Annotated in this window: 95 protein-coding genes, 5 tRNA genes and 2 pseudogenes (1 of these 102 running past the window's edge); 52 read left to right on the top strand and 50 right to left on the bottom strand. The window is 73.4% G+C overall.

What is annotated here, in order from left to right; genetic code table 11:
• Positions 1-347 precede the first annotated feature (347 nt).
• From ACZ7BZ_RS23305 to trpS, 3 genes are all read right to left on the bottom strand, one after another.
• On the bottom strand, positions 348-1022 hold the full coding sequence (locus ACZ7BZ_RS23305; RefSeq protein ID WP_380459822.1) for a nucleoside/nucleotide kinase family protein: 675 nt from the start codon (positions 1020-1022) through the stop codon (positions 348-350).
• A gap of 72 nt (positions 1023-1094) precedes the next feature.
• Positions 1095-2063, bottom strand: a complete 969-nt coding sequence (locus ACZ7BZ_RS23310) for a S66 peptidase family protein (protein WP_470359982.1) — start codon at positions 2061-2063, stop codon at positions 1095-1097.
• A gap of 145 nt (positions 2064-2208) precedes the next feature.
• Complete coding sequence (trpS, locus tag ACZ7BZ_RS23315; protein ID WP_470359983.1) at positions 2209-3303, bottom strand: tryptophan--tRNA ligase; 1095 nt, start codon at positions 3301-3303, stop codon at positions 2209-2211.
• Positions 3304-3653: 350 nt separating this feature from the next.
• Between trpS and ACZ7BZ_RS23320 the strand changes: the two genes are divergently transcribed.
• Both ACZ7BZ_RS23320 and ACZ7BZ_RS23325 read left to right on the top strand, forming a co-directional pair.
• Positions 3654-4775, top strand: a complete 1122-nt coding sequence (locus ACZ7BZ_RS23320) for an ABC transporter substrate-binding protein (RefSeq protein WP_470359984.1) — start codon at positions 3654-3656, stop codon at positions 4773-4775.
• A 138-nt stretch (positions 4776-4913) separates the two neighbouring features.
• Positions 4914-6233: a DNA polymerase III subunit gamma/tau domain-containing protein gene (locus tag ACZ7BZ_RS23325; protein WP_470359985.1), complete on the top strand. Its 1320-nt coding sequence runs from the start codon at positions 4914-4916 to the stop codon at positions 6231-6233.
• 28 nt (positions 6234-6261) lie between these two features.
• Here ACZ7BZ_RS23325 and ACZ7BZ_RS23330 read toward each other — a convergent pair whose 3' ends face one another.
• On the bottom strand, positions 6262-6795 hold the full coding sequence (locus ACZ7BZ_RS23330; protein WP_380459813.1) for an NUDIX hydrolase: 534 nt from the start codon (positions 6793-6795) through the stop codon (positions 6262-6264).
• Between the two features lie 135 nt (positions 6796-6930).
• On the opposite strand from ACZ7BZ_RS23330, the gene ACZ7BZ_RS23335 reads away from it, so the two are divergent.
• Positions 6931-7878 carry an ATP-grasp domain-containing protein gene (locus ACZ7BZ_RS23335; protein WP_470359986.1) on the top strand — a complete coding sequence of 316 codons (948 nt, stop codon included), beginning with the start codon at positions 6931-6933 and terminating at the stop codon, positions 7876-7878.
• 122 nt (positions 7879-8000) lie between these two features.
• On the opposite strand, the gene ACZ7BZ_RS23340 is transcribed toward ACZ7BZ_RS23335, so the two are convergent.
• Positions 8001-12017: an ABC transporter ATP-binding protein gene (locus tag ACZ7BZ_RS23340; RefSeq protein WP_470359987.1), complete on the bottom strand. Its 4017-nt coding sequence runs from the start codon at positions 12015-12017 to the stop codon at positions 8001-8003.
• 467 nt (positions 12018-12484) lie between these two features.
• Positions 12485-13195: an SACE_7040 family transcriptional regulator gene (locus ACZ7BZ_RS23345; protein WP_470359988.1), complete on the bottom strand. Its 711-nt coding sequence runs from the start codon at positions 13193-13195 to the stop codon at positions 12485-12487.
• A 133-nt stretch (positions 13196-13328) separates the two neighbouring features.
• Between ACZ7BZ_RS23345 and ACZ7BZ_RS23350 the strand changes: the two genes are divergently transcribed.
• The 4 genes from ACZ7BZ_RS23350 to ACZ7BZ_RS23365 all read left to right on the top strand — a co-directional run bounded on the left by ACZ7BZ_RS23350 (position 13329) and on the right by ACZ7BZ_RS23365 (position 19923).
• Entirely contained in the window at positions 13329-15041 is a 1713-nt protein-coding gene (locus ACZ7BZ_RS23350; RefSeq protein ID WP_470359989.1) for a carboxyl transferase domain-containing protein, read from the top strand.
• A gap of 143 nt (positions 15042-15184) precedes the next feature.
• Entirely contained in the window at positions 15185-17485 is a 2301-nt protein-coding gene (locus tag ACZ7BZ_RS23355; protein ID WP_470359990.1) for an acetyl/propionyl/methylcrotonyl-CoA carboxylase subunit alpha, read from the top strand.
• A gap of 101 nt (positions 17486-17586) precedes the next feature.
• Positions 17587-18537 (top strand): hydroxymethylglutaryl-CoA lyase, encoded by a 951-nt coding sequence (locus ACZ7BZ_RS23360; RefSeq protein WP_470360127.1) that lies wholly within the window; start codon positions 17587-17589, stop codon positions 18535-18537.
• Positions 18538-18732: 195 nt separating this feature from the next.
• A complete protein-coding gene (locus tag ACZ7BZ_RS23365; protein ID WP_470359991.1) occupies positions 18733-19923 on the top strand; it encodes an acyl-CoA dehydrogenase family protein in 1191 nt (396 codons plus the stop codon).
• A gap of 54 nt (positions 19924-19977) precedes the next feature.
• Here ACZ7BZ_RS23365 and ACZ7BZ_RS23370 read toward each other — a convergent pair whose 3' ends face one another.
• Positions 19978-20523, bottom strand: a complete 546-nt coding sequence (locus ACZ7BZ_RS23370; protein ID WP_470359992.1) for a universal stress protein — start codon at positions 20521-20523, stop codon at positions 19978-19980.
• Positions 20524-20781: 258 nt separating this feature from the next.
• On the opposite strand from ACZ7BZ_RS23370, the gene ACZ7BZ_RS23375 reads away from it, so the two are divergent.
• Together ACZ7BZ_RS23375 and ACZ7BZ_RS23380 are read left to right on the top strand one after the other, a co-directional pair.
• Positions 20782-21192, top strand: coding sequence for a hypothetical protein (locus tag ACZ7BZ_RS23375; RefSeq protein WP_470359993.1), 411 nt, complete (start codon positions 20782-20784; stop codon positions 21190-21192).
• Positions 21193-21626: 434 nt separating this feature from the next.
• Entirely contained in the window at positions 21627-22958 is a 1332-nt protein-coding gene (locus tag ACZ7BZ_RS23380; protein WP_470359994.1) for an HAD family hydrolase, read from the top strand.
• 102 nt (positions 22959-23060) lie between these two features.
• On the opposite strand, the gene ACZ7BZ_RS23385 is transcribed toward ACZ7BZ_RS23380, so the two are convergent.
• On the bottom strand, positions 23061-23885 hold the full coding sequence (locus ACZ7BZ_RS23385) for a GNAT family N-acetyltransferase (RefSeq protein WP_470359995.1): 825 nt from the start codon (positions 23883-23885) through the stop codon (positions 23061-23063).
• 1049 nt (positions 23886-24934) lie between these two features.
• On the opposite strand from ACZ7BZ_RS23385, the pseudogene ACZ7BZ_RS23390 reads away from it, so the two are divergent.
• The 5 genes and pseudogenes from ACZ7BZ_RS23390 to ACZ7BZ_RS23410 form a co-directional block, all read left to right on the top strand.
• A pseudogene (locus tag ACZ7BZ_RS23390) lies at positions 24935-25934 on the top strand (helix-turn-helix domain-containing protein); the annotation flags it as partial.
• Between the two features lie 859 nt (positions 25935-26793).
• Positions 26794-27396: an oligoribonuclease gene (orn, locus tag ACZ7BZ_RS23395; RefSeq protein WP_380459793.1), complete on the top strand. Its 603-nt coding sequence runs from the start codon at positions 26794-26796 to the stop codon at positions 27394-27396.
• Between the two features lie 134 nt (positions 27397-27530).
• A tRNA-His gene (locus tag ACZ7BZ_RS23400) sits at positions 27531-27606 on the top strand.
• A gap of 147 nt (positions 27607-27753) precedes the next feature.
• Entirely contained in the window at positions 27754-28200 is a 447-nt protein-coding gene (locus ACZ7BZ_RS23405) for a DUF4442 domain-containing protein (RefSeq protein ID WP_380459791.1), read from the top strand.
• Positions 28201-28309: 109 nt separating this feature from the next.
• Positions 28310-29158, top strand: a complete 849-nt coding sequence (locus ACZ7BZ_RS23410) for a hypothetical protein (protein WP_470359996.1) — start codon at positions 28310-28312, stop codon at positions 29156-29158.
• Between the two features lie 180 nt (positions 29159-29338).
• On the opposite strand, the gene ACZ7BZ_RS23415 is transcribed toward ACZ7BZ_RS23410, so the two are convergent.
• Together ACZ7BZ_RS23415 and ACZ7BZ_RS23420 are read right to left on the bottom strand one after the other, a co-directional pair.
• Positions 29339-30244 (bottom strand): spermidine synthase, encoded by a 906-nt coding sequence (locus ACZ7BZ_RS23415; protein ID WP_470359997.1) that lies wholly within the window; start codon positions 30242-30244, stop codon positions 29339-29341.
• Between the two features lie 267 nt (positions 30245-30511).
• On the bottom strand, positions 30512-31033 hold the full coding sequence (locus tag ACZ7BZ_RS23420) for a hypothetical protein (RefSeq protein ID WP_470359998.1): 522 nt from the start codon (positions 31031-31033) through the stop codon (positions 30512-30514).
• A 262-nt stretch (positions 31034-31295) separates the two neighbouring features.
• On the opposite strand from ACZ7BZ_RS23420, the gene ACZ7BZ_RS23425 reads away from it, so the two are divergent.
• Positions 31296-32945, top strand: a complete 1650-nt coding sequence (locus ACZ7BZ_RS23425) for a tetratricopeptide repeat protein (protein WP_470359999.1) — start codon at positions 31296-31298, stop codon at positions 32943-32945.
• Between the two features lie 19 nt (positions 32946-32964).
• On the opposite strand, the gene ACZ7BZ_RS23430 is transcribed toward ACZ7BZ_RS23425, so the two are convergent.
• Entirely contained in the window at positions 32965-33621 is a 657-nt protein-coding gene (locus tag ACZ7BZ_RS23430; RefSeq protein WP_470360000.1) for a histidine phosphatase family protein, read from the bottom strand.
• 186 nt (positions 33622-33807) lie between these two features.
• Here ACZ7BZ_RS23430 and ACZ7BZ_RS23435 point away from each other — a divergent pair, with 186 nt between their 5' ends.
• Genes ACZ7BZ_RS23435 through ACZ7BZ_RS23445 form a run of 3 tightly spaced genes read left to right on the top strand, consistent with a single transcriptional unit; the run spans position 33808 to position 38026 of the window.
• Complete coding sequence (locus ACZ7BZ_RS23435; RefSeq protein WP_470360001.1) at positions 33808-35070, top strand: hypothetical protein; 1263 nt, start codon at positions 33808-33810, stop codon at positions 35068-35070.
• Positions 35067-36677, top strand: a complete 1611-nt coding sequence (locus tag ACZ7BZ_RS23440) for a hypothetical protein (protein WP_470360002.1) — start codon at positions 35067-35069, stop codon at positions 36675-36677. The genes ACZ7BZ_RS23435 and ACZ7BZ_RS23440 overlap by 4 nt, the downstream gene beginning before the upstream one ends.
• Positions 36674-38026 (top strand): AAA domain-containing protein, encoded by a 1353-nt coding sequence (locus tag ACZ7BZ_RS23445; RefSeq protein WP_470360003.1) that lies wholly within the window; start codon positions 36674-36676, stop codon positions 38024-38026. Before ACZ7BZ_RS23440 ends, ACZ7BZ_RS23445 begins: the two co-directional genes overlap by 4 nt.
• A gap of 6 nt (positions 38027-38032) precedes the next feature.
• On the opposite strand, the gene ACZ7BZ_RS23450 is transcribed toward ACZ7BZ_RS23445, so the two are convergent.
• Positions 38033-38341, bottom strand: a complete 309-nt coding sequence (locus ACZ7BZ_RS23450; RefSeq protein WP_470360004.1) for a hypothetical protein — start codon at positions 38339-38341, stop codon at positions 38033-38035.
• A gap of 236 nt (positions 38342-38577) precedes the next feature.
• Between ACZ7BZ_RS23450 and ACZ7BZ_RS23455 the strand changes: the two genes are divergently transcribed.
• The 3 genes from ACZ7BZ_RS23455 (at position 38578) to ACZ7BZ_RS23465 (ending at position 39755) form a co-directional block, all read left to right on the top strand.
• Entirely contained in the window at positions 38578-38934 is a 357-nt protein-coding gene (locus tag ACZ7BZ_RS23455) for a hypothetical protein (protein WP_380459772.1), read from the top strand.
• A 25-nt stretch (positions 38935-38959) separates the two neighbouring features.
• A complete protein-coding gene (locus ACZ7BZ_RS23460) occupies positions 38960-39613 on the top strand; it encodes a bifunctional DNA primase/polymerase (protein ID WP_470360005.1) in 654 nt (217 codons plus the stop codon).
• A gap of 68 nt (positions 39614-39681) precedes the next feature.
• Positions 39682-39755 (top strand) — tRNA-Lys (locus tag ACZ7BZ_RS23465).
• Between the two features lie 112 nt (positions 39756-39867).
• Here ACZ7BZ_RS23465 and pgi read toward each other — a convergent pair.
• Both pgi and ACZ7BZ_RS23475 read right to left on the bottom strand, forming a co-directional pair.
• On the bottom strand, positions 39868-41529 hold the full coding sequence (gene pgi, locus ACZ7BZ_RS23470; RefSeq protein ID WP_470360006.1) for a glucose-6-phosphate isomerase: 1662 nt from the start codon (positions 41527-41529) through the stop codon (positions 39868-39870).
• 210 nt (positions 41530-41739) lie between these two features.
• The gene (locus ACZ7BZ_RS23475; protein WP_470360007.1) at positions 41740-43323 is read right to left on the bottom strand and encodes a Na+/H+ antiporter; all 1584 of its coding nucleotides are present in this window, start codon (positions 43321-43323) and stop codon (positions 41740-41742) included.
• Between the two features lie 206 nt (positions 43324-43529).
• Between ACZ7BZ_RS23475 and ACZ7BZ_RS23480 the strand changes: the two genes are divergently transcribed.
• From ACZ7BZ_RS23480 to ACZ7BZ_RS23495, 4 genes are all read left to right on the top strand, one after another.
• A complete protein-coding gene (locus ACZ7BZ_RS23480; RefSeq protein ID WP_470360008.1) occupies positions 43530-44438 on the top strand; it encodes an NADP-dependent oxidoreductase in 909 nt (302 codons plus the stop codon).
• A 69-nt stretch (positions 44439-44507) separates the two neighbouring features.
• A tRNA-Lys gene (locus ACZ7BZ_RS23485) sits at positions 44508-44581 on the top strand.
• 136 nt (positions 44582-44717) lie between these two features.
• Entirely contained in the window at positions 44718-45749 is a 1032-nt protein-coding gene (locus ACZ7BZ_RS23490; protein ID WP_470360009.1) for a GlxA family transcriptional regulator, read from the top strand.
• Positions 45749-46378 (top strand): DJ-1/PfpI family protein, encoded by a 630-nt coding sequence (locus ACZ7BZ_RS23495; RefSeq protein ID WP_470360010.1) that lies wholly within the window; start codon positions 45749-45751, stop codon positions 46376-46378. The genes ACZ7BZ_RS23490 and ACZ7BZ_RS23495 overlap by 1 nt, the downstream gene beginning before the upstream one ends.
• Before the next feature lie 58 nt (positions 46379-46436).
• Here the strand turns inward: ACZ7BZ_RS23495 and ACZ7BZ_RS23500 are convergent, their stop codons facing one another.
• A complete protein-coding gene (locus ACZ7BZ_RS23500) occupies positions 46437-48122 on the bottom strand; it encodes a chitinase (protein ID WP_470360011.1) in 1686 nt (561 codons plus the stop codon).
• Positions 48123-48326: 204 nt separating this feature from the next.
• Here ACZ7BZ_RS23500 and ACZ7BZ_RS23505 point away from each other — a divergent pair, with 204 nt between their 5' ends.
• A complete protein-coding gene (locus ACZ7BZ_RS23505) occupies positions 48327-51533 on the top strand; it encodes a S41 family peptidase (protein ID WP_470360012.1) in 3207 nt (1068 codons plus the stop codon).
• 49 nt (positions 51534-51582) lie between these two features.
• On the opposite strand, the gene ACZ7BZ_RS23510 is transcribed toward ACZ7BZ_RS23505, so the two are convergent.
• The gene (locus ACZ7BZ_RS23510) at positions 51583-51798 is read right to left on the bottom strand and encodes a hypothetical protein (RefSeq protein WP_470360013.1); all 216 of its coding nucleotides are present in this window, start codon (positions 51796-51798) and stop codon (positions 51583-51585) included.
• A 150-nt stretch (positions 51799-51948) separates the two neighbouring features.
• Between ACZ7BZ_RS23510 and ACZ7BZ_RS23515 the strand changes: the two genes are divergently transcribed.
• Positions 51949-52728, top strand: coding sequence for a phosphoribosyl-dephospho-CoA transferase MdcG domain-containing protein (locus tag ACZ7BZ_RS23515; RefSeq protein WP_470360014.1), 780 nt, complete (start codon positions 51949-51951; stop codon positions 52726-52728).
• Positions 52729-52743: 15 nt separating this feature from the next.
• Here ACZ7BZ_RS23515 and ACZ7BZ_RS23520 read toward each other — a convergent pair whose 3' ends face one another.
• The 4 genes from ACZ7BZ_RS23520 to snpA (ACZ7BZ_RS23535) form a co-directional block, all read right to left on the bottom strand.
• Complete coding sequence (locus ACZ7BZ_RS23520; RefSeq protein WP_470360128.1) at positions 52744-54804, bottom strand: phosphocholine-specific phospholipase C; 2061 nt, start codon at positions 54802-54804, stop codon at positions 52744-52746.
• A 204-nt stretch (positions 54805-55008) separates the two neighbouring features.
• A complete protein-coding gene (locus ACZ7BZ_RS23525) occupies positions 55009-55668 on the bottom strand; it encodes a pentapeptide repeat-containing protein (RefSeq protein WP_470360015.1) in 660 nt (219 codons plus the stop codon).
• 206 nt (positions 55669-55874) lie between these two features.
• Positions 55875-56513, bottom strand: a complete 639-nt coding sequence (gene snpA, locus ACZ7BZ_RS23530) for a snapalysin (RefSeq protein WP_470360016.1) — start codon at positions 56511-56513, stop codon at positions 55875-55877.
• Positions 56514-56847: 334 nt separating this feature from the next.
• Positions 56848-57483: a snapalysin gene (gene snpA, locus ACZ7BZ_RS23535; RefSeq protein WP_470360017.1), complete on the bottom strand. Its 636-nt coding sequence runs from the start codon at positions 57481-57483 to the stop codon at positions 56848-56850.
• Positions 57484-57752: 269 nt separating this feature from the next.
• Here snpA (ACZ7BZ_RS23535) and ACZ7BZ_RS23540 point away from each other — a divergent pair, with 269 nt between their 5' ends.
• Positions 57753-58727 carry a LysR family transcriptional regulator gene (locus ACZ7BZ_RS23540; RefSeq protein ID WP_380461233.1) on the top strand — a complete coding sequence of 325 codons (975 nt, stop codon included), beginning with the start codon at positions 57753-57755 and terminating at the stop codon, positions 58725-58727.
• Between the two features lie 100 nt (positions 58728-58827).
• Here the strand turns inward: ACZ7BZ_RS23540 and ACZ7BZ_RS23545 are convergent, their stop codons facing one another.
• Both ACZ7BZ_RS23545 and ACZ7BZ_RS23550 read right to left on the bottom strand, forming a co-directional pair.
• Entirely contained in the window at positions 58828-60036 is a 1209-nt protein-coding gene (locus ACZ7BZ_RS23545; RefSeq protein WP_470360018.1) for a low temperature requirement protein A, read from the bottom strand.
• Between the two features lie 599 nt (positions 60037-60635).
• Entirely contained in the window at positions 60636-62339 is a 1704-nt protein-coding gene (locus ACZ7BZ_RS23550; protein ID WP_470360019.1) for an ABC transporter family substrate-binding protein, read from the bottom strand.
• Positions 62340-62665: 326 nt separating this feature from the next.
• Here ACZ7BZ_RS23550 and ACZ7BZ_RS23555 point away from each other — a divergent pair, with 326 nt between their 5' ends.
• The 4 genes from ACZ7BZ_RS23555 (at position 62666) to ACZ7BZ_RS23570 (ending at position 66898) form a co-directional block, all read left to right on the top strand.
• Complete coding sequence (locus tag ACZ7BZ_RS23555) at positions 62666-63646, top strand: ABC transporter permease (protein ID WP_380461236.1); 981 nt, start codon at positions 62666-62668, stop codon at positions 63644-63646.
• A 16-nt stretch (positions 63647-63662) separates the two neighbouring features.
• On the top strand, positions 63663-64625 hold the full coding sequence (locus tag ACZ7BZ_RS23560; protein ID WP_470360020.1) for an ABC transporter permease: 963 nt from the start codon (positions 63663-63665) through the stop codon (positions 64623-64625).
• Positions 64622-66679 (top strand): ABC transporter ATP-binding protein, encoded by a 2058-nt coding sequence (locus ACZ7BZ_RS23565; protein WP_470360021.1) that lies wholly within the window; start codon positions 64622-64624, stop codon positions 66677-66679. The genes ACZ7BZ_RS23560 and ACZ7BZ_RS23565 overlap by 4 nt, the downstream gene beginning before the upstream one ends.
• 145 nt (positions 66680-66824) lie before the next feature.
• Positions 66825-66898: transfer RNA gene (locus tag ACZ7BZ_RS23570), tRNA-Lys, on the top strand.
• Between the two features lie 89 nt (positions 66899-66987).
• Here the strand turns inward: ACZ7BZ_RS23570 and ACZ7BZ_RS23575 are convergent.
• On the bottom strand, positions 66988-67890 hold the full coding sequence (locus tag ACZ7BZ_RS23575; protein WP_470360022.1) for an alpha/beta fold hydrolase: 903 nt from the start codon (positions 67888-67890) through the stop codon (positions 66988-66990).
• Complete coding sequence (locus tag ACZ7BZ_RS23580; RefSeq protein ID WP_470360129.1) at positions 67887-68669, bottom strand: DUF998 domain-containing protein; 783 nt, start codon at positions 68667-68669, stop codon at positions 67887-67889. The genes ACZ7BZ_RS23575 and ACZ7BZ_RS23580 overlap by 4 nt, the downstream gene beginning before the upstream one ends.
• 217 nt (positions 68670-68886) lie before the next feature.
• On the opposite strand from ACZ7BZ_RS23580, the gene ACZ7BZ_RS23585 reads away from it, so the two are divergent.
• The 3 genes from ACZ7BZ_RS23585 (at position 68887) to ACZ7BZ_RS23595 (ending at position 72886) form a co-directional block, all read left to right on the top strand.
• A tRNA-Lys gene (locus ACZ7BZ_RS23585) sits at positions 68887-68960 on the top strand.
• A gap of 223 nt (positions 68961-69183) precedes the next feature.
• The gene (locus ACZ7BZ_RS23590) at positions 69184-71592 is read left to right on the top strand and encodes a transglycosylase domain-containing protein (RefSeq protein WP_470360023.1); all 2409 of its coding nucleotides are present in this window, start codon (positions 69184-69186) and stop codon (positions 71590-71592) included.
• Positions 71593-71782: 190 nt separating this feature from the next.
• A complete protein-coding gene (locus tag ACZ7BZ_RS23595; RefSeq protein WP_470360024.1) occupies positions 71783-72886 on the top strand; it encodes an EamA family transporter in 1104 nt (367 codons plus the stop codon).
• 13 nt (positions 72887-72899) lie between these two features.
• Here the strand turns inward: ACZ7BZ_RS23595 and lepB are convergent, their stop codons facing one another.
• Together lepB and ACZ7BZ_RS23605 are read right to left on the bottom strand one after the other, a co-directional pair.
• Complete coding sequence (gene lepB, locus ACZ7BZ_RS23600; protein WP_470360025.1) at positions 72900-73712, bottom strand: signal peptidase I; 813 nt, start codon at positions 73710-73712, stop codon at positions 72900-72902.
• 217 nt (positions 73713-73929) lie between these two features.
• Positions 73930-74265: a chorismate mutase gene (locus ACZ7BZ_RS23605; protein WP_380461243.1), complete on the bottom strand. Its 336-nt coding sequence runs from the start codon at positions 74263-74265 to the stop codon at positions 73930-73932.
• A gap of 236 nt (positions 74266-74501) precedes the next feature.
• Between ACZ7BZ_RS23605 and ACZ7BZ_RS23610 the strand changes: the two genes are divergently transcribed.
• Both ACZ7BZ_RS23610 and ACZ7BZ_RS23615 read left to right on the top strand, forming a co-directional pair.
• Positions 74502-74927, top strand: a complete 426-nt coding sequence (locus ACZ7BZ_RS23610) for an OsmC family protein (RefSeq protein WP_470360026.1) — start codon at positions 74502-74504, stop codon at positions 74925-74927.
• 494 nt (positions 74928-75421) lie between these two features.
• Positions 75422-77476, top strand: coding sequence for a putative bifunctional diguanylate cyclase/phosphodiesterase (locus ACZ7BZ_RS23615; RefSeq protein WP_470360027.1), 2055 nt, complete (start codon positions 75422-75424; stop codon positions 77474-77476).
• A 121-nt stretch (positions 77477-77597) separates the two neighbouring features.
• On the opposite strand, the gene ACZ7BZ_RS23620 is transcribed toward ACZ7BZ_RS23615, so the two are convergent.
• Complete coding sequence (locus tag ACZ7BZ_RS23620; protein ID WP_465745819.1) at positions 77598-78689, bottom strand: LLM class flavin-dependent oxidoreductase; 1092 nt, start codon at positions 78687-78689, stop codon at positions 77598-77600.
• Positions 78690-79422: 733 nt separating this feature from the next.
• Here ACZ7BZ_RS23620 and ACZ7BZ_RS23625 point away from each other — a divergent pair.
• Together ACZ7BZ_RS23625 and ACZ7BZ_RS23630 are read left to right on the top strand one after the other, a co-directional pair.
• The gene (locus tag ACZ7BZ_RS23625) at positions 79423-80010 is read left to right on the top strand and encodes a DedA family protein (protein WP_470360130.1); all 588 of its coding nucleotides are present in this window, start codon (positions 79423-79425) and stop codon (positions 80008-80010) included.
• A gap of 356 nt (positions 80011-80366) precedes the next feature.
• Positions 80367-81647: a polysaccharide deacetylase family protein gene (locus ACZ7BZ_RS23630; protein ID WP_470360028.1), complete on the top strand. Its 1281-nt coding sequence runs from the start codon at positions 80367-80369 to the stop codon at positions 81645-81647.
• Positions 81648-81809: 162 nt separating this feature from the next.
• On the opposite strand, the gene ACZ7BZ_RS23635 is transcribed toward ACZ7BZ_RS23630, so the two are convergent.
• Both ACZ7BZ_RS23635 and ACZ7BZ_RS23640 read right to left on the bottom strand, forming a co-directional pair.
• A complete protein-coding gene (locus ACZ7BZ_RS23635; RefSeq protein ID WP_470360029.1) occupies positions 81810-82715 on the bottom strand; it encodes an alpha/beta fold hydrolase in 906 nt (301 codons plus the stop codon).
• Positions 82712-83383, bottom strand: a pseudogene (locus ACZ7BZ_RS23640) (branched-chain amino acid ABC transporter permease); the annotation flags it as partial. The gene ACZ7BZ_RS23635 and the pseudogene ACZ7BZ_RS23640, both read right to left, overlap by 4 nt.
• A 738-nt stretch (positions 83384-84121) precedes the next feature.
• Between ACZ7BZ_RS23640 and ACZ7BZ_RS23645 the strand changes: the two are divergent.
• Together ACZ7BZ_RS23645 and glxA are read left to right on the top strand one after the other, a co-directional pair.
• Positions 84122-86386 carry a glycosyltransferase family 2 protein gene (locus ACZ7BZ_RS23645; RefSeq protein WP_470360030.1) on the top strand — a complete coding sequence of 755 codons (2265 nt, stop codon included), beginning with the start codon at positions 84122-84124 and terminating at the stop codon, positions 86384-86386.
• A gap of 35 nt (positions 86387-86421) precedes the next feature.
• Positions 86422-88353, top strand: coding sequence for a radical copper oxidase GlxA (glxA, locus tag ACZ7BZ_RS23650; protein ID WP_470360031.1), 1932 nt, complete (start codon positions 86422-86424; stop codon positions 88351-88353).
• A 124-nt stretch (positions 88354-88477) separates the two neighbouring features.
• On the opposite strand, the gene ACZ7BZ_RS23655 is transcribed toward glxA, so the two are convergent.
• From ACZ7BZ_RS23655 to ACZ7BZ_RS23670, 4 genes are all read right to left on the bottom strand, one after another.
• Entirely contained in the window at positions 88478-89512 is a 1035-nt protein-coding gene (locus tag ACZ7BZ_RS23655) for a glycoside hydrolase family 6 protein (protein ID WP_470360032.1), read from the bottom strand.
• A 214-nt stretch (positions 89513-89726) separates the two neighbouring features.
• Positions 89727-90455 carry a uracil-DNA glycosylase gene (locus ACZ7BZ_RS23660; RefSeq protein ID WP_470360033.1) on the bottom strand — a complete coding sequence of 243 codons (729 nt, stop codon included), beginning with the start codon at positions 90453-90455 and terminating at the stop codon, positions 89727-89729.
• Between the two features lie 78 nt (positions 90456-90533).
• Positions 90534-91826 (bottom strand): low temperature requirement protein A, encoded by a 1293-nt coding sequence (locus ACZ7BZ_RS23665; RefSeq protein WP_470360034.1) that lies wholly within the window; start codon positions 91824-91826, stop codon positions 90534-90536.
• An 81-nt stretch (positions 91827-91907) separates the two neighbouring features.
• On the bottom strand, positions 91908-92687 hold the full coding sequence (locus ACZ7BZ_RS23670) for an HAD-IIA family hydrolase (protein ID WP_470360035.1): 780 nt from the start codon (positions 92685-92687) through the stop codon (positions 91908-91910).
• Between the two features lie 162 nt (positions 92688-92849).
• Between ACZ7BZ_RS23670 and ACZ7BZ_RS23675 the strand changes: the two genes are divergently transcribed.
• Positions 92850-93938, top strand: a complete 1089-nt coding sequence (locus ACZ7BZ_RS23675) for a Gfo/Idh/MocA family oxidoreductase (protein WP_470360036.1) — start codon at positions 92850-92852, stop codon at positions 93936-93938.
• Between the two features lie 81 nt (positions 93939-94019).
• Here ACZ7BZ_RS23675 and ACZ7BZ_RS23680 read toward each other — a convergent pair whose 3' ends face one another.
• Both ACZ7BZ_RS23680 and ACZ7BZ_RS23685 read right to left on the bottom strand, forming a co-directional pair.
• Positions 94020-94442: a type II toxin-antitoxin system VapC family toxin gene (locus ACZ7BZ_RS23680; protein WP_380458613.1), complete on the bottom strand. Its 423-nt coding sequence runs from the start codon at positions 94440-94442 to the stop codon at positions 94020-94022.
• Positions 94435-94719 carry a type II toxin-antitoxin system Phd/YefM family antitoxin gene (locus ACZ7BZ_RS23685; protein ID WP_380458614.1) on the bottom strand — a complete coding sequence of 95 codons (285 nt, stop codon included), beginning with the start codon at positions 94717-94719 and terminating at the stop codon, positions 94435-94437. The genes ACZ7BZ_RS23680 and ACZ7BZ_RS23685 overlap by 8 nt, the downstream gene beginning before the upstream one ends.
• Positions 94720-94922: 203 nt before the next feature.
• Here ACZ7BZ_RS23685 and ACZ7BZ_RS23690 point away from each other — a divergent pair, with 203 nt between their 5' ends.
• The 4 genes from ACZ7BZ_RS23690 to ACZ7BZ_RS23705 all read left to right on the top strand — a co-directional run bounded on the left by ACZ7BZ_RS23690 (position 94923) and on the right by ACZ7BZ_RS23705 (position 97707).
• Positions 94923-95216 carry a DUF6412 domain-containing protein gene (locus tag ACZ7BZ_RS23690; protein WP_380458616.1) on the top strand — a complete coding sequence of 98 codons (294 nt, stop codon included), beginning with the start codon at positions 94923-94925 and terminating at the stop codon, positions 95214-95216.
• Between the two features lie 150 nt (positions 95217-95366).
• The gene (locus ACZ7BZ_RS23695) at positions 95367-96059 is read left to right on the top strand and encodes a YidC/Oxa1 family membrane protein insertase (protein WP_470360037.1); all 693 of its coding nucleotides are present in this window, start codon (positions 95367-95369) and stop codon (positions 96057-96059) included.
• 222 nt (positions 96060-96281) lie between these two features.
• A complete protein-coding gene (locus tag ACZ7BZ_RS23700) occupies positions 96282-97049 on the top strand; it encodes a CDP-alcohol phosphatidyltransferase family protein (protein WP_470360038.1) in 768 nt (255 codons plus the stop codon).
• 121 nt (positions 97050-97170) lie between these two features.
• Positions 97171-97707 carry a hypothetical protein gene (locus ACZ7BZ_RS23705; protein ID WP_470360039.1) on the top strand — a complete coding sequence of 179 codons (537 nt, stop codon included), beginning with the start codon at positions 97171-97173 and terminating at the stop codon, positions 97705-97707.
• A 3-nt stretch (positions 97708-97710) separates the two neighbouring features.
• On the opposite strand, the gene ACZ7BZ_RS23710 is transcribed toward ACZ7BZ_RS23705, so the two are convergent.
• Positions 97711-98184, bottom strand: coding sequence for an ArsR/SmtB family transcription factor (locus ACZ7BZ_RS23710; RefSeq protein ID WP_470360040.1), 474 nt, complete (start codon positions 98182-98184; stop codon positions 97711-97713).
• 110 nt (positions 98185-98294) lie between these two features.
• Between ACZ7BZ_RS23710 and ACZ7BZ_RS23715 the strand changes: the two genes are divergently transcribed.
• Both ACZ7BZ_RS23715 and ACZ7BZ_RS23720 read left to right on the top strand, forming a co-directional pair.
• Positions 98295-99284: a quinone oxidoreductase family protein gene (locus ACZ7BZ_RS23715; RefSeq protein WP_470360041.1), complete on the top strand. Its 990-nt coding sequence runs from the start codon at positions 98295-98297 to the stop codon at positions 99282-99284.
• Between the two features lie 366 nt (positions 99285-99650).
• Positions 99651-100487 (top strand): NmrA family NAD(P)-binding protein, encoded by an 837-nt coding sequence (locus ACZ7BZ_RS23720; protein ID WP_470360042.1) that lies wholly within the window; start codon positions 99651-99653, stop codon positions 100485-100487.
• 9 nt (positions 100488-100496) lie between these two features.
• Here ACZ7BZ_RS23720 and ACZ7BZ_RS23725 read toward each other — a convergent pair whose 3' ends face one another.
• The 4 genes from ACZ7BZ_RS23725 to ACZ7BZ_RS23740 form a co-directional block, all read right to left on the bottom strand.
• Positions 100497-101051, bottom strand: coding sequence for a GNAT family N-acetyltransferase (locus tag ACZ7BZ_RS23725; RefSeq protein WP_470360043.1), 555 nt, complete (start codon positions 101049-101051; stop codon positions 100497-100499).
• 100 nt (positions 101052-101151) lie between these two features.
• A complete protein-coding gene (locus ACZ7BZ_RS23730) occupies positions 101152-101487 on the bottom strand; it encodes an NIPSNAP family protein (RefSeq protein WP_470360044.1) in 336 nt (111 codons plus the stop codon).
• 32 nt (positions 101488-101519) lie between these two features.
• Positions 101520-101732 carry a DUF4287 domain-containing protein gene (locus tag ACZ7BZ_RS23735; RefSeq protein WP_470360045.1) on the bottom strand — a complete coding sequence of 71 codons (213 nt, stop codon included), beginning with the start codon at positions 101730-101732 and terminating at the stop codon, positions 101520-101522.
• 488 nt (positions 101733-102220) lie between these two features.
• The gene (locus ACZ7BZ_RS23740; RefSeq protein WP_470360046.1) at positions 102221-102493 is read right to left on the bottom strand and encodes a hypothetical protein; all 273 of its coding nucleotides are present in this window, start codon (positions 102491-102493) and stop codon (positions 102221-102223) included.
• A 116-nt stretch (positions 102494-102609) separates the two neighbouring features.
• Between ACZ7BZ_RS23740 and ACZ7BZ_RS23745 the strand changes: the two genes are divergently transcribed.
• From ACZ7BZ_RS23745 to ACZ7BZ_RS23760, 4 genes are all read left to right on the top strand, one after another.
• Complete coding sequence (locus ACZ7BZ_RS23745) at positions 102610-103008, top strand: Scr1 family TA system antitoxin-like transcriptional regulator (RefSeq protein ID WP_470360047.1); 399 nt, start codon at positions 102610-102612, stop codon at positions 103006-103008.
• Positions 103009-103015: 7 nt separating this feature from the next.
• A complete protein-coding gene (locus tag ACZ7BZ_RS23750) occupies positions 103016-103201 on the top strand; it encodes a DUF397 domain-containing protein (protein ID WP_470360048.1) in 186 nt (61 codons plus the stop codon).
• A gap of 327 nt (positions 103202-103528) precedes the next feature.
• Positions 103529-103939, top strand: coding sequence for a VOC family protein (locus ACZ7BZ_RS23755; protein ID WP_470360049.1), 411 nt, complete (start codon positions 103529-103531; stop codon positions 103937-103939).
• Positions 103940-104320: 381 nt separating this feature from the next.
• On the top strand, positions 104321-104752 hold the full coding sequence (locus ACZ7BZ_RS23760) for a VOC family protein (protein WP_470360050.1): 432 nt from the start codon (positions 104321-104323) through the stop codon (positions 104750-104752).
• Between the two features lie 118 nt (positions 104753-104870).
• Here ACZ7BZ_RS23760 and ACZ7BZ_RS23765 read toward each other — a convergent pair whose 3' ends face one another.
• From ACZ7BZ_RS23765 to ACZ7BZ_RS23810, 10 genes are all read right to left on the bottom strand, one after another.
• The gene (locus tag ACZ7BZ_RS23765; RefSeq protein WP_470360051.1) at positions 104871-105605 is read right to left on the bottom strand and encodes a DUF6193 family natural product biosynthesis protein; all 735 of its coding nucleotides are present in this window, start codon (positions 105603-105605) and stop codon (positions 104871-104873) included.
• A 301-nt stretch (positions 105606-105906) separates the two neighbouring features.
• Positions 105907-106311, bottom strand: coding sequence for a hypothetical protein (locus ACZ7BZ_RS23770; protein WP_470360052.1), 405 nt, complete (start codon positions 106309-106311; stop codon positions 105907-105909).
• Between the two features lie 63 nt (positions 106312-106374).
• A complete protein-coding gene (locus ACZ7BZ_RS23775) occupies positions 106375-107013 on the bottom strand; it encodes a hypothetical protein (RefSeq protein ID WP_470360053.1) in 639 nt (212 codons plus the stop codon).
• A gap of 366 nt (positions 107014-107379) precedes the next feature.
• On the bottom strand, positions 107380-108150 hold the full coding sequence (locus ACZ7BZ_RS23780; protein ID WP_470360054.1) for an ABC transporter permease: 771 nt from the start codon (positions 108148-108150) through the stop codon (positions 107380-107382).
• Positions 108147-109133, bottom strand: a complete 987-nt coding sequence (locus ACZ7BZ_RS23785) for an ATP-binding cassette domain-containing protein (protein WP_470360055.1) — start codon at positions 109131-109133, stop codon at positions 108147-108149. Before ACZ7BZ_RS23785 ends, ACZ7BZ_RS23780 begins: the two co-directional genes overlap by 4 nt.
• Positions 109133-109972 (bottom strand): DUF4097 family beta strand repeat-containing protein, encoded by an 840-nt coding sequence (locus ACZ7BZ_RS23790; protein ID WP_470360056.1) that lies wholly within the window; start codon positions 109970-109972, stop codon positions 109133-109135. Before ACZ7BZ_RS23790 ends, ACZ7BZ_RS23785 begins: the two co-directional genes overlap by 1 nt.
• Before the next feature lie 94 nt (positions 109973-110066).
• Complete coding sequence (locus tag ACZ7BZ_RS23795; protein ID WP_470360057.1) at positions 110067-110642, bottom strand: toxin-antitoxin system HicB family antitoxin; 576 nt, start codon at positions 110640-110642, stop codon at positions 110067-110069.
• 270 nt (positions 110643-110912) lie between these two features.
• Positions 110913-111935 carry an adenosine deaminase gene (locus tag ACZ7BZ_RS23800; RefSeq protein ID WP_470360131.1) on the bottom strand — a complete coding sequence of 341 codons (1023 nt, stop codon included), beginning with the start codon at positions 111933-111935 and terminating at the stop codon, positions 110913-110915.
• A gap of 171 nt (positions 111936-112106) precedes the next feature.
• Positions 112107-113402, bottom strand: coding sequence for a DUF445 domain-containing protein (locus ACZ7BZ_RS23805; RefSeq protein WP_470360058.1), 1296 nt, complete (start codon positions 113400-113402; stop codon positions 112107-112109).
• A 122-nt stretch (positions 113403-113524) separates the two neighbouring features.
• A protein-coding gene (locus ACZ7BZ_RS23810) for a nucleotide sugar dehydrogenase (RefSeq protein ID WP_470360132.1) crosses the window boundary here: on the bottom strand, positions 113525-113966 show its end. The gene runs 866 nt beyond the window's last position; 442 of the gene's 1308 nt are visible here — the last part of the coding sequence; the start codon falls outside the window, past its right edge; it ends in the stop codon at positions 113525-113527.

Below are 113966 nucleotides of genomic sequence, written 5' to 3' on the forward strand. Positions count from 1 at the left end.
GGAACGGACGCTTCCTTCGGACCGCCTTCCAGCGGGCCCTCCGGGCGCTTCGTTCTTTCGTGTTTCCAGCTTATCAGATGTTTTCCGCTCCGTTTCCGGGGCTTCGTTCATCCAACTCGCCGGCGTCTTCCGGGGCTTGACGCCCTGTCCGACGTTTCAAACTCTAGCCGATCCCCGCTCCGAAAAGCGAATCCAGCCGCAATCCGATAAAAAGCGCACGCCGAATAAGCACCAGGCCGCAACGCGAAAAGCGAAACGACCGGCACGAACCGGAAGTGGTGTTTCAAGGGATTGGCCGCTCCGGGACCGTCCGCGCCGATGCGTGTCCGGTGCTCCCTGCCGAGCGACTAGGAAACACTACCCCTCTCGGGTGCCTGGGGCAAACCCGTCCCGGGGACGGTCCGGGTGCAGAGCGCACGGCCCTGCTTCACGTACTCGCCGTTGGGGTGGTCGTTGCCGGTGACCCACCGCAGTGCGGTGGCCTCGTCGCGGCCGCCGTCGCGGTGGCGGCGGAGCAGGCGCTCCTCGCGGACGGTGTCGTCGGTGTCGACGTACCAGAGTTCGCGCAGCAGCCGGCGGGCGTCCGGCCAGGGGGCGTCGGTGGCGGCGAGGTAGTTGCCCTCGGTGATGACCAGGCGGGTGTGCGGGCGGACGACGTGGCGGGCGGCGACCGGTTCGTCCAGGGTGCGGTCGAAGTCGGGGACGTAGATGTCCTGGAAGCGGTCGGCGGCGACCCGCCGCAGCAGGGCGAGGTAGCCGTGGGCGTCGAAGGTGGCGGGGGCGCCCTTGCGGTGGGTCAGTCCGAGGCGGTCGAGCTGAGCGGCCGAGAGGTGGAAGCCGTCGAGCGGGAGGTAGGCGGCGGTGCCGGGGCCTTCGACACGTTCGACCGCGGCGACCAGGTGGCGGGCGAGGGTGGACTTGCCGGCCCCGGGCGGGCCGACAAGTCCGAGGATCGTACGGGCGTTGCTGCCCGGGCCACGGAGGAGTCCGAGGGCAAGGGCGATGAGGCGGTCCTCGTTCATGGCCGCACCCTACTCACTGGCACGGGCCCAACGACGGGCTCGTACACAGTCACCGCAGGCGCAGGCGCGGGCTCAGGCGTGGACGGTAAAGGGGACGAGCGCGGGCCGGTCCAGGGTGAGGGTGCCGGCGTCCGCGTCGAGTACCGCAGCGACGCCGAGCGGGACGGTCAGGGTGGAAGGGCAGTGGCCGAAGCCCAGTTCCCAGAGCACGGGCACGTCGAGCCTGCCGAGGCGGTCGAGCATCACGTCCCGGACCCGCTCGGGACGGCCACAGCCCTCCCAGGAGCCGAGGGCTATGCCGGCCACCCCGTCGAGGGCGCCGGAGCGGAGGAACTGGGTGAGCAGGCGGTCCAGCTGGTACGGGTGCTCGTTCACGTCCTCGAGGACCAGGATGCTGCCCGCGTAGGAGGGGCGGGCGGCGGGGGTGCCTCGCTCGGCCGCGAGGACGTGGACGCACCCTCCCGCGGTGACTCCGTGGGCGCGGCCGGGGACGAGCGCGCCGGCGGTGGGTGAGGTGAGGACGGTGGTGGCGGCGGGGTCGAAGAGGGTCCGGCGCAGGTGTTCGGCGGTGGGCCCGTCCTCGATGAAGGAGGAGGCGGCGGCCATCGGTCCGTAGAGGGTGGCGAGGCCGAGGCGCTGGGCGAAGGCCTCGTGCAGGGAACTGACGTCGCTGAAGCCGATGAAGGGCTTGGGGCGGGCGGCGCGCATCGCGGTCCAGTCGAGCAGGTCGACGATCCGGTGGACGCCGTAGCCGCCGCGGGCGCAGATGACGGCGTCGACGGCGGGGTCGAGCCAGGCCTCCTGGATGTCGGCGACACGGTCGGCGTCGGTGCCGGCCAGGTAGCCGAGGGTGGGGTGGGTGTCGAGGACGTGCGGGGCGACGGTGACGCGCAGGCCCCAGGAGCGGAGGAGTGCGCAGCCGGCGGTGAGCCGCGCGGGGTCGATCGGGCCGCTGGGAGCGACGACGGCGATGTGGTCGCCGGGGCGCAGTTGCGGCGGGCGGGTCAGTCCCTGGCCGGGCGTGGTGGGTTGCTGGTCCATGGACCGGGCCTTTCGGGGAAGGGGCGGGGCTGTGGGCGGCCTCGGGGAGTGGTCGAGGCCGCCCGGTGACGATATGCCCGCCACCCGACCGGCCGATGTCCGTGGACGGGCGGACCGCGCCGGTGGCGTACGGGTTGATGGCCCTTCAGAACGCGCCCATCACCTCCCGCACCTCGGCGAGGGTGGCGTCGGCGACGGCGTTGGCCCGCTCCGCGCCGGTACGGAGGACCTGGCGCAGGTGGCCGCGGTCGGCGGCGAGGTCGGCCCGGCGGGCACGCAGCGGGCGGAGGTGCTCGTTGACGGACTCGATGACGGTGCGCTTGAGGGCGGCCGCGCCGCCCTCGCCGATCTCCTCGGCGATCGCCTCCGGGGCGCGGTCCTGGCAGAGCCCGGCGAGCAGGACGAGGCCGGAGACCTCGGGGCGGGCGACCGGGTCGTAGGTGATGCGGCGATCGGCGTCGGTCTTCGCGCCGCGGATGATCCGGGCGGTCTCGTCCTCGTCGGCGCCGAGGGGGACGGCGTTGCCGCGGCTCTTGCTCATCTTGCCGCCGTCGGTGCCGAGCAGCATCGGGGCGTCGGAGAGCAGCGCCCGGGGGCGGGGGAAGACGGCGCTGCCGTCGGCGTGCGGATAGCGCTCGTTGAAGCGGCGGGCGACGGTGCGGGCGACTTCGAGGTGGGGCAGCTGGTCCTGGCCCACCGGGACGAGGTCGGCCTTGCAGAACAGGATGTCGGCGGCCTGGTGCACGGGATAGGTGAACATCAGTCCGTTGACGGCGGCCTGGCTGGAGTGGGCGATCTCGTCCTTGACGGTGGGGTTGCGGCTCAGTTCTGCGACGCTCACCAGGCTGAGGAAGGGCAGTAGCAGCTGGTTGAGGGCGGGGACTGCGCTGTGGGCGAAGACCGTGGCCCGGTCGGGGTCGAGGCCGGCGGCGAGGTAGTCGAGGACGAGATTCTCGGTGTGCTCGGCGAGCCGGTCGGCGATGTCGCGGTCGGTGATGACCTGGTAGTCGGCGACCAGGACGAACATCTCGACGCCCTGGTCCTGGAGCCGGACCCGGTTGCGCAGGGTGCCGAAGTAGTGGCCGAGGTGCAGCGGGCCGGTGGGGCGGTCTCCGGTGAGGACGCGGTGGGCGCCGGGGTCGGCGACCAGGTCGGCGGCCGTCAGCACGGCGGCGGTCGCGTCGGACCCGACGGTCGAGCAGGACGTGGTGGCGGTCGGGGCGGAGGTGGTGGCGGTCATCGGGTTTCTCCCTCGGTACGGCGGTGGTGGCGGCCGTCCGGGGCGCGGGGCCCGTCCCGTGGGGAAACGCGACAGGGCCGTCCATCCCGGACGGCCCTGGTCAGGCGAGTGTGGTGGCCGTCCTAGGACGGCCACCAGCACAGGCCCACGAAGCGCTTCATGGCTCCAACGATAGCGTCAGTCCTCCACCACCAGGGGATGGATGTCGCCAACTATTGGTGTTTTCAGGCACGGGCGATGACTTTCGGCTCCTCGGCGGACACCCCCGCACGGAGGGTGTCGCGGCAACAAGATAGGTTTGCCTCACCTAACTTTGACTTGCTTGATCCCGACCCGTGAAGGAGCGTCGCGTGGCCCCCGACTCCGACGGCCCGACCCCCGCCCGCCAGACCCCTACCCGGCGGACCCCCACCCGCCGCCGCTTCCTCACCGCCGGGGTGACCGGCGCCGCCGTGCTCGGCCTCGGCGGGCTCCTCAGCGCCTGCGGCAGCTCGGGCGGCTCCGCAAGCAGCGGCGGCGGTACCACGAAGCCGGGCGGCGGCTCGCCCGACCAGAAGTCGGTCAAGCAGGGCGGCGACGACTACGCCACCGTCATCGAGAAGATGAAGGACTTCGGCACCGACGCCGCCCCCGGCGTCTACCCGCGTACCGTCAAGCACGCCATGGGCGAGACCGTCATCCCGGCCAAGCCCACCCGGGTCGTGGTGCTGGACACCGGCGAACTCGACAACGTCGTCGCGCTCGGCATCCAGCCGGTCGGCGTCGTGCACACCGACGGCTCCAAGTCGCTGCCGTCCTACCTGAAGGACAAGGCCGGCAACCCGGCCGCCGTCGGCACCATCAACAGCCTCAACCTGGAGGCGATCGCCGCACTCAAGCCCGACCTGATCCTCGGCAGCCAGCTGCGCGCCCAGGACCAGTACGCCCAGCTGTCGAAGATCGCGCCGACCGTCTTCTCGCTGCGCCCCGGCTACCCCTGGAAGCAGAACTTCCTGCTCAACGCCAGCCCCTTCGGCCTGCAGGCCGAGGCCAAGGCGCAGCTCGACGCCTACCAGACGGCCGCCACCGCGATCGGCGCCGGTCTCGGCGGCAAGCGGCCCGCCATCACCCCGCTGCGCTTCATGCCGGGCCGAACCCGGCTCTACGCCGAACTCTCCTTCATCGGCACCATCCTCACCGATGTGCCGCTGCCGCAGCCCGCGATCGAGCAGGTCAGGGAACTCGCGGTGGAGGTCAGCCCGGAGCAGATCGACAAGGCCGACGCCGACTGGATCTTCTACGGCGTGTACGGGAGCCCCAGCTCCACCAACCAGGACGCGGTACTCGGGGGCGCACTCTGGAAGACGCTCGGCGCGGTCAAGTCCGGTCAGGCCCGGCCGGTTTCGGACGAGACCTGGTTCCTCGGGCTCGGCGTCATGGCGGCCAACGCGGTGCTCGCCGACCTCAAGGGCTTCGTCGCGCCCGGCAGTTGAGCCGATACGCCTGACAGGGAGCGCCGTCGGCCCTCCGGCGATCACTCCGTACTCGCGCGCACACGCCCGGGAATGACGCTTGGAGCTGGTCGCGCGGTGCGGGAGGATCATCGGGACCGTCCCCCGAAGGGCCCGCCGATGACCTCGCTCCACCCCACCTCCACCGACCTCATCTCCCCCGACCCCGACCCCGACCCCGACCCCGCCTCCACCGACCCGGCCCTGCCCGGACCGGCCGCGGGTGGCGCCGGTACCCCGCCCATGGGTGGCGCCAGTACTCCGCCCACGGCCGACGGGCCACCCGCCCCGGCGGGACCACCCGGACCGCTCGCCCCGGCGGTGCCGGTCTGCTCCCTCGCGACGGCGGCCGAAGGCACTCAGGCCCGCCACGACTCCGTGCCGCAGCCGCGCACCCCGGAGGACGTCGAGGCGCAGCTCCGCCACGCCGACGGCGACGCGACGGCCGCCGGGCTCCGAGCGACGCTCGCCGAGCGGCTGCGGATCGGGCGCGCGGAGGGGCGCTCGCTCGCCGAACTGGCGGCCTCGTGCCGGCGGCCGGTGGAGGAGGTGCGGGCGCTGCTCGGCGAGACCGCGGAGCAGGCCCCGGTCCTGACCGGGAGCGCTCCCGTCGAGCAGGCCGGGTCGGGGTTCCTCCGGCTCCAGCAGGCGGCGGCGCCGTCGGAGGCCAACCGGCCCGCACCGGCGCCGGGTTCGACGCGCGAGGAGATCCGGAGCCTCGCCTCGCGGCGGCCGTCACCCTCCCGTCGCCTGCGCCGGATGCACCCCCGGACCGACCGGACCGACCGGACCGGGCAGGAGGCGACCGCACGGGAGACGGCCGCGACCGACCCGACCGGGGTGCGGCCGCAGGGTGCCGGGAGGGTGGGTGAGCCGACCGGTGCAACGGGGGCGTCCGCCGAGCGCGCGCTCTTGGCGGACGCCGGGGCCGGGCCGGAGGGCCCGGCCGTCGCCCCGGAGTTCGGGGGCGGCACGGCATGGGCCGGCGCGTCCCGGGCCGATACGTCATGGCCGGGAATGCCCCGGCCCGACGCGTCGTGGCCCGGCCCGTCCGGGCCCGACACGTGCCGGGGTGAAGCACCGCTCGGCATCCTGATCGGCGGCAGCCCGGTCCAGCCGGAGGCCCTCGGCCGCCCCGAGGAGCGGACGCCAGTCCGGGTGGCGGCCGAACCGATCCGGGTCGGGCGCGGCACCAGCCTGGTCGTGCTGCCGTCCTGGCGTCCCGCCATCGCCGTCTCGGTGTCGACCGAACAACTGGTCACCGAGACCGGGCTCACCGTCGGGCAACTGGCCGACAACCAGCTGACGGTGCGGATGAACCCCTGGGCCCTGCACGACCGGGAGCTGGACCTGCACGGCTGGGAGCCCGGCCCGCCCAGGCAGAACGGCCAGAGCGGGCCGAACGGCCGGACGCCCCGCCGCGGCGGCGGGCGCGGTTAGAGCGGTCGGAGCAGTCGGCCGCTCGCGGTCAGGGCCGTCGGCGGGCGTTCGGGACGTAGCCGAGGTCGACGGGCACCGGAGGGCGCCCGTCGACCGCCCAGCCCGCCCGGACGGATTCCAGCAACTCCGGTAGCCGGGGCGGCCAGAGCGCGTCGGCGTGCTCGTCCGCGAGGTCGGCCTCGGTCCACCAGCGCCAGTCGAGGATCCGGTCCTGGGCGTGCACCGCGCTGACGTCACCGACCGGTCCGCGGTGCGGTCCGCTGGTGAGGAAGATGTGCTCGTGCTGGCGGACCGGGGTGCCGTGCCAGGTGAAGTCGTGCTCCCAGGTGCAGAGCAGCGGGCCCGGTTCGAGGTCGGTCCAGCCGGTCTCCTCCCACAGCTCACGCCGGGCGCCGATCAGCGGGGTCTCACCCGGTTCCAGTCCGCCACCGGGCATGGTCCAGTGGACGCCGACCTCGTCGTTGTCCGAACGGAGCAGGAACACCGAGCCGTTCCCGTCCAGGACCACCGTGCGGGCGGCCCGGCGGGGTACTCGGGTACGTGGTCGTAGCAGTCTTCGCATCGGGACACTCTGACAGCGCCGGGACCGGCCGTCGACCGGATTCACCGCCGCCGTCGCCCAGTTGGGCCGGCCACCGGGGGCGGACCACCGCCGGACCACAGCTGCGGGCGGCCCGCCGGCCTTACCCTGACCGCCATGCCCGTACCCTCGATCATCTTCCCCGCCGATCCGCTCAACCCGCGCCGGCCCGATCCGCACTTCGCCTGGGAGGCCCGGCTGCTCAGGGAGTTGGGCGGCGAGCACCATCTGGTCGACCACGACGCGCTGCTCGCCGGACACGCCGAGGAGGCCGTCCGGTGGGTGCCCCGGGGCGGCGGCCCGCTCTGGTACCGGGGCTGGATGCTCCCCTCCAGCCGGTACGCCGAGTTCGCCGCCGCGCTCACCGCCCGCGGCGGCAACCTGCTGACCAGCGCGCCCGGATACGCGGCGGCGCATGAACTTCCCGGCTGGTACGGGGTGTTCGACGGGGCGACGCCGCCCAGCGTGTGGATCCCGTCCGACGGGACGGCGGCGCCCACCCCGACGGAACTGGCCGAGGCCGTGGCCCGGCTCGGCGGCAGCGGGCCGGCGATCGTCAAGGACTACGTGAAGTCGCGCAAGCACGAGTGGCACGAGGCCTGCTACGTACCGGAGTTGGCGGACCTCGCGACCGTCGGCCGGGTGGTCGGGCGGTTCGTCGAACTGCAGGGCGAGTTCCTGGCCGGCGGAGTGGTGCTGCGGCGGTACGAGGAGTTCGAGCGCGCCGACGGACCGAACCGGAACGCCACCCCGACCGCGGCCGTCGCGGGCGCAGCCGTCGCGGGCGGCGACGGACGGGCCGTGGAGGCCCGGGTGTGGTGGCTGGACGGCCGGCCGATCCTGGTCGGGCCGCACCCGGACGCCCCGCACCAGCGCGTCGAGCCCGACCTCACCGACGTCCCGGCGCTGGTGCGAAGACTCGGCTGCCGCTTCGTCACCACCGACCTCGCCCGCCGGGCCGACGGCTCCGGCTGGCGAGTGGTGGAGGTCGGGGACGGCCAGGTGAGCGACCTGCCGCGCGGAGTCGATGCCTCGGGCCTGCTGGCCTCGCTGATCGCGGCCTGACGCGCGGCGTGCCTGCCCTCCCCCGGCCGGAGGGAGGGCAGGCACGCGGGCGGTCGGGTACGCCGGCTCGGGTCGACCGGCAGTCGGACCGGCGGTCGGGTCGGGCCGACGGCCGGGTCGGGTCAGCCGGTGGTGACCGGCTCGGCCGGGGCCGGGTGGCCGTCCGCGATGAACGCCTGCCAGAGCCGGGCGTACGTCCCGCCCAGAGCGAGCAGTTCGGTGTGGGTGCCGTCCTCGACCACCCGGCCGTGGTCGAGCACGACCACCCGGTCCGCGCGTTCGGCGGTGGTCAGGCGGTGGGCGATGACCAGGGTGGTGCGGCCCCCGCTGAGCCGGTCCGCGGCGTGGTTGACGGCGGCCTCGGTGGCCAGGTCGAGCGCGGCGGTGGCCTCGTCCAGCAGCAGGATGTCCGGGTCGACCAGTTCGGCCCGGGCCAGCGCGATCAGCTGGCGCTGGCCCGCCGAGAGGTTCCGGCCGCGGCCCGCGACCTCGTGGTCGTAGCCGTCGGACAGCCGGACGATCATGTCGTGCGCGCCGACCGCCCGGGCCGCCGCCTCCACCTCGGCCGCCGAGGCCTCCGGACGCCCGTACGCGATCGCCTCGCGGACCGTACCCGCGAACAGGTACGCCTCCTGCGGCACCACGCCCAGGCGGTGGCGGTACTCGGCCAGGTCGTAACGGGTGAGGTCCACGCCGTCCACCCGGACGGTGCCCGCGGTCGCGTCGTAGAACCGCGCGACCAGCTTGACCAGCGTCGACTTGCCCGCGCCGGTCTCGCCGACCAGTGCCACCGTCTGACCGGCGGGAATGCGCAGGTCGACGCCGCTCAACACCTCGGGCGCGCCGTCCGCGCCCCCGTTGTAGGCGAAGCCGACGCCCTCGAAGCTGATCTCCCCGCGCAGCCCCTTCGGCACCGGGACGGGGTCGGCCGACTCGGCGGTGGTGGTCGGGGTGCGCAGCAGCTCACGGATCCGGCCGAGGCCCACCGAGGCCTGCTGGTAGCCGTCGAACACCTGGGACAGCTGGTTGACCGGGGCGAAGAACAGGTCGATGTAGAGCAGGTACGCGACCAGCGCGCCGACCGTCAGCGTGCCCGCGTCCACCCTGGCGGCACCCACGATCAGCACCAGTGCGGCGGCCACGCTGGAGAGGAACTGCACGAACGGGAAGTACAGCGATATGTAGAACTGCGCCCGGACCCGGGCCTCGCGGTAGGCCATGCCGCGGGCCACGAAGCGATCGGTGTTGGTGTCCAGCCGGCGGAACGCCTGGACGATCCGCATGCCGGCCACGTTCTCCTGGAGGTCCGCGTTGACCGTGCTGATCAGGTCGCGGGAGCGCTCGTACTGGTCCTTGGACTTCTTCCGGAACACCAGGGTGGCGATCACCAGCAGCGGCAGCACGGCGAAGACCACCAGGGCCAGGCCGGCGTCGATGATCAGCAGGGCCGCGAAGATCCCGGCGAAGGTCAGCAGGCTGACCACCGCGGTGACCATGCCGGTCTGCAGGAAGGACGTCAGCGAGTCCAGGTCGGTGGTCATCCGGGTCATGATCCGGCCGGTCAACTCGCGCTCGTAGTAGTCCAGGCCGAGCCGGTTGAGGTGGGCGAAGATCTTGAGCCGGAGCGTGTACAGCACCCGCTCGCCGGTACGGCCGCTGACCCGGTTCTCGGCGCTCTGCACCAGCCAGTCCAGCAGCACGACCACGAGCGCGGTGATCGAGGCCACCGCCACGCCCGACATCAGGCCCTTGCGGACGCCCTCGTCGATGCCGTGCCGGATCAGCACCGGCAGCACCAGCCCGGCCGCCGCGTCGAGCGCGACCAGCAGGAGGGCGATCAGCAGCGGGACACGGAAGGGTCGCAGCAGCCGGCCCAGGCTGAAGTCGGGGTCACCGGCCTCGGCCTCGGCACGGGGGACGGCGGGGGCGTCGGTGGCCGGCGGGAGGGCGGCGACCTGGTCCAACAGCTCGGGGTCGGCGCCACGGGCCGCCCTGGCGAGGGCGGGGGTGGGGAGCACGGGGGCCGGTCGGCCGGGCTGCTCCGTCCGCTGCCGCGCACCGGGCGACTCCGGCCGATCGCCCTGGCCGGTGGCGGGCTCCACGGCGGGCTGGGGTTCGGCGGCCGACCCGGCTTCGGGGGCCGGCCCGGGTTCGGCGGCTTGCTGGGCTTCGGGGGTGCGTCCCGCTTCGGGGTCGGTGATCAGCGCCCGGTACTGGGGACATCGGGCTTCGAGTTCCTCGTGGGTGCCGAGGTCCAGCAGCCGCCCTTGGTCCAGGACGGCGATCCGGTCGGCGAGCTGGAGGGTCGAGCGGCGGTGGGCGATCAGCAGGGTGGTGCGGCCGGTCATCACCGAGCGCAGCGCGTCGTGGATCTCCGCCTCGACCTGCGGGTCGACGGCCGAGGTGGCGTCGTCCAACAGCAGGATCCGGGGATCGGTGAGGATCGCCCGGGCCAGGGCGATGCGCTGGCGCTGACCGCCGGAGAGGGTCAGCCCCTGCTCGCCGACCTTGGTCTCGTAGCCGTCCGGAAGCGCGCGGACGAACTCGTCGGCCTGGGCGGCGCGCGCGGCGGCGACGATCTGCTCGTCGGTGGCGTCCGGCCGGCCGTAGGCGATGTTGGTGCGGACCGACTCCGAGAACAGGAAGCTCTCCTCGGGAACGATGCCGACCGTCGCCCGCACCGAGTCCAGGGTGAGGTCGCGCAGGTCGTGGCCGTAGAGACGGACCGCGCCGGCCGCCGGGTCGTAGAAGCGGGGCACCAGCTGGGCCACCGTCGACTTGCCGGAGCCGGAGGCGCCCACCAGGGCCAGCGTCTCGCCGGGGGCCAGCTTCAGGCTGAGGCCGTGCAGGACGGGGGCCGGGTGCTCGGGGTCGTAGCGGAACTCGACCCGGTCGAACTCCAGGGCGACGTCGGGGGTACGGGGGCCGGCTGTGCCACCGTCCGCAGCGGTGCCCTCGTGCGTGAGGTCCAGGGTGCGCGCGTCCGGTCGTTCCTGGACCAGCGGACGCTCGTCGATCAGCTGCAGGACGCGCTCGACGCCCGCCCGGGCCTGCTGGCCGACCGTGATGACCATGGTCAGCATCCGCACCGGACCGGTCATCTGCGCGACGTACGTGGAGAAGGCGACGAACGTCCCCAGCGACACCTGCCCGTCGACGGCCAGCCAGCCGCCGAAGGCCAGCACCGCGACCTGGGCGAGAGCCGGGATCGCCTGCATCGCCGGGTTGTAGCGGGCGTTGAGGCGTATCGACCGGAGCCGGGCGGCGAACAGGTTGCGGGAGACCCGCTCCAGCTTGTCCTGTTCCTGCGCCTCCTGGCCGAAGCCCTTGACCACCCGGACGCCGCCGATCGCGCCGTCCACCACACCCGCGACGGCGGCCGCCTCCTGCTGGGCGGCCCAGGTGGCCGGGAACAGGCGCTTGCGGCTGCGCCCGCTGACCCACCACAGCGCTGGGGCCATGACCAGGGCGACCAGGGTCAGCGGCGGGGACAGCCAGACCATCACGACCAGCGACATCACGAACATCAGCAGGTAGCCGGTCATCATCGGCAGCATCGACAGCAGGCCGTTGATCAGCTGGAGGTCGGAGGTCGCACGGCCCACCACCTGGCCGGTGTCCAGGCGGTCCTGGCGATGACCGTCGAGCCGGCCGAGCGAGCGGAACAGGTCGCTGCGCATGTCGTGCTGGACGTCGAGGGCCAGTTGGCCGCCGTAGTAGCGACGGACCTGGGTACAGCCGAAGACCACCACGGCGGCGAGCAGCAGCGCCACCGCCCACGGGGTCAGCGAGCGGGTGTGGGCGACGATGACGTCATCGATGATCAGCTTGGTGACCAGCGGGACCAGCGCGGTGACGGCCATGCCGAGCAGCGAGGCGCCGAACGCGAGCAGCAGGCTGCGGCGGGACCGCCAGCTGTAGCCACCCAGGCGGCGCAGCCAGCTGTCGGCGGGCTCGGCCGTGCCCGCACTCGGAGTGGCGGGCGCGTCCGGGGTGGAGGTCGGGCCCGGGGTGGCCGTCGCGCCCGCGGTGGCGGTCGCGCCCGGCTCGGGGCGTGCGTCGGCGGCCTGCGGGCCACCGGCGGGGGTCGCCTGGTCGGGGCCGGGGGCCGGTGGGCCGCTCGGGGATTGCTCCACCATGGATCCGTGAGTCTCGGGCATATTTAGGGATGCTAACCATTTCATCGGGTGGGCGCCATGTTTTTCCGGCCGCGAGGGGCGGCCGGGACTGATTCCGGGGCGGCCCTGATCGTCAGGTCCGGCGGATTGGGCAACAGCCTGCGGCCTGCGGTGATTCCCGCTCGAACACAGCTGCGACCCAAAGCCTCTTGCCACCCCCCAAGAGTCGCCGACCCACCCGGCCTGCGCCCAGCAGCCCGGGGCGGGCGGGAGCCGTCCTTTGGACCTAGGGCCGCGGACGGTGCCGGACCGGGCAGCTTCGGACTTCGGCGCCTCGGGGCCTTGGGGCCTCGGGGCCTTGGGGCTCCAAGGCCTTGGGGCTCCAAGGCCTTGGGGCTCCAAGGCCTTGGGGCTCCAAGGCTTTGGGGCTCCGAGGCTTTGGGGCTCCGAGGCTTCAGGCCAGCCCGGACCCCGGGCAGGCTCAGGCCTCAGGCAGGCTCGGACATCGGGTCGACGTCGGCCTCGACAGCCTCGTCAACCTCCACGGCTTCAACGGCCTCCACTGCCTCCACGGCGGAGTCCGCAGCAGCCGCGAAGGCGCCGTGGGCGAGGGTGTGCAGCAGCGCGGCCATGCCGTCGCGCTGCAGACCGACCCGCTCACCCTGAGCCGGGTTCGGGCCGAGGCTGTGCGGGGTCGAGTTGATCAGGCCGAAGACCGCGTGCACGGTGGCTCGCGCCACCGGCTCGGCAGCGGGGACGGCGAGCGACGGGTGGGCCTGCCGGACCACGTCCACCCACAGCTCCACATAGCCACGCTGGAGCCGACGGACGGTGCGACGGTCCTCCTCCTTGAGGTTCAGCAGCTCACGATCGTGCAGGGTGATCAGGTCGCGGTCGTTCAGGGCGAAGTCGACGTGGCCGCTGATTAGCGCGTCCAACGCGGCGGTCGGGCCGTCACCACCGCCCGCCCGGCGGCGCCCCTCCTCCAGCAGGCGCTCGCTGATGCCGATCAGCAGATCGGCGAGCATCGCGTCCTTGCCGGCGAAGTGGCGGTAGAGGCCGGGCCCGCTGATGCCGACGGCCTTGCCGATCTCGTCCACGCCCACGCCGAGGAAGCCCCGGGCGGCGAACAGTCGCGCGGCCTCCCGGCGGATCTGGTCGCGGCGTGGGATCGCGGAGACTGCGGGGACGTTCGGCATGCCGTCCATCGTAGACAGTCGGGTTATCGACCGTTAACCTGGGCGGGTAAGTTAACGTTAATTAACGTGGGGATCGCGGGCGCACCGCACTCGGCCCCGCCACCTGCTGCCGAGGGCAAGGGAGCTCTTGGGAATGGTCATCTCAACCACCGGCGCACCCTCCGGTGCCCGGGTCAGCGCAGCGAACGGCGCCCCGGCGGCACCGGCTGCCGCAACACCGGGAGCCGCCGCTCCGGCGCCCCGGCTCAGCACTTCCGCCGACCCTGGCTCCGCGGCCTACCGGGCCAACACCGAGGCGCACCAGGCACTGGTAGCCGAACTGCGGGCGAAGCTCGACGCGGCCGCCCTCGGCGGGGGTGCCAAGGCGCGCGCCCGGCACACTTCGCGCGGCAAGCTCCTCCCCCGCGACCGGGTGGACACCCTGCTCGACCCGGCCTCGCCCTTCCTGGAGCTGGCCCCGCTGGCAGCCGACGGGATGTACGACGGCGCGGCGCCCGCGGCCGGGGTGATCGCCGGCATCGGCCGGGTCGCCGGCCGCGAGGTGGTGGTGGTCGCCAACGACGCCACCGTCAAGGGCGGCACCTACTACCCGATGACGGTGAAGAAGCACCTGCGCGCCCAGGAGGTCGCGCTGGAGAACCGCCTCCCCTGCATCTACCTGGTGGACTCCGGCGGCGCCTTCCTCCCGATGCAGGACGAGGTCTTCCCGGACCGCGACCACTTCGGCCGGATCTTCTACAACCAGGCCCGGCTCTCGGCCGCGGGCATCCCGCAGATCGCCGCCGTGCTCGGCTCCTGCACGGCCGGCGGCGCGTACGTCCCGGCGATGAGCGACCAGGCGGTGATCGTCCGCAACCAGGGCACGATCTTCCTGGGCGGACCGCCGCTGGTGAAGGCCGCCACCGGAGAGGTGGTCACCGCCGAGGAGCTGGGTGGCGGCGAGCTGCACTCCCGCACCTCGGGTGTGACGGACCACCTGGCCGAGGACGACGCCCACGCCCTCTCCATCGTCCGCACCATCGTGTCCGAGCTGGGCCCGCGCGCGGCCAAGCCGTGGCCGCTCACCCCGGTCGAGCCACCGGCAGTCGACCCGGCCGGCCTGTACGGTGCCGTCCCGGTCGACCCGCGCACGCCCTACGACGTGCGCGAGGTGATCGCCCGGCTGGTCGACGGCAGCCGCTTCGCCGAGTTCAAGGCCGAGTACGGCGCGACCCTGGTCACCGGGTTCGCCCGGATCCACGGCCACCCGGTCGGCATCGTGGCCAACAACGGCGTGCTGTTCTCCGAATCTGCCGTCAAGGGCGCCCACTTCATCGAACTGTGCGACCAGCGCGGCATCCCCCTCCTCTTCCTGCAGAACATCACCGGGTTCATGGTCGGCCGGCAGTACGAGGCCGGCGGTATCGCCAAGCACGGCGCCAAGATGGTCAACGCCGTCGCCTGCACCAGGGTCCCGAAGCTGACCGTGGTGGTCGGCGGCTCGTACGGAGCCGGCAACTACTCGATGTGCGGCCGGGCTTACTCACCTCGCTTCCTGTGGATGTGGCCGGGCGCCAAGATCTCCGTGATGGGCGGCGAGCAGGCGGCCTCGGTGCTGGCCACCGTCCGCCGCGACCAGCTGGAAACGCGCGGCGAGGAGTGGCTCGCCGAGGCGGAGGAGGACTTCAAGCGCCCGGTCCGCGAGCAGTACGAACGCCAGGGCAACGCCTACTACGCCACCGCCCGGCTCTGGGACGACGGCGTGATCGACCCGATGGACACCCGCACCGTGGTCGGCCTCGCCCTCACCGCCTGCGCCAACGCCCCGCTGGCGCCGCCCGCCCCCTACGGCGTCTTCCGCATGTGATCCCTCCTCGTGTCACCCCTGCGTCCGTGACCCCTCCCTTCCGGGTGTGACTCCCCGGGTCGCCGGCCCACCCGGGTCGGCGACCCGACCACCCACCGCCACCTCCTTCTTACGGCTCCCCTCGACCCGGAGGAACGCCTCCCATGTTCGACACAGTTCTGGTCGCCAACCGCGGCGAGATCGCGCTGCGGGTCATCCGCACCCTGCGGCGGCTCGGCGTCCGCTCGGTCGCCGTGTTCAGCGACGCGGACGCCGACGCACCGCACGTCCGCGAGGCCGATGTCGCGGTCCGGCTCGGCCCGGCCGACCGCAGCGACAGCTCGGCGGCCGAGACATACCTGCGCACCGACCAGATCCTCGCCGCCGCCCGCCGCACCGGCGCCCAGGCCGTCCACCCCGGCTACGGCTTCCTCGCCGAGAACCCCGGCTTCGCCCGCGCCTGCGCCGACGCGGGCCTCGTCTTCATCGGACCACCTCCCGGTGCGGTCGAGCTGATGGGCGACAAGATCAACGCCAAGGAGGCCGTCCGGGCCGCCGGCGTACCGGTGGTGCCCGGCAGCCAGGCCACCGCGCCCTCCGACGAGGACCTCGTCGCCGCCGCCGACGAGATCGGCTACCCCGTCCTGCTCAAGCCCTCCGCCGGTGGTGGCGGCAAGGGCATGCGCCTGGTGCGGGACCCGGCCGAGCTGCCCACCGAGATCGCCGCCGCCCGCCGCGTCGCCCGGACCGCCTTCGGCGACGACACCCTGCTGCTGGAGCGCTGGGTCGACCGGCCGCGCCACATCGAGGTGCAGGTGCTGGCCGACGCCCACGGCACCACCGTCCACCTCGGCGAGCGCGAGTGCAGCCTCCAGCGCCGCCACCAGAAACTGATCGAAGAGGCTCCCTCCGTTCTCCTCAATGCCGAGACCCGTGCCGCGATGGGCGCCGCGGCCGTCCGGGCCGCCGACTCCTGCGGTTACACCGGGGCCGGCACCGTGGAGTTCATCGTCCCCGGCATCGACCCGGACGCCCCCGCCTCCGCCGCCGACGGGGTGCGTGACTTCTTCTTCATGGAGATGAACACCCGCCTCCAGGTCGAGCACCCGGTCACCGAACTCGCCGTCGCCGTCGGCCCGGACGCGGCCCGACTGGACCTGGTCGAGTGGCAACTGCGCGTCGCCGCGGGCGAATCGCTCACCTTCACCCAGTCCGACATCTCCTTCCTGGGCCACGCCATCGAGGCCCGCATCTGCGCCGAGGACCCGGAACGGGACTTCCTGCCCACCGGCGGTCGCATCCTCACCCTGGACGAGCCCCGGGGCGAGGGCATCCGCGTCGACTCCGGGGTCACCACCGGAACCGTCGTGACCAGCGCCTACGACCCCATGCTCGCGAAGGTCATCGCGTACGGGCCCGACCGCCCGACCGCGCTGCGCCGGCTCCGCGCCGCGCTGGCCGACACCCGCATCCTGGGTGTCACCACCAACACCGGCTTCCTGCGGCGACTGCTCGCCCACCCCGACGTCGTCACCGGCCGACTGGACACCGGCCTGGTGGAACAGACGGCCCAGCAACAGCCGGCCCTGCTCGTCGCGCCCCACTCCCCGTCGAACGCGGCAGCACCGGCAGCGGCACCGTCGACCCCAACGGCGTCGACCCCGGCACCGTCGACCGCAGCGCCGTCGGACGCGGCCACCCCGGCCGGAAGCGACGCCCCGGCGGCCGAACCTCCGTCACCTGCCCACCTCCTCTACTTCGCGGCCGCGTTGGCGCGGCACCTGGAACTCACCCCGGCCGCCGACCCCGGCGGCTGGACCGACCCGTTCTCCTTCCCCTCCGGCTGGCGCCTGGGCGGCACCCCCGCCTGGACCACCCACCGACTCCGTACCCCCGGCCAGGATCCGGTCTCGGTGCGCATTCGTCCGATCACTGCGGGCAACGTAATCGGTGCCACCGACAATTCCCCCGAACCCACCCGCGAGGTGGAGCTCCAGCTGGACGCCGGACCCGTGCACCGCGCCCGCGCGACCCTGGCGGCCGATCGGCTGCACCTGACCGTCGACGGCCTGCGGACCGCCTTCGCGCTGGCCACCGACGCCACCCCCGGCCTCGCGGCCGGCCCGGTGACCTGGCTCGGCATCGAGGGCGATGCCTGGCCGATGCACGCCTACGACCCGGTCGTCGAAAGCGCCGCCGGCGCCGCGGCGCACCACGGCGCACTGACCGCCCCGATGCCCGGCACCGTCACGGTCGTCAAGACCACGGCGGGCGAGACGGTCCGCAAGGGCCAGCCCCTGCTCGTGCTGGAGGCCATGAAGATGGAACACGTGATCGCCGCGCCGCACGACGGCGTGGTGGCCGAGCTGCGGGCCACCGCCGGCGCCACCGTCGCGATGGAGGACCTGCTGGTCGTGGTCACCCCGACCGACGAGGCCACCGAGCCCGCGGAGGTGCGGTCGTGACCACCCCGGACACTGCCGCTCAGGGCCCCACTGCTCAGGACCCCACCAGCCGGGACACCACTGCCCAGGGGAACGCCACCCGCGAGCCCGACGCCCTCGACCTGGGGTTGCCCGACCCGGTGCGCGCCCCCGGGCTGCCGGAGGAGGTCCGGATCCACGAGGTCGGGCCGCGCGACGGGCTGCAGAACGAGGGCTCCCTGGTACCCGTCGAAATCAAGGCCGAATTCATCGGCCGACTCGCCGCCGCCGGGCTGCGAACCGTCGAGGCGACGAGCTTCGTTCACCCGAAATGGGTACCCCAGCTCGCCGACGCCGAGGAGCTGGTGCTCCGACTGGCCGACCTGCCCGGACGTCACCCCGGTCTGCGGCTGCCGGTGCTGGTGCCCAACGAGCGCGGCCTCGACCGCGCGCTCGCCCACCACGCCACCGACATCGCGGTGTTCGCCAGCGCCACCGAGACCTTCGCCCGGCGCAACCTCAACCGCTCGGCGGACGAGGTCATGGCGATGTTCCGGCCGGTCGTCACCCGGGCGGCCGAGGCCGGCGTCACCGTCCGCGGCTACCTCTCGATGTGCTTCGGCGACCCGTGGGAGGGGCCCGTCCCGATCGACCAGGTAGTCCGGTACGGCGTCCAACTGCTGGAGATGGGCTGCGCCGAGCTGAGCCTCGGCGACACCATCGGTGTGGCCACCCCCGGCCAGGTCGGCGCCCTGCTGGCCGGTTTCGCGCAGGCCGGCGTGCCGGTCGAGCGGCTCGCCGTGCACTTCCACGACACCTACGGCCAGGCGCTCAGCAACACACTGGCCGCGCTGCGCGAGGGCGTCACCACGGTGGACGCCTCGGCCGGCGGCCTGGGCGGCTGCCCGTACGCGAAGAGCGCGACGGGCAACCTGGCCACCGAGGACCTGGTGTGGATGCTGCACGGGCTCGGCATCCGGACCGGTGTCGACCTGCGCTCGCTGGTCGCGACCAGCGGCTGGATGGCCGAGCACCTCGGCCGCCCGAGCCCCTCCCGCACCGTCCAGGCGCTGCTCGGCGCCGCCCGGGGCTGACCCCGCCCCGCCCGACTCCCCGGTGCCGGCCGCCCGTTCGGTCCGGCCGGCGCCGCGGTACCGCGGTCATTCACTTCCACCGCATTCGTCCGCGCTCATCCGTCAACCACACCGTGCGACCGTCACACCCTCAGACGGCCGCCGTTCATCCCGCTCACGCCCGCGGCCAGCCCGGCCGGGCACCAGGAGGATCAGATGCTCGACCACCGGCTCAGCAGCGAGTACGAGGAACTGCGGCGCACCGTCGCCGAGTTCGCCCAGGACGTGGTGGCCCCGAAGATCGGCGAGTTCTACGAGCGGGAGGAGTTCCCCTACGAAATCGTCCGCGAGATGGGGCGGATGGGCCTGTTCGGCCTGCCCTTCCCGGAGGAGTACGGCGGCATGGGCGGCGACTACTTCGCCCTCGGTCTCGCCCTGGAGGAACTCGCCCGCGTGGACTCCTCGGTGGCGATCACCCTGGAGGCCGCCGTCTCGCTCGGCGCGATGCCGATCTACCGGTTCGGCACCGAGGAGCAGAAGCGCGAGTGGCTGCCCCGGCTGACCTCCGGCGAACTCCTCGGCGCCTTCGGCCTCACCGAGCCGGAGGGCGGCTCGGACGCGGGGGCCACCCGCACCACCGCGCGGTACGACGAGACCACCGACGAGTGGGTCATCAACGGGACGAAGTGCTTCATCACCAACTCCGGCACGGACGTCACCGGCCTGGTCACCGTCACCGCGCTCACCGAACCGCTCGCTCGTTCGAGTGAAGAAGGAGAATTCCGCTCGCCTGTACGGGAGATCTCCTCCATCATCGTGCCCACCGGGACCCCGGGGTTCCAGGTCTCGAAGAAGTACTCGAAGGTCGGGTGGAACGCATCCGACACCCGCGAACTGTCCTTTACCGACTGCCGTGTTCCCGCGGCCAACCTGCTGGGCGAACGTGGCCGAGGCTACGCCCAGTTCCTGCGGATCCTCGACGAGGGCCGCATCGCGATCGCGGCCCTGGCCACCGGCCTGGCCCAGGGCTGCGTCGACGAGTCCGTCAAGTACGCCGGCACCCGCCGGGCCTTCGGCCGCCCGATCGGTGCCAACCAGGCCATCCAGTTCAAGCTCGCCGACATGGAGCTGCGCGCCCACACCTCCCGCCTGGCCTGGCGGGACGCCGCTTCCCGGCTGCTGCACGGCGAACCGTTCAAGAAGGAGGCCGCGATCGCGAAGCTGTACTCGTCCGAGGCCGCCGTCGACAACGCCCGCGAGGCGACCCAGATCCACGGCGGGTACGGCTTCATGAACGAGTTCCCGGTCGCCCGCTTCTGGCGCGACTGCAAGATTCTCGAGATCGGGGAGGGCACGTCCGAAGTCCAGCGCATGCTCATCGCCCGGCAGCTCGGCGTCACGTCGTAGCGGTCGGACGCTAGGAACAACAGGCAAGGCGACCGCGGGAGTTCGCGGGAGGCCTCAGGGAATCACGATCACCGGGCGGTTGGCCCGCCGCGCCAGCCGCCCGGAGACCGAGCCGAAGATCTTGCCGAGCAGGCCGTGCGTCGTGCCGACGACGATCGCGTCGGCGGCGTACTCACGGCCGACCTCCTCGATCTCGTGGCAGATGTCGCCGCCCCGCTCGATCAGGATCCACGGTACCCCCGCGAGGAAGTCCGCACAGGCGAGTTCAAGCCCCAGGACCTCCGTGCGGTGGTCCGGGAGATCGACGAAGACGGGAGGCTCACAACCCGCCCAGACGGTGGCGGGCAGGCGGTTGGCGACGTGCACGATCACCAGGCCGCACTGCGAACGGCGGGCCATGCCGACGGCGTAGGCGAGGGCGCGCTCGCTCGACAGCGAGCCGTCGAAGCCGACCACCACGCCGTGCTGGAACACCGGGTCGTGGGAACGGCCGGGCGACTCGTCCGCCGACGGGCCGGTCTGCCCACCAACCGGGCCGGAAGCCGTGCCGGGACGCTCGGAGCCGGGGCCGGGGCCGGGGCCGGGACGGCCGCCCGTCACCGGTGGCTCCACCGGGTCGGCCGGGCGCCCGTCACGTCGCTCGCGCGGCCCCGGGCGGTCGCGCCGGGCGAGGCTGCCGCGGCGGAGGCTGCGCAAGGCGCGTGCCAGGCCCTGCAATTCGGGCCGTTCAGGGCTCGCGACCGCGGGCCGGGCCACGTCGACGGTACCGTGGCGCCGGTCATCCGGTTCACCGGTCCGCTCTCCAGGACGCTCACTGCTCCCCTCGCCGACCGGCCGGAGGCGGCCCGGGGACTCGGCGTGCGGATCGGCACCACGGTAGGCACCACGGTCGGCGCCGGCTTCGGCTCGGCCACCGGCGTCAACGCCACCGCCGGCACGGCCTTCGGCGCGCGCACCAGGCCGGTCAGCTGCGCGACCGCCGACGCACTTCTCAGCACGTCCGTCGGCGCGCTCGTCGAGACGCCCGTCGGCACGCCCGTCGAGCTGTCCGTCGGCGCGCCCGCCGAGCTGCTCACCGCGTTGCCCGTCGGCCGGGTCGGGGCCGGTACGGACGTCGTCTCTCTGGGGCCCTGCGTCCGCACTGCGGGGCGCATCCGGTTCGACCGGTCGGGAGAACTCAAAACCAGCCATGGCTCACGGCTCTTCAATGGAGAGGGGCCGACAGGAGAGGACAACGCTGCCCGGGCGACAGGCCCGCCCACGGGATGACGTCGGTCTGCGCCGCGCAGCACCGTATGTGACCTGTTCCTTTCAGAGTACGACGAGGACGGGGCCCAGCCCAGCGGCGAAGCCCCGGAGCGACGTTGTTCCCGCGAAAGGAGGATGCGCCCGCCGTGGCAGTGCGCCCTGCCCGCAGGCGATCGCGCCCCCTCCAGAACGGAGGTTCTAAGGAGCTTGACTGAGCGGACCGGGCGGCGCAACAGGCCCGTGGGACACCGTGACCGGACTGTCATGGATTGGCGACGATCCGTTGCCGGGCGTCGCGAATCGTCACGCCCCGCGAGCCCCGACCTGCTCTCGGACCCGTCCGGGCCCGCCCCGTCCATCGGGTGTCCGGGCCCTTTCAGCCACTTCGTACGGCTTCGCGACGCGGTCTGGCATTTGCCAGGTGCATAGGCGCGGCCACTGGCACCATGCTCGGCATGCCCCTGCTCCTGTTCGACCTCGACAACACGCTGCTCCCCCGGGACGCCGCTTTCCGGGCCTGGGCGCAGGACTTCCTGTCCGAACACCACCTGCCGCCCGGCGACCTGGACTGGTTCGTCACCCTCGACGGCGGCGGCTACGTGCCGCGCAGCACCGTACTGTCCGCCGTCCGGCGCCGCTACGGTCTGGACGCCTCCGTCGAGTTCCTGCTCGCGCACTTCCGACGCGGCATCAACTCGCACATCCACTGCCCGGCCCGGAACATCGAGGCGCTGCGGGCGGCGCGGGCGGCCGGGTGGACGCTCGGGATCGTCTCCAACGGCGGCACCCGGCCGCAGTTGGAGAAGATCCGGCGGACCGGACTGGGGCCACTGGTCGACGGCTGGGTGATCTCGGAGGAGGCCGACTGCGTCAAGCCGGATCCGCTGATCTTCGAGATAGCCGCCCGGCGGTGCGGCATCCGACCGGTCGGGGACTGGACGGCGCACACCTGGATGGTCGGGGACCACGCGCCCGCCGACATCGCCGGCGCCGAACTGGCCGGGCTGCGCAGCGTCTGGCTGCACCACGGCCGGCCGTGGGCGGAGAACGGCTACCGGCCCACGCTGAAGGCGGCCGGTCTGCCGGAGGCCGTCGGTCTGGTGCTGGCCGCGCGCACCGCACCCTCGGCCCGGTCGAGCCTCCGGTCGGACATCCGGCCTGGCGTGCGGCCCGGCGTGCGACCGGAAGTGCGGCTGGGCGTGCGCCCAGGGGTCCGCGCGGGCGATCCGGGCCAGCGCCCGGCGGCCGGGGCACCGGTACTCGCGACGGCGCTGATCGGCGCACGCCCCGGCGTACGTCCGACGGTGACCGCCCCGGAGGGCCCGAATGCGCCCGCTCCCGTGAACACCGGGACGGCCTTCGCCCCAGCGGGCGGGGCGGCGTCCGGAGTCGGGTCCGGTGTCCGAAACCGATCAGGCGGGTTTGCTGCGATCGCCGACGGCCTCCAGGGCGCGGGGGTGCGGAGCGGGCCGAGGGTCGCGGCGGGTGAGGGCACGCGTCCGGGCGGCGGGGCGGATCCGGGCGCGAACGTCGAGCGGGCGGTCGCGCTGGCCCGGCCAACTCCCCTCCGTAAGGCGGCCGGTGGGGGCGAAGGTGCTGGTGGGACTGGTGGTGCGGGTGGGACCAAGCCTGCTCGGACGGTGTTCGCCGCGGCGCCGGTCACTGCGGCAACGACCGTGACGGCGCTGGCCGTTGCGACGCCGGCCAGTGCGGCACCGACCGCCGGGGCGCTGCTCGCCATCGCCCCGATCGGCTCCGTGGCCGCCGCGGCGGCGGTCGGCCGGTAGCACCGGGCCCCCGAGCGGTCCACGGGCCGGGGGCCCGGAACCAGCCACCGAACCGGGCCCGCGGCCGGTCGCGCTCCCGCCCCGTGCACCCGCCCCCGCCGGTCAGCCGACCGACGAGGTGCGGTTCCACCAGCAGGTGGGGGTCTGCTCGGTGAACCCGAGGGCGCGGTAGAGCGGTTCGCCGGCCGAGGTGGCGACCAGGGTCGCCGGGCGCTGCGGATGGGCATGCGCCAGGGCGGTCCGCAGAACGACCCCGGCCACTCCCTGACCGCGCTGGTCAGGGAGGGTGGCGACCCAGTACACCCCGGTCGCGGCGCCGTCGTCGTAGGTGAGGCAGGCGCCCGCCGGCGCGCCGTCGACGCGGCCGATCCAGGCCCGGCAGCCCGGCTCGCGCAGCAGCGCTTCCGGGAGCGCCTCGCCGCGGGTCCAGGGCTGTCGGGCGGGCAGCGGGAAGCCGTCCACGACGGTCCGCTCGACCAGCGCGAAGGTGTCGCCGTCCAGCGCCTCATCGACCGTCAGGATGCCGCCGCCGCGAGCCCGCGCGACAACCGGCAGCCCGGCCGGTAGCCCGGCGGGCAGTTCGGCGGCCGCCCCCTCGACCGGGCCGGGCTCGCGCGCCATCACCGGCATGATCGGCATCCGGGCGGCTCCGAACCGGGTCAGGTCGAGCCCGCCGTACGGGTCCTCCAGGGTGAAGCGGATGGTCCCCCACGCGGCCAGCAGATCCGCCAACTGCTTTTCCACGTCCGCTGGTTCGGCGTAGGGGCGGGTGACCACGAAGCGCTGGGAGTCGTCCGGGGTGCGGGCGCAGCGAACGGCCGTGAGGCCCGGTCGGACGTGGGAGCGCCAGCCGTGCGCACGGGCTTGGGCGAGCCAGAAGGCGGCGGCGTTGTCGTTGGCCTGTTCGAGCCGGCGGTCGGTGTTCACGACAGGACCGTAGCCCCGCGGCGGCGGTGCCGGTCCGGCCGCCCCGGCACTGGCCGGATGAAGCCTGGGCGGCGCACGGCCGGCGCGCGTGCGCCCTCCCGTGCACCGCCGATTTTCGGTCAATTTCGTGCCGCGTCCTCCTCCTTGGGCAAATCCGCAGCCCAGACCCGCCTCCCGGGTGCCCGGAAGCCGGACGCCCCAGGAACCGCCCCGCGACAACCAGCCACCGTTGCACCGGCCCTCTTCCCAGAAGGGTCGACGGGTGCCACGCTTCGTGATCGAATGCATCACGCCAAATTGCCATGTCGACATAGCGTCGGATGGTGAACTTGTCACAACGGCAACGGTCCACCCGATAGATTTCGATCTTGGCCAGCAGTGCCGCACCACCCACACCACACCACCGAGGGGGCTTGAGCGCCTTGAGCAGGGTGAGCAGGAGCGACGCGGGTCCTGACAGCGGCCAGGCGCCGGCCGGCACCACGAGTCGGCCCGCGAGAAGCAGCAGCACCTCCGCGATCACCGCCGCCACCCGCGCCTCCGGCACTCCGGGCAACTCGGGCCCCGCCTCGCACTCCCCCTATCCCGCCGTGCCGTCCGCCACCGCCGGCCACGCCCCGCCCGAACACACCGGCCCGGCCCACGGCGGCCCCGCGTACGGGGGCCCCACCCAGGGCAACCCGGCTTACGGCAACCCGGCGCAGTACGGGGCCCAGCCGGTCCAGGCCGGACACCAGCACCCCGCCGGGCAGTCCGTCAGCCGAGGCCCCGTCAGCCCGGCCCAGATCTACGGCGGCCCGCCCCAGTCCTACGGCGGCGACTACCCCGGCCACCCGGGAAACCCCGGCTACCCAGGGAGCCCGGCCCACGCCGGCAACCCGGGCTACCCCGGCCACCCGGCCTACCCCGCCGGCGGCACGACCCCCGGGGTGAACGGCGTCGGCGCCGGCCCGCTCGGCGGCGGCCTCGCCCTGGGCACCGCCCCCGGCCACGGCCCGCTGGGCCACGGCGGGCCGGGCGGCAACGCCTCCCCGACCGCCCAGGCGACCATCGGCGCCCCGCGCAAGCTGTCCGGCCGGCGCCGCCGGGAGACCGTCGCGGTGCTGATCTTCGGCGGCGCACCGATCTTCGAGAGCTCCATCCCGCTCTCCGTCTTCGGCGTGGACCGCCAGGACGCCGGGGTCCCCCGTTACCGGCTGCTGGTCTGCGCCGGCGAGGAGGGCCCGCTGGCCACCACCGGCGGGCTGACCCTCTCGGCGCCGTACGGCCTGGAGGCCCTCGCCCGGGCCGGGACGATCGTCGTACCGGCCTGGCGCTCGATCTCGCAGCCGCCGCCGGTCGAGGCGATCGCCGCCCTGCGCAAGGCCCACCACGAGGGCGCGCGGATCATCGGACTCTGCACCGGCGCCTTCGTGCTCGCTGCGGCCGGCCTGCTCGACGGCCGCCCGGCGACCACCCACTGGATGTACGCGCCGACCCTGGCCAAGCGCTACCCGCGGGTGCACGTCGACCCGCGCGAGTTGTTCGTGGACGACGGCGACGTGCTGACCTCGGCCGGCACCGCCGCCGGGATCGACCTCTGCCTGCACGTGGTCCGCAGCGACCACGGCGCCGAGGCCGCCAACGCGCTGGCCCGCCGCCTGGTGGTGCCCAGCCGCCGCAGCGGCGGAGGACAGGCCCAGTACATCGATCAGTCTTTACCGGAGGAGATCGGCAACGACCCGCTGGCCGAGGTGGTCACCTGGGCGCTGGAGAACCTCAACCAGCAGTTCGACGTCGAGGTGCTGGCGGCGCGTGCCTACATGAGCCGGCGCACCTTCGACCGCCGCTTCCGCACGCTCACCGGCAGCGCGCCGCTGCAGTGGCTGATCACCCAGCGGGTGCTCCAGGCGCAGCGGCTGCTGGAGACGTCGGAGCTGTCGGTGGACGACGTGGCGCGCCGGTGCGGGTTCCGGTCGCCGGTCGCGCTGCGCGGGCACTTCCGCCGCCAGCTCGGGGTCTCCCCGGCCGCGTACCGGACCAGCTACCGGGCGCGGCGCCCCGGGCAGCAGTCGGCCGCCCCGGCGGGGGCGCACGGCGCCGACCTCCGGATGCCCGGTGCCCTGCCGCACGCGGCGGCCTCGGCGGGCGGCAGCCTGTTCGGCGGCGCGGTGCACGGCGGGCCGCAGGCCCACCCGTACCCGGCCGGTCCGGGGGCGCAGGCGCCGACCGGCCAGCCGGGCCAGCACGGGCAACCGGCCGGGCACGGACAGCCGGTGCCGCACGGGCAGGCCGGCCCGTACGGTCCGGGGCAGGTCGGGACGCCGGCCGCCCAGGGCTTCCACGGCCGCGCGGGTCAGCCGTACCCCCACCAGCAGGCCGCGCAGCAGCCGCACCCCGGGCAGCCGGGCGTGGCGCGCGGTCCGGGGCGGTCGCCACTGGTCCCGCCGCAGGCCGGTCCGGGTGCGGGACGTCCGCCGCGCACCGCCGAGCACGCGGCGGCCGAGGACGGGCACCCCCAACCGGGGGCGCGGGGCCAGGGCCAGGGGCACCGCAGCGCGGTCGAGCGGCCCGGGGACGAGCCGGGCGCGGCCGGGCGGGCGCACGGTGGTGCGCCGACCGGCCGGGTGCCGGCCGGTGCCGCCGGGCAGCCGTCGGCCGGGGCGGGCGACCTGCGGGGCCGGCAGGCACTGGCCCCCCAGGCCCGTACCCCGGGTGCCCGGGCCACCGCGGCGGACGGCGGCCGGACCGGACGCGAGGGCCGTCCCGGGCGGGAGGGCCACGCGGTCCGATCCGGCCGGGAGGGCGAACACCCGGACGGCCCCGGCGGCCACGGCGGGGCCGAGGAGCACCAGGCCGAGACCACCGCGGCACCCCGGTCGGCTCCAGCGGTCCCCGCGGCGCGTGATCGCGCCGTAGGGTGAGTTGCGTGAATGACCGTTTGGTATGGATCGACTGTGAAATGACCGGCCTCGACCTCGACCGGGACGCCCTGGTCGAGGTCGCGGTGCTGGTGACGGACTCCGAGCTGAACATCCTCGGCGAGGGTGTGGACGTCATCATCCGCCCGCCGGCGGACGCTCTGGCGAACATGCCGGAGGTGGTGCGGGAGATGCACACCTCCTCCGGCCTGCTGGAGGAGCTGGCGCAGGGCGTGACCCTGGCCGAGGCCGAGGAGCGGGTCCTCGCGTACGTGCGCGAGCACGTGCCGGAGGCCGGGAAGACGCCGCTGTGCGGCAACTCGGTGGCCACCGACCGCGGCTTCCTGGCCCGGGACATGCCGGCCCTGGAGAAGCACCTGCACTACCGGATCGTGGACGTGTCCTCGATCAAGGAGCTGGCCCGCCGCTGGTACCCGAAGGCGTACTACAACAGCCCGCCGAAGGGCGGGAACCACCGGGCGCTCGCGGACATCCGCGAGAGCATCGACGAACTGCGGTACTACCGCGAGGCGGTGTTCGTCCCGCAGCCCGGGCCGGACGCCGACACCGCGCGCGCCATCGCCGAGAAGTACCGGGCCGCGGCCGACTGACCGCACCCGTCGCAGAGTCGGAGGGGGTGCCCTCGTCCACCGCAAGGAAACCCTGGCGCGAGCACCCTCTCGGATCCTGTAGAGTTCTTCCTGTCGGAACGGGAACGCGAGAGCGGGAACGGACCGGACAGATGGTGGGTGTAGCTCAGTTGGTAGAGCACCTGGTTGTGGTCCAGGTGGCCGCGGGTTCGAGTCCCGTCACTCACCCCAGAGCCTGAGGGGCCGATCTCTTCAAGAGATCGGCCCCTCAGGCGTTTTCGCGTTCCCCGATCAGGCGCGGGCTCAGTTCCGCCCGGCTGCCCGGGATTTCCGCCCGGCCCCTGCCGCAACAAGCTACCGGCTAGTAACATCGTCGCCATGACCACTCCTTCGATCGGCCAGATGCTCGACGCCACCGTGCCGATGGCGCACACCCTCAAGCTCGAGTACCTGGAGACCACCCCCGAGCGCGCCGTGCTCCGGCTGCCGGACCAGCCCGCGTACCACAACCACGTCGGCGGCCCGCACGCCGGCGCGATGTTCACCCTCGCCGAGTCCGCCAGCGGCTGCATCGTGATCGCCGCCTTCGGGGACCAGATGTCCCGGGCCGTGCCGCTCGCCGTGAACGCCGAGATCGCCTACAAGAAGCTGGCCATGGGCGACGTCACCGCCACCGCCGTGCTCGGCCGCCCGGCCGCCGAGGTCGTCGCCGAGCTGGACGCCGGCGGCCGCCCCGAGTTCCCGGTCACCGTCGAGATCACCCGCGCCGACGGCGCCGTCACCGGTGTGATGACGGTCACCTGGACCCTGCGTCCCAACTCCTGACCCCCGCACGGTCGGTGGCCCCGGAAACCGCAGCCCGGGGCCACTCGCACGATGACTGTCCGTGACGGCGGCCGTGACCTCACCCCCCGCCCGCTCGTTCTCAACTCACATGCGAGCCAATCACGCGACCGAGCCCCAGGAACCCGCCCCCCGCGGCGTCGCCGGAGCACGGCGGGCGTTCGCCCGGTGGCTCCCCCGCCCCCGCACCGTCGCCGCGGGCGGGGCCCTGCTCGCCCAGCTCTGGGGCGTCGGCGCCACCGGTGCGTACGCGGCCACGGCCGCCGCCGAACCGTCCCCCGGACAGCCCCGGTCGGCCGTCCGCCAGCCCCTCCACGGCGGAGCGGCGCCGAACGGGCAGTCAGCCGCCCGGCCGCCCGGAACGGGGCGGTCCGCAGCCGCCGAACCCGGCCGCGCACCCGGGCCGGTCACGGAACCCGTCGACGGGGCCGCCGACGCCGTCGACACCCTCCAGGAGCGCATCCGCTCCGGCGGACTCCCCCTCCCCGGACAGGGCACCGCCGTCCCCGACGCCTTCGCCCTCGCCTCCGGCCTGCTCGGCACCGTCCCCGCCCAGGGCCGCCCCGGCGAAACCCGCGCCTCCCGCGAAGGCGAACCCTCCGCACTGCCCGCCGTCCCCCGGCCCCGCTCCGGCACCACCGACCCGACCGGCACCGCCCGGCCCGACACCGCCGGAACGCCCCCGGTCCAGGAGGCCGCGGCCCACGAGGGGCCGGGCGCGACCCGACCCACCGGTCCGGCCACCGACAGCGCCGCAGCCCCGGCCGCACCCGCCGACAGCGACACACCCGAGGCTCTCGCCCTCGCCGACACCGCGACCGTGACGGCCGAGACGGACGGCTCCGCCACCGCCACCGCGGTGCTCGCCCCCATCGCCGCCGGACTGCTGCTCACCGGCGCGGCCATGTGCAAGCACCGCGGACTGCCGCGCGGGCACTGAGCCGGCGTCGGGCTCGGGGCGCCAGGTCCACCTCCGGCAGCAGGAGTTCCCGCCCGGGCACGGAAGCGGACGGAGGTGACGCCGATGCGGACGGCGCCCAGCACCGGGCGGAAGGGCTCGGCGTTCGGGTCGGAGTCGACGGTGAAGCGGCGCAGACCGGCGGTCCGGGCCCGGCGGCCGTCAGCGGAAGACGCCCGGCGGGGGCGTCGGGGAGGGAGCGGCGGTGGCGTCGGTGGCGGGGGTGGCGCCGGCGGTGAAGTCGGTGAGGGTGCGGCCGTGTTCGACCCGGCCGTGGGAGGAGTCGGAGGCGACCCGGCGGCTCAGGTCGGCGATCGGCAGTGGGGTGTGGGCGGCGGCCAGGACGAGGTTGCCGAAGCGCTTGCCGCGCAGCACGGCCGGGTCGGCGGTCAAGCACAGTTCGGGGAAGACCGCGCCGAGCGTGGCGACCTGGGAGCGGGCGAAGGGCAGGGCGCCGCCGTCGGCGATGTTGGCGGTGTACCAGCCGTCGGGGGCGAGGGCTCGGGCGGCGAGGGTGGTGAACTCGACGGTGGTGCAGTGGGCCGGGGTGCGGGCACCGGAGAACACGTCGGTGATGACCAGGTCGACGCTCCCCTCGGGGGTGCGTTCCAGCACCTCGCGGGCGTCCGCGCCGCGCACCTTGATCTGCCAGCCGCGTTCCAACGGGAGTTCGGCGCGCACGAGTTCGGTGAGCGCGGTGTCGATCTCGGCGACCTGCTGGCGGGAGCGCGGCCGGGTGGCGGCCACGTAGCGGGCCAGGGTGAGGGCGCCGCCGCCCAGGTGCAGGACGGTCAGCGGGCGGCCGGCCGGGGCGACCAGGTCGATCAGGTGGCCGAGCCGGCGCTGGTACTCGAAGCCCAGGTGGGTGGGGTCGGCGAGGTCGACCAGGGACTGCGGGGCACCGTCGATCAGCAGCGACCAGGCGTGCGGGCGGTCCCGGTCGGGGCGCAGCTCGGCCAGGCCGGAGCCGACCGGCCGGGACAGCGGCCCCTGGGCGTGGCTACGGCCGTCCGCGCCGGTGGTGAGCGCCGGTTCGGGGCTCCGCGCGGCCCTGTTGCTTCGTCCCATGTCGGTCATTATCGCCGGAGGCGACACGGGCACAGTCGCCGGAGGCGACACGGGCACAGTCGCCGGACGCGGCACCGCAGAGTCGCCGGACGCGGCACCGCACAGTCACCGGACGCGGCACCGCACAGTCACCGCGGCCGGCACGGCACAGTCGCCGAAGGAGACAAGGGCAGCGTCGTCGCAGGAAGGGCACGCCCCTGGTCAGGGGCGTGCCGCGGGGATCCGGCCGGAGGCGTGCGGGCCCGGCGGGATCCGCGCGGCACGCCGCTAGAACGGGCCGAGACCGCTTGCGGTGAGCGTGCAGGCGGCCTCGCAGAGGGCGGAGCGGAGTACCCAGGCGTCGGTGGGGCGGGCGGCGCGGCCTGCGCCGGCGGGCGGGATGACCCAGCGCGGGTCGGTGGTGCCGGGCACCAGGGCGCCGGCCGTACAGGAGCTGCCGGGCAGGTGCCAGGTCTCCCAGGTGCCGGCCGGGACGAGGAAGGAGACGGTGCTGCCGTTGCGGCTCTGCAGGACGGCCCCGCAGGCGCGGCGCAGCCGCAGGATGTCGACGGCCTCCAGGCCGTGCCGCAGGGCCACCGTCACGGTGTCGCAGCCCGTGACGAGGGTGTCCTCGGCGGGGACGGGGTGGTCCCGGCGCAGTCCGCCGCAGGCACCGCGGCCGCCGTCGACCGGGCCGCGGCTTCGGCCGCGGAACCGTTCGTCGTCGGGATCGGGCAGCAGGGCGGGGGCGGCGGCGGCGAGCACGCCCCCGGCGACGGGTCGGTGCTGTGGCAGTCCGGTGGCCATCATGGGCCCTCCTGTTACCTCGTCGGGTCGGAAGCGCTGCCGCCGGGGGTGGGGCCGCGGGGGCGGGGACGGGCCGGGGGGCGGCCTGGGCTTCCACGTATCAGGACAACGCGGCAGGAGGGCCCGAGGCCACGGGGCGCCTTACAGCAAGGCATGGCATTTCATGGCGGATATTCGGCAACTACGCCCGTCTTGCACCGGATTGAGGGTAGATGTCCCACCAACCGAGTGTGGCCGGTCGGTGACTCCGAGTACTCTCGGCGCCATGGCAGCCACCCCACCGGCCGAGCCGAACCGACCGTCCCCCAACCCCGTGATGCGCGCACTGCGCGGCGACCGCTCACCCGGCGAGTTCGCCATGGCGGTCCGCCGGGCCGCCCGCGAGATCGGCGAGCACGTGTCCTGCGACGCCCGCTACGTCGGTCGGGTCGAGTCCGGTGAGATCCGCTGCCCCAACTACGCCTACGAGCGGGTCTTCCGGCACATGTGGCCGGATCGCACGCTCACCGACCTCGGCTTCGCCCCCCGCACCGCCGTCCGCCGCCGCTCGGTGGACGGCGGCGGTGCGGCCGCCGGGGCTCCCCCGCTCCACCCGCCGTTCCCGCCCCTGCCCGCCCCGCGCTCACCACTCTCCACCCGACTCCCGTACGCTGCCTCGCCGTACGCGGATCCAGCCGCTCCGGACGGGCCTCCGTGGCCGATGGCCGGCGCGGTGCCCAGGGGGCCCGATGGATCGCCCTATCCCGACGAGGAGAACGACGACGTGCGTCGCCGTACGTTCCTGGCCGGCGGCTCGACCGCGCTGGCCACCGTGATCGGCATCGACCGGCCGGCCGCCGCCGGGCCCGTCACCGGTGCCGGCTCCGGCCCGGCCGCGGGCCCCGGCCCGGTCACCGGCCACGGCGCCTTCCCCCGCCGCGGCGCCGTCCCCGGTGCGGAGTTCGCCGCGCCCTCGCTGCTCGGCGCCGAGCCGGTGGTGCCCGGCCGGCCGGGTCCGGTGCCGCCGCTGCGCAAGGTCGGCGCCGCCGAGGTGCAGGGCGTCGAACAGGCCGTCCGGGAGATCAGACTGGCCGACGACGCGCACGGCGCGGACGCCCTGTACGAGCTCGCCGGGCAGTCGCTGCGCACCGCCTACGTGCTGCTCAACGAGGGCGACTACAGCGCCGAGACGGAACGCCGGCTCCAGGCCGGGGCCGGTGAACTGGCCATCTCCGTCGGTTGGTTGGCGCACGACTCGAACCGGCTCGCGGACGCCCGCTCGTTCTACTCCGAGGCGCTCGCCACCGCCCGGATGTCCGGGGACGCCGCCCTGGAGGCGCACGTCTTCTGCAACAGCGCCTTCCTCGCCCGGGACGCCGGGCGCCCGCGCGAGGCGCTGCGCGCCGCGCAGGCCGGGCAGGCCGCCGCCCGGGAACTGAGTTCCACCCGATTGCTCGCTCTGCTGACCATGCGCGAGGCCGGCGCCTGGGCCGTACTGCGGGACCGGTCCTCCTGCGAACGCGCGATCGGCCGGGCCTACGCGCTGTTCGACCGGGGGCCGGCCGAGTCCGATCCGGAGTGGATGTCCTTCTTCGGCGAGGCGGAGATCGCCGGCCTGCAGTCGCAGTGCTGGTCCGCCCTGGAGGACTGGGACCGCGCCAGCGAGCAGGCCGCGCTGGCCATAGCGCTGCAGGAGCCGCACTTCGTCCGCAACCGGGTGCTGTACACCGCCGAACTGGCCCACGACCGGCTCGGCCGGGGGGACTTGGCGGGGGCGGCGCACCACGGCTCGGCCGCCGTCGCACTGTTCGGCGAGGTCCGTTCGACCCGGATCCGCAGCATGCTGGCGGACACCGCGGGGCGGCTGCGCGCGCACGCCTCGGTCGCCGAGGTCCGCCGCTTCCTGATCGGGTACGACCAGGCCGCGGCGGCCTGACCGGGCGCCAGCAGCCGTGTCAGCGGCCCTGGTTGAGCCCCTCCAGGTGGGACAGGTCGTTCCAGACCTCCACCGCCGGGGCGCCGTACTCCCAGGACAGCACGCACAGCGCCGCCGTGCCGAGCTTGAACCGCTGGGCGAACTCGGGCGGCAGACCCAGCCAGCGGGCGGCCAGGATGCGCAGCAGGTGGCCGTGCGCGAACAGGATGACGTCCCGGTCGGCGCAGTGCATGACGGTGGTGTCCGACTCCGGGACCCCGTGCTCCTCGTTCAGTTCGGCGAGGAGGGCGTCCACCCGGGCGGCCACGTCGGAGAGCTTCTCGCCGCCGGGCACTCCGTCGCGCCAGATCAGCCAGCCGGGGTGGTCGGTGGCCCGGATGTCGGCGCCGGTGCGACCCTCGTACTGGCCGTAGTCCCACTCCATCAGCTCGGGGCGCTCCACCGCGCGGTCGCCGAAGCCGGCCAGGGCGCAGGTCTCCTCGGCGCGGCCGAGCGGGCTGGTGTAGACGAGCGCGTCCGACAGCCCGTTCCAGGGGGCCCCGGCGAGCCGGGCACCGAGCGCCCGGGCCATCGCGCGCCCCTCCTCGGTCAGCGGGATGTCAGTGCGGCCGGTGTGGCGGCCGGTGGCCGACCACTCGGTCTCGCCGTGGCGGACCAGCACGATTCGGGCGGGCATGGAAGGCTCCTCGCAGCGGGGCGGTCAACGGTCGGTCTCACCCTTGAGCACCGGGCTCCATGATCCCCCACCCCGACGGCGGCCACGATCGCGGGCCCGGAACACCCGGCGCCACCGACCGGTCACGGCCGGAACCGCCCGGTCCGCACCACGTTGTCGGACCCGGATGCGACACTGGGCCGCACCATGAACGTCTCGACGAACGTCCCGCTCCGCGGGCCCGCTGAGCCGCTCGCCCAGCGGCTCGCCGAGCTGCGCGGACCGGCCCCGCAGCGCAGTCTGAACGCCCGCTCCCTCGCCGCGCTGGCCGCCAATCCGGGCTGCCACCGCCGCGCCGTACTGGACGCGGCCGGGGTGGACAAGTCCGCACTGGCCGCCCGGCTCGGCCGCCCCGCCCCCTTCGGGCAATCCCCGTTCGCGATCGCCCGCGGCGTGATCTTCGAGTCCCGGCTGAAGGCGGACGACCACGCCGCCCTGCTGGAGCCGCTCCGCGCCCACCTCGGCCTCCCGGTGGACGACCGCGCCCCGCTGCTGGTGCCGGACCTGTTGCCCCGCTCCGGCCCGGCCGTGCGCGCCGACCGGACGGTCGAGGCACTGGCCCGGGCCGCCGCCGACCCGGACTCCTGGACGCTGCTGGACCACCCGATGCTGCGGCTCTCCGTGGCCGGCAGCACCGCCTACCTGGAGCCGGACGCCCTGGTGGTGCACGGCGGCCGGTGCACGGTGGTGGAGATCAAGTCCTTCCCGGTGCTGGACGGCAGCGCCGACCCGGCCAAGGTCGGCGCCGCCGCCCGCCAGGCCGCGGTGTACGTGCTGGCGCTCCAGCACGCCGCCGCCGCGGCCGCCGGGGTCCCGCTGTCCGACGACCCGTACACCGAGCAGCGGCTCCCGGGCAGCCCGCGCACCAGCGTGCTGCTGGTCTGCCCCAAGGACTTCGGCAACCGACCGACCGCCGTCGCCGTCGACGTCCGCCGCGAACTGGCCACCACCCGCCGCCAGCTGAGCCGGATGACCGGCATCGAGCGGCTGCTGGCGACGCTGCCGCCGGGCACCGACTTCGACCTGGCCGCCGCCGACGACGGCGCCCCGGCCCGGACCGCCGAGCAGCTCACCGCCTCGGTCGAGGCGGTGCCCGCCGCCTACAGCCCGGACTGCCTCTCCACCTGCGAGCTGGGCTTCCACTGCCGCGCCCGGGCCCGCTGCGACGACCGGGTCGAGCAGCTCGGCCGGGGCGTGCGCGGCGAGCTGGGCAGCATCCGTACGGTCACCGAGGCGCTGGCCGCCGCCCAGCGCGCGCCCGGCCCGCACCCCGGGGGCGCGGACGGAGCGGGCGCGGGCGACGCCACCGCGCTCGGCGACGGTACGGACGGCGACGGCGCGCACGAGGCGGCCGAGCGCCTGGCCTACGCGGCCGCCCTGCGCGCGGAAGCCCTGGGCGTGAGGGCATGAGCCTGCTGACCACCCTCGCCCGGCTGGAGGCCGTCCGCAGCGGGCGGGCCGAGCCGCTGGCCACCGTCCGGCACCGGCACCTGTCGGAGCGGCCCATGGTGGTCGTCCCGCTGACCGCGGCCGGCGAGTCCGGCGCGCCGCTGGCCGTGCTGCTGGGCACCGACCGGGACGCACCCCGGCTGCACCTGGTGCCCCAGCCGCTCAACCGCACCCTGCGGTTCGACTACCTGGCCGCACTGGCCGCCGACCTGCTGCCCTACCTGGAGTCCTTCGGCACGGACGTCGAGCAGATCGAGGGCTCCGAGAAGGACCCGGAGACCGGCGAGAAGACCCAGGTGTTCCGCGAGTTGTGCGCGGACGCGCCGCAGCTGATCGTGCCCAACGGCGCGGGCGTGCACCACCTGGCGCTGATCGGCCGCTCGACCCGGTTCCGCCGCACCGCCGAGGACGCCGACCCGGGCCCCCACCCGGCGCCGCTGCGGGTGCCGCTGCTCGGCCGCTGGCTGACCCACCTCACCGACCGCGCCCAGGTGCCCGGCTCCAGCCTGCTGCTGCCGATGACCGGTCTGCTCGCCCGGCACTGGGCCACCGGCCAGAGCCACCTGGAGGACCAGCACCTGGCGGCCCGGCTGGCCTGGCACGGCCCGCCGCCGGGAATGACCGGCGCGCAGGCCGCCGAGCTGGCCGAGTCCGCCCGCGACGAGCACGGGCAGCTGCTGCACCCGCCGGCCGGCCCGGCCACCGACCCGGCCTTCGACGAGGCGGTGCTGGCCCCGGCGATCGCCCGCTACGACGCGGCCGTCAGCGCCCTGCGGCACGGCACCGAGCAGCGCGACGAGGCCGCCGCCGAGCGCGCCCGCGCGGCCGTCCGCTCGGCGGTGGAACAGCTGGAGCGGGTGCTGTCGGCCGTGCTGCTGCCCACCTGGCGGGACGTCTGGCGGGGCCTGGACCTGCTGCGCGCCCTGCCGCCGGCCGGCCACCTGGAGGAGCGCTGGACCGGCGACCGCTGGTCCTACACCGGCCACCGGGACCGGCTGGCGGCCGGCGAGCCGCCGCAGCCCCGGCAGGACGACGCCGTCACGGCGGCCCGCAAGCTCGCCCAGCGCGAGCGCGAGCAGGCCCGGCTGGACGTCCAGGAGGCACTGGACGACCCGCTGGCGATGGCCGAACACCGGTTGTCCGGCGAGGCGTTCAGCGGAGTGGTGACGGAGGTGGTGCCGGACTACGACACCACCGGACGCTCCCCCAAGCCGCGTCCGCTGGTCACCCTGCGCACCGCCGACCGCCCGCACGCCGACCTCGGCCGGGAGGCGCACCGGGTGCACGGCCCGGCCGCGCAGAAGGCGCGGATCGTGGCGGTGGACCCGGCCGAGGGCACCATCACGCTGCGGGTGCTGTCCGGCATGGGCCGCAAGAAGGAGCCCGAGCCGGGCAGCCTGCCCGAGCCCGGCGAGCCGGTCACCTTCACCCTGTTCGAGTTGACGGTCCGCCAGTCCGCGCCGCTGCCCGAGCCGGACGACACCCCGTGGACCCACGGCGGCCCGCCCGGCAGCGCGCCCCCGGCCGCCACCGCTGCCACCGCCACCGCCACCGAGGAATGGGAATGATGAGCGAGCAGCCCCCGGGCGCGGCGGCCGACGCCGCGGTGGCCCGCATCCTGGCGGCCACCGTCCACCCGCCGGCCGGTGCGCCGCGCGGCGTGGTGGTGGACTCCCCGCCCGGCGCCGGGAAGTCGACCCTGGTGGTGCGGGCCGCCCGGGAGCTGGTGGCGGCCGACGAGCGGCTGATGATCGTCGCCCAGACCAACGGCCAGGTGGACGACCTGGTCGGCCGACTGGCCGAGAAGGCACCGGAGTTGACGATCGGCCGGCTGCACGCGGCGGACTCCCGGCCGGGGCCGGAGGTGCTGAGGCACGCCAACGTCACACCCTCCGACAAGGTCGCCGACCTGGTCGAGCACGATGTGGTGATCTCCACCTCCGCCAAGTGGCAGTGGGTGCGGGCCGAGGCGCCGTGGCGGCACGCGATCGTCGACGAGGCGTACCAGATGCGCTCGGACGCCCTGCTCGCGGTGGCCCGGCTGTTCGAGCGGGCGCTGTTCGTCGGGGACCCGGGTCAGCTGGACCCGTTCACCGTGGTCGGCACCGAGCAGTGGGCGGGCCTGTCCTACGACCCGTCCAGCAGCGCCGTGGTGACGCTGCTGGCGCACAACCCGCAGATCGAGCCGCACCGGCTACCGGTCTCCTGGCGGCTGCCGGCCAGCGCGGCACCGCTGATCTCGCGCGCCTTCTACCCGTACACGCCGTTCCGCTCCGGCACCGGCCCGGACGACCGCGGACTGACCGCCACCGTGCGGCCGGACGGCTCGGCGCTGGACGCGGTGATCGACCGGGCGGCCGAGCACGGCTGGGCGCTGCTGGAGCTGCCCGCCCGGCACACCGTACGGACCGACCCCCAGGCAGTGGCGGCGATCGCGGCCACCGTCCGGCGGCTGCTGGAGCGCGGACTGACCGCCCGCTCCGAGCAGGGCGAGGCCCCGCTCACCGCGGACCGGATCGCCGTCGGCACCGCGCACCGGGACCAGGCGGCGGCGGTGCGGGCGGCACTGCTCAAGGTGGGCGTCCCGGTGGACGGCACGGTCGGTCCGGCCGTCACGGTGGACACCGCGAACCGGCTGCAGGGCCGGGAGTACGACGTCACCGTGGTGCTTCACCCGCTCTCCGGGCGCCCCGACGCGACCGCCTTCCACCTGGAGACCGGCCGGCTCTGCGTGCTCGCCTCCCGGCACCGGCACGCCTGCATCGTGGTGGGCCGGGCCGGGATCGCGGAGCTGCTGGACGAGCACCCCGCGACCGAGCCGGTGCAGCTGGGCGTTCCGGTGGCCTTCCCGGACGGCTGGGAGGCGAACCACCAGGTCCTCCAGCACCTGAGCGACCACCGGGTGCGCCTGCGGTAGCGGGTGTCAGTCCTCGGTCTCGCACACCGCGAAGGCCACCACGGACCCGTGCGCGGCCTGGGCGCTCCAGCCGGTCGCGTCGGCGGTCGGCCCGCTGACGCGCACCGGTCCGTCCGCGTCGGGCTGGAGCCGGTAGCCGCCGCCGGTCAGGTGGGTACCGGCCGGGCAGGTGGCCGTAGAGACGCCGCCCGGGCTGCTCGGCGGCCCGCTGACCACTGCGGCGGTCTCGGCGGCGGCGGCGGACCCGGCCGGTACGACGGGCAGCGCCGGTGCCAGGGCGGCGGCCAGCAGGAGGCCGGTGGAGAGTGCGCGCATGGGGTGCTCCCGGTTCGGTGGGCGACTGTTGTCGCCAGGAACAACCGGTTCGCACGCGATCCGGATGTGCGGCGCCCGGGGCTCCCTCCCGGCGCGCGCCGGGGGAATAGCGCCTGCACGCGCACCGTTCCGCTACCGGCCGCCGCCGCGAGACAATGGACGACGGCCACGATCGGGCGGTGCGGCCCGGAGCAGCCCACCGCCCTCCCTCACCGAGACCACGGAGGTGTCCGTCCATGCCCGACTCCCCCGCCGAGACGCCCGAGCCCACCAGGCGACTGCGCCCCGTGCAGCTCCTGTTCGAGCCGCAGTCCGCCGAACCGGAGCCGGAACGGTTCTTCGACCTGGAGTCCATCGACGACCCCGCGGAGCTGCTGCGCCGCTCCACCGAACTGGCCCTGGCCTTCCGGGCCGCCGCCGAGCGGGCCACCGACTTCCAGGCCGTCGCCGCCGCCCAGCTCGCCGACCCGCGCCGCTTCGACGCGCTGTCGGACGCCGAGATCGCCGAGCGGTCGGACTGGACCCCGGACTACGCCACCAAGATGATCGAGTACGGCCGCACCCTGCTCCAGCCGCGCCGTCACGAGGACTGACCCCTCGACCCGCGGCCGCTGGCATATGCCAGCGGCGGAGGGTACGCGATCGCCCGTCGCCCTGTCCGGCGAACGGCGCTTTCCGCCCCTTCGGGGGCGCGCACGGCGCAGGCTGCTGGGCGTGGACATCTGGACGCACCAGTCGGTGGAATACGTCACCGTGGCCGGGGAGGCCTGGCTGGCCTCCGCCAGCGAGTACCCGCGCAGCATGCGCGCCCTCTGGGAGGCCCGCCCGTGGGCGCCCTCCGTGCTGCCCTGCGGGCGGACCTTCGACGTGATCAGCATGCCGTCGCTGTTCGGCCGCCGGGTGCTGGACGAACTGTGGGCCTCCGGCCCCGGCTGCGGCCCGGTCGCGGGCTACCGGGGGCGCACCCTGCTGTTCGTCCGGCCCGGCGCGGCCCCCCGGCTCCGCCGGCTGCTGGCCTGGGAGGAGTGGGCCCGGGACGTGCCGCCGCTGCTCTGCCACGGCAAGGGCGACGCGGTGACGGTGCCGCCGCTGCAGCGGATGGTGCACGGCCCGGACTCCCCCGGCCGGGGCTCGGGCCGCTGGATCGTCGCCCCGGACGAGCGGGAGCCCTGGCTGCCCGGGGCCTCGGTGGTGCTGTGGGCCTGCGTACGGGCGGCGCGCGAGCCCGGCGGGGCCATGCCGGCCTCGCCGGTCGTCGTGACCGGGGGGTGAACGGAGGCCGGCCGGTATTCGATTTTGGCTCGACCGCGGGCCGCTGCTAGAGTCTTCTCTGTCAGCAGGCGCCGCTAGCTCAGTTGGTTAGAGCAGCTGACTCTTAATCAGCGGGTCCGGGGTTCGAGTCCCTGGCGGCGCACAGACAGTCGAGAGGCCCCTTGCGAAAGCAAGGGGCCTCTCGGCGTTCCCGGCCCGCCGGGAACAGCCGGCACGGCCGGGCCGCCCGCCGGAGCGGACGGCCCGGCCGGGGCTCAGCGGCCGCGCAGCGCGCGGTAGCGGGCGACCAGCTCGGCGGTGGAGCTGTCCAGCTGCTCGCCGCCCTCGCCGGTGAGCAGCACCGGCTCGATCCGCTTGGCGAGCACCTTGCCCAGCTCGACGCCCCACTGGTCGAAGGAGTCGATGTTCCAGATCGCGCCCTGGACGAACACCTTGTGCTCGTACAGCGCGACCAGCTGGCCGAGCACCGACGGGGTCAGCTCGGCGGCCAGGATGGTGGTGGTCGGGTGGTTGCCCTGGAAGGTCTTGTGCGGTACGAGTTCGGCCGGCACGCCCTCGGCGGCGACCTCCTCCGGGGTCTTGCCGAAGGCCAGCGCCTGGGTCTGGGCGAAGAAGTTGGCCAGCAGCAGGTCGTGCTGGGCGACCAGGCGGTCCGGCAGGTCGGCGACCGGCCGGGCGAAGCCGATGAAGTCGGCCGGGATCACCTTGGTGCCCTGGTGCAGCAGCTGGTAGTAGGCGTGCTGGCCGTTGGTGCCCGGGGTGCCCCAGACCACCGGGCCGGTCTGCCAGCCGACCGGGGTGCCGTCACGGGTCACCGACTTGCCGTTGGACTCCATGTCCAGCTGCTGGAGGTAGGCGGTGAACTTGGACAGGTAGTGCGAGTACGGCAGCACCGCGTGCGCCTGGGCGTCGAAGAACGCGCCGTACCAGACGCCCAGCAGGCCGAGCAGCAGCGGGACGTTCTGCTCCGGCGGGGCGGTGCGGAAGTGCTCGTCGACCAGGTGGAAGCCGTCCAGCATCTCGCGGAAGGCGTCCGGGCCGATGGCGATCATCAGCGAGAGGCCGATCGCCGAGTCGTAGGAGTAGCGGCCGCCGACCCAGTCCCAGAACTCGAACATGTTGGCAGTGTCGATGCCGAAGTCCTGCACGCCCTGGGCGTTGGTCGACAGCGCGACGAAGTGCTTGGCCACCGCCTCGGTGCCGGCGCCCAGGCCGTCGAGCAGCCAGCCGCGGGCGGAGACGGCGTTGGTGATGGTCTCGATGGTGGTGAAGGTCTTCGAGGCGACGATGAACAGCGTCTCGGCCGGGTCGAGGTCGCGGACGGCTTCGTGCAGGTCGGCGCCGTCCACGTTGGAGACGAAGCGCACCGCCAGGTCGCGCTTGCCGAAGGAGCGGAGCACCTCGTAGGCCATCGCCGGGCCGAGGTCGGAGCCGCCGATGCCGATGTTGACCACGGTGCGGATCGGCTTGCCGGTGTGGCCCGTCCACTCGCCGCTGCGGACCCGGTCGGCGAAGGCGGCCATCTTGTCCAGGACGGCGTGCACCGCGGGGACGACGTCGACGCCGTCCACCTCGACGACAGCGCCGCGCGGGGCGCGCAGCGCGGTGTGCAGGACGGCGCGGTGCTCGGTGATGTTGATCTTCTCGCCGCGGAACATGGCGTCCCGCAGCTCGGCGACGCCGGTGGCGGCGGCGAGCTCGCGCAGCAGCTCCAGCGTCTCGTCGGTGACCAGGTGCTTGGCGTAGTCCACGTGCAGGTCGCCGACCCGCAGGGTGTGGGTGCGGCCGCGCTCGGGGTCGGCGGCGAACAGCTCGCGCAGGTGGGTCTCGCCCAGCTCCTCGCGGTGCTTGGCCAGGGCGGCCCACTGCGGGGTGCGGTCGAGCGGGGTGCGGGCGTCGGCGCGGGTCTCCGACATCGGTGGGTCCTCGATTCATCTGGGTGCAGAAACCGGCAGGGCCAGGCGTGAGGGCCAGGCGGTGGAATGCCTGTTCGCGAGGTCGTGGCGGTACTGGTGGTTCGCCGACTCCGTTGACGGCCTGCCCGGGTTCAGCCTATGCAACCCGGGAGGGGGTCGCGCACATTCCGCCCGGTGGGCGCGGACTGTCCGTCACTTCCGGTGCGCCCGCTACTTCCGTTCGGAGCGCAGGTCGAGTCCGCGCAGCACCTGGTCGACCAGTTCCGGGTCGGCGCCGAGTTCGCTGCGGGCGATGAGCATCTCGCGCCGGGAGGCGGCGATCATCTCCTGCTCGACCTCGGCGGCGGCCCGCCACTGGGAGATCCGCTGCTTCGCCTCGGCGGCCTCCTCCTCGGCGTAGTTCTCCGGGCAGAGCCGGGCCAGCCGGTCGTGCTGACGGTCCCGCAGCCGGTCGGCGACCTCGGCGGGCAGCTTGTCCTGCTCCTCCAGTTCGCCGAGCCGATGGAGCCCGGCCTTGGCGGCCCGCCACCAGAGTTGCCGCACCGCCTGTTCGTGCTTGTCCTGGTCGATGTCCAGTTCGAGCCGCTTGGCCAGCCAGGGCAGGGTCAGGCCCTGGACCAGCAGGGTGAACAGCACCACGCTGAAGGCGATGAAGACCAGCCGGCCGCGCTCCGGGAAGTCCTCGCCGGAGTGCAGGGTCAGCGGGATGGCGAGGGCCAGCGCGACGGTGGCCACCCCGCGCATGCCGGACCACCAGAGGACCACGCTCTCCTTCCAGCTGAACGGGGTGTCCTCCTCGGCGTCCTTGCGCAGCCTCTTCGACAGCCAGCCGGCCGGCAGCAGCCAGAGCAGCCGGACCACCACCACGACCGCGATGACCACGGCGGCGTCGCCGAGGAAGCCGGTCCAGCCGCGGCCGGCCTCCTTGAGCACGGTGGCCAGCTCCAGGCCGATCAGGCCGAAGGCCACGCCGGTGATCAGGATCTCGACCACCTCCCAGAAGGCGTTGCCCACCAGCCGGTAGGCGACGGCGTCGGCGTCAGCGGCCCGCTCGGCGAGGTAGAGCGCGCAGACCACGACGGCGAGCACGCCGGAGCCGTGGATCTCCTCGGCGATGGTGTAGGCGGCGAAGGGCACCAGCAGGTTGAGCGCGACCTGCTGGGTCGGGTCGTCCAGGCGGTCGGCGAGCTTGGCGTTCACCCAGCCGAGCACCACGCCGACGATCACGGCGAGCACCGCGGACAGCACGAAGCGCAGCACGGCGTGGCCGACCGAGAAGTCGCCGCTGACCACGGCCTCGATGGCCAGCGAGTAGATGACGATCGCGGTGACGTCGTTGAACAGTCCCTCGCTCTCCAGGATCGCCACCAGCCGCCGGGGCAGCCCGACGCTGCCGGCCACCGCGACGGCGGCCACCGGGTCGGGCGGGGAGACCAGCGCGCCGACCGCGATCGCGGCGGCCAGCGGCAGGGCGGGCAGCAGCCAGTGCACGGTGCCGGCCACGGCGATCGAGGTGACCACCACCAGGGCGATCGCCAGCAGCAGGATCGAGCGGGCGTTGGCCTTGAAGTAGCGGACCGAGGAGCGCCGGGCGACGGCGAAGATCAGCGGCGGCAGGACCAGCGGGAGGATCAGCTCGGGCTCGATCTTGACGTCCGGGATCTGCGGGACGAGTGCCATGACGATGCCGAGCAGGGTCATCAGGACCGGTTGCGGCACACCCGTCCTTCGGGCGAGTGGCATGGTCACCACGGAGGCGAGCAGCACCAGGAAGAACAGGGGCAGCTGGCCCACGGGGAGGTTCCTCTCGACGGCGGATCGGCGGCCGGGTCCCGACGGGAGGGACGGCCGGTCGGCGACGGACGGCTGAGCGCCGCCCAGGATAAATCTGACAATGCACCCATTGGTGAAGACGCGCCGAACAGGTGCTTGACCTCAAGCGCACTTCAGGTCGGAGGATCGGGGCGTTCGCGTGAAGGAACCGGCGAGAGGAATTACCCATGAAGGCGGTCACGGTGCCGACGCCCGGCGGTCCGGAGGTCCTGCGGGTCACCGAGGTGGCCGACCCCGAGCCCGCGGCGGGCGAGGTCCGGATACGGGTGTACGCCGCCGCGGTGCAGCCGGTGGACCTCGCGATCCGGGAGGGCTTCCGGCCGCCGGGACTGGTGGCCGAGCCGCCGCTCGTCCTCGGCAACGAGTTCGCCGGGGTGGTGGACCGGCTCGGGCCGGGCGTCGACGCCTGGCGGGTGGGTGACGAGGTGCTGGGCTTCCGGGTGCTGGGCTGCCAGGCCGAGCTGGTCACGGTGGACGCCGCCCAGCTGGTGGCCAAGCCCGCCGGGATGCCCTGGGAGCAGGCCGGCGCGCTCTCCGCCTCCGGCCAGACCGCCCACGTCGCGCTCGACCTGCTCGGCGTCACCGCCGGCGACACCGTCCTGGTGCACGGCGCCAGCGGCGGGGTCGGCACCGTCGCCGTCCAGCTGGCCCGGGCCCTGGGCGCCACCGTGATCGGCACCGCGAGCGAGCGCAACCACGACTACCTGCGCGAGCTGGGCGCGATCCCGGTGGCCTACGGCGAGGGACTGGTCGAGCGGGTCCGGGCGGTCGCCCCGCAGGGGGTGCACGCGGCCTTCGACGCGGCCGGCCGGGGCGCCCTGGCGGCCTCCGTCGAACTGGTCGCCGACCGGGACCGGATCGGCACCGTGGTCGACTACCCGGAGGCCCAGCGGCTGGGCGTCCGGGGACTGCGGGGGCCGCGCACCGCCGAGCGGCTGACCGAGCTGGTCCGGCTCTGGGAGACGGGCGGGCTGCGGATCGAGGTCGCCGAGTCGCTGCCGCTGGAGCGGGCCGAGCAGGCGCACCGGCTGGTCGGCACCGGGCACGTCCGCGGCAAGGTGGTGCTCACGGCCTGAGCGGGCCGGGCCGCCCCAGCCGATTGTGTGTTTCGGCCGCTGACCAGGTAATGTTCTCCACGTCAGCAGGCGCCGCTAGCTCAGTTGGTTAGAGCAGCTGACTCTTAATCAGCGGGTCCGGGGTTCGAGTCCCTGGCGGCGCACAGACAGCCGAGAGGCCCCTTGCGAAAGCAAGGGGCCTCTCGGCGTTTGCGCCCACTCGCGCCCGCGCCCACCGGTGGCAGGAAAGGTGGGAAGCAGGTCATTGCTGCCATCACGGGCCGGTGACAGGCTGGCCGCATGAGAGCGCGCAGCGTACTCGTCGTCCTCTACGACGGTGTGCAGAGCCTGGACGTCACCGGCCCCCTGGAGGTGTTCGCCGCGGGCGGCGCGGCCGCCGGGCGGCCGGGCGCGTACCGGGTGACCACGGCCTCCCCCGGCGGTCGGCCGGTGCGCAGCGCCAGCGGGCTGCGGCTGCTGCCGGACATCGACCTGGCCGACGTCGGGCCGGTGCACACCCTGCTGGTCCCGGGCGGGGAGGGCTTCGAGGACCCGGACGCCGCCCTGGTGGCGCGGATCCGGGAACTGGCCGGCCCGGCCGAGCGGGTGGTGTCGGTGTGCACCGGGGCCTTCCTGCTCGCCGAGGCCGGGCTGCTGTCCGGGCGCCGGGCGACCACCCACTGGGCATACTGCGCGGAGCTGGCCCGCCGCTTCCCGGACGTGGCGGTCGACCCGGATCCGATCCACGTCCGGGACGGGCGCCTCGCCACCTCGGCCGGGGTCACCGCCGGGATCGACCTGGCGCTGGCCCTGGTCGAGGAGGACCTCGGCCGGGACGCCGCGCTGCTGATCGCCCGTCACCTGGTGGTCTTCCTGCGCCGACCGGGCAACCAGGCCCAGTTCAGCACCCAGCTGGCCGCCCAGGTGGCGGCCCGGCAGCCGCTGCGCGAGGTCCAGCGGTGGATCGCCGAGCACCCCGAGGCGGACCTGTCGGTCGAGTCGCTGGCCGCCCGGTCGGCGCTGTCCCCGCGGCACTTCGCCCGGGCCTTCGCCGCCGAGGTGGGGGTGCCCCCGGGCCGGTACGTGGACGGGGTCCGGCTGGAGGCCGCCCGTCGGCGGCTGGAGGACACCGACGAGGGCATCGAGGGGATCGCGCGCTCCTGCGGCTACGGCACCCCGGAGGCGATGCGGCGCGCCTTCGTCCGGACCCTGGCCGTCCCGCCCGCCGAGTACCGCCGTCGCTTCCGCACCCGACCGGACGACTCACCGCCCGTCGGTCCACCGCCCGTTGCTCCACAGTCCGTCACCCCACTGCCCGTCGGAGGTCACTGATGCGCATCGCGATCCTGCTCTACCCCGAGTTCACCAGCCTGGACGTGGTCGGCCCGTACGAGGTGCTGTCCCGGATCCCCGGTGCCGAGGTGGTGTTCACCGCCGCGGAGCGCGGCCCGGTCCGCAACGACCTGGCCGGCCTGGCGCTGACCGCGGACGCCCTCCTCGACGAGGTGGACTCGGCCGACCTGCTGCTGGTGCCCGGCGGGCCCGGGACGGAGGCGCAGCTGACGGACGAGGTGGCGCTCGACTGGGTGCGCCGGGTGGACGCGACCACCACCTGGACCACCTCGGTCTGCTCCGGCTCGCTGATCCTGGGCGCCGCCGGGCTGCTCCGCGGCCGCCGGGCGACCACCCACTGGGGTGTGCTGGACCAGCTGACCCGGTTCGGGGCGGAGCCCACCGGCACCGAGCGGACCGTGGTCGACGGCAAGTACGCGACCGCAGCCGGGGTCTCGGCCGGGATCGACCTCGCGCTCACTCTGACCGGCCTGATCGCCGGGGACGGGACCGCGCAGGCGATCCAGCTGCTCATCGAGTACGACCCGCAGCCGCCGTACACCGCGGGCGCCCTGGCGAAGGCATCCCCCGCGGTGGTGGAGCGGGCGAAGCGGCTGCTGGTGCCCTGACCGGGCCGTGCCGTGCTGCGGGGTCAGCGAACCGCGGCCCCCGCAGTCGGCGGCCGGGTCAGCGGCCGAAGTAGGCGTCGAAGTTCTTGGAGAACTCCCGGCCGCCGAACCGGTCCCAGTTGACCGACCAGGTCATCAGCCCGGCCAGGTTCGGGTGGGCGCCCGAACGCGGCACGTACGAACCGCAGTCGGCCAGCTTGGTGAGGCAGTCCAGGGCCTTGTCCACCTCGGCCGGGGCGACGTAGCCGTTGCCCGCGTTGGTGGTGGCCGGCATGCCGATGGCGACCTTCGAGGCGGGCAGCGGCGGGAACACGTTGTTCGCGTTGCCCGCCACCGGGAAGCCGTTGAGCAGCAGGTCGGTCATCGCGACGTGGAAGTCGGCGCCGCCCATCGAGTGGTACTGGTTGTCCAGGCCCATGATCGAGCCGGAGTTGTAGTCCTGGACGTGCAGCAGGGTGAGGTCGTCTCGCAGCGCGTGGATCACCGGCAGGTACGCCCCGGCCCGCGGGTCCTGACCGCCCCAGGGGCCGGATCCGTAGTACTGGTAGCCGAGTTGGACGAAGAAGGTCTCCGGCGCCATGGTCAGCACGAAACCCGGGCCGTACTTGGCCTTGAGGGTCTTCAGCGCCGAGATCAGGTTGACGATGACCGCGCTCTTCGGGTTCTTGAAGTCGGTGTCGCCGGTGTCGAGGGAGAGCGAGTGGCCCTCGAAGTCGATGTCCAGGCCGTCCAGGCCCCACTTGTCGATGATCGCCGAGACCGAGCTGACGAAGGTGTCCCGGGCGGCGGCGGTGGTCAGCTGGACCTGGCCGTTCTGGCCGCCGATCGAGATCAGCACCTTCTTGCCCTGGGCGCGCTTGGCGGCGATGGCGGCCTTGAAGTCGGCGTCGGACTCGACGGTCGGGCAGTCGGTGGCCGAGCAGCGGTTGAAGCGGATGTCGCCGGAGGTCGGGGAGGTGGGCTCGCCGAAGGAGAGGTCGATGATGTCCCAGGAGCTGGGGACGTCGGCCATCCGGGTGTAGCCGGCGCCGTTGGCGAAGCTGGCGTGCAGGTAGCCGACCAGGGTGTGGCTGCCCGTCGGAGTGCCGGTGGGCGTTCCGGTGGGCGTTCCGGTGGGGGTGCCCGTCGGGGTCCCGGTCGGCGTGGACGTCGGGGTCGGCGTCGGGGTCGGCGTGGACGTCGGGGTCGGCGTCGGGGTCGGCGTGGGCGTCGGGGTCGGCGTGGGCGTCGGGCTGGGGGCGCCCGGGCCGTCCAGCGAGATGTCGTCCGCGTAGTAGGTGCCCTGCCCGTACCAACCGTGGGTGTACACGGTGGCGGTGGTCTGGGCGGCGCCGGTGGTGAAGCCGACGCTGAGCTTCTGGTACGCCCCGCCGGTGCCGGGCGTCCAGGTGCTGGGGCCGCCGCCGTCGATGCCCAGGTAGACGTAGGAGCCGTTGACCCAGGCGCTGAGCGTGTAGGTGGTGTTCGGTGCGACGGCGACGGTCTGGGCGCACTGGGCGGTGTCGCCCGCGGTGGCCGCGGCGGCGAGCGCGTAGCTCCCGCTGTGCACCGGGGAGGGGACCACGCTGCCGGAGTTGCCGGAGCAGCTCCACGGGCCGAGCGCGCCGGATTCGAAGCCGCCGTTGGCCAGGAACTCGCCGGCCGAGGCGGCGGGCGCCAGGCCCAGGGTGACGCCGACCAGGGTGGCCGCGGCGACGGCGGAGGCGGTGCCGGCCGCGAGGCCGTTTCTCAGGTTTCTGCGCATGGGGGTGCTCCTGCGGTGGCGCGGTCGTGGGGGACGTCCGAGGGCACGCCGGAGCACGCGCCAGTGGGGGGAACTGCCCGGCCTGGCACCCAAGTTGGACTAGACCACTGAAGTGGATCCGCCAGTGCGCTGTCAATGGTCCAGACCGGCGAGGGAGGGTCGTCTCCGGTTGCCGGGGGTGACACCCCGTCGAAGGATGGAGGAGTGACCCCGCCCGGCTACCTCCGCTACCCCCACCTGTACGGCGACCTGCTCGCCTTCACCGCCGAGGACGACGTCTGGATCGCCCCGCTGGAGCCCGGCGCCGCCACCACCGGCCGGGCCTGGCGGGTCGGCTGCGACCGCACCCGGGTCAGCCACCCCCGCTTCTCCCCCGACGGCCGCACCCTCGCCTGGACCAGCTGGCTCGGCCTGACCCCCGAGGTGTGGACCGCCCCGACCGAGGGCGGCGAGGCCCACCGGCTCAGCTACTGGGGCAGCCAGGACACCCGGGTGCGCGGCTGGCTGCCGGACGGCGAGGTGCTGGCCGTCACCTCCTATCACGAGCCCTTCGGCCACTACACCTGGGCGCACGCCCTGCCGCCCGACGGCTCCCCCGGCCGCCGGATGCCCTGGGGCCCGGTCGGCGACGCCCAGCTGAGCCGGCGGCGCACCGTGCTGCTCACCGGCTCCGCCCCGCACGAACCCGCCGCCTGGAAGCGCTACCGCGGCGGCGCCGTCGGCCGGCTCTGGGTGGACGGCGAACAGATCCTGCCCGAGCACACCGGCCACCTCGCCTCCCCCATGCCGGTCGACGACCGGATCGCCTTCCTCTCCGACCACGAGGGCATCGGCAACCTCTACTCCTGCCGCCCGGACGGCACCGACCTGCGCCGGCACACCGACCACGCCTCCTACTACGCCCGCGAGGCCGCCACCGACGGCACCCGGATCGTCTACCAGCACGCCGGCGACCTCTGGCTGCTCGACGGCCTGGACGCCCCCGCCCCGCGCCGGCTGCAGGTGCCGCTCGGCGGCGCCCGGGCCGGCCGCCGCCCGTACCAGGTCGGCGCCGCCTCCCAGGTCAAGGACCTCGCCTGCGACCAGACCGGGCGGGCCGGGGTGATCACCGTGCGCGGCAGTCAGTACTGGCTCACCCACAAGGACGGCCCGGCCCGCGCGCTCGCCGACACCCCCGGGGTGCGCACCCGGCTGCCCGTGCTGCTCGGCCACACCGGCGAGGCGGCCTGGATCACCGACGCCGAGGGGGCCGACGCGATCGAGGTGGTGCCGCTGCCCGGACACGAGGACACCGGGCAGCGGCACCACCGCCGGGTGCTCGCCGCCGATCGGCTCGGCCGGGTCCTGGAGCTCTCCGCCGCCCCCGACGGCACCCGGCTCGCCGTCACCACCTCGGACGGGCGGCTGCTGCTGGTCTCCGCCGCGGACGGCGAGGTCCGCGAACTGGCCGGCTCCGACTACGGACCCGTCGCCAGCGCCCGGTTCTCCCCCGACTCGCACTGGATCGCCTGGTCCCAGCCGGCCGCCGGGCGCTCGCTGCGTCGGATCCGGCTCACCCGCACCGACGCCTCCGCGCCGATCACCGACGTCACCGACGGCCGGTTCGAGGACGAGCAGCCGGTGTTCACCCGGGACGGCCGCTACCTGGCCTTCCTGTCCTGGCGCGGCTTCGACCCCGTCCACGACGTGCACACCGGCGACCTCTCCTTCCCGGTCGGCTGCCGCCCGTACCTCGTCCCGCTCACCGCCGACACCCCCTCCCCGTTCGCCGCACCCGTCGAGGACGGCGCCCCGCGCGGGGACGGCGGCGGCGACGGCACCGTCCGGGTCGACCCCCAGGGCATCGGCGAGCGGCTGCTGCAGTTCCCGGTGATCGCCTCCAAGTACTCGGCCACCGACGCGGTGCGCGGCGGCCTGGTCTGGCTGCGCTGGCCGATCTCCGGCACCCTCGGGCAGACCTTCGCCAGCCCCGACGACACCTCCGGCCGCCCCTCCCTGGAGCACTTCGACCTGGCCCGGGGCACCCGCAGCACGCTGGTCGACAAGCTGGACGGCTACGCCGTGTCCGGGGACGGCGGCTCGATCGCGGTCTACTCGGCCGGGACGCTGCGGGTGATCCCGGTCGCCGTCCCCTCCGCCGGGACCAGCGTCGACCTGCGCCGGATCACCCACACCGTGCACCCCGCCGCCGAGTGGCGCCAGGCGTACCACGAGGCGGCCCGGATCGTCCGGGACCAGTTCTGGGACGAGCGGATGTCCGGACTGGACTGGCCCGCGCTGGTCGCCCAGTACGAGCCGCTGCTGGACCGGATCTGCTCACCCGACGACTTCGCCGACCTGCTGCGCGAACTCCTCGGCGAACTCGGCACCTCGCACGCCTACGTCACCCCCTCCCGGCGCGCCGAGGGCCCCACCCTCGCCCAGCAGCCGCTCGGCCTGCTCGGCGCCAACGCCCACCGCTCCCCCGACGGCCGCTGGCTGGTCGACCGGGTGCTGCCCGGGGAGTCCTCCGACCCGCGCGCCCGCGCCCCGCTGGCCGCCCGGGGCGTCCGGGACGGCGACGAACTGCTGGAGGTCGGCGGCCGCCCGGTGGACCCGGTGCGCGGACCGCTGCCGCTGCTGGCCGGCACCGGCGGCACCACCGTCGAGCTCGCCCTGCGCACCGGCCCGGACGGCCCGGTGCGGCGGATCGCCGTCACCCCACTGACCGACGAACGGGCCGTCCGCTACCAGGACTGGGTGGCCAAACGGCGCTCCCTGGTAAGGGAGTTCAGCGACGGCCGGTGCGGCTACCTGCACATCCCGGACCTCGGCGGCTCCGGCTGGGCCCAGTTCAACCGGGACCTGCGGCGCGAACTCGACAAGCCCGCACTGGTGTTGGACGTGCGCGGCAACGCCGGCGGCAACGTCTCCGAACTCGTCCTGGAGAAGCTCACCCGGCGCGTCCTCGCCTGGGACTTCAGCCGGGACCGCCAGCCCGTCCGCTGGCCGCGGCACGCACTGCGCGGCCCGCTGGTGGCGCTCGCCGACGAGGCGACCAGCTCGGACGGGGACGTGATCATCGCGGCGATCAAGTTGCTCGGCCTCGGCCCGGTGATCGGCAACCGCACCTGGGGCGGGGTGGTCGGGATGACCGGGCGGCACACCCTGGGCGACGGCACCCAGATCTCGGTGCCGAAGAACGCCTCCTGGTTCAGCGGAGGGCTCGGCTGGTCGGTGGAGAACCGGGGCGTGGAACCGGACGTGCACGTGCTGCGCACCCCCCAGGACTGGGCCCGGGGGCGCCACCCTGAGCTGGTCACCGCCGTCCAACTGGCCATGGAGCTGCTGGAGGACGCCCCGGCCGCGGCGCCCCCGCCCACCGACACCCCGCGGCCGGACCTGCGGCGCCCGCCGCTGCCGCCGCGGTGACTCCGGTTCTCGGTCCCGGGGACCGGTTCTCGGTCCCGGGGACCGGCTCTCAGTCCCAGGGATCGCCCTCGGCGGTCATGTTCTCGGCGGCGCGCCGGTCGGCCTCCTCCTGGGCGAGCCGGTCCTGGGCGTCCCTGGTCCGCTCGACGTCCTCGCCGAAGGCGTCGGCCGCCTCGTCGTGGGCGAGCGCGGCCCGCTCCGCGGCGTCCGGTCCGGTGGACTCGTGCTGCGGCGGCCGGTGGAACAACCTGTCCAAGATGCCCATGACTCCTCCTCCTGCGGACGGAACCGCGGAACTTCCGGGCTGCCCCCACTCTCACACCGGGGGCCCGCGGATGCACCTTGAGCCTTTGGTCCCTGGCGGAGGCGCCGAAGGGCCGTAGCCGGGGGCGGGCCGGAGGCGGAGGGTGGCGGTGTGAGGAACTCCACCGAGGAACTGCACGACGGACCACGCCGGCGGGTCGGTCCGCTGGCAGCGCTGGACGGACGGCTGCCCGGCACCCACGACCTGCTGCTGATGCAGTGCCCCGGCTCACTGCGCCCGGTGGCGGGCGGCGAGCTGTCGGGCTGGGCACGGGCGGTGCTGCGGACGCACCCCTGGGTGACCGTCGGCCGGGCGCCCGCGCAGGTGGGCGCCCCGGCGGACCCGCCCCACCCGCAGCGCTGCGCCCGGGACCCGGAGGCGGCGCCCGAGCACTGGGTGCCGGTCACGGTGCGCGGCGCGCGCCCCGGGCAGCGGCTGGACGCGCTGGCCCCCTGGGCCGCGGTGGCCCGGACACTGCGGCCCGAGCAGCTGGCCGAACGGCGGGCACGACTGGCCCCCGACCGGGTCGGCGGCATCCCGGCGCTGGCCCTGCTGCCGGAGGTCGGCCGGCTGGTCGCGGACCACCGGCTCCCCTGGGGCCCGATCGGCGCGGTCGGCTACGAGCTGGGCACCGGCCTCCCGGTCGCCGGGCCGCTCAGCCCGCTGCGACTGGTGCTGCGAGCCCCGCACCCGGTCAGCCGGCGGGACGCGCTGCAGCTGCGCCGGGCGCTGAGCAAGCTGCCGGTGCCGGTGCAGGCCGAGCTGGAGACCCGCTACGGCGCCGTCCAGCTCGCCGAGTACGCGGCGGGGGTGCACAGCTTCACCCTGCTGACGCCGTACGGGCCCCGGGAGGTCCACGATCCGTGGTTCCCCGGGGGCCCGTACGGCTAGGACGTGCGCGTACGGTCAGCCGCTGACGCTGGGCTCCCCCGTCTCCAGGTGGCCGGTGAAGCGCTGCGACCAGCCGGCGTCGACGTCGACCGTGACGGTGAAGTCGTACCAGCCGTTGTTGTGGGCGACCGCGTTGAAGAAGTCGCTGACGCTGCCGCCGGCCGGCACCTGGTACGTCCAGGGGCCGTCCGTGCGGTAGTTGTTCGAGGTGATGGTGAAGGTGATCGGCGAGGTGCCGGAGTTGTCCATCTTGAAGTAGACGGCGAGCTTGCCGCTGCCCGGCTCGACCGCGTACGAGGCGGTGACGGCGGCGTTCTTGCCCGCCTGGGTGAGGTCGCCGGTGAATCGGCGCAGGAACCGGTTCGGGCCGACCACGGTCAGGTCGTACTTGCCGTTGCCGAAGTTGTTGGTGCCGCAGTTGAAGAAGTCGGTGACCGGGCTGCCGGAGTCCACCGTGTACTGCCAGGGGCCGCCGCTGCGGTAGGCGTTGGCGTACGCGGCGAAGTGCGCGGCCCGGGCGGCGCCGTCGTTCGACATCTTCACCCAGACGTGCATGACCCCACTGGCGTTGCTGTCCCAGTGGTCCAGGTTGGCGTTGGGCTGGTACGGCAGCGCGCGGGCCGGACGGGTGCCGGGCTCCTGGGCGGGCAGCGCGTTGTCGCTCGGCGAGGGGTTGGGCAGCGGGCCGCAGGTGGACAGGCCGATGGTCTGCGAGGTGTCGGGCAGCGTGGGCAGGCCGTACACCGGGTTGGCGAAGTCGAAGACCGAGGTGAGGTCGCCGCAGACCTGGCGGCGCCAGGCGCTGATGTTGGGGCTGGTGGCGGGCGTGCCGAGGGCGGCGGTCCACACCTCCAGGAAGCGCAGCACCGAGGTGTGGTCGAAGGTCTCGGAGTTGACCCAGCCGCCTCGGGTCCACGGGGAGATCGCGATCAGCGGGACGCGGAAGCCGAGGCCGATGTTGGTGGAGTTGTAGAACTCGCCCGCGGTGCCGGCCGGCGCGGCCGGCGGCGGGACGTGGTCGAAGAAGCCGTCGTTCTCGTCGTAGTTGAGCAGCAGGACGGTGGAGTTGAACACGTCGGGGTCCGCGTTCAGGGCGTCCATCACCAGGTGGACGAAGTGCGCGCCGTCCTCGGGGGTGGCGTAGGGGTGCTCGGAGGACTGCTGGTCGGCGACGATCCAGGAGACCTTCGGCAGGGTGCCGTTCTGCACGTCCGCCCGGATCGCGGCGGCGATGTCGTCCGGGGTGCGGCCGGTGACCTTGGGGACGGAACCCATGCCCTTGACGGCCAGCGGGCTGCCGGCCGCGGCGCCGGTGAACTGGCTGAAGTAGGCGAGGGCGTTGTCGCCGAAGTTGTCGGCGGCGTTCTGGTAGACCTTCCAGCTGACGCCGGCGTTCTCCAGCGCCTCGGCGTACGTCTGCCAGCGCAGGTTGGACTCGGAGCCGCCGTCGTAGGCCGGGCCGCCCGCGGCGCCGGCCGGGTCGATCGTCCCGCTCCAGTGGTAGGTGCGGTTGGGGCCGGTCGCGCTGAGCACCGAGCAGTGGTAGGCGTCGCAGATGGTCCAGTTGTCGGCCAGCGCGTAGTGGAACGGGATGTCGGCGCGCCGCAGGTGGCCGAGGGTGCGGACGGTGCCCTTGGCGGACACCCAGGAGTCCATCTTGCCGCCGTTCCAGGCCTTGTGCTGGTCGGACCAGGCGTGCGAGAGGTCGCCGTTGCACTGCGCCTGGGTCTCCGCGGAGCCGCTGGCGCCCGAGGGGTTGAAGGCCCACGGGTACTGGCGGGCGAACAGGCCGTTCGGCTGGTTGAAGACGCTGTAACCGCCGGCGATCTGGATGGCGGCCTTGTCGGCGAAGCCCCGGACGCCCTTGAGGGTGCCGAAGTAGTGGTCGAAGCTCCGGTTCTCCTGCATCAGGATCACCACGTGCTGCACGTCGGTGATGGTGCCGGTGGTGCTGAGCGTGGTGCCGGCGGCGGCGCTCGGGGCGGCGGTGCCCAGGACGTCGGCGCCGGCCACGGCGAGGCCGGCCGCGGTGGCGCCGGACAGCGTGACGAACTTCCTACGACTCAACTCGGCCATCAGACCGGTCCGTCCCTTCACTGGCGATGTTGTGTACACAACTCGGGGCCATCGATCGCGGAGCAGTCTCCACCTCGACCGGAGCCGGCCACCAGATGCGCGCAGCAGGTTTGTCGGACTGTTCGTCCGGACGTCACCGGGCGACGGCGGGCTGAACGCCCGGCCGATGAGACGGGGAGACCGTCCGCACCGACCGGCGCCCGGTCAGCGGTCCTTCACCTCGATGCCCAGCGCGTGGGCGAACTGCGGCGCCAGCTCAAGCAGTTGGGAGGTGCTGATGACCGCCCCGCGCAGCCCCTGGTGGCCGTCCGCCAGGCCGAGCCGGGCGGCCCCGCGCAGATCCGTCCCGCTCAGCACGGCCCCGCGCAGCCGGACCTCCTCCAGCGTCGAACCGGGGAAGGACACCCCGGTCAGCTTCGCCCCGCCGAAGTCCACGTCGCGCAGCAGGCAGTCCTCGAACACGACGTCCCGCAGCACGGCCGACCGCAGGTTGACCGCCTCCAGCTTGCAGCCGCGGAACACCACCCTGCGCAACGCGGCCCCGTACCCGGCGACCCCGGCCAGCACCCCGCCGACGAAGGCGCTGTCCTGCCACTCGGTGTCGCTCAGGTCGCAGGCCACCCAGCGGCCGGCCCGCACCCAGACGTCGTTGAACCGGGCCTGGCGCAGCTTGACCCCGCTGAGCGCGACCCCGGTGAAGGCGCACTCCAGGAAGGCCGCGCCGGCACCCGACTCGTCGGTGTGCTCGCCGCCGTCGAAGTGCGCGGTGTCGTAGCGCTCGTCGCTGCGCAGCGGACCGGTGTGCGGGTGCAGCAGCTCGGCGTACGGGAGGTCGGCGAGCTGCTCGGGGACGGAACGGGGCATGGCGGCGGCGCCTTTCGGATCGAGGGCGAACGGGGTCTCGCCCGCATGCTCGCACGCGCCACCGACAGCTCCGCCCGTACGCGCCCCCGCCGACCCAGCCGTCCGCTCAGCCGTCCGCTCAGCCGTCGGTCACCAGAGCGGCGACGCCCCGGCCCGGCCGCTGCGGACGCGGCCGGGCCGGGGCGCTCGGGCGGTGGACCGGCCGATCAGCCGCGCGCCCAGAGCGAGTTGACCCGGCTGCGCTCGGTGCTGTTCGGGTACGGGTTGGTGCAGGAGGTGCCGGGGCCGCCGCCCGACATCAGCTCGCTGCACGGGCCGGAGTAGTGGTCCGGCAGGCCGAGCACGTGCCCGGTCTCGTGGGCCGTCACCCGCACCGAGTCGTATTGCCGGTTCTGCTGGTAGTCGAGGAAGACGTAGCCGCGCCCGTGCCCGTCCGTGCTGGCGTACGAACCGCGGCTGTCGTCGCCCTCGTAGTAGCTGAAGTCGGCGGCCGAGCCGGCCTGCAGCCGGACGTTGCTGACCGAGCTGTTCCAGATCTGCGCGGCGCTGGCGATCTGACTGCGGAAGGACGGCGCGGAGCTCGCGTCGTAGGTGACCACGACGGTCGCCAGGCCCGGACTGGCGGCCTGCTTGGCCTTGGCGGAGGCCATCACGGCCTGGAAGAACGCCTGGTTGTCCGCCGCTTCCTGGGTGGAACCGGCGTACGTCGAACCGGCGTGCGTCGAGGCGGTGTAGCCCTGGACGGCCGGAGCTGCCGGCGCCGCGGCGGCCGCGGTGGTGGGCAGCACGGCGAGACCCGCCGCGAGGGCGAGGCCGAGGGTCGCGGACAGCACGGATCGCTTCATGTGGGGGCTCCTGAAGGGGTCCTGGAGGTACTGGGGGCTCCGGTCCCTGGTGCCGCGCCGGATTGGGGGCCGGCTGGGGGGACACCTGGTGACCGGGTGTCCCCAGAGCTTCGGGCAGTCCGGCGGCCGGGCGGATGATGTCAACCCGCGATAGCCCGGTGCAATACCCCGCACCCCTTCGGATTCCGGCCGTCTTTTACTCGTCTTGACTCAGACATGCCCCTGGCATTCCGTTCCGGGGGCGGCTAGGCTCCCCGACGGGGAAGTACCCGTGCGGTGGCCCGCCCGTTTCCGGCCGGGCGGGCCACCGCGCCCGATTCACCCGCCGGGCACGTCAGTTGGCCGCTGCCACGCCGTTGGCCCAGAGTGCGTCGACCTGCGCGCTCTCGTTGGCGTCGGGGTGCGCGTTGGTGCAGGACGGGCCGGGGCCGTGGCCCGACATCAGTTCACTGCACGGCCCCGAGTAGTCGTCGGGCAGACCGAGCACGTGCCCGGTCTCGTGGGCCACGATCCGCAGCGAGTAGTACTCCTGGGCCTGCTGGTGGTCGATGAAGATGTAGCCGTGCCCGTGCCCGTCGGTGCTGGCGTACGAGCCGCTGCCGTCACCCTCGGTGTACGAGAAGTCGCCGGTGCCGCTGGTCTCCTGGAGCTGGACGTTGTGCACCGAACTGTTCCAGATCTGCGCGGCGTTGGCGATGTCGGCGGCGAAGGAAGGGGCCTGGTTGGTGTCGTAGGTGACGGTGACGGACTGCAGCCACGGGTCGGCGGCCCGCCTGGCCTCGGCGGAGGCCATCACGGCCCGGAAGAACGCCTGGTTGTTCGCGGCCTCCTCGGCCGGACCGGCGTGGGCCCGGGCGGCACTGGTCTGCGCGGCCGGAGCGGCGGGCGCGGCGACGGCGGCGGTGGGCAGGGCCACGAGCGTGGCGGCGAGGCCCAGTCCGAGGGTCGCGGACAGCACGGATCGCTTCATGTGGGGGCTCCGAGTTCACGGTGCGCCGGTCCGCCCGGGCCGATGGGGGCCGGACCGGGCGGCTGCGGCGCGCGGTGGGGGCCGTCCCGGTCGGGGCCGGGGCGGTGTGGTGCCCACGAGCTTCGACCCGCCCGGGCCCGTCGCGGATGATGTCAACCCGCGATAGCCCGGCCGACTACCGGTGGGTATCCGCCGTGGGCGCCGTCGGCATGCCTTGATTCCCTGTCATGTCCTTGGCGATACGGCTCGATGACGTCTATGCTCCCGTCGTGGAGCTCGACGTGAGACACCTCCGGGTGCTGTGCGCGATCGCCGACACCGGCAGCCTCCGCAAGGCCGCGCTCCAGCTCGGCATGACCCAGCCCTCCCTCACCACCCAGCTGCACCGGATAGAACGAGCCATCGGCGGAACCCTGTTCACCCGCGAGCAGACCGGAAGCCGGCCCACCGCACTCGGCCACTCGGTGCTGTCCCGGGCCCGGCCGGTGATCAGCGAGATGGCCGCCCTGATCGCCGCCGCCCGCCAGGAGGCCCGCGACACCACCGGGCCCGACCGGCAGCGCCGACTGCGGATCGGCAGCGTCGGCAGCCGGGCCGTCGCCGCCTGGCTGCGCCGGGTGCACGAGCGGCTGCCGGACACCGACACCACCATCCACGTCGACATCTCCGCCAGCGCCCTGCTGCGGATGGTCGCCGCCGACCAGCTGGACGTGGCCTTCGTGTACGAGAGCGAGGGCTTCCCGCTGCGGGTGCCGCCGGACGCCGAGCACCGGGTGCTGATGGCCCGTGAGCCGCAGTTCGTCGCGCTCGCCGCCGGGCACCCGGCCGCCGCCCGCCCGGTCGTCCACCTGGCCGACCTCGCCGAGGACACCTGGATGGTCGACCCGACCGCCGACCACGAGTACGCCGCGATGCGCCGGGTCTTCAGCGAGGCCGGGCTCAACCCCCGGGTGGTGCAGGTGCGGGACAACGCCACCGCCGCCGAACTGGTCGCCTCCGGCGAGGCCGTCCGCCCCTGCCAGCCGACCTCGCTGCCCGGACCCGGCACGGTGGTCCGCCCCGTACACGGGGACCCGCTCGCCGTCCGACTGCTGTTCACCTGGCGCCCCCGGGTGCTCAGCCCGCCCGCCCTGGACGCGCTCTACGGCGAACTGCGCGCCGCCTACCTGGACCTGGCCAAGGTCAACCCGGCCTACCTGGCCTGGCTGGCGCGGCACGAACCGGTGCTGCTGGGGCGGCTCTAGGATCCGCCGGAGCAGCCCTGGGTCCGCCGGACGGACCCCGGGTCCACCGGCCCAAGGACCTGGGTCCACCGGACAAGGCCCCGGGCCCGCCGGGCAGGCCCTACCTCCCGGCCCGGCGCTCCCGGCCGTGGATCAGCACGCCCGTGGCGACCATCAGCGCGCAGACCAGGCCCGCCGCCAGCACCCCGGACCCGCCCAGTGCCGTACAGGCCAGCACCAGCGCCGCCCCGACCGGCGCCACCGACTGGGCGACCGGGCCGCGCTTGGTGTGCCGGGAGTGCAGGTACCAGACGGTGACCAGGTAGACCGCGGTCGGCACGGTGACCGTCGCGGTGGCGGCCGCCTCGGAGATCTCCGCCTTGTGCACGGCCGACTCCACCGCCACCTCCAGCCCCGCACCGATCGCCGCCGCCGACCCGAACACCAGGTAGTGCCCGTAACCCCATGCGAACGCCTGCCGGTTGGATCGCAGGTGGTCGTGGACGGGCCGGGCGAAGTAGATCCACCAGGCCGCGAAGCAGATCAGCAGCCCGCCGGCCGCCACCGGCACCAGCCGGCCCAGCTCCTCGTGCTCGTCCACCGCCGACTGCACCGCCACCGTCGCCGCGGCCACCGTCTCGCCGAGCACGATCAGGGTGAACAGCCCGTACCGCTCGGCGATGTGGTGCGGGTGCCAGGCGGTCTGCATCCGCAGCTCGGCGACCACCGGCACGGCCAGCTCGCACAGCACCCCGATCGGGATGATCACCGGCCGGGCGGCGTCCGGCAGGAGCAGCAGCACCACCCAGCCCACCTGGCAGAGCATGATCCCGACCGCGTACCGCAGCGCGACCCGCCGGGCCTCGCCCTGCTCGCCGGCCGCCGCGCGCAGCCACTGGGTGACCATCGCCAGCCGCATCACCACGTAGCCGACGATCGACAGCGTGAGGTCCTGGGCGGTGAACAGCCGCGGCACCCCGGCGGCCAGGATCAGCACGCCGGCGATCTGCACCAGCGTGGTGATCCGGTACGGCACGTCGTCGCAGTCGTACGCGGAGGCGAACCAGGTGAAGTTCATCCAGGCCCACCAGATGGCGAAGAAGGCGAGGGCGTAGCCGCGCAGGCCCTCGCCGTAGTGCCCGGCCGCCAGCGAGTGGGCGAGTTCGCGGCCGGCCTGGCCGACCGCGACCACGAAGCAGAGGTCGAAGAACAGTTCCAGCGGGGTGGCGACCCGGTGCGGCTCGTCGCGGTCGCGGGGGACCATCCGGCGCACCGGGGGCGGGTCGACGTGGTGCGCTCGGGCTGCCGCGGCGGCGGGTTCACTGGGCATCGGTGCTGCTCCGGGGGGTCGGGAGGGGGCGGACGGGGCCCGGGAGGGCCGCCGTCCCGCGCATCCTGGCAGCGGCCCGGGCCCGGCGCACGCACCGGCGCGGCGCGCGCGGCGCCGGGCACCGACCCCCGTACCGGCTCGGACACCGGCCCGTGCCGGTTCGGACACCAACGACCGGGACCGGCCCCGTACCGGCCCGGGCGCCGTATTCGCGCACCGATCCGCCCCCGTGCGACAACTCCGTTCGAGCCCTGGCGCGATGCCCGCTTATGCCCCTTTTCTCCTTACCGTCAGCGAGAGTTGACGCTTCGGTGCGCGAAGTGGGTGACAGCACGGCGGGTTTCCGGGCGCGCCTGCGCGCTGCGCCGCGACCGGCCGGGACACCCCGCTAGATTCGTCCCCGGTTGGAAGCGAGCGCGGGCCCCTGCGGGGCCCCACGACACGGGCGGCCTGCGGGCAACGCGGAAGGTCAAGGCCGGTGGCAGGACAGCGGGGGCGGCGGAGCCGGCCCACGCGTGTCCGCACCACCGGCCTCGTGATCACCGCGCTGCTCGCCAGCGCCTGCCGTGCGGTCGCCCTCGCCGCCTCGGCGGCACGGGCTACTTCTCCCAGCCGACCTTGCTGTAGTCCTCGCTCCCGAGGCCGAAGGCACCGTAGTTGGCGAGTCCCTTGCGGACCGCCGCCACGACCGGCCGCTGGTAGAGCTCGACGGTGTGGCCGAGCTCCCAGATCTTCGCGTCCGCCTGGTTGTAGAGCTTCGCGGCCTCCGCCGGGTCGACCGTTCCGGCCGCCTTCTTCAACAGGTCGTCGATCTCCTGGCTGCCGAGGCGCGAGGGGTTCTGGAAGGAGTTGTCGCCCACCGGCAGGCGGAAGTTGGCCAGGCTCTTGGAGTTCGGGAACGAGTCCGTGTTGCGCCAGCTCGCGAGGTCGAACTTGCCCGGGGTGATGTACTTGGAGAAGAAGTCGTTGGCGGCCACCTTGTCCAGGTCGACCTTGACCCCGGCCTGCTGCCACATCGCCGCCGCCGCGGTGGCGAGGTCGAGCTGGGCCTGCGCGGTGCCGTCGCTGAGCACCCAGTGGAGCTCCAGCGGCTTCCCGTCCTTGGTCCGCGGCTGACCGCTGCCGGACTCCTTCCAACCGGCCTCGTCCAGCAGCTTCTTGGCCGCGGCGAGGTCGAACGTGGCCCAGTCGCCGGAGTTGTCCTGGTAGCCGGCCTGGTTGGGCATGATGATGTGGTTGCCGAGCGGCTTGAAGGTCACCGGCACCCCGTTGTTGGCGATCTTGATCAGCGCCGAGCGGTCGAGCGCCCTGCCGAGCGCCTGGCGGACCTTCTGGTCCGCCAGCGCACCGTTCCCGCCGAACGAGATGTGCACCTCGTCCCACGGGCTGGCGGCCCGGATCACGGTGTCCTTGGCGTCCTTGAGCTGGCCGTACGCGGCGGCGGTGCCTGCCGAGGCGAGGTCGATCTCGTTGTTGAGATAGGCCTGGATGCTCGCCGACTTGTCCATCACCCGGAAGGTGATCTTGTCCAGCTTGGGCTTGGTCCCCCACCAGGCCGGGTCCGGGACCAGGCTGAGGGTCTGCGCGGTCTTGTCCGCCGTCCCGATCCTGAACGCGCCCGCGGTGATCGGGATCCGCTCCACCCAGGCCTTGTTGAAGTCGTCCGGGGTGGAGATGCCCGCCGCCGGGATCAGCGGGCGGAACAGGTTCTGCCAGTCCGCGTACGGCTGGGCGAAGGTGACCTTCACCTCGGACGGGTCGGCGCCCTGCTCGACCGCGGAGATCAGCTCGTAGCCGGACGGATCGGCGATGTTGTACGCCGGGTCCTTGCCGTTGCTGGTCTGCCAGTCCGCCTTGAAGTCCAGGTAGCTGAGCGGCTTGCCGTCCGACCACTTGGCCTTGGGGTTCAGCTTGTACGTGACCACCTGCGGCGAGGTGGAGGTGACCTTGGCGTCCACCAGGTAGTTCGGGTTCGGCTGGAAGGTGCCGGAGGCGTCGGTGCCGAACAGCGTCGGCTCCAGCGCCCGGATGAGGTCCACCGTGTCGGTGTAGGAGCCGCCGTCGACCTGGAGCGGGTTCCACTGGGTGATCCACTGGTCCAGCTGGAAGCGCACCTCGCCGCCGTCCTTGACCTGGTCCAGCGGCTTGGCGTTGATGTCCTGGGAGTCCTGTCTCGGGGGTTCGCCCTTGGCCACGTCACCGGCCGAGCCACCGCCGGAGGTGCACGCGGTGAGCGCCAGTGCGACGGCGACGGCGAGGGCGGCCGACCGGCCGAGGCGACGGGCCGTACGGGAAGCGTCCATGAGGGTCCCCCTGGGATCGGTGGCAGGAGTTGGGTCGCGGGAGGCATGACCGGGCTTGAGCGTGGGCACTCAATCCGGCACCGAGCCAGAGGAACGTAACAGCGGATCAGATCCGCCACCAGGGGGAGGAACGCACACCTGATCCAGCCGTCACGCGGCGCAATCCCGGCGCAACACCGCGGCCGCACCACGGTGCTTCACTCTGACCTGCGCGTTCCCGACAGCCCTCCCCACCCTGCCGACCGACGCCCCGACCGGGCCCCGACCGAAGGCCACCAGCCGATGCCCACCAGACGCGTCGCCGCCCCCGCCCCGGGCGGCCGCTGATGCTCCGCTACCTGGCGAAGCGGTTGAGCTACTACGCGGCGCTGCTGATCGCCGCCGTGTTCCTGGCGTACGCGATCTCCGCGAGCGCCCTGCAGCCGCGCACGTACTTCGACGCCAAGGTGCCGCGCCCGTCCGCCGAATCGGTCGAGCGCCAACTCACCGCGCTCAACCTGAACGACCGCACCCCGGTCGTCGAGCGCTTCGGCCACTGGGCCGGCGGCCTGCTCCACGGCGACCTCGGCCGGACCATCCACGACACCCCGGTCACCGACGACTTCGGCCGCCGGGTCTGGGTCTCGCTGCGGCTGCTGCTGATCGGCAGCCTGCTCGGCACCGTCCTGGGCGTCGCCGCCGGGGCGTGGAGCGCGGTGCGCCAGTACCGGATCTCCGACCGGCTGCTCACCGTGGTGTCCTTCGTGCTGCTCTCCACCCCGGTCTTCCTGGTCGCGCTGTTCCTCAAGAACGGCGCGATCGCCGCCAAGGACGCGGCCGGCCACGAGGTCGTCCCGTTCACCGGCTACGAGACCCCCGGACTGACCGGCGGCCTCGGCACCCACCTCGGCGACTGGGCCCTGCACCTGCTGCTGCCCACCGTCTCACTCGCCCTCGGCGGCCTCGCCACCTACAGCCGCTACCAGCGCGGCACCATGCTCGACGTGCTGGGCTCCGACTACCTGCGCACCGCCGAGGCCAAGGGCCTCACCCGCCGCCGGGCCCTGCTCAAGCACGGGCTGCGCACCGCCGTGATCCCGATGTCGACCATGTTCGCGTACAGCTTCCTGGCCATCTTCACCGGCGCGATCTTCACCGAGACGATCTTCGGCTGGCACGGCATGGGCGAGTGGCTGATCCAGTCGATCAACGAACAGGACGTCAACTCGGTGGTGGCGATCAACCTGTTCACCGCCGTCGTCGTGCTCGCCTCAGGCTTCCTGGCCGACACCCTGCACGCCGCCCTCGACCCGCGCGTGCGGGTCTGACCGGAGGTGAGCTGAGATGACCGTCGTCGCCGAGTCGGCCGACCCCGACTCCCCCGCCGGCGTCCCGGCCGGCACCCCCGGACGACCGCCGCGGGCCACCGGCCGCGGCCGGCTCGTACTGGCCCGGCTGCGCGCCGCCCGGGGCGCCGTCGCCGGGGCCGTGCTGATCCTGCTGCTGTTCGCACTCGCCTTCGGCGGCCCGTACCTGACGCCCTGGGACTACGCCGCCCCCGACTTCACCGCGCTGCACCAACCCCCGTCCGCCGAGCACTGGTTCGGCACCAACGGGGTCGGCCAGGACGTGTTCGCCCAGACCGTCCGGGGGCTGCAGAAGTCACTGATCATCGGCCTGCTGGTGGCCCTGTTCTCCACCGTGTTGGCCTCCCTGGTCGGCGCCTGCGCCGGCTACTTCGGCGGCTGGACCGACCGGGCGCTGATGTTCCTGGTCGACCTGATGCTGGTCTTCCCCAGCTTCCTGATCATCACCGTGGTCTCGCCCCGGCTGCGCAGCAGCGGCTGGATCGCCTTCGTGCTGCTGCTCGCCCTGTTCAACTGGATGATCACCGCCCGGGTGGTCCGCTCGATGACCGTCTCCCTGCGCGAGCGCGAATTCGTGCGCGCCGCAAGGTTCATGGGCGTCCGGCCGCTGCGGATCATCAGCCGGCACATCCTGCCGAACGTCGCCTCCTTCCTCATCGTCGACGCCACCATCGCGGTCGGCGGCGCGGTGATGAGCGAGACCGCGCTCTCCTACTTCGGCTTCGGCGTCCGGCCGCCGGACGTCTCGCTCGGCACCCTGCTCGCCACCGGGACGAGCGAAGCCCCGGTGTTCCCCTGGATGTTCTACTTCGCGGCCGGGCTGCTGGTGCTGTTCGTACTCGCCGTCAACCTGGTCGGGGACGGGCTGCGCGACGCCCTGGACCCCACCGCCCAGGGCGCGCCCCGGCGTTCCCGCCGCCCCCGGAGGAAGCAGAAGTGACCACCGCCGTCGAAACCCCGTTGCTCGCCGTCCGGGACCTGTCGGTGGACTTCGCCGGCCCGCACGGCCCGGTGCCCGCCGTACGCGGGGTGGACCTCACCCTGCGGCGCGGCGAGACCCTCGGCATCGTCGGCGAGTCCGGCTCCGGGAAGTCCGTCACCGCGCTGTCCGTGCTCGGGCTGCTGCCGGGCACCGCCCGGATCTCCGGCTCGGTGCGGCTCGACGGCCGGGAGCTGGTCGGCCTGCCCGGCAGGGAGCTCGCCGCGATCCGCGGCCGCAAGGTCGCCATGGTGTTCCAGGACCCGCTGTCCGCCTTCACCCCGGTCTACCGGATCGGCGACCAGATCGCCGAGGCCGTCCGGGTGCACCAGCCGGTCGACCGGGCCACCGCCCGCCGCCGGGCCGCCGAACTCCTCGACCTGGTCGGCATCCCGGCGCCCGACCGGGCCCTGGACAGCTTTCCGCACGAGTTCTCCGGCGGCATGCGCCAGCGCGCGATGATCGCCATGGCCATCGCCAACGAGCCCGACATCCTGCTCGCCGACGAACCCACCACCGCCCTGGACGTCACCATTCAGGCCCAGGTGCTCGACGTGCTGCGCACCGCCCGGCGGGAGACCGGCGCGGCCCTCGTCCTGGTCAGCCACGACCTCGGGGTGATCGCCGGCGCCGCCGACCGGGTCGCCGTGATGTACGCGGGCCGGGTGGTCGAGACCACCGGGGTGGACGAGCTGTTCGCGGCCCCGCGCCACCCGTACACCCTCGGACTGATCGGCGCGCTGCCCCGACTGGACGGTGGCGGCGGCCCGCTGGTGCCGATCCCCGGCGCCCCGGCGCCGATGGCCGAACTGCCGCCCGGCTGCCCCTTCGCCTCCCGCTGCCCGCTGGCCGAGGCGCGCTGCTCGGCGACGGAGCCCCCGTTGAGCGGGGACGACGGGCACCTGGCCGCCTGTGTGCGCTCGGCCGAGCTGGCCGAGCGGCGGCCCGCGCCGAGCGAGGTGTACCCGGTGCCGGAACTGCCGTCCGGGCCGGCGACCGGGGACCGCTCCGAGCGGGCGCCGGTACTGGCGGTCAGCGGGCTCGGAAAAACGTTTCCGCTGCTCAAGGGCGCGGTTTTCAAGCGCAAGGTCGGCGAGGTCTACGCGGTGGACGGCGTCGACCTCGACCTGCGGGAGGGCGAGACCCTCGGCCTGGTCGGGGAATCCGGCTCCGGCAAGTCCACCACCCTGTTCGAACTGCTGAGACTGGGCGCCCCGGAGACCGGCCGGATCGAACTCCTCGGCCACGACACCGCCCGGCTCACCCGGGCCGAGGCCCAGCGGCTCCGGGCCGAGCTGCAGATCGTCTTCCAGGACCCGATGGCCAGCCTCGACCCCCGGATGCCGATCGGCGACATCGTCGCCGAGCCGCTGCGCGCCCAGCACGCCCCGCGCGAGGAGATCGCCCGCCGGGTGCCCGAACTGCTGCACCAGGTCGGCCTCGACCCGGACCACGCGGTCCGCTACCCGCACCAGTTCTCCGGCGGGCAGCGCCAGCGCGTCTCCATCGCCCGGGCCCTGGCCGTCCGACCGAAGCTGCTGGTGCTGGACGAACCGGTCTCCGCCCTGGACGTCTCGATCCAGGCCGGGGTGCTCAACCTGCTGCAGTCGCTCAAAGCCGAGCTCGGGCTGTCCTACCTGTTCGTGTCGCACGACCTCTCGGTGATCCGGCACCTCGCCGACCGGGTCAGCGTGATGTACCTCGGACGGACGGTCGAGCAGGGCGAGGTGTCCGCCGTCTTCGACCGTCCCCGCCACCCGTACACCCGGGCCCTGCTCTCCGCCGTCCCGCTGCCGGACCCCGCCGCCGAACGCGCCCGCGACCGCATCCTGCTCGCCGGGGACCCGCCCTCCCCCACCGAGCGCCGCACCGGCTGCCCGTTCCGCACCCGCTGCCCGCTCTACGCCGGGCTCGCGGACCCGACGGCGCGGGCGCGGTGCGAGCAGGAGCGGCCGACGCTAGACGGCGACCGGACGGCGGCCGACCACCAGGCCGCCTGCCACCACCCGGCCTGACGGGGAGGGAACGACCGGCGGGGAGGGAACGACCGGCGGGGAGGGAACGACCGGCGGGGAGGACGACGCACGTTACGCCGGGTGATCGGCCGAATACGATTCGGCGGATCGGTCCGGTGCCGTGTACTGTCTTCCACGTCAGCAAGCGCCGCTAGCTCAGTTGGTTAGAGCAGCTGACTCTTAATCAGCGGGTCCGGGGTTCGAGTCCCTGGCGGCGCACATGGCAAGGTCTCAGGCCGTCCACTCCGGTGGGCGGCCTGAGGCGTTTCTCCGAGCGACTGCCGTCCCCCGGGGCGGCGGGCGACGTCTCAGTGGGTGTCGAGGACGGCGGAGGCCACCGCGTCCGGGCGGTCGAACATCACCAGGTGCCCGGCCGGTGCCGTGATCCGGAAGTCGGCCCCGAGCAGCGCCGCGAGCTCCCGCTGCCCGGCCAGCCAGGACTCGGTGCGGCCGTTCCGGCAGCCGTCGTCGGCGGCCAGCACGGTGACCGGCAGCTCCTCGGACAGCGGCCGGGTACGCCGCAGCCCGTCCAGCTCGGCGGCCACGTCGAGGTAGCGCCCGTTCTCCCGGAGCAGCGCGCGCAGCGCCCGGCCGGTGCGGTAGCAGTGCCGGACCAGCGGCGCCGGGGCGAGGTCCTCGCGGCGGACGGTGGACAGCCGGGCGGTCACCCGGCGCGCGGTCGGGCCGAACAGGTACGGCACCGCGAGGGCGGTCGCGGCGCCGGCCGCCGCCCGGGCCGCGAGGTCCCGTACGACCGGCGCCGGGTACGGGCGGGCCCCCGGTTCCACGCTGCCGTCGACCAGGACCAGTCCGGCGGCCCGCTCCGGGTGCAGCCGGGCGAAGGCCTCCACGTGGAAGCCGGCCAGCGAGTGGCCGACCACGGTGCAGGGCCCGTCCAGCCCGAGGCCGTCCAGCACCGCGCGGATCCGCCCGGCCTCGCCGGCCAGCGTCGGGGCGGGCCGCCGCCCGGTGGCCGGTTCGGCGGCACTGAGCCCGTAGCCGGGCCGGTCGAAGCGGACGACGGTGCGGTACGGGGTGAGGAAGGGGACGACGAGGTCCCAGTCGAACCAGCTGCTGCCGAGGCCGCCGGTGAGCAGGCAGACCGGACCGCTGCCCTCGGTGCGGACGTGCAGCGGGACACCGTCGATGCGCAGGAAGCGCGCCCGGATCGCGGGGGTGTCAGGGGTCGCCGGGGTCTCGGGGGTGGTCATGCCCGCCTCCGGTCGAGGGCCGGGCCGCCCGAGTCGCCCGTGCGGGCCGGGCCGCTGGGGCGGGCTGTGCGGTCCGGGCGGGCAGAGCGGGCGACGGCCACGGCGAGGACTCCCAGCCAGAGCGCGACGAGCAGCACCTGGAGCCGCTGCCCGGCGCCGAGCGCCCAGGTGCCCCGCCCGGCCTGGAAGGCGGCGATCGCCCCGAGGCTCCAGCCGGTGGCCAGCAGTTCCGCGCCGAGCAGCCAGGGCCCGAGCCTGCGTACGGCCGGCCAGCGGTGGTGCCGACGAGCGGCGACGGTGAGCGCGACCAGTCCGGTGAGCGCACCGAGCATGGCGAGGCTGCTGGTGACGGCGTGCGCGGTATGGGTGGCCGGGACCAGCCCGGCGGTCTCCCGGGCGGCGCACATCTCGTCACTGGTGGGAGCGCAGCTGAGCGGCAGCCGGGAGTCGGCGGCGGTCGCGGCGCCGAACAGCGCCAGGGCGGACCAGCCGGCCAGCACCCAGCGATCGCCGCGGCCGGGGACGCCGGGATCGCGGCCAGGGACGCCGGGATGGGGGTCGGAGACGCCGGGGTGCCGGGCCTGCCCGGTGACGAGGGCGATGACGGCGGCGGCGAGCACGCAGAGTCCGGCGGCCAGGTCGGTGGCGCGGAAGAGGCCGCCCAGCGGCTGGTCCTCGGCGGCGAGTTCGCTGATGTACGCCTGCACCGGGTCGAGTCCGGTGCTCAGCACCACCTCCAGCACCCACGCGGTGTAGGCCACGGTGCTGAGCAGCAGCAGGGCGGCGACCGCCGTCCGTGCGCGGTCGGACCGCTTCCGGGGGTGGGGGCGTCGGGAGTGGGGGGCGAGGTGTCCGGGCTGGGAGCTGGGCACGCTTCCACCCTAACCGGGCAAGAACTCCACCCCAACCGGGAGGAAACGGGCGCCCGGGGCATCAGCGGGGCGGGCATGGTTCGAGGCACTCCCCGGAACCGTGTATTGTTTTCCGGGTCAGCAAGCGCCGCTAGCTCAGTTGGTTAGAGCAGCTGACTCTTAATCAGCGGGTCCGGGGTTCGAGTCCCTGGCGGCGCACAGACAGTTGGGGAGCCTCTCGCAGCAGCGAGGGGCTCCCCGATTTTTTGGCCCTTGATGTCCGTTTTATGTGTGATGTCGGTCTCGATTGCCGTTCCGGTGGAGCCATTGGGCCCACCCGGCTCGTCCAGGGCAGTAAACCGGAATCGGGACAAAGGTCCCTAACCACCGATGTCCCCGTCTGTGCAGGCTGGCCCGGTCCGCCCGCAGGAAAGGCCGCGCCTTGTTCCGAAACGCCCAGAGCGGCCGGCAGCCGATCGGCCTCCGGCCGGTCAAACGGCTCAAGCGCTCCACCACCCCACCAGGCGGCAAGAAGCCGCGCCGCCCCAAGCGCACCGGCTGGCGCCGGCTGATACCCACCTGGCGGATGACGCTGCTCGGCCTCGCCTCGGCGCTGCTGCTGGGCGTCGGCCTGTTCGCGCTGGGGGTCGCGCTGGTGAAGGTCCCGGACGCGCACGCCGCCGCGACCGCCCAGAGCAACACCTGGCTCTACTCCGACGGCTCGGTGATCACCCGCACCGGCCAGACCAACCGGCAGAACGTCGGCCTGGACAAGGTCTCCCCCGCCGCCCAGCACGCGGCACTGGCCGCCGAGGACCGCAACTTCTACAACGAGGGCGCCGTCAACGTGCAGGGCCTGGTCCGGGCCGCCCTCAACACCGCCAAGGGCGAGGGCACCCAGGGCGGCTCCACCATCACCCAGCAGTACGTGAAGAACACCTACCTGGACCAGAAGCAGTCGATCACCCGCAAGGTGAAGGAACTCTTCATCTCCATCAAGGTGGACGCCACCGAGAGCAAGGACGACGTCCTCTCCGGCTACCTGAACACCTCCTACTACGGGCGCGGCGCCTACGGCATCCAGGCCGCCGCCCAGGCGTACTTCGGCGTCGACGCCTCCGCGCTCAATCCGGCCCAGGGCGCCTACCTGGCCACCCTGCTGAACGCCCCGAGCGCCTACGACGTGGCCACCGCGACCCCGGCGGGCAAGCAGAACGCCGTCAACCGCTGGAACTACGTCATGGACGGCATGGTCAAGGAGGGCTGGCTCTCCGCCGACGAGCGGGCCAAGACCACCTTCCCGGACGTCAAGGACCCGCAGCCCAACCCGGGCCTGTCCGGCCAGTCCGGCTACCTGGTGGACGCAGCCACCCAGTACCTCACCTCGAACAACGTCATCAGCGAGACCGAGCTGGCCAAGGGCGGCTACACGATCAAGCTGAGCATCGACCCGAGCCGCCAGCAGGCCCTCCAGGACTCCGTCCAGGCGCAGCTGCACGACACCCTGAACCCGGACAAGCGGAAGAAGGACGCGGCCGCCCAGGCCGGTGCCGTCTCGGTGGACCCGAAGACCGGCGCGGTCGTCGCCCTCTACGGCGGCGTCGACTACGTGAAGCACTACGTCGACAACGCCACCCGGCGCGACTACCAGGCCGGCTCGACCTTCAAGGCGATCGCGCTGGCCGCCGCCTTCGAGAACAACGCCAAGACCCAGGACGGCCGGACCATCACCCCGCGCACCGTCTACGACGGCACCAGCGGCCGCAAGGTCCGCGGCGGCAAGGGCACCCCGTACGCGCCGCCGAACGAGGGGGACAGGAGCTACGGCCAGATCACCCTTCAGCAGGCCATCGACTGGTCGGTCAACTCGGCCTTCGCCCAGCTCGCGCAGGACACCGGTCTGCAGAAGGTCAAGGACACCGGCGTCGCACTGGGCCTGCCCGGCAGCACCCCGGGGCTGGACCCGGTGCCCTCCATCCCGCTGGGCGCGGCCACCCCGAGCGTGCTCGACATGGCCGGCGTCTACGCCACGCTGGACAACGGCGGCAAGCAGATCACCCCGTGGCTGGTGCAGTCGGTGGACCAGGCGGGCGAGGCCGTGCAGCTGCCCGCGCACAAGACCACCCAGGCGATCAGCACGGACACCGCCAACCGGGTCACCTCGATGCTCCAGGGCGTGGTGAGCGACCCGGGCGGCACCGGCTTCCGAGCCCAGGCGCTGGGTCGCCCGGTGGCGGGCAAGACCGGCACCACCGACGACCAGAAGTCCGTCTGGTTCGTCGGCTACACCCCCGAGCTGGTCACCTCGGTGGCCCTGTTCGGCCAGGACCCGGGCACCGGCGCCCAGGTCAGCCTGAGCGGCGTCGGCGGGATCAACGGCGCGGCGGGCGGCCAGTTCCCGGCGCAGATCTGGACCAGCTACATGAAGGCCGCGCTCAAGGGCCAGCCGGTCAGCGACTTCCCGACCCCGGCGGACGGCGGCGACTCCGGCGCCACCGACCTGCCGACCGCCCCGAGCACGCCGAGCGGCACCCCGTCGACCGGCAGCGCCACGCCGAGCGCCGGCACCGGTACCGGCACCGGCACCGGGCAGGGCGACACCTCCGGCGCGGGCTCGTCCGGCGGCTCGGGTTCGGGTTCCGGCTCCGGTTCCGGTTCCGGCGGCACCGGGCCGACCACGGACCCGACCGGGCAGCCCACCACCCAGCCCACCTCGCGGCCCACCGGCCGGCCGACCACCCGGCCGACGCCGACCACCCAGCCCACCACGGGCCCGACCGGCCAGCCGACCACCCAGCCCACCGGCGGGACGGACGCGATCTCGGGGGCGGGAGCCAGGACCGGGAACTGACCGGCTCCGGGCCGCACCGCCCTCACACCGACGCCCGTCGGCCACCGACCTCGCTCGGTGGCCGACGGGCGTCGGTGTCTCGACGCGCTGGCGGGTTGAGGTGAGGGCGCCTTTACGGACAGTTGGAACCAGGACCGAATGACGAAATGGCGCCTTACCGAAGCGTCGATATGACTGTCAGAATGCGCCAGTGCACAGATCAACGGCCTCGCCCACCCTCCCACCAGGCCGAACCCTCGGCCTCGGCCTCGCGCTGGTGTCCGCCTTCGCGTTCGGCGGCTCCGGCACCGCGGCCAAGCCGCTGATCGAGGCCGGGCTCTCCCCCATGCACGTGGTGTGGCTCCGGGTCGCCGGCGCGGCCGTGGCCCTACTCCCGATCGCTTACCGGCACCGGGACGCCGTCCTGCGCCGCCCCGGCCTGATGCTCGGCTTCGGCCTGCTCGCCGTGGCCGGCGTCCAGGCCTGCTACTTCGCCGCGATCTCCCGCATCCCGGTCGGCGTCGCCCTGCTCATCGAGTACCTCGGGCCGCCGCTGCTGATCGGCTACGTCAAGTTCGTGCAGCGCAAGCCGATCACCCGGGGCGCTGCCATCGGCGCCGGCGTCGCGGTGGCCGGGCTGGCCTGCGTGGTGGAGGTCTGGAACGGCTTGAGCTTCGACGCGCTGGGCGTGCTGTTCGGCCTCGGCTCGGCCTTCTGCCAGGTCGGCTACTTCCTGCTCGCCGACGCCGGCCGCCGGGGCGAGCGCCCGGTCGACCCGCTGGCCGTCAGCGCGTTCGGGCTGCTGATCGGCGCCGTGCTGCTCACCGTCCTCACCCGGCCCTGGCAGGCCGACTGGAGCCTGCTCGGCGGGTCCGTGGTGATGAACGGGCACAGCCTGCCCGCGCTGATCCCGGCCGCCTGGATGGTGCTGATCGCGACCGTGCTCGCCTACCTCACCGGCGTCATCTCCGTCGGCTACCTCTCGCCTCCGGTCGCCGGGGTGGTGGCCAACCTGGAGGCGGTCGTCGCCACCGTGCTGGCCTGGGTCCTGCTCGGCGAACACCTGGGGCTGCCCCAGGTCACGGGCGGTCTGCTGGTGCTGGCGGGCGCGGTCGCCGCGCAGACCAGCAAGCCGCCGGCGGTGGAGGCGGTTGCGGAGGACGGCGGTGGCGGAGCGGTCACCGTAGCCGGTTCCGCTCCCGTCACCGGTTCCGCTCCCGTCACCGCCGCGGGGGCGACGGGCCTGGGGGCAACGGCCTCCGGGGCGATGACCTCGGGTGCGACGGCCTCCGGAGCCGCGGGCGCGGACCTCTAGTCCGGCGGCCGGGTCAGCGGCCGGTCCAGCCGAACCAGTCGAAGTGACCGATCGGCCACACCACGGCCGACACCGGGCCGACCACGTTGCCCACCGGCACTGCGCCGCCGCCCGGGCCCTGCCGGTGCCAGCGGGAGTCCGCCGAGTCGCTCCGGTGGTCGCCCTCGACCCAGATGTAGCCCGAGGGCACCGTCACCGGGCCGAAGTCCATGCCCGCGCAGGAGTCGTCACCGGGGTGCAGGTACGGCTCGTCGACCTTCTTGCCGTTGACGGTCAGTGTGGTGCCGGCGCACTGCACGGTCTGCCCGCCGGTCGCGATGACCCGCTTGACCAGGTAGTTGTCGTCCTTCGGCGGCACCAGCCCGACGAAGCTCAGCACCGAGCTCACCGCGTTGGTGAACGGGTTCGAGTCGACCGGCTGCGGCGGCAGCCAGTTCCCCGGGTCCTTGAACACCACCGGCTGCCCCGGATCCGGCTCCCAGCCGGTCAGCGGCGCGAGCTTGTTCACGCCGACCCGGTCGCCGACCCGCAGGGTGTTCTCCATCGAGCCGGACGGGATGGTGAAGACCTGGAACAGGCAGGTCTTGATCAGCAGCGCGACCACCAGCCCGACGACCACCATCACCGGCAGCTCGATCCACCACGGCCGGGGCCGACGCCCCGCCCGGCGGGCCTTGCGACCACGCGGACCGCCGGCCCGACGGCGGGCCTCGGCACGGCCACCGGGCGCGTCCTGGTCGTTCCCGGCGACCGGTACGGCCGGCAGGGCTGACCCGGCGGGTTCGCTGGGAGCTCCGCTGGGCGTTTCGGGCAGGTTCACCGCCATCGTCGCTGCTCCACCTCTCCGGCTGGGGAAACCTGCACGCTACGCCAACCGGGGAGCCGCACGAAATCCGGGACTTAGCCCCTCCCGACATCACCGGACTGCGGGCCGCCGCCGGAGGGCGGCCCCGGTCGCCGTCGGTTCACGCCGGCCGGGAGGCTGCCGCTGCGGGCGGACCGGGGTCCTCGCCGGCCCCGGTCCGCCCGCAGCGGTGGCGCGTTCAGGCGCGGGCGATGGCCTCGTGGTGGCGGATGACCTCGGCGATGATGAAGGTCAGGAACTTCTCCGCGAAGACCGGGTCGAGCTTGGCCCCGGCGGCCAGCTCCCGCAGCCGCTTGATCTGGTCGCGCTCCCTGGCCGGGTCGGCCGGCGGCAGCTTGTGCTCGGCCTTGAGCCGACCGACCCGCTGGGTCGCCTTGAAGCGCTCGGCCAGCATGTGGACCACCGCGGCGTCGATGTTGTCGATGCTCTCGCGCAGGCTGGTCAGCTCCGCCCGTACCGCGTCGTCGATCCCCTCGGGCACGCCGGCGTCGGGGGTCGTGGGCTGGTCCGTCATCGGGGTGGCTCCCGGTGTCTGGGGTGGGCGCCCGACCGTACGGCGGCCGGGCTCGGGCCCCGGCAAATCTAACAGGGCCCCCGCGCCGGACTGCCACCGTTCGGGGGAACCGTCCGGCATCCGGACAGCCGACGGACCGTCCGCCGCCCCGCTCCGCGACGGGGCTGCCCGTAGGGTGGTGCGTGCATGACCGGAAGTGACGACTCAGCAGTCCCTCAGCACTGGAGGAACCGATCGTGGCAACCACCCGCACCGCCCGCACCGCCTGGGAGGGCGACCTCCTGCACGGCAAGGGGCAGGTGACCTTCGCCTCCTCCGGGATCGGCGAGTACCCCGTCTCCTGGCCGGCCCGCGCCGAGGAGCCCAACGGCAAGACCAGCCCCGAGGAACTCATCGCGGCCGCCCACTCCGCCTGCTTCTCGATGGCCCTCTCGCACGGCCTCACCGGCGCCGGGACCCCGCCCACCAGCCTGGACACCCAGGCCGACGTCACCTTCCAGCCCGGCACCGGTATCACCGGCATCCACCTGACCGTCACCGGCGAGGTGCCCGGGCTGGACGAGGCCGGCTTCGTCCGCGCCGCCGAGGACGCCAAGGCCAACTGCCCGGTCAGCCGGGCCCTGACCGGCACCACCATCACCCTCACGGCCAAGCTGGCCTGACCACCGCCCCGGCCCGGCCGGGGCGCACCCCGGTCCCGCCCCCGGCGCGCAAGCGGCGCCCGGGGGCGCGACTTCGGCGCACGCGCCCCCGACGCACCTCAGGTGAGGTGTACCGGGGGCGTCCGAACGTTCCGCCATGCATGATCACAAACAGGGCGAATCACCCTGCCGGCGGTCACCGCGCGTTGCCGTCGCGGCCTATGATCGGCCGAAGCGCCCTGTTCTCCACCCGGGTCCCCGCGCGACAACGCCCCACGGCGGGCGCCCCGCAGCGGACCGGCCCCGAGGCCCCGACAGAGTGCGGAGCCGGCCACCGGAATCCCGATCGGCCAGGCGGACCATCGTCAAGTGTCAGCAGCGGACGGGAGCATGCCGTGCCGGGCCAGAACGAGGGGGCCGACGCACACCACCCAGGCGTGCGACACGAGGAATCGTCACACCACCGCCACCTCGCAGCGCCGGCCGCCTCCCCCGCCGCGGCTACGGCCACCGCCATGGCTACGGCTACGGCCTGCGGCACCCTGGAGGACCCGGGGGTGCTGCTCTGCCCGACCTGCTCGGCCCCGCTGGCGGACGGCCCGCACTCCGGTGCCGTCGACGCCCCCGACGGGCCGGGCGGCGGCCCCGACCGGCTGCTGGCGGCGCTCCGGGCCAGTGAGTCCCGGTTCCGCGCCGCCTTCTGCGATGCCGTCATCGGCATGGCGCTGATCGACCCCGAGGACCGGATCATCGAGGTCAACCCCGCCTTCGCCGCCCTGATCGGCCGCGACGTCGGCGACCTGGCCCGCACCCACCTGCACGAGATCATCGACCCGGAGGGCCTGCCGCACCGGCTCTTCGCCGGGCTCGTCCACGGCGGGCGGGAACGGTTCCGGGTGGAGAAGCAGCTGCGGCACCGCGAGGGCCACACGGTCTGGAGCAAGGTGACCGTCTCGCTGATCCGGGACCCTGCCGGGCAGCCGCTCTACACCCTCGCGCTGGTCGAGGACCTCACCGAGCAGCGCCGGCTCGGCGACCGCCTGGAGTACCAGGCCCTGCACGACCCGCTGACCAGGCTGCCCAACCGGACCTTCTTCTTCGAACGGCTCGACGCCGCCTGCCTGCCGGGTACCGGGGACCAGCGCACGGCTCCCGAGTCGGTGGCGGCGGTGGCTGCGCCGGTCGCGGCGAACGGACGGCGGGTGGGCGTCTGCTACCTGGACCTGGACGGCTTCGCCGCGATCAACGAGACCCTCGGCCACCACGTCGGCGACCAGCTGCTGATCGCCGTCGCCGCCCGGCTGCGGAGCGGTTGCTCCGGACCGGACGCCCACCTGGTGGCCCGGATGGGCGGCGACGAGTTCGCCGTCCTGGTCAGCGACAGCACCGACAGCGCGCAGCTGACCGCGCTGGCCGACCGGATCCTGGAGGTGCTGGAACGTCCCTTCGACATCGCCGGACACCGGCTGGTGATCACCGCCAGCGTCGGCGTCGTCGAACGGTCGGTGCACGAGACCACCCCGACCGACCTGGTCAAGGACGCCGACGCCACGCTCTACTGGTCCAAGGCCGACGGCCGTGCCCGCTGGACCCTCTACGACCCGGACCGCGGCGCCCACCAGCTCACCCGCCAGCGCCTCGCCACCGCGCTGCGGCCGGCCCTGGAGCGCGGCGAGTTCACCATCGAGTACCAACCGCTGGTCGGCCTGGCCGACGGCACGGTGCACGGCGCCGAGGCGCTGGTCCGCTGGCGCCACCCGCGGTACGGGACGCTCTCCCCCGACCGCTTCATCCCGCTCGCCGAGGAGTCCGGCGCCATCGTCCCGCTCGGCAAGTGGGTACTGGAGGAGTCCTGCCGACAGGCCCGGCAGTGGCTCACCGAGTTCCCGGACACCGAGACCTTTGTCAGCGTCAACCTGGCGGCCCGCCAGATCTGGGACTCCGACGTGGTCGCCGACGTCGCCCGGGCCCTCGAACGCACCGGCCTGCCCGCCCGGCTGCTCCAGCTGGAGATCACCGAGAGCGCCCTGCTCGGCCCCGGCGGCCGACCGCTGCAGGCCCTGCAGGCGCTCGCCGACATGGGCGTGCGGATCGCGATCGACGACTTCGGCACCGGCTACTCCAACCTGGCCTACCTCTCCCGGCTGCCGGTGCACGTCCTGAAGCTCGACGGGACGTTCATCGAGGGCTTCCGCGACCCGGCGCCGGTCGCCGCCGCGGACACGGCGGCGACGGACCGGCCTGGCGGGTCCGGCGGGTCGGACCGGTCGGGCGGGTCAGACCGGTCGGGCGGGTCGGGCGGGTCGGGCGGACCTGACCGGCCGGCCCTTCCGGCACTCCGCTCCCGGCGCAGCGACGCGGACGAGCAGATCGTCGGCGCGATGGTGCAGCTGGCCCACACCCTCGGCCTGACCGTCACCGCCGAGGGCATCGAGAGCGCCGCCCAGGCCGAGCGGCTCCGGCTCACCGGCTGCGACACCGCCCAGGGCTGGTACTTCGCCCGGCCCGGCGAGGCCGAACTGGTCGCGGCCATACTCCGGGAGGGCCGCCCCGCCCCGACCGGCCGTTGAGGCAGGCGGGGCGGGAGCGGGAAGTGCGAGCCGGAAGTGGAAGCGGGAGCATCGGCGCTCGGCAGTCGTCGTCCGGCTGTGGCGGTCAGACGCTGGCGGTCAGGCCTTGGCGGTCAGACCGTCAGGCCGTGGCGGCAAGGCCGTACGCCTCGGCGATCAGGCCGTAGGAACGGAGCCGGGCCTCGTGGCCGTGAATGTGCGAGGTGACCATCAGCTCGTCCACCCCGGTCCGCTTGCGCAGGGCCTCCAGCCCGTCCGCGACCTGGCCCGGGGCGCCCAGCACCACGTTGTCGAGCCAGCTGTCGATGAAGTCCGCCTCGACCGGGCTGTACGGGTAGTCCTCCGCCTCCTCCGGGGTGGGGATCGGACCGGGGTTGCCGCGCCGCAGCCGGAGCATGCCGAGGGCCGCGGAACGGGCGAGCCGGCGGGCGGCGCTCTCGTCGTCGGCGGCGACGGCGCTCACGCCGATCAGCGCGTACGGCTCGTCGAGCACGGCGGAGGGGCGGAAGGATGCCCGGTACAGGTCCAGGGCCGGGACGGTGTTGGCGCTGCTGAAGTGGTGGGCGAAGGCGAACGGCAGGCCGAGCCGGCCGGCCAGCTGGGCGCTGAAGCCGGAGGACCCGAGCAGCCAGACCGGCGGGCGGCCCTCGCCCTTGGGCACGGCGGTCAGCCGCTCGTACGGGTGGCCGGAGGGGAAGTCGCCGTCCAGGAAGTGGGTCAGTTCGGAAAGTTGCAACGGGAAGTCGTCCGCGCCCTCGCTGACGCCACGGCGCAGCGCGCGGGCGGTGGCGGGGTCGGTGCCGGGGGCGCGGCCGAGCCCGAGGTCGATCCGGCCCGGGTGCAGGGCCTCCAGCAGACCGAACTGCTCGGCGATGGCCAGCGGTGCGTGGTTGGGGAGCATGACGCCGCCGGAGCCGAGCCGGAGCGTCGTGGTGTGGGCCCCGAGGTGGGCGAGCAGGACGGCCGGGGTCGAGCTGGCCACTCCGGGCATGCCGTGGTGCTCGGCGACCCAGAAGCGGTGGTACCCCCACTGCTCGGCCCGGCGGGCCAGCTCGGTGGTGGCGGCCAGGGCCTCGCTGGGCGTGTAGCCGACGCCGACGGTGGCCAGGTCGAGGATCGAGAGCGGAGCGGGGGCCGTGCCGCGGGCGGTGCCCCGGATCGCCTCGCTGGCCCCCGGCCCGGTTCCGTGCTCCTGCTGGTCCTCGGTGGTCATGCCGTCCGCCCTCCTGGCTGTGGTGGTCCGGCTCTCCTGCGAGCCGGGCCGTCGTGGGCGGCCGCGCGGTCCTCGGAGGCCCGGCGGTCGCTGCTGCCGAGGGACGTCAACCACCGCCACGGGCCCACTGTTCCCGTGCCGGGCGCTCGATGCAGGAGCGATCCCGGTGAGTTCCGGGTGCGTTCCGAGCGCGGTTCGACTGCCGACCGGATGAGATTCGCGTGAGTTTCCGCTGCATCGCGGCCGGTTAAGCACCGGTCGGCCGACCGACCGTTCGGATGACTCAGAGCCAGCGAGCGGACACGGATGGCGACTTCACGCCAGGGTCGGAAGTCGCCAGCCGCAGCGCTCGCGATCGGCCGCGAGCATCGGGCAGGCTGGCGATCAGGAGCTGGATCACCGAGCGGATCCGCGTTCCGTCAGCAAGGTCGCCGGGCTGGACCAGCACCGGACGATCCCTGCGAGCCCTCGGCGCGGCACCCCGCCCCGGGGGCTCGTTCCGTTTCCGGTACTCCTTCCCCGCCCTCACCCGCCGGCCCGTCGCGGCCGAACCCAGTGCCCCGTCCGCCCGCGGGTGGGCCGTGCGGCGCGACCGAACCCTGAAGCCGAGGCCCCTGGTGTGACCTCCGCCGCCCCGGGGTGCTTCATGAGATGAAAAGTCGAGGCGCTAGCGTTGGCCTCAGAGCCACCTGCTCCACCAGGGCGGCGTGGAGGGAGTAAGGCCTTGAACTTCGTGGCGGCGATCGGATCCTCGTGGATCTGCGCCCTTGCGCTCTTCGCCGTACTCGGCGACGCGCTACTCCCCTTCATCCCGAGCGGAACGCTGGTCATCCTGGCCGTACTCAAGACGGCTCAGATCAACGGCGCTCCGATACTGCTCGGCCTGGGCGTGGCGGTGGCCTCCTTCCTCGGCGACCTCCTGTTGCTGCACCTCGCACGGCGCGGCGCCCCGGTGCTGCAGCGCAGGCTGGCCCAGCGTCCGAAACTGGCGGCCAGCGTCGCCAGGGTCCAGCAGTCACTGGTCGAGCGCCCGCACGGCGGGGCGGCCGCGATGGTCGTGGTCGCACGGTTCGTTCCGGCCGGGCGAACCGTCCTGGACCTGGCCATCGGCCATTCCCCCGCCCATCCGCACCGCTTCCTGCACTGGTCGGCGCTGGCAGCGCTGGTCTGGGCCGCCTACATCGTGACGCTGGGCTGGCTGAACAGCCACTGGTTCAACACGGCCTGGCTGAGTCTGGCCGTGTCCTGCGCGGCGGCGACCGCCGTCAGCACCGCGATCGCGCGAATAGTGCGTCGCAACCGGCGGCTGGCCGCGCTCTGACCGGCCCCGGACGGTCGGCGCGATCCGGCCACGGGGCTCCGTCAGGAGCACAATTTTCCCTTACAGGCGATGGCCCGTACCGAGCACTGACGAACTCTGACCAAGCGGGACAGAGCGGCGGTACCGTACTCCCCTGACGCCGTGCGGTGCGAAGCGTCACAGGACCGCAACAGACGACGAATCCCTGCAGCCGGGCCCGGCGTTCCCCGCGTGTTGACTGTCGTCGGAGCCGGGCGACCTTGGAAACCGCCGCGGCGGCATGACATGCTAACGGCGGAATATTCATCAATTGCCCGATTTGACCGGTACGGCCCCGGGCCGCCCTCACCACCGGTCATCGGCACCCAGGGGAGACCATGACCAGCATCTCGCGCAGGACGGTGCTCAGTGCAACCGCGGCGACCGCAGCCCTCGGCGCGGTCTCGGCCTGTTCCAGCGGCGGATCCGGTTCGGGGCAGAACTCCACCTCACCTTCCTCCGGCGGCAGTGGGAACTCCGGCCAGTCCGGCACCACCGACCCGACCCAGGCCGTAGTGCCCAAGGGCAGCCCGATCGGCGACGGCTCCAACGCAGACACCGGCCCGCAGCCGAACCAGCCCAAGCCCGAGAAGCTCAAGCCCGGCGAGCGCCCGCCGCAGTTCGTGGTGTTCTCCTGGGACGGCGCGGGCGGCACCGACGACGGCCAGTTCCCCCGCTTCCTCAAGCTGGCGGAGCAGTACAAGGCCACGATGACCTTCTTCCTCTCCGGCATCTACGCCCTGCCCAAGGGCAAGTCCCAGATGTACCACCCGCCGAAGCACGCGGTCGGCGCCTCCGACATCCCATATCTGTCGGACGGCGCGGTCAAGAGCACCCTCAAGCTCGTCAGCCAGGCCTGGCTGGCCGGACACGAGATCGGCACCCACTTCAACGGGCACTTCTGCTCCAGCCGTCCGGACAAGAACGGGGTCAACATGTGGACCCCGGAGGACTGGCAGAGCGAGATCGACCAGGCGATCTCCTTCGTCACCCAGTGGCGGACCAACACCGGCTTCACCGACGTCGACCCGCTGCCCTTCGACTACAAGAAGGAGCTCATCGGCGGCCGCACCCCGTGCCTGGAGGGCCAGAAGGCGCTGCTGCCGACCATCGCCAAGCTGGGCTGGAAGTACGACGCCAGCTCCTCCGGTGGTCTTCAGATATGGCCGCAGAAGGTGCAGGACGGCAAGATCTGGGACTTCCCGCTGCAGTCCATTCCCTTCCCCGGGCACACCTTCCAGGTGCTGTCGATGGACTACAACATCCTGGCCAACCAGTCCAGCGGCAGCACCAAGGGCGACCCGTCCAAGTACAACGACTGGCGGACCCAGGCCACCAACTCCTACCTGGCCGGCTTCGAACGCGCCTACAACAGCAACCGCGCACCGTTCTTCGTCGGCAACCACTTCGAGCAGTGGAACGGCGGCATCTACATGGACGCCGTCGAAGAGGCCCTCAAGGCCATCGCCGGCAAGCCCGAGGTCCGGCTGGTCTCGTTCAAGCAGCTGGTCGAATGGCTGGAGGTGCAGGACCAGTCGACCCTGCGCAAGCTGCGCACCCTCAACGTCGGCCAGGCGCCGGCGGGCGGGTGGGAAGGCTTCCTCGGCGCGGCGGGCTGACCCGCCCGGGGCGGACCGGACTCGACAGGGCCGGACCGGGCCGGACCGGCGGGGCTGGACCGGGACCGGGACCGACGGGATCGGGGCGACGAGGCTTGGACTGACCGTTACGGCCGGCGGGTGTTCGCACCCCGCCCGCCAGGGCCGTTCCGGCTCGGGCGACTACTCGGCCGCAGGGACGTCCGCGAGCAGCTTGCGGGCGATGAGGTCGGCCCCCGCCTCGCCCCAGAGGATCGAGTAGTGGTTGGTGTCCGGCACCGGCGAGGCCGGTACCCGCTCACGGTCCAGCCCGGACAGCCCGATCCGCTGGTGGTCGTAGAGGCCCTGCGGCTGGTCGAGCAGACCGCGTTCCGCCCACAGCAGTTCGGCCGGGCAAGGCAGTCGGTGCACGGCCCCGGCAGCGTCTTGGTCCAGCAGGACCTGGGCGCCGTCGGTCTGCACGGCCTCCGGCACGCAGGAGGAGCGCAGTTCGGGCTCGACGCCGACGAGGTCGCGTTGGGTGTAGGCGTCGATCCCGTCGGACCAGCCGTCACCGAGCGCCGGGTGGCGCTGCCAGAACTCGCGGTAGGCGGCGCGGTCCGGGAAGGTCATCGACAGCCGGGCCAGCGCGGGGCCGAGCACCGCGGCCAGGGCGTCCTCCTCGCGGACGCCCTCCGGGAGCGGGAAGCTCAGCGCACCGTCCACCAGCAGGACCCTGCGGACGAGTTGGGGGTGCCGGACTGCGGCCAGCGCGGTGACCCAGGCCCCCATCGAGTGGCCGACGACCGTGACCGGCCCCGCATCGAGGGCGGCGATCAGTGCGGCGACGTCGTCGGCGTGCCGGGCCAGCCCGTACGGTCCGGCGACCGAGCGGCTGGCACTGCGGCCCCGGAGGTCGGGCGCGAGCAGGGTGACCCGCCCGGCGAGGCGGCGGGCGACCTCGTACCAGGCCAGGCCGTTGGCCGTGATGCCATGCACCGCCACGACCGTCGGAGCACCCGGTCGGTCGGCCGGCCAGCGCAGGACGGCCAGGTCCCCGCCGGGTACGGGGACGGTCGACTCCTCGGGCTTCAGGGGTGATCGGCTCACGCGGGGGTACCTCCGGTGGGGCGGGCGGCGCGCACGCAGGCCGGCGTACGCGCCGAGCGGGCGGATCGGGCGGATCGGATGCGGGCGGGCAGTCCGGCCAGGCCGCCGGGGAGCAGGTAGACCACGGCGACGAACAGGGTACCCAGCAGGAACGGGGGTTGGGAGAGCGGGACGCGTAGCACCGCGGGCAGGTCCGCGACCGCGCTCGAGTTGGCGAGGTCCCCGAGGCGGTGGCCGGCCCCGGTGTAGAGCACACCGCCGAGCAGCGGCCCCCAACGGCTGCCGGAGCCGCCGAGAACCACCATGACCAGCAGCGCGAGCGTCGCTTCCGAGCCTGCGGCCTGCGGGGTGGCCCCGCCGGCGAGCAGCAGGTAGACCACTCCGCCCAGCCCGGCGAGCGCACCGGCCAGCACGAAGGCGACCAACTTGTAGCCGCAGGGCCGCAGTCCGAACACCTCCACCCGGCGCTCGTTCTCCCTGATGCCCTCCCAGACCCGCCCGGCCGGGGAGCTGACGGCCCAGTGGACCGCGACGACCGTCAGCACCAGATAACCGACGGCGATCCAGTAGAGGTTGGCGGTGTTCTCGATCCCGAGCAGGCCGGACGGCAGCAGTTGGGCCGGGACGGAGCGGCCCTCCTCGCCCCCGGTGACCCCGGAGGGGCTGCGCCTGGTGGAGACCGCCCCGGGGGTGAGCCCCACCGAGGTGCGGGCGGCTACCGACGCCACCTTGCTTTCCCCGCTCTGACGCCCTGCTGCCCCCGCTCTGAAGTACCGGCGCACCACGAGCCGCACCGGGGTACAACGGGCCACCACAGGCCGCGCGGCCCGCGGCCCCCGCCCCCGCCCCCGCCCCCGGACGCCGAAAACCGCAACGCCCCACCCGGCCGGGCCACTTACGGGGAGACAACTCCAGCCGGTGGTCCGGCCGTTCGCTTTCCCTCCGAGGCATCGTCCAACCACCATCGGGCCGAATTCTTCTGCATTAGCACCATGGCAAGCCACCGTGGCCAGGAACCGTAGTATCTTCACGCCTGAGCGGCGATCGTCTGGTGGAGCGGTTGCGATCGACGTTACGCTCCAGGAGAGTTGAGCAAGCCGGGGATCCCTTCACGCCGACGGGGGGAAGCCGGGGAGCGCATCGGGTTCCCGCATTCGGAGCCGCCGCGCCGGCCCGCGACCGAACCGGTCGCACACACTCCACGCGTCGGGCTCCATGTTCCGGATTCCGGTGTCAGAGCATGTCGGGGCGCGTCAGGGCGCGTCGGACAGCCCGGTGCCCAGGGAACGCCCGCAGTCCGCCGGGCCGCGTTCCGCCCAAGCGGCTCCGGGCCGACCCGGGCAGCTCTGGGCCGGGGCGGGCAACGCCAAGCACAGCACGTCGCAACACTCCGGGGGGAGCACGCCATGACCACGCCGTCCTCGCAGCGAAAGGACGAACGCGACCGAGCCGGTCGCCGGGGCCGCCGCCGAGGCGCCGGGCCGCTGGACGAGAGCGCGTTACGCGCCATACCGGTACCCGAAGCCCCGTACGACTACGGCCACTTCAGTCGTCTGGCGGGTCCGGCGGTCGATCCGGACGAGGACCGGGAACTCGGCGGGGGTGTCTACCGACCGGAACCGGGCGCCGGTGGACTCCCGGACGTCGGCGTCGGCGTCCGGGAGTCCACCGGCGCGGAACCGGCCGCTCCCTACCGGGTGCAGTACCGGAGCCTGCTGCGCCACGAGCCGCACCGGATCCGGGCCGCCCTGCTGCTGCTGGCCGCGCCGCTGGTGGAGATGATCCTGCTGGTCTGGCTGCTGTTGCCGGAACACTGGCCCGAGCGTGCCGACGAGACCAACACCCTGGTGCTGCTGGGCGACAAGGTGATGATCGGGATCATCGCCGTGGTCGAGGTGTTCCGGCTGGTCAACGTCGTCTCCAACACCCATGCCACCCTGGTGGCCCGCGATCCGATACCGGTGACGCCGGAGTCCGGCACCCGGGTCGCGTTCCTCACCACCTGCGTGCCGGGCAAGGAACCGCCGGAGATGGTGCGGGCCACGTTGACGGCGGCCCGTGCGGTGCGACACGAAGGACCTTACGACGTCTGGCTGTTGGACGAGGGAAACGATCCTGCAATGCAGTCCCTGTGCGCCGAACTGGGCGTCCGGCACTTCAGCCGCGCCGGGCACCCGCGCTGGAACCGGCCGAAGGGGCGGTTCCGCGCCCGGACCAAGCACGGCAACTACAACGCCTGGCTCCAGGCCCACGGCGACGACTACGACTTCTGGGTGTCCGTCGACACCGATCACGTACCGCTGCCCGACTTCTGCGAGCGCATGCTCGGCTACTTCCGCGATCCGGACGTCGCATTCGTGGTCGGCCCCCAGGTGTACGGGAACTACCGCAGCTCGGGATCGGCCGTCACCAAATTCTCCGAGAGCCAGCAGTACCTCTTCCACGCACTCATCCAGCGCGCCGGAAACCGTTACGGCGCACCGATGTTCGTCGGAACCAACAACGCCGTGAGAATCCGCGCGCTCCAGTCGATCGGCGGGTTGTACGACTCCATCACGGAGGACATGGCGACCGGTCTGGAGTTCCACCGGAGCTGCAACCCGGAGACCGGAGAACGCTGGAAGTCCGTGTACACCCCGGACGTGCTCGCGGTGGGCGAAGGCCCGTCCTCCTGGACCGACTTCTTCTCCCAGCAACTGCGCTGGAGCCGCGGCACCTACGAGACCCTGCTCCGCCAGTACTGGCGGGTGCTCTGGCGGCTGTCGCCCGGCCGGGCGCTCAACTACACGCTGATGGTGGGCTTCTACCCGATGGCGGCGCTCACCTGGCTGCTCGGCGGGGTGTCCAGCGTGCTCTACCTGGGCTTCGGCGCCTCCGGCGTACACGTCTCCTCGGAGCTGTGGATGATGCTCTACAGCGACGCCGCCGCGCTCCAACTCCTGCTCTACACCTGGAACCGCAAGCACAACGTGAGCCCGCACGAGCCGGCCGGCTCCTCCGGGGTCGCCGGCATGGTGATGTCGGCGCTCTGCGGCCCGGTGTACGCGGCCTCGCTGCTCCAGGCGCTGGTACGTCGGCGCAGCCGCTTCGTGGTGACGCCCAAGGGCAGTTCGGCCAGCACCGACGGACTGCGCACCTTCCGCTACCACCTGTTCTGGGCCCTGGTGTTCGGCGGTGCGGTGGCCGCGTCCTTCCACACCGGCTACGACCACGTCGCGATGCGCACCTGGGCCTGCATCGCCCTGGTCCTGACCGTGCTGCCGCTGCTGATCTCGGCCGGCGACGCCGTCCGCCGTCGGCGCACCCCGCCCACAGCCACCCTCACCGTGACCGGAGGGCCGTCGGCCACCCCCAGGGTCGTCCTGGAGAAGCGCCACCCGCGCCACGCCCGTACCGCCGCCGCGCCCCCGGCGGCGAGGGTCGCAGCGGCAAGGGTCCCGGCGCAGGGGGCGCGGCCGGGCCCGGACGGACTCGACAGCCCGACGCTGCAACTGCGCCTGGCCGCACTCGACGACCACGCCCACGGCGACCACCACGCCCACCACGCCCACCACGCCCACCACGCCCACCACGCCCACGGCGACCACACGCCCGGCAGCCAAGCACACGACGGCCGCACCCCCGGCCGGCAACCGCCCGACCACGCCCAGAGCGGCACCCCCACCCACTGAGCCAGTCCCGCCCGCCTCCCGAGGGGATCACCACCGTGAAGATCCACAAGACCGGCCGCACCAAGCGCTTCGCCCTCGGCAGCACCGTCGCGCTGACCGTCGCCGGGATGAACGCCCCTGCCGTCCTCGGTTTCGCCAGCAGCCAGTACCACCAGTACGTGATCAACCGCCCCGAGTACAAGGCGCAGTACGGCCACTGGCAGACCCTGACGCTGCCCGCCGAGTTCCGGGTCAACGCCGTCCACGCCACCCTGCTGCGCACCGGCAAGGTACTCATCGTGGCCGGCTCCGGCAACGATGAGAAGCAGTTCAACGCGGGCACCTTCAAGAGCCTGCTCTGGGACCCGGCGAAGAACACCTACAAGCTGATACCCACCCCAGCCGACATGTTCTGCGGCGGCCACACCTCCCTCCCGGACGGCCGGGTGCTGGTGGCCGGCGGCACCCAGCGGTACGAGAAGCTGGAAGGCGCGGTGAAGAAGGCGGCCGGCGTGATGCGAGTGCGCAACGAGAGCCCGGAGCACGACCGCACCTTCCCCAAGGGCACCGTGTTCGTCGCCCCCAACGGCCGCGAGTACGCCAGCACCGTCGAGGTGACGGTCCCCGCCGCGACCAAGAGCGGCTCCGGGAAGCAGACCGTGGTCACCGCCGGCGAGCAGCACGTGTTCGTGGAGGCGGTCGGCACGGGCCCCGACTACGTGACCAACTCGCCCGCCCAGTACCGGATCAAGGGCCTGACCGGCGTCGACGCGCACAACCTGTACGGGCAGAGCGAGAAGCTGACGCTGGACAAGCAGGAATACCAGGGCATCCGCTCCGCCTTCGAGTTCAACCCGGACACCGAGCTGTACGAGCAGGTCACCGACATGGCGCACGCCCGCTGGTACCCGACCCTGACCGGGCTGGGCGACGGCCGGGTGGTCACCGTCTCCGGCCTGGACGACACCGGGCAGATCCTCGACGGCAACGAGAACGAGGTCTACGACCCGAAGTCCAAGACCTGGGCCAAGGCCCCCGACCGCTACTTCCCGACCTACCCGTCCATCTTCCTGACGGCGAGCGGCAAGCTCTTCTACTCCGGTTCCAACGCGGGCTACGGCCCCGCTGACAAAGGCCGCGAGCCCGGCGTCTGGGACCTCTCGAACGACTCCTTCCAGCCCGTGCCCGGCCTGCGCGACCCCAACCTGACCGAGACCTCCTCCTCGGTGCTGCTACCGCCCGCGCAGGCGCAGAAGGTCATGGTGCTCGGCGGCGGCGGGGTGGGCGAGTCCCCGCTGTCCACGGCCCGCACCGACATCGTCGACCTGTCCGCCCCCGCGCCCGCCTTCACTCCGGGCCCGGACCTGCCGGCCGGCGGCACCCGCTACCTCAACAGCGTGATCCTCCCGGACGACACCGTGTTCACCACCGGCGGCTCCAGCGGCTACCGCGGCCGGGGCGACAGCGACCTGCTCAAGGCGCAGGTGTACCACCCGACTTCGAACAGCTTCAGCACCGCCGCCGAGCCCACCGTCGGCCGCGACTACCACTCCGAGGCTCTGCTGCTGCCGGACGGCCGGGTCGCCGTCCTGGGCTCCAACCCGCTGTTCGCCGACAAGGCCGAGACCCAGCCCGGCGGCTTCGAGCAGCGCATCGAGATCTACACCCCGCCGTACCTGTACCACGGCGACCGCCCGGAGGTCACCGCGGCGCCTTCGACGGCGAAGCCCGCCGGCACCCTGAAGATCGGCACCGCCCGGCCGGACGCGGTGACCACCGCCAAGCTGATCCGGCCCAGTTCGGTGACCCACGCGACCGATGTCGAGCAACGCTCGGTCGCCCTGGACATCACCGGCCGCACCGCCGACGGGGTCTCGCTCACCCTCCCGGGCAACCCGAACCTGCTGCCGCCCGGCTGGTACATGCTGTTCCTGACGGACGCCGCCGGCACGCCGTCGGTCGCCCGCTGGGTCCAGGTCGTCGGCTGACCGGCGCGGCCGAGCCGCCGGGCCGCTCACCGGGCGCGCGAGTCACCGGGCGCGCGAGTCACCGGGCGCACGAGTCACCGGACGACAGGGCAGCACGGGCGGCCGGTCAGCGCCGACGGACGGGTCAGTGCGCCGCCTGCGCCAGCCCGAGCGCGTACGGCAGCCAGAACTGGCCCGCCCGGGGCTCGCCGCGGCCGCACTCGCCGTCCGACTCCCCCGGGTTCTTGATCCACAGGTAGGCGTCCACCCCGGGCCGCCCGGTCGCATCGGTCGGCGCCTCGCCGAGCGCCCGGCCGGGCGGGTTGCACCAGGACTCGGCGCCCGCCGAGCCGTTGCCGCTGCGGCTGGTGTCGATGACGAAGTGCTTCCCGCCCAGGGCGGCGGAGAGCCGGTTGCCGTAGTCCACGTTCCGGTCGGTCGGGTAGAAGTTGGCGACGTTCACCGCGAAGCCGTCCGCCGTGGCGATGCCCGACTTGCGCAGCGCGGCGGCCATCTCCTCCGGGTCCTGGGCCCAGCCGGGGTTGCCCGCGTCGAGGTAGACCCGCACGTTGGGGTGCTTCTTCAACTCCTGGACGGCGAAGGCCAGCAGGCCGTACCGCTCGGCGGCCAGGTCGCCCTTGATCCCGCAGGTGTCCAGGGTGTGGGCGACGGCGTCCGGCTCCAGCACCACCCAGGCCCTGCGGTCGCCGAGGGCCTGGCCGATCCCGGTGATCCAGGAGCGGTAGGAGGCGGCGTCGGGCGCGCCACCGGCCGAGTACTGGCCGCAGTCGCGGTGCGGGATGTCGTAGGCGACGAAGACGGCCGTCCGGCCGGCCTCGGCGGCCCGCCGGCTCACCTGGTCGGCGATCTCCCGGGCGCCCTGCTCGCCGAGCCACTGGGAGGAGGGCTGGGCGGCGATCCGCAGCAGGGTGTCGGCCTCGGCCGAGCGGCCCTGGCCGCGCAGCGCGGCGACCTGCTGGGCGGCATTCGTCTGGTCGGAAACGTAGAAGGCCTGTCCGGGAAGCTGGTCGAGGCCGGCGGAGCCACCCGTCGGGCGCACGGCGGAGACGCCGGGAGCGCCGGGGCCACTGCTCGCCGCACCGCCGTCCGCACCGCTGCAGCCGGAGACCGCAAGCATCGCCAGACCGGCGATCAGCGCCGCCCATCGAACCGTTCCCACCCGTCCCACCCCGCGCACGTACCGCCCCTCCGAGCTGACTCCCGCCCCCCGTCGGACCGCTCCGACGACCGGTCGGCTCCAGCTAAGCACACCGCGCCCCGGCGGACGGTCGCCGGCGGTGAACGGCAAGTGGCCGTGGGTGAACGGGAATCCGAACCCGCCCACCCGCGGCCACCGCACCGGACCGAACCGGCGGCCCCGGCCCGACGGTGCGTCAGTCCTGCTTCAGGTCAGGCACCCGCCAGTCGATCGGCTCGCCGCCGAAGCCGGCCAGCGCCGTGTTGATCTGCGAGAACGGGCGGCTGCCGAAGAACAGCTTGGCCGACAGCGGCGACGGGTGCGCGCCCTGGACCACCACGTGCTTCTCGGTGTCGATCAGCGGCAGCTTCTTCTTGGCGTAGTTGCCCCACAGCACGAAGACCACCGGCTCCTCGCGCTCGCTCACCGCCTTGATCACCGCGTCGGTGAACTTCTCCCAGCCCTTGGCCTTGTGCGAGTTGGCCTCGTGCGCGCGGACCGTGAGCACCGCGTTGAGCAGCAGCACGCCCTGCTCGGCCCAGTGCATCAGGTAGCCGTTGTCCGGGGCGGGGATGCCGAGGTCGGCGTCCATCTCCTTGAAGATGTTGCGCAGCGAGGGCGGCGTCTTGGTCCCGGGCAGCACCGAGAAGCTCATGCCGTGGGCCTGGCCGTTGTCGTGGTACGGGTCCTGACCGAGGACGAGCACCCGGACCTTCTCGTACGGGGTGGCCTCCAGCGCCGCGAACTCCTGGCCGCTCGGCGGGAACACCTCGTGCTCCGCGCGCTGGGCCGCCACGAAGGCCGCCAGCTCCGCGAAGTACGGCTTCTCCGTCTCGGCACCGAGCACCGCACGCCAGGACTCGGGCAGCTCCAGCCCGCCGCCCCCGCCGGCCTCGACCAAGCCCGCCTCGACCGTGTCCGTCACGACATCTACCTCCCACACCGCGGCTGCTGCGCCGCCCGCCCTCTTACACCCCGAACGCTACACAGCCCCACCGACAACTCACTCCACGGGAACGGCCTCGCCGGGGGCGGCGGGGGCCGAAGGGGAGGTGAGGGCGGGGGCGGCGGCGGGGACCGGGGAGGAAGCGGCCTCGCCGGGGGCGCCCGGAGCACCCAGCGCAGCCACAGCGGCAGCGGCTTCCGCAGCAGCACCAGCCGCAGCGGCCCGCGCCACCCGCAGGTGCTCCACCCCGTTGAGCGCCACCAGCAGCACCGCCAGGGTCACCAGCACCACCAGCGCCGGCAGCCGCACCATCGCGGGCATCAGCCCCAGCACGACCACCGCCGCCACGATCCGGGTCGTGGACACCCGGCGGAACATCATCCAGCGGGTGTACCCGAAGGTCAGCAGGTACAGCCCGCACCCGCCGTACAGCAGCGCGACCGACCCGGCGCCGAGCGCCCGCCACGGGTCGGCGACCGTCTCCTCGAAACCGACCGCCACCCCGATCACCCCGGCCGCCAGCGCCAGGTGCCCGTACTGGAAGATCCGCCGGATCACGTCCCGCCGCGAGTCGGCGACCTCCACGGCGTGCCGCATGGCGTCCGCCGCGTAGACGAAGTACTGCCACCACAGCCCGGCCGAGATGGTGAACGCGGCGGCCACGGCGACCAGTTCGGGCGCGTCCAGCCTGGCTGCGGCGGCCGGGCCGCCGATCCCGACGATCGACTCGCCGATCGCGACCAGCAGGAACAGCGCGAACCGCTCCGGCATGTGCGAGGGGTGGTACGCCACGTCCGCGAGCCGTCGCCGGAAGACCAGTGGCGCGGACAGGTCGCAGAGCGCGGCCGTCGCCCAGAGTGCCAGCCGCGGCCTGTCCGGCAGCAGGCCGCCGACCAGCAGCAGCGGCCCGCTGACCAGCACGCCCGCGCCGTACGGGCCGCGCCAGACGCCCGGGACGCGCAGCAGCATGAGCAGCAGCACCGCCCGGGCCGACCAGTACGCGGCGCCGAGCAGCACGCCCCGGCTCCCGTACGCGGACGGGACGGCGAGCGCCATGAACAGGCCGGTCAGTCCGACCAGCAGGATGCCCAGGCGGTCGCGCAGGTTGTCGACGTCCCGGATGTTGGCCTGCACGGTGGTGCCGACCCAGCACCAGTACACCGGCACGAACACCACCAGCGCCCGGGCCAGTCCGGTGAGGTCGTGCTGGTGGTGCAGCAGCCCGGAGACCTGGGTGATCGCGAAGACGAAGACCAGGTCGAAGTAGAGCTCCGCCCAGGTGACCCGCTTCTCCGCGAGCCCCTCCGCCCCGCCCGCGGCCGCTCCAACCGCTTCCCCCGTCGTGCTCATCCGCCCGGCCTCCCCACGCGTACGGAACGAGCCCCGCCCCAGCGCTCGGCCGGGACGGGGCTCGCGACTGCACCGCAGAGGCTAGACCAGCTCGACCAGGTCCGCGATCGACTTGACCACCCGCGTCGGCCGGTACGGGAAGCGCTCCACGTCGGAGGCGGAGGTCAGACCGGTGAGCACCAGGATGGTCTCCATGCCGGCCTCCATGCCCGCGACGATGTCGGTGTCCATCCGGTCGCCGATCATCACTGCGGTCTCCGAGTGGGCGCCGGCGGTGTTCAGGGCCTCGCGCATCATCAGCGGGTTGGGCTTGCCGACGAAGTACGGATCGACGCCGGTGGCCTTGGTGATCAGGGCCGCGACCGAGCCGGTGGCCGGCAGCACGCCCTCGGGCGAGGGGCCGGTCTCGTCCGGGTTGGTGCAGATGAACCGGGCGCCCTGGTTGATCAGGCGGATCGCCTTGGTGAGCGCCTCGAAGGAGTAGGTGCGGGTCTCGCCGAGGACGACGTAGTCCGGGTTGTTGTCGGTCAGCACGTAACCGGCCTGGTAGAGCGCGGTGGTGAGGCCGGCCTCGCCGATCACGTACGCGGTGCCGTTCGGGCGCTGGCTCTTGAGGAACTTGGCGGTGGCCAGGGCCGAGGTCCAGATGCACTCCTCCGGCACCTCCAGGCCCATCCCGGCCAGTCGGGCGCTGAGGTCGCGCGGGGTGTAGATGGAGTTGTTGGTGAGGACGAGGAAGGGCTTGCCGGACTCCCGCAGCCTGCGCAGGAACTCCTCCGCGCCGGGGATCGGCGTGCCCTCGTGGATGAGGACACCGTCCATGTCGGTCAGCCAGGACTCGATGGGCTTGCGGTCTGCCACGTGCGTATCTCCTGAAGTGTTGCAGCGTCGTGCGGAGGGCCCTGACGCGGCACAGCCTAATCGGCGCCGGTGGCCTGGGACAGGACGTCCCGCTGCGCGGGATGCGACGGCCGACCGGCGGAAACCGGGAGCAACCGGGCGCCTCGTGATTGAGTGGGCGGCATGAACCCGCAGACCCTCCGCTCCCCGCACGACCGCCCGCTGCGCGTCGGACTGATCGGCTACGGCCTGGCCGGCTCCGCCTTCCACGCCCCGCTCATCGCGACCACCCCGGGGCTGCGGCTGGACGCCGTGGTCACCGCCAACCCGGAGCGCCGGGAGCAGCTGCGGCGCGAGCACCCGGACGCCCGGGCCGTCGACACCCCGGAGCAGTTGCTCGCCGACCCGGACGGGCTGGACCTGGTCGTCATCGCCTCGCCGAACCGCACCCACGCCCCGCTCGCCCGCGCCGCCCTGCGGGCGGGCCTGGCCACGGTCGTGGACAAGCCGCTGGCCGCGACCGCCGCCGAGGCGCTGGAGCTGTGCCGGCTCGCCGAGGAGCGGGGCGTGCTGCTGTCCGTGTTCCAGAACCGGCGCTGGGACGGCGACTTCCTCACCGCGAGCCGGCTGGTGCGCGGCGGCGCGCTCGGCCGGGTGCACCGCTTCGAGTCCCGCTTCGAGCGCTTCCGCCCCAAGCCCAAGCCGGGCTGGCGCGAGCTCGCCGACCCGGCCGAGGTCGGCGGCACCCTGTACGACCTGGGCAGCCACCTGGTCGACCAGGCGCTCACCCTGTTCGGGCCGGTCGAGACGGTGTACGCGGAGATCGACGTGCGGCGCGACGGCGCGGTGGTGGACGACGACGCCTTCCTCGCACTGACCCACGCCTCCGGAACCCGCTCGCACCTGTGGACCAGCGCGATCACCCCGCTGATCGGCCCCCGGCTGCGAGTGCTCGGCGACGCCGCCGGCTACGTCAAGCACGGCATGGACCCGCAGGAGGGCGAGCTGCGGGCGGGCCGCCGCCCGGACGGCGCCCACCCGTGGGGCGCCGACCTGCCCGCGCACTACGGCACCCTGGGCACCGACGGGTCCGCGATCTCCCTGCCCACCGACCCCGGCGACTACCCCGCCTACTACGCGGGCATCGCCGCCGCCCTGGCCTCCCCCGGCGCCCCGCCCCCGGTCGACCCGCGCGACGCGGTGGCCACCCTCGCCGTGCTGGAGGCCGCCCGCGCCTCGGCGGCCACCGGGACGACGGTCCGGCCGGCCTGAGCGCCGCCGGCGTGAGCACCGCAGGGTGAGCTCCCCGGGGCGAGCACCGCCCGGGGGGCGTGCTCCTCCCCCTGGGGCGCCTCAGATCCCGATGACCTCCACCGCCGAGCCCAGGCCCCGGAAGTCGGCCACGTTGCGGGTGTACAGCGGCAGCCCGTGGGCGGAGGCGACGGCGGCGATCATCAGGTCGATCCGGCGCGGGCGCGGCTGCCGTCCGGCGGCGATGGTCAGGGTGACGAGGGTGCCGTAGCGGGCGGCGGCGGCCGCGTCGAAGGGCAGCGGGTCGAAGTCGGCCATCGCCGCGCCCAGCACCTCCAGCCGGGCCGCCCGGCTGATCGGGTCGCGCGCCATCGAGACGCCCTGCTGGAGTTCGGCGAAGGTGATCGCGGTCAGCTCCGGCACGGCGGGCAGGTCGCCGGGGTTGAGCAGGGCGAGGTCGATGTAGACGCAGGTGTCCAGCACTCCGGCCGGCCGCCGCCGGGGTGCTCTCCGGCGCTCAGCCACGCCGCCGCTCGAACGGGTCGTCGCCGTCGTCACCCAGCAGTTCGTCGGGGCCGAAGTACTCCTCGGCCTCCTTGCGCATCTGCTGGTAGTCGACCCGCGGCAGCTTCACGTGCCGGGCCACCAGTTCCTCTGCGGTGAGCCGCCGCCGCCCGGACACCGGTCGCAACTCCGCCACCTCGACCCCGTTCCTGGTGATGTGGAAGGTCTCCCCGGCCTCGACCGCGTCCATCACCGCGGCGGAGTTGTTCCGGAACTCCCGCTGGGTAATCGTCTTCATGCCTCCACGGTAGCCCCGTGTAGCACCGGTGGCTACGCCCCGGGCGGTACTCCGGGAACCCGCCGGGCCGTACGATCGTCGTGCTGGGCGTCCGGGCTTCCGAACGTCCGGGCACACGACGTCCGGGCATGCGAGTGCCGGGCACACGAAACGTTCGGACGTTCCGACGTCAGGAACCGGGAACACACCGAGAGGGGGCCGCCGTGGGTGTCGTGGCGATGCTGCTCGGCCTGCTCCGGGTGCTGACCGGACAGCTGGTGACCGACGGCGGCGCGCTGGCGTCCGTCGCCGCCATGGCGGCCGTGGTCCTGGTGGCCGGCGCGGTCGCGGGGGCCTTCACCGGCCGGCGACTGCTCGGGGCGCGGGCCCCGGCGGCGGTGCGCAGCGGAGTGCTGCGACGCCGGGCGTTCCGTACGGCGTTCCTTCCGCAGCGTGATCCGGACGCCCGGGGCAGGCGACGCCCCAGGGCGCCGGGGGCGGCCCCGGCGGCCGCGTAGTCCCGCAGTTCCTCCGTGCGACTCCCGTGCGCCCACGGTCCTCCCGTGCTCGCCACGGCCCCGTGCTTTCCCCGGGTTCCCCGTACGACCTCTCGCGGCCGTCCTCCGCCGACCACTCATGTTCCGAGACCCCGGAGGGCTCGCTTCACCATGTCCGTTCTGTCCGTTCTCGACCCGGCCGTCACCGTCGCCCACGGCCTGGTCTCCGCGATCGCCCACGTCCTGCCGACCGCGCTGGCGATCGTCCTGTTCGTCCTCGCCGTCCGGCTCTGCCTCCACCCGCTGGCGCGGGCGGCGGCACGCGGCGAGAAGGCCCGTTCCAAGCTGGCGCCGAAGGTCGCCGAGCTGAACAAGAAGCACAAGAACAACCCGGAGAAGGCCCGGGAGGCGCTCGCCGAGTTGTACCGGAAGGAGCAGGTCTCGCCGTTCGCGGGCTGCCTGCCGATGCTGATCCAGATCCCGTTCTTCTCGGTGATGTACCGGCTGTTCACCACCCCGAACGACCTGCTGGACCACACCCTGTTCGGGGTGCCGCTGGGCCTGCACGTCGGGAACGCGCACGGCGCCGGGCAGTTCGCGGTGTTCGCGGTGCTGGAGGCCGGGCTGGCGGCCGTGGGGTACGTCAACTACCGCCGGGCCCGGCGGGCGGCGGCGGCGCAGACCACCCCGCAGCCGGGGTCGTCGCTGATGCCCTACCTGTCCTTCGCCTCGGTGCTGTTCGCGCTGCTGGTGCCGGTGGCCGCCGCGCTCTACCTGGTGACGACGAGCGTGTGGTCGGCGACCGAGCGGGCCTGGCTGTACCGGGGCACCGGTCAGGTTCCGGCGGCCGCGCTGGCCGTGTAGCCCCGTCGCCCGGGAGTGACGCGGGGGCAGCTCCGGGACGACCGGGGGCCGACGGTCGGCGCCGGCGGACACCTCGGCCGCTTCGTGGAGGCCGGACCGCGGCGACCGCACCGCGGCGACCGCCGCAGGGGGCGTACCGGCTGGTCCGGCGCCCCCTCCGCAGGCCGTAGCCTGTGGTGATCGTTTCGGGTCCCGTTTCGGGACGGGTGGAGGGATGTCGTCATGGTGGCTGCTCCGGCGCTCGCCGAGCTGCGCGAGGTGTGCCAGCCGCAGGCCAAGCTGCAGAGCCGCAACGGTGAGCACTGGGCGGGCCGGCTCTACATGCGGGCGATCTCACTGCGGACCACCCGGCAGCTGGTCCGCACCTCGGTCTCACCGAACACCCTGACCTGGGTGATGGTGGTCTGCGGGGTCGGCGGCGGCGCGGCCCTGCTGATCCCCGGCCTGACCGGCGCGGTGCTGGCGGCGGTGCTGTTCCAGCTGTTCCTGCTGTTCGACTGCGTGGACGGCGAAGTGGCGCGCTGGAAGCGCCGGTTCAGCATGGCCGGGGTGTACGTGGACCGGCTCGGCGCCTACCTCGCGGACGCCGCGCTGATGGTCGGCGCGGGTGTGCGGGCCGCGCGCGGGGGCTCCGAGCTGTGGGTTTCGGCGGGCCTGGCGGCCGCGCTGGGCGTGGTGCTGCTCAAGGCCTCGACGGACCTGGTGGACGTGGCCCGCGCCCGCAGCGGGCAGCCGCCGGCGGACGAGGAGTCGACCCAGCCGCGCTCCCAGGGCATCGCGACGGCCCGCCGGTTCGCCTCGATCTTCAAGATCCACCGGGTGACCAACGGCATCGAGGCCTCGCTGGTGCTGCTGGCGGCGGCCGTGGTGGACGCCGGGCTGCACGACCTGGACGCGACCCGGTGGACGCTCGCCGGGATCGCGGTGATCACCTGGGGGATGGTGGTGGCGCACCTGGCGTCGATCCTGTCCTCCTCACGGCTGCGCTGAGCCTCCGGGTCCCGCTGCGCAGCGGGACCGAGACGCCCCTCCCCCGCCAGGGGGAGGGGTCCGGCGCGTGCCCGTCGCCGGGCGGACGCGGGGACTGCGGTCCGCCGGGGAGGGTGGAGCCATGACGACGCCGCCCGCCACCGCCCCCACTGCCGCACCCGCCGTGCCCGCCCCGCCCCGCTGGGCCGTCCGCGCCGCCCACCTCGCCGCGGTCACCGCCCTGCCGACCGGGCTGTGGCGAGTCGGACTGGTCCTCGGCCGACACGGTGGCTACACCGACGCGGGCTATCACGCGGTGGGCTTCACCGGCTGGGACGCGGTGTGGCCGCTCACCCTGAGCGTGCTCACCGAGGCGCTGGCGCTTCTCACCCTCGGCCTGGTCCGCCCCTGGGGCACGGTGCCGCCGCGCTGGGTCCCGTTCCTCGGCGGGCGGCCGGTGAACCCGCGCCGGGTCGTACTGGCGGCCTCGCTGGGCGCGGCCGGACTGACGGTGCTCTGGACGCCGTTCCTCGCCTGGTGGGCGGTGTCGCACCCGAACATGACCCCGCTCGGGCACCTGCTGGTCGGCTTCCTCTACCTGCCCGCGGTCGCCTGGGGCCCGCTGCTGGCCGCGGTCACCGTCTCGTACCACCGGCGGCACCGTGCGATCGGCGCGTAACTCCTAGCCGCGCCAGGCTGGTTCGGCGCCCGGCCCATCGACGTGCTCGGGCTCGTCGGGAGACTCGGGCCCGCTCGCGGTCTCAGCCTCGGACCCGGTCGCGGACTCGGACCCGGTCGCGGACTCGGGCTCGCTCGCGGACTCGGGCTCGTTGCGGGCGAGGGCGGCGAGGACGGTGTCCAGCAGGCCGGGGAAGCGCCGCTCCAGGTCGACCGTCCGCAGCACGGAGAACCGGCGGTTGGCCTCCTCGCGCTGGCTGATCACCCCGGCCTCGCGCAGCACCTTGAAGTGGTGGCTGAGGGTGGAGGGCGCGACGTCCACCGGGAAAGTCCCGCAGGCACGCTCGGACTCCGTGCGCAGAACCCGGACGACGGTCATCCGGGTGGGGTCGGAGAGCGCGTGCAGGACGTCGTACAAGTCGATCTCCTCGGCCGCGGGATGGGCGAGGGCCGGTCGGCGGCGGGTACTGCGGGGCATGTTCAGACCTCCTCTGATCTGCGATGTTCGACAAACGACGAAACGCGGTGATACCACTGTGCCGCAGCAGTTTCGTCGTTCGTCGAACATCGTAGTCGAGGGGGCCCGACATGCGCGCACTGGTGATGACCGCACCCGGTGGAGCCGAGAACTCAGAGATCCAGCAGATCGATGTACCGCACCCCGGCCCCGGCCAGGTGGCGATCGACGTCGCCTGGGCCGGACTGAACTTCGTGGACGTGATGACCCGCCGGGGCGACGGCGGGTACACCGCCGAGTGGCCCTACCGACCGGGCAAGGAGGTCTCCGGTACGGTCCGGGCGCTCGGCGAGGGCGTCACCGGGCTCGCCGTGGGCGACCGGGTGGCGGCCGCACCGGTCGGCGGCGGACTGGCCGAGGTCGTGCTCGCCGACGCCGCGCTGACCGTCCCCGTCCCGGACGGGCTGGCGCTCAGCGCCGCTGCCGCCGCCCCGCTCGGCCTGGCCACCGCCGTCCTGCTGCTGACCGACGCGGGCCGGCTGACCGCCGGGGACAACGTCCTGGTCCACTCGGCCGGCGGCGGCATCGGCAGCGCGATCGCCCAACTCGTCCCGCTGCTCGGCGGCGGAGGCACCCTGATCGGCACCGTCGGCCGCCCGGAGAAGGCCGCGGCCGCCGTCGACCTCGGCTACCACCACGCCTTCGCCCGCGACGAGAAGCTCGTCGACGCCGTCCGCGCCGCCACCGACGGCCGGGGCGTCGACCTCATCCTCGACCCGCTCGGCACCGCCGCCCTGGACCTCGACCTCACCGTCGCCGCACCCGGCGGCCGGATCATCCTGTTCGGCAACGCGGGCGGCGGCGAGGTCAGCGACCTGCCCACGCTCGGCCGACTGATGGGCGGCAACCTCTCCGTCACCGGGTACAGCCACCGCGCCTTCGCCGCCACCGCCCCGGACCGCCTCGCCCGCGCCATCCGCACCACCCTCGACCTCCAGGCCGACCACGGCCTCACCGTGCCACTCACCGAACTGCCCGGCCTGGAGGCCGTCCCGGCCGCCCACGACGCGATGCAGGAGGGCCGGGCCACCGGCAAGTACGTGGTGCGGGTGGGTGGTTGACGGCTGACCGGAGCGGCGGGATCGCCGTCCGGCTGACGGGCGCCGGGCGGTCGGAGCGTGAGGACCGCCCCGGGTCGGTGTGCTCGACCGGCCCGGTCAACCCGGCCACGGCGCTCGCCTGTTCAGCGCCGGCATGTCAGCGCCGGCATGTTCGGCGCCGGGGTGCACGGGGCCATCACCCTCCGCCTCGCACGGCAACAGGTCGCGGCCGACGGCGGACACGAAGTCGAATACGGAGCCGGATACGGAGTCAGGCATACGCCAGGCCTGGCCCCGTGCACGAAAGGTCGGCCGGTCCGACCTCCCGTGCAGCGGCCTGGCAGGCACGGCGGGCATAGGCCGGGACGGGATCGCGTTGGGGCGGCCATGACCAAGATTCTGGTGATCGGCGCGAACGGCAGTGTGGGCCGGCAGGTTGTGGCCGCGTCGGCCGAGGGCGGGCACGAGGTGCGGGCGTTGGTGCGGGACAGCGCCACGGTCCCGCTGCCGGCGGGGGTGGAGGTCGTCCGGGGTGATCTGGCGGAGCCGGAGAGCCTGTCGGCCGCGCTGGGCGGCGGGGTGGAGGCCGTCTACCTGATGTGGCCCGGGATCCCGGTCCGGCCCCGGGTGGTGGAGCTGATCGCCGAGCACGCGAAGCGGGTCGTCTACCTGTCGACGGACGTGCCGGACCTCGCGGACGGCGAGCCGGCCGTGAGCTTCCATCAGGAGATCGAGCGGCTGATCCGCCGGTCCGGCCTGGAGTGGACCTTCGTGCGGGCGATCGACTTCGCGGGCAACGCGCTCGGCTGGGCCGACCAGGTCCGCGCGGGCGTCGTCCGCTGGCCGTACGGACGGGCCCGGCGCTCGCTGGTCCACGAGCGGGACATCGCGGAGGTGGCGGTCCGGGCACTCACCGAGGCCGGGCACCACGGCGGCAAGTACCTGGTCACCGGACCCGAGTCGATCGCCCACGCCGAGCTGGTGCGGATCATCGGCGAGGAACTCGGCACCGAGGTGAGCTGGGAGGAGCTGGCCCCGGAGACGGCCCGCGAGCAGCTGACGGCGGCCTGGGGGAACCCGGCCTTCGTGGCAGCCCGGCTGCGGGCCTGGGAGTCGTTCACCCGCGAGCCGGAACGGGTGACCGACACGGTAGAACGGGTGCTCGGCCGCCCGGCCCGCAGCTTCCGCTCGTGGGTGCGGGAGCACGTGGAGGATTTCCGCTGACCGGCGGCGTCAGTCCCGTTCGACGGCCAGCTCGACCTCCCGGTGCGTCTCGTCGCCCGGCACCGGCACGGACACGCCGGAGTGCTTGAACCCGGCACGGACGTACATCGCCTCGGCGCGGGCGTTGGACTCGTGGACGAACAGCCGGACCCGCTGGATCCGGGGTTCGGCGATCGACCAGGAGCACTCCTGGACGGCCCGGATCAGCTCGTGGGCCAGGCCGGTGCCGCGCGCCTCGGGACGGACGTAGACGCCGACGACGTGGGTCTGCGGAACGGTGACGACGTCCCCACCGAGGGCGCCCTCCCCGCCGGGCCGCTCGACCAGCACGGTCATGGTGCCGAGCCAGCGGCCGTCGGTGGCCTCCGCGACGAGCTGGTGCACGGTGTCGCCCTCGGCGGCTACGGCGGTGCGCTCCTGCCAGAACTCGTCGGGCTTGGCGGCGGCGTTCTGGTAGGTGTCCAGGAAGGCGATGCCCGCGGCCGGGTCCCGCAGTGCGGCCAGGCGGATCTCCTTGACCCGCTCCCACTCGTCGGCCCGTACGCGTCTGATGCTAGTGCTCATCGCATGATCGTCAGCGCTCGGAACCGTCCGCGCAACCCCGTTTCCCAGGGACCTCGGAGCCGCCGGCCGGCCGACCGCACCCCGCAGGCTGATGACGCTTTCATGGGCGCTTGAAGACATCCACCGCGTGGTCGGGAACCTCGATCACGATGGAGTGCATGCTGTCGATCCGGGAGACGATCGCCTCGCGCGGGCCCCGGCGCCAGACGTCACTACCGTAGAACGCGCCCTCCTGCGCGCGGTGCTGCTCGACGGAGTCGAACGCCCGGATCAGGTAGGCCTCTTCGTGGCCGTCCTCGGCGACGAGCGAGGCGCCGTGGTCGACCACCCGGATGCCGGCCGCTTCGAGGAGGGGGACGGACTCCTCGGCCATCACGCGGACGAACTCGGCGCCGGTGCCGGGCAGTAGGCGGTAGGTGCGGATTTCCAGGATCATGACGACTCCCCCTTCTGGCCAGCTGCGGCCGCTCAGCCGGCCTTGGGCTCGGCGAGGGTGTGGGCGACCAGCGCGTTGGCGTGGCCGTGGCCGAGGCCGTGCTCGCTCTTGAGCCAGGCGACGAGCTCCATGTGCTTGGTGAGCGGCGAGGAACGGACCAGGCCCTTCCACTCCTCGACCGGACGGCCGTACTTCTTCTCGATGGCCGGGAAGTAGCTGGCGGGGCCTTTGACGGGGGTGGTCATGGCGCGGGTGTCCTGTTCTCCGGTCAGGCGACGGACTGGCTTGCTGACGGGCTGATACGACGTTACCGGCGGGCACTGACAAGGGCGATGGCCACCGTGAGAACGAGGAGGCCGAAGCCCGTGCCGGTGGTGAAGGCGATGACGGCGGCCCCGGAGCCCGCGAAGCCGGCCAGGACGACGACCGGGGCGATCCGGTGGACGAGGGTCCAGCCCCTCCCATGGCGTGAGTAACGTCAAGTTCCTTGTTTAGAGAGGATTTACACTGCACCGCTTTGGTCGCACGTGCGTTCATGGATCGCGCGAGGAAGGCCGGGGCAAGCGATGGTGTGCGCAGGAAGTTGACCGGACCGACTCCCTGCGTACGGAGGGAATCGACTACCGGTGCTGGACGTCACCGGAGGGGTGTTGCACCTCGATCGGCTTCCGCCAAAGACGGGATGAGCGGGTTTCGCAGAGGCCGCCGAAGAGGGCGGCGAGGAGGTTGAGGATCAGGAGTCCGAGCATCGGTGGTGGTCGCCGTCGCGGGTGCGCTTGTACTCGCGCAGGAGCGCGAGGAGGTTGATGAGGGTGCTCGCCGGGACGTTGCCGAAGTTGACGAGTCGGCGGCCGCTGAGGTTGGTCTCACCCGAGTGATCGGAGGGCCAGAGGAGGCCGAACTCACGTCCCTCGGTGCGGAGTTCGATGATCAGCTCGGTGAGCTGGGGGCCGGTGATGTGGAACAGGGCCGGGTTGGCGGGGTGGATCGGGTGATGGGCGCTCACGCGGCACCGTCCAGCTCGAACCAGACGGTCTTGCCCAGCCTCTGGGGACTGACGCCCCAGCGGCGGGAGAGGCCGGCGACTAGCTGGAGGCCTCGGCCGGACTCGGAGAGGAGGTCGTGCGAACGCTGCTCGGGGAGGATGGAGGAGCGGTCGGAGACGCCGACGCGGAGGGTGTTGTCGCGGAGGACGATGGCGACCAGCGGGGCGGGGGTGTCGCCGTGGCGCCAGGCATTGACGATCAGCTGCTCGCGCTCTCAGAGGCACCCAACGTGACTCTCCGCGTGTTGGAGTTCAAGGCTGGTGGATTCAAGGGTGCGGGTCAGGCCGTGCTCTACGCGGGCGGACCTGTGCCTCGCCTCGATACGGTTCAGCTCGACTCCGTAGGATCACCAGCGTTCCTGACCGAAACGAACCAGCTGGAGAACTACCGGAACATCATTGGAGACATGCGCGATCGCTCGCTCGATCCGCCAGCCTCCCGTGATGCGATCTTCAGCATCATGAACAGCCTGTGAGGCCCTGGTGGAAGAACTCGCTTGGCAAAAGCCCATCGCTTGCGGCGATGGCAATAACTGCCCCGAAGTGGCCATAGCTCCCGACGCCGTCTACGTCCGCAGCACCCTACTCCCCGACGCCATCGCCCAACTCACCCCCACCGAATGGCGCGACCTCGTCGCCGCCATCCGCAACGGCGAGTTCGACGCCTGACCCCCGACCAGATCACCAGCCACCGGTTTTGGATCACGGGCTCTGAGCTGCTAACGTTCTTCTTGTCGCGAGGAACACGAATCCTCGCCAGGCGTCAGTGGTACTACCAGAGTACGTCCTACTTTCAGTAGGAAGAGTCCGTGCAACCCGGGCCTGGCGCTCCACAGTCGGACGGCCCGGCACCTTTCACAGGTGCCGGGCCGTCCGCGTTTCCGAACCTGGCCGGACCCGAGCCCGGCGGACTAGGACCAGCGCCCGATGGCACCAGGCCCCCGGCTCCCTAGGCTCGCTGCTGTCTCCGATCCCGCCGCCCCAGGAGCCTGAACCATGCCAGCCGACGCCACCGCGCACATCCGCATCGCCCGCCCGTCCCGCAACCTCGAAGCAGCCGAGCACTTCTGGGCCGCCGGCCTCGGCCTCGACGTCCTCTACCGGCACACCACGGACGGCACCCCCGGCGAGCACTCCCTCCTCATGGTCGGCTGGCCCGACGCCGCCTGGCACCTGGAGCTCGTCCACGACCCCGCCGCGCCCGTCGAACCACGCCCCACCGCCGACGACCTCCTCGTCGTCTACCTCGGCGAACCCGTCAGTGACACCTTGCTGGAGCGGCTCGAACAGCACGGCGGCAAGCGCGTCCCCGCGCACAACCCGTACTGGGAGGCCTGGGGCGCCACCGTCCAGGACCCGGACGGCTACCTGCTGGTGCTCTCCACCCGCTCCTGGTCCAACGCCTGAGCCCCCTTCGTACCAGATCCTGCCGGAGGCGCCGCCCGGCTGCACCACTATCGGCACCGGCCAGGGCTGCGGTAGCGGCTACAACTCCACCTGCTGGCGCACCCGCCATCTCACCAGCCCGGCCGGCCTCTCCACGGAGGAAGCCGCCACCCGACTCCGGCCCTCGCAGCTCTGCGAGGCGAACGGCTGGCTGATCGACCGTCGCGACCTCTGCACCGAAGTGCGCACCGACGGCGCCACCATCGTCTACCGCGGCGGGCTCTGACGGGTTGTACACCCCTGCGACCGCCCGACACGGCAGCTGGTGGCAGTCGCCTCCCCCGACCCCGTGCGGGCCTCCCGACCTGGGGAGATGAGCAGGGCTCCTGTTATCGTGCGCCGATGTCAACGATCAAACAGTTCCAAGTGGCCTTCGACTGTGCGGAGCCTGTGCGCCTCGCCGCCTTCTGGTGCGAGGTGCTGGGGTACGTCATGCCGGCGGTCCCGGATGGCTTCGCCACGTGGGAGGAGTGCTTCCGCTCGCTGCCGCCCGAGGATGCGATCTACTTCGCGTGCGCTGATCCCTCGGGTGTGGCTCCGCGCCTGCTCTTCCAGCGAGTTCCCGAGGGCAAGGTCGTCAAGAACCGAGTGCATCTCGACGTGCGGGCCGGCGCCGGGCTGGTGGGTGAGGAACGCCTGGCCACGCTCGAGGCCGAATGCGCGCGGCTGATGGCGCTCGGCGGGAAACACGTGCTGACGCAGCGCGCCGACGGCGTCAACGAGTCGTGCATCACGATGCAGGACATCGAGGGCAACGAGTTCTGCCTCGCCTGAATTCTCCTCCGGGACTGCGAGGTCGGGAGCCGTCTCCGGCCTTCGGGAGCATCGACGGCACGGTGCTGCGCTGAACCATCCCGCCGCACGAGGACGAGGCCTGAGCAAGCGCCGGCCGTCAGGCGTCCTCGTCGCTACCGAGCACAGCGGGCCCGAGGTCGGCGGGAAGTTGGGCGACGGCCAGTGCGACGGCCTCCTCCGCCGTCCCGGCCTCGGCGATCAGAGCACCGTGCGGGAACCGCTGCACCTGGTACGGGGAGCCGTCGTACGCGGGAGCGATCGCGATCACCACCCCGCACGGGAAGCCGGTGCGGGGCCGGAAGACGAGCACCCGGTGGCTGACGACCGGGGACAACTGCCGGAGCCTCGGCTCCGCACCGGCCGCCTCGACCAGCAGGCCGAACCCGGTGAACTCCGTTTCCTCCGCCGCCCGTTCCCGGAGCCAACGCCACTGCAGCCCGACCACGGCGGCAGCCCCGTGCTCATGGGCCTCGGCGAGTTCCGAGGAGGCGAGGAACGGGAACCGCTCACGCAGCTCCCGCGGACTCCGCCCGCTCCCCCAGGCCGTGGCGGCCCGGATGACCTCCTGGATGTCCGGCGTCCCGCCCGTGATCATCTCGACGCCCAGACTCCGGCCGCTGACCCAGAACCAGCGCTTCTCCGCACCGAGATGCACCTGGAGCGGACGGCGCACGGGCATCGTGTCCGCCGAGACAGCGATGCCTGCCGAGGCCGCGTCGCCCCAGGTGCCCGGCACCAGGGCGACGTCCACGGCCAGTTCGGCGGCCGCCGACTCCAGCGCGTCGGCGAGGCTCCCGGCGGCGGCCACGTCCGGGTAGAGATCAGGATTCATCCGCCCAGTCTGACCGTACGAATTCCCTGAATCCAGAAAACGGCCTGATCCGACCGCTTCCGAACGAACCGTACGGAAGCGGGTTTTCCGCTCTCCGAGGCGGGGGTAGGGCGGAGACGTTCGCACTCCGACGATCACTGTGACCGGCGCGGAGGCCGGCCAGAAGAAGTCCGACATGTCGATCCCGCACTACAACGCCGTCCGCAGTGCGGCCGACACCATGGGCATCACCGTCTGGTGACCGGTGGCCCGGCTGCCCCGGGTAGCGCGGCGGCCCCGGGTTGACCGCCGCCACGTGCGCTCAGGCCTCCTGGGCGCACGGGGCCGCTCCCGCGTGCGGGCCCGTGCGGAGGAACGCCAGGCGCAGCGGGGCGGCGGTGACGAAGACGAACAGCCCGAAGAGCGTCATCGCCGGCAGCCCGACGACTCCCTGAAGGTAGTCGAGCGGATGACGCACGACGTCGTCCCGGTTCGCCCGCCAGTTCGCCGTCAGATCGGCCACCATGACCCCCACCCCGAGCCACGCCCCCGCCGGACGCGCCCAGGCCGCCAACACGGCGGCCAACGGGTCGAGCACGAGCAGCGCGTGGAACAACACCTGGCCCGGCAACGGCCACCACGCGTACGCGTGCAGCCGGCCGCTCAGGACGTCGAACGCATGCACCGCCGCCCCCTCGACGAACCCGGCCACCCACACCGCCGCCACCCACCACACCCGGCGCCGCCGTGCTCCCCGCCCCGCTCGGGTCCCCTGCTTCGCCGGGCCGGCCTAGAGGGGAGATTGATCATCACCGGCGCCCAGGGCGCCGCCGGCGATCTCCTGCTTGGGAAGCACCCGGGGCGCGCTCAGGCTGCCGTCGGGGAGGACGTCGAAGACGGTGAGCTTCCTACGGCCGGTCACGGTGATCTGGTCGGGCCCGGACCAGTCGATGCGGACGAAGTCGCCGCCACTGGTGGTCCAGGTGCCCATGCTCCAGTGGCGGGCGGACCAGCCGGTGCCGGCCTCCAGTTCCACCTGGTAGACCGGGTCGATCGAGAAAGCGATGTTGGTGACAGTGAGCACCCGGTCCGGGCGGTTGGGGCTGACGAAACGATCCTCCCGGCCCCCGTGGCCACTGAACAGGAAGGAAAGGGCCAGGATCGGCACCCCGGCGAGGACCAGCGGCGCCAACAGGGCCGCGCAGCCGATCTGCGAGACCCGGGTGCGGAACTCCAGCTCGACCACCAGCGAGACCACGATCAGCACCACCGCGGAACCGATCAGCAGGACCGGACGGTTGAGCCAGTGCTCGACCACCACCAACCCGCCCGAGCGGGAGGCGTGCCAGCCCGGCAGGTACGCCAGCAGCGCAGCGAGCGCCGCACCCCTGAGCCCCCACGCGATCTGCCAGCGGCGTCTCGCCGTCATCCGTCCCCCCGGGCCGTCTTTTGCCGACCTTTGCGCGGACTTTACTACAGGGGCCCGGCACGCTGGGGGTGGTCGCTGGCGCACCGCCGGACCGAGCAGCAGCACCGGGTGGTCGAGCCGGCGCTCGGCCACCACCAGCCCACCCGAGCGGGCGACATACCAGCCCGCCGCGCACGCCAGGAACGCCGCCGGCGCAGCCGATCCGAGCCCCTACGCGGTTCGCTCGCGATGCTTCGTCACCACCGCTCCCCCAACGGCCTTTTGCCATCCCTTGGTGCGGACTTTACTGCGGTGCCGCCGGTGCGGCCCGGGCGGCAGGTCTCCCCGCCACCCAGGCCGCACCGGCGGCTACCGGCCATACCCCCGTCACCGCCGGTAGAAGACGCTCCGCGACCAGAAGTAGCCGACCAGCGTCAGACCGGCGCACCAGGCGAGGGCGCTCCAGGCGGACGCGGCGCTGATACCGGTGCCCATCAGCAAGCCGCGCAGGGTCTCGATGATCGGGGTGAAGGGCTGGTACTCGGCGAACCAGCGCAGCCCGGTCGGCATGGAGTCGGTCGGGACGATGGCGCTGCCGATGAAGGGCAGGAACTGCAGCGGCATCGGCATGTTGCTGGCGCTCTCGACGGTCTTGGCGACCAAGCCGATGCCGGCCGAGATCCAGGTCAGGGCGACGGTGACGAAGAGCAGCAGGCCGCTCGCCGCCAGCCATTCGACCGGGCCGGCGGTGGGCCGGAAGCCCATCGCCAAGGCCGCGCCGACCACCAGGAGCAACCCGATCATGGTCTGGATGACGCTGCCGACCACGTGCCCGGCCAGGAAGGCGGAGCGCGATATCGCCATCGTGCGGAAGCGGTTGACGATTCCTTCGGTCATGTCGGTACAGATGCCGATCGCCGTGACCAGCGATCCGGAGGTGGCCGCCATCAGCACGATGCCGGGCGTCACGTAGTCGATGTAGCTGCCGCCTCCGATGCCCGCGCCGAGAGCGCTGCCGTAGGCGTAGTTGAAGAGCAGCAGCATCATCACCGGCATCACCACGACCGCGAAGGTCAGGGAGGGGTACCGCAGTGCGTGCTTGAGGTTGCGGCGCAGCATGGTCAGCGAGTCGCTGACCACGTAGGTCGTCGCGCTCATCGTGCACCCTCCCCGGTGAGTTGCAGGAAGACGTCGTCCAGGTCGGCCGTCTCGACGACCAGCGACTCGGCCCGTACGGAGGCGTTGTCGAGGGTGTCCAGCACCGCCTTCACGGTGAGCACGGAGTTGTCCCCCGGGATGTCCAGCCGCAGGGCCTCGGTATCGGCGGTGGCGTACTCGAACAGCGCGGCTGCGGCGCCCAGTTGGCCGGCGTCCGCGAACTGGAGCCGGATCCGCCCGCCGGGGACGATCCGCTTCAGCTCCTCGGCCGTGCCCTCGGCGACGATCCGGCCGCCGTCCAGGACGGCTATCCGGTCGGCGAGTTGGTCGGCCTCCTCCAGGTACTGGGTGGTGAGGAAGATCGTCACCCCGTGGTCGGCGACCAGCGCCCGGATGGTCTCCCACATGGTGCGCCGGCTGCGCGGGTCCAGCCCGGTGGTGGGCTCGTCCAGGAAGATCACTTCGGGTTTGCCGACCAGGGTCATCGCCAGGTCGAGCTTGCGCCGCATGCCACCGGAGAAGGTGACGACGGGCTTGCGCGCGGCCTCGGTGAGGTCGAAGCGCCGCAGCAGTTCCTCGGCCCGCCTCCGCCCCTCCCGACGGCGGAGGTGGTTGAGGTCGGACATCAGCAGCAGGTTCTCCTCGGCGGTGAGGAGGTTGTCCACCGCCGAGAACTGGCCGGTCACCCCGATCGCCCCGCGCACCCCGTCGGCCTGGCCGACCACGTCGTGGCCGACCACGTCGTGGCCGGCCACCCGGGCCGAGCCGCCGTCGGCGGGGATCAGGGTGGAGAGGATCTCCACCGTGGTGGTCTTGCCGGCGCCGTTCGGCCCGAGCAGCGCGAACACGCTGCCCGCCGGGATGGACAGGTCGACGCCCCTGAGCACCGCCTTGTCCCCGTAGCTCTTGGTCAGCCCGACCGCCGAGATCGCCGCCGAGGTCACCGGGGCCACCGCCGCGGCCGTTGCCGTGGTCGCCGCCATCAGGCCCTCCGGATGAGGATGCTGCCGACCTGGGTGGTGCCGCGGACCTCGACCGTCTCCCGGGCGTCGCCCGGACCCTCCGCCGGGCCGAGGGCGTTGCGGACGGCGCCGAACTTGCTGTGCACGTCGAGCCAGGCCGCCGTGCCCTCGGCGATGCCGACCTCGACGTCCCCGACACCGGCCTGGAGGCTGACCTTGCCCCGGACGACCTGGCCGAGCCGGATGTGGCCGTTCGCCGTCTTGGCGTCGACGTCCCCCTCGGCGAGGCCGATGTGGATCCGGCCGTTGGAGGAGTTGGCCGTCAGTTCGCCGTGGACCTCGTCGATCTCGGTGTCGCCGTTGCTGTTCTTGACCGTCAGCCGGCCGCCGACGGAGCCGACCTCGATCCGGCCGGATCCGGTCACCTCGGCGACCCCGGAGACGGTGCCGACCCGGATGTCACCCATGTCGGTCTTGAGCCGGGCGCCCTCGGCCCGGTCGAGCTGGATCCGGCCCATGGAGGTCTTGATCCGGCAGTCGCCGAGCGGGCCCTCGGTGACGAAGTCCGCCATTGGGGAGTCGGCGTGCACCTCGGAGCCGACGGGCAGCTCGACCGTGACATCGATCGAGCCCTTCTTGCTGGAGAACACGGTGCGCTGCTTGGGGCCCTTGAGAGTGAGCCGGCCACCGGAGAAGTCGACCTGGGTGAGTTCGGCGGCCTTGACGTCGGCGTCCCTGCTCGCGTTGGTGGGCCGGACCTCGACCACGGTGTCGGTGCGCTTGCCCGCCAGGATCCGGACCGAGCCGATCTCGAACTCAAGGGAGACGGAGATCCGTCCGTCGGTCTCGTACGTAGGCATGGTTGTCCCGTCCTCTTGACTCGTGTGGGTGTTCCCGCTGGTCAGAGCGGGGATGACGTTGAAGGGGCAGAAGGTCGGAGGGTGCGCGGAGGCGTCAGTGGACCCAGCCGGTGAAGCCCTGGCCGCCGACGCTGCGCGCGGTGTGGGTGCCGAGGTCGGCGGCCGATCGGGCAGCGGGCTGACCGCCGTCCAGCGCGCCCGCGACGGCCCGGACCAGCCAGGCGTTGAGGGAGAGGCCCTCCTGCCCGGCCGCCTCCTCCGCCCTGGCCTTGAGGTTCGCGGGCAGGCGCAGGTTGATCCGGGCGGTACCCGACTCGTCGGACTCCGGCACCGCACCCGGCAGCACCGGTGGCACCATCGGTGGCACCACTGACGGCACCACGGTCGGCACCACCGCTGGCGCGTCACCGTGGAAGCCGCCGGAGCCGGGCGGCGCCGTCACCACGAACTCGGGGTCCAGGCCGCGCAGTCGTACGTCCACCGAGCCCGGCGCGAGGTCACGGGTGACTTCGCCCATGGCTGCGGACAGGGCGTTGAGCAGGGTGAGCCGTACGGCCGACTCCAGCGGGAGCGTGAGTCGGTCGGCCAGCGCGCGGGCTTCGTCCCCGCCGGTGGCGGCGGCCACCGCGAGCTCGTTCCGGAGGTTGTCGACGTACGGCGTGAGGTCCATGGCCTGAGCATGGCACAGCCATGGTGCCATGTCGAGCCATGTGTGGCACCATTCTGGCACCATCATCCGAACGGGCGAGGCGCCACAACGGGACCGCCCCGCCGACCGAGGGGTCGACGGGGCGGTTCACCAGCAAGGACAACGGCGGGGACACCGGCGGCGACACCGGCTGCGGAACGCCGGCTGCGGAACGCCGGCTGCGGAACGCCGGGGCCGGGGAGCGCTACCGGCCGCAGGAACGCCGACGGAGGAGCGCCGGCAGCGGGAACGTCAGCGCTGCCGCTGCCACCCCGCCAGGTAGGAGTCGATCTCGCCGACCAGCCGGGCCTTGCCCGCCTGCTCCAGGAACGAGGCCTCGACCGCGTTGCGGGCCAACGCCGCCACCCCGGTCTCGTCCAGCCCGAGCAGCCGCGCCGCCACCGCGTACTCGGTGTTGAGGTCGGTGCCGAACATCGGCGGGTCGTCGCTGTTGACCGTCACCAGCAGCCCGGCGTCGACCATCCGCTTGATCGGGTGGTCGTCGATCCGGTCCACCGCCCGGGTGGCGATGTTGGAGGTCGGGCAGACCTCCAGCGGGATGCGGTGCTCGCCCAGGTGGTCGAGCAGCGCCGGGTCCTTCACCGCCTGGGTGCCGTGCCCGATGCGCTCGGCACCGAGCACCCGGATGGCGTCCCAGACGGTCTCCGGCCCGGTGGTCTCGCCGGCGTGCGGGACGGAGCGCAGGCCGACGGCCCGGGCCCGGTCGAAGTACGGCTTGAACTGCGGCCGCGGCACGCCGATCTCGGGGCCGCCCAGGCCGAAGCTGACCAGGCCCTCGGGGGCGAGCTCGGTGGCCAGCCGGGCGGTGATCTCGGCCGCCTCCAGGCCCGCCTCGCCGGGGATGTCGAAGCACCAGCGCAGCACCACGCCGAGGTCCTTCTCGGCGCGCAGCCGGGCGTCCTCGATCGCCTCCATGAAGGCCACGTCGGGGATGCCGCGCTTGACCGAGGAGTACGGGGTGATGGTCAGCTCGGCGTAGCGGATGTTCTGCCGGGCCATGTCCTCGGCAACGCCGTAGGTCAGCACCCGGACGTCCTCGGCGTCGCGGATCAGGTCCACCACGCTCAGGTAGACCTCGATGAAGTGCGCGAAGTCGGTGAAGGTGAAGTACTCGGCCAGCGCCGCCGGGTCGGTCGGCACCGCGGTCTTGCCGGCGTACCGCCCGACCAGGTCGGCGACGACGCGCGGCGAGGCCGAGCCGACGTGGTGGACGTGCAGCTCCGCCTTGGGCATCCCGGCGATGAACGCCTCGATGCTCCGGTCGGCGGTGCCGCCGGGGGTGCTGCCAGTGGGGTTTCCGATCCGACTTCCGTCCGGCTGGACCACGGTGGTTCCCTTCTCCTTCTGCTTCTGCGCCGCGCCTTCTACGCGCGTATCGCGAACGTCGGCCCAGGATAGGCCCAAAGCCGGGCGGCCGGTCGGTGATCAACCGCCGAGCGCGACCGCCACGGTGTGGATCAGCAGCCCGGCCAGCGCGCCGACCACGGTGCCGTTGATCCGGATGAACTGGAGGTCCCGACCGACGTTGGCCTCGATCTTGCGCGAGGCGTCGTCGGCGTCCCAGCCCGCCACCGTCTCCGAGATCAGCGAGGTGATCTCGGCCCGGTAGGTGTCGACCAGGTACTGGGCGGCGTCCTGGAGCCAGCCGTCCACCTTGGCCTGCAGCTTGGCGTCGGTGGCCAGGCGCTCGCCGAAGCCTCGCACGCCGTCGCGGATGCGCCGGCGCAGTTCGCTGTCCTCGTGCTCGGCCGCGCCCATCACCAGGGTGCGCACGGCCGCCCAGGTGGAGTTGATCAGGTCCTGCACCTCGGGCCGGGCCAGCAGCTCGCCCTTGGCCCGCTCGACCCGGGCGATGGTCTCCGGATCGGTCTGCAGCTCGGTGGCGAAGTCGGCGAGGAAGTTGTCGATCGCGCCGCGGGCCGGGTGCTCGGGGTCGTCCCGGATCTCGGTGACGAAGCGCAGCAGCTCCCTGTAGACCCGCTCGCCGACCTGGTGGTCGAGGAACTTCGGGGTCCAGCCCGGGGTCTTCTGGGTGACCTTGCGGACCACGTCCTCGTGATTGGCGGTCAGCCAGCCGTGCGCCCGGACGGCGACCAGGTCCACCACGCCGTGGTGCCCGCCGTCCGCGACCACCTTGCCCAGCATCCGGCCCATCGGCTCGGCCACCGAGGTGGCGGCGGCCCGCCTGGTCACCGCCTCGGCGACCACCGCCCGCACGTCGTCGTCGCGCAGCACCGCGAGCAGCCCGCGCAGCGCCGCCGAGGCCTCCTTAGTGACCCGCTCGGCGCTGCCCGGAGCGGCCAGCCACTCCCCCAGCCGGCGGCCGATGCCGAGCGCGGCGAGCCGGCCGCGCACCACGTGGCCGGCCAGGAAGTTGTCGCCGACGAACTCGCCGAGCGAGCGCCCGAAGGCGTCCTTCTTGGTCGGGATGATCGCGGTGTGCGGGATCGGCAGGCCGAACGGACGGCGGAACAGGGCCGTCACCGCGAACCAGTCGGCCAGCGCGCCGACCATGCCCGCCTCGGCGGCGGCCGCCACGTACCCGGCCCAGGCGCCGGCACCGGCCGCCTTGGCCCAGGTGGCGAGGGCGAAGACCAGGGTCGCGAAGGCCAGCAGGCCGGTCGCGATGGTCTTCATCCGGCGGACGCCGTGTCTCTTCTGCTCGTCGGCCGCGGTGAACCGGACCCCGTGGCCGGTCCCGCTGAAGGCTTCGTCACTCACCCCGCCAGTCTGCCCGTTGCCCGGCGCGGACGGGGGCGTGCCCCACGATCACCCGCCCCGAACCCCCGGCCCGCGCCCCGCGCCGCCCCCTCGACCCGACCACGCCCACGCCCGGAACCGGCTCACGCCCCGCCCAGCACGATCCGCCGCACCCCCGTCCCCGCCCACCGCGCCGGGTCCGTGCACCGCCGCCCGTCCAGCAGCACCACCACCCCCGGCAGGTCCGCCGGCCCCAGCTCCCGGTACTCCGGGTGGTCCGCCTGCAGCATCGCCGCCACCACCGGCTCCCCGCCGTACGCCGGCAGCCCGAGCGCCGTCAGCTCCTCCGCCCGGTACAGCGGATCGGCGACGTACGGCCTGGCCCCGGCCGCCTCCAGCGCCGCCACCAGCGGGAACACCCCCGAGTACGCCGTCTCCTTGACGCCGCCCCGGTACGAGGCGCCCAGCACCAGCACCCCCTGCCCGGCGAGCCCGCCCGGCAGCACCCCGGCGAGGGCCCCGGCCAGCACCCCGACCGCGTACCCGGGCACCTCCAGGTTGGCCTCCCGGGCCGCCCGGACCACC

The sequence above is a fragment of the Kitasatospora sp. NPDC036934 genome (assembly GCF_055608425.1).

Coding starts and splice junctions, on each gene's coding strand:
- ACZ7BZ_RS23305 (WP_380459822.1), bottom strand. CDS start 1,022: ATGAACGAGGACCGCCTCATCGCCCTTGCCCTCGGACTCCTCCGTGGC.
- ACZ7BZ_RS23310 (WP_470359982.1), bottom strand. CDS start 2,063: ATGGACCAGCAACCCACCACGCCCGGCCAGGGACTGACCCGCCCGCCG.
- trpS (WP_470359983.1), bottom strand. CDS start 3,303: ATGACCGCCACCACCTCCGCCCCGACCGCCACCACGTCCTGCTCGACC.
- ACZ7BZ_RS23325 (WP_470359985.1), top strand. CDS start 4,914: ATGACCTCGCTCCACCCCACCTCCACCGACCTCATCTCCCCCGACCCC.
- ACZ7BZ_RS23330 (WP_380459813.1), bottom strand. CDS start 6,795: ATGCGAAGACTGCTACGACCACGTACCCGAGTACCCCGCCGGGCCGCC.
- ACZ7BZ_RS23335 (WP_470359986.1), top strand. CDS start 6,931: ATGCCCGTACCCTCGATCATCTTCCCCGCCGATCCGCTCAACCCGCGC.
- ACZ7BZ_RS23340 (WP_470359987.1), bottom strand. CDS start 12,017: ATGGTGGAGCAATCCCCGAGCGGCCCACCGGCCCCCGGCCCCGACCAG.
- ACZ7BZ_RS23345 (WP_470359988.1), bottom strand. CDS start 13,195: ATGCCGAACGTCCCCGCAGTCTCCGCGATCCCACGCCGCGACCAGATC.
- ACZ7BZ_RS23350 (WP_470359989.1), top strand. CDS start 13,329: ATGGTCATCTCAACCACCGGCGCACCCTCCGGTGCCCGGGTCAGCGCA.
- ACZ7BZ_RS23355 (WP_470359990.1), top strand. CDS start 15,185: ATGTTCGACACAGTTCTGGTCGCCAACCGCGGCGAGATCGCGCTGCGG.
- ACZ7BZ_RS23365 (WP_470359991.1), top strand. CDS start 18,733: ATGCTCGACCACCGGCTCAGCAGCGAGTACGAGGAACTGCGGCGCACC.
- ACZ7BZ_RS23380 (WP_470359994.1), top strand. CDS start 21,627: ATGCCCCTGCTCCTGTTCGACCTCGACAACACGCTGCTCCCCCGGGAC.
- ACZ7BZ_RS23405 (WP_380459791.1), top strand. CDS start 27,754: ATGACCACTCCTTCGATCGGCCAGATGCTCGACGCCACCGTGCCGATG.
- ACZ7BZ_RS23410 (WP_470359996.1), top strand. CDS start 28,310: ATGCGAGCCAATCACGCGACCGAGCCCCAGGAACCCGCCCCCCGCGGC.
- ACZ7BZ_RS23415 (WP_470359997.1), bottom strand. CDS start 30,244: ATGGGACGAAGCAACAGGGCCGCGCGGAGCCCCGAACCGGCGCTCACC.
- ACZ7BZ_RS23420 (WP_470359998.1), bottom strand. CDS start 31,033: ATGATGGCCACCGGACTGCCACAGCACCGACCCGTCGCCGGGGGCGTG.
- ACZ7BZ_RS23425 (WP_470359999.1), top strand. CDS start 31,296: ATGGCAGCCACCCCACCGGCCGAGCCGAACCGACCGTCCCCCAACCCC.
- ACZ7BZ_RS23430 (WP_470360000.1), bottom strand. CDS start 33,621: ATGCCCGCCCGAATCGTGCTGGTCCGCCACGGCGAGACCGAGTGGTCG.
- ACZ7BZ_RS23435 (WP_470360001.1), top strand. CDS start 33,808: ATGAACGTCTCGACGAACGTCCCGCTCCGCGGGCCCGCTGAGCCGCTC.
- ACZ7BZ_RS23440 (WP_470360002.1), top strand. CDS start 35,067: ATGAGCCTGCTGACCACCCTCGCCCGGCTGGAGGCCGTCCGCAGCGGG.
- ACZ7BZ_RS23445 (WP_470360003.1), top strand. CDS start 36,674: ATGATGAGCGAGCAGCCCCCGGGCGCGGCGGCCGACGCCGCGGTGGCC.
- ACZ7BZ_RS23450 (WP_470360004.1), bottom strand. CDS start 38,341: ATGCGCGCACTCTCCACCGGCCTCCTGCTGGCCGCCGCCCTGGCACCG.
- ACZ7BZ_RS23455 (WP_380459772.1), top strand. CDS start 38,578: ATGCCCGACTCCCCCGCCGAGACGCCCGAGCCCACCAGGCGACTGCGC.
- ACZ7BZ_RS23460 (WP_470360005.1), top strand. CDS start 38,960: ATGCCAGCGGCGGAGGGTACGCGATCGCCCGTCGCCCTGTCCGGCGAA.
- pgi (WP_470360006.1), bottom strand. CDS start 41,529: ATGTCGGAGACCCGCGCCGACGCCCGCACCCCGCTCGACCGCACCCCG.
- ACZ7BZ_RS23480 (WP_470360008.1), top strand. CDS start 43,530: ATGAAGGCGGTCACGGTGCCGACGCCCGGCGGTCCGGAGGTCCTGCGG.
- ACZ7BZ_RS23490 (WP_470360009.1), top strand. CDS start 44,718: ATGAGAGCGCGCAGCGTACTCGTCGTCCTCTACGACGGTGTGCAGAGC.
- ACZ7BZ_RS23495 (WP_470360010.1), top strand. CDS start 45,749: ATGCGCATCGCGATCCTGCTCTACCCCGAGTTCACCAGCCTGGACGTG.
- ACZ7BZ_RS23500 (WP_470360011.1), bottom strand. CDS start 48,122: ATGCGCAGAAACCTGAGAAACGGCCTCGCGGCCGGCACCGCCTCCGCC.
- ACZ7BZ_RS23510 (WP_470360013.1), bottom strand. CDS start 51,798: ATGGGCATCTTGGACAGGTTGTTCCACCGGCCGCCGCAGCACGAGTCC.
- ACZ7BZ_RS23520 (WP_470360128.1), bottom strand. CDS start 54,804: ATGGCCGAGTTGAGTCGTAGGAAGTTCGTCACGCTGTCCGGCGCCACC.
- ACZ7BZ_RS23525 (WP_470360015.1), bottom strand. CDS start 55,668: ATGCCCCGTTCCGTCCCCGAGCAGCTCGCCGACCTCCCGTACGCCGAG.
- snpA (WP_470360016.1), bottom strand. CDS start 56,513: ATGAAGCGATCCGTGCTGTCCGCGACCCTCGGCCTCGCCCTCGCGGCG.
- snpA (WP_470360017.1), bottom strand. CDS start 57,483: ATGAAGCGATCCGTGCTGTCCGCGACCCTCGGACTGGGCCTCGCCGCC.
- ACZ7BZ_RS23545 (WP_470360018.1), bottom strand. CDS start 60,036: ATGCCCAGTGAACCCGCCGCCGCGGCAGCCCGAGCGCACCACGTCGAC.
- ACZ7BZ_RS23550 (WP_470360019.1), bottom strand. CDS start 62,339: ATGGACGCTTCCCGTACGGCCCGTCGCCTCGGCCGGTCGGCCGCCCTC.
- ACZ7BZ_RS23555 (WP_380461236.1), top strand. CDS start 62,666: ATGCTCCGCTACCTGGCGAAGCGGTTGAGCTACTACGCGGCGCTGCTG.
- ACZ7BZ_RS23560 (WP_470360020.1), top strand. CDS start 63,663: ATGACCGTCGTCGCCGAGTCGGCCGACCCCGACTCCCCCGCCGGCGTC.
- ACZ7BZ_RS23575 (WP_470360022.1), bottom strand. CDS start 67,890: ATGACCACCCCCGAGACCCCGGCGACCCCTGACACCCCCGCGATCCGG.
- lepB (WP_470360025.1), bottom strand. CDS start 73,712: ATGGCGGTGAACCTGCCCGAAACGCCCAGCGGAGCTCCCAGCGAACCC.
- ACZ7BZ_RS23605 (WP_380461243.1), bottom strand. CDS start 74,265: ATGACGGACCAGCCCACGACCCCCGACGCCGGCGTGCCCGAGGGGATC.
- ACZ7BZ_RS23615 (WP_470360027.1), top strand. CDS start 75,422: ATGGCTACGGCTACGGCCTGCGGCACCCTGGAGGACCCGGGGGTGCTG.
- ACZ7BZ_RS23620 (WP_465745819.1), bottom strand. CDS start 78,689: ATGACCACCGAGGACCAGCAGGAGCACGGAACCGGGCCGGGGGCCAGC.
- ACZ7BZ_RS23630 (WP_470360028.1), top strand. CDS start 80,367: ATGACCAGCATCTCGCGCAGGACGGTGCTCAGTGCAACCGCGGCGACC.
- ACZ7BZ_RS23645 (WP_470360030.1), top strand. CDS start 84,122: ATGACCACGCCGTCCTCGCAGCGAAAGGACGAACGCGACCGAGCCGGT.
- ACZ7BZ_RS23665 (WP_470360034.1), bottom strand. CDS start 91,826: ATGAGCACGACGGGGGAAGCGGTTGGAGCGGCCGCGGGCGGGGCGGAG.
- ACZ7BZ_RS23675 (WP_470360036.1), top strand. CDS start 92,850: ATGAACCCGCAGACCCTCCGCTCCCCGCACGACCGCCCGCTGCGCGTC.
- ACZ7BZ_RS23685 (WP_380458614.1), bottom strand. CDS start 94,719: ATGAAGACGATTACCCAGCGGGAGTTCCGGAACAACTCCGCCGCGGTG.
- ACZ7BZ_RS23695 (WP_470360037.1), top strand. CDS start 95,367: ATGTCCGTTCTGTCCGTTCTCGACCCGGCCGTCACCGTCGCCCACGGC.
- ACZ7BZ_RS23700 (WP_470360038.1), top strand. CDS start 96,282: ATGGTGGCTGCTCCGGCGCTCGCCGAGCTGCGCGAGGTGTGCCAGCCG.
- ACZ7BZ_RS23705 (WP_470360039.1), top strand. CDS start 97,171: ATGACGACGCCGCCCGCCACCGCCCCCACTGCCGCACCCGCCGTGCCC.
- ACZ7BZ_RS23710 (WP_470360040.1), bottom strand. CDS start 98,184: ATGCCCCGCAGTACCCGCCGCCGACCGGCCCTCGCCCATCCCGCGGCC.
- ACZ7BZ_RS23715 (WP_470360041.1), top strand. CDS start 98,295: ATGCGCGCACTGGTGATGACCGCACCCGGTGGAGCCGAGAACTCAGAG.
- ACZ7BZ_RS23720 (WP_470360042.1), top strand. CDS start 99,651: ATGACCAAGATTCTGGTGATCGGCGCGAACGGCAGTGTGGGCCGGCAG.
- ACZ7BZ_RS23725 (WP_470360043.1), bottom strand. CDS start 101,051: ATGAGCACTAGCATCAGACGCGTACGGGCCGACGAGTGGGAGCGGGTC.
- ACZ7BZ_RS23730 (WP_470360044.1), bottom strand. CDS start 101,487: ATGATCCTGGAAATCCGCACCTACCGCCTACTGCCCGGCACCGGCGCC.
- ACZ7BZ_RS23735 (WP_470360045.1), bottom strand. CDS start 101,732: ATGACCACCCCCGTCAAAGGCCCCGCCAGCTACTTCCCGGCCATCGAG.
- ACZ7BZ_RS23755 (WP_470360049.1), top strand. CDS start 103,529: ATGCCAGCCGACGCCACCGCGCACATCCGCATCGCCCGCCCGTCCCGC.
- ACZ7BZ_RS23760 (WP_470360050.1), top strand. CDS start 104,321: ATGTCAACGATCAAACAGTTCCAAGTGGCCTTCGACTGTGCGGAGCCT.
- ACZ7BZ_RS23765 (WP_470360051.1), bottom strand. CDS start 105,605: ATGAATCCTGATCTCTACCCGGACGTGGCCGCCGCCGGGAGCCTCGCC.
- ACZ7BZ_RS23775 (WP_470360053.1), bottom strand. CDS start 107,013: ATGACGGCGAGACGCCGCTGGCAGATCGCGTGGGGGCTCAGGGGTGCG.
- ACZ7BZ_RS23780 (WP_470360054.1), bottom strand. CDS start 108,150: ATGAGCGCGACGACCTACGTGGTCAGCGACTCGCTGACCATGCTGCGC.
- ACZ7BZ_RS23785 (WP_470360055.1), bottom strand. CDS start 109,133: ATGGCGGCGACCACGGCAACGGCCGCGGCGGTGGCCCCGGTGACCTCG.
- ACZ7BZ_RS23790 (WP_470360056.1), bottom strand. CDS start 109,972: ATGCCTACGTACGAGACCGACGGACGGATCTCCGTCTCCCTTGAGTTC.
- ACZ7BZ_RS23795 (WP_470360057.1), bottom strand. CDS start 110,642: ATGGACCTCACGCCGTACGTCGACAACCTCCGGAACGAGCTCGCGGTG.